The 115,343-nt window shown below is 54.4% G+C and carries 101 protein-coding genes, 2 pseudogenes and 1 other annotated feature (1 of these 104 running past the window's edge); of the genes and pseudogenes, 53 read left to right on the forward strand and 50 right to left on the reverse strand.

Annotated elements, in window-relative coordinates:
* Window positions 1-613 carry the 3' portion of a trypsin-like serine peptidase gene (locus tag QOT07_RS13345; protein WP_261426505.1) on the forward strand. 209 nt of this gene lie to the left of the window's left edge, so only the last 613 of its 822 coding nucleotides appear in the window; its start codon lies beyond the left edge, outside the window; the stop codon is at window positions 611-613.
* Window positions 614-675: 62 nt separating this feature from the next.
* On the opposite strand, the gene hrpA is transcribed toward QOT07_RS13345, so the two are convergent.
* Window positions 676-4,563, reverse strand: a complete 3,888-nt coding sequence (gene hrpA / locus QOT07_RS13350) for an ATP-dependent RNA helicase HrpA (protein WP_099062923.1) — start codon at window positions 4,561-4,563, stop codon at window positions 676-678.
* Between the two features lie 269 nt (window positions 4,564-4,832).
* On the opposite strand from hrpA, the gene azoR reads away from it, so the two are divergent.
* Window positions 4,833-5,438 carry an FMN-dependent NADH-azoreductase gene (gene azoR / locus QOT07_RS13355; RefSeq protein ID WP_099062922.1) on the forward strand — a complete coding sequence of 202 codons (606 nt, stop codon included), beginning with the start codon at window positions 4,833-4,835 and terminating at the stop codon, window positions 5,436-5,438.
* A 125-nt stretch (window positions 5,439-5,563) separates the two neighbouring features.
* Here azoR and QOT07_RS13360 read toward each other — a convergent pair whose 3' ends face one another.
* Genes QOT07_RS13360 through QOT07_RS13370 form a run of 3 tightly spaced genes read right to left on the reverse strand, consistent with a single transcriptional unit; the run spans window position 5,564 to window position 8,702 of the window.
* Window positions 5,564-5,887 carry a YdbL family probable chaperone protein gene (locus tag QOT07_RS13360; protein WP_207976592.1) on the reverse strand — a complete coding sequence of 108 codons (324 nt, stop codon included), beginning with the start codon at window positions 5,885-5,887 and terminating at the stop codon, window positions 5,564-5,566.
* Between the two features lie 8 nt (window positions 5,888-5,895).
* Window positions 5,896-6,093 (reverse strand): YnbE family lipoprotein, encoded by a 198-nt coding sequence (locus QOT07_RS13365; RefSeq protein ID WP_099062920.1) that lies wholly within the window; start codon window positions 6,091-6,093, stop codon window positions 5,896-5,898.
* A complete protein-coding gene (locus tag QOT07_RS13370; protein ID WP_283603338.1) occupies window positions 6,090-8,702 on the reverse strand; it encodes a YdbH family protein in 2,613 nt (870 codons plus the stop codon). Before QOT07_RS13370 ends, QOT07_RS13365 begins: the two co-directional genes overlap by 4 nt.
* 537 nt (window positions 8,703-9,239) lie before the next feature.
* Between QOT07_RS13370 and QOT07_RS13375 the strand changes: the two genes are divergently transcribed.
* A complete protein-coding gene (locus QOT07_RS13375) occupies window positions 9,240-10,232 on the forward strand; it encodes a 2-hydroxyacid dehydrogenase (protein WP_099062918.1) in 993 nt (330 codons plus the stop codon).
* A gap of 22 nt (window positions 10,233-10,254) precedes the next feature.
* Window positions 10,255-10,683, forward strand: coding sequence for a heat shock protein HslJ (hslJ, locus tag QOT07_RS13380; RefSeq protein WP_207976586.1), 429 nt, complete (start codon window positions 10,255-10,257; stop codon window positions 10,681-10,683).
* A gap of 41 nt (window positions 10,684-10,724) precedes the next feature.
* On the opposite strand, the gene QOT07_RS13385 is transcribed toward hslJ, so the two are convergent.
* Both QOT07_RS13385 and QOT07_RS13390 read right to left on the reverse strand, forming a co-directional pair.
* Window positions 10,725-10,985 (reverse strand): DUF333 domain-containing protein, encoded by a 261-nt coding sequence (locus QOT07_RS13385; protein WP_099062916.1) that lies wholly within the window; start codon window positions 10,983-10,985, stop codon window positions 10,725-10,727.
* A gap of 436 nt (window positions 10,986-11,421) precedes the next feature.
* Complete coding sequence (locus tag QOT07_RS13390) at window positions 11,422-11,754, reverse strand: SMR family transporter (RefSeq protein ID WP_085116991.1); 333 nt, start codon at window positions 11,752-11,754, stop codon at window positions 11,422-11,424.
* Window positions 11,755-12,005: 251 nt separating this feature from the next.
* On the opposite strand from QOT07_RS13390, the gene nifJ reads away from it, so the two are divergent.
* Window positions 12,006-15,539 carry a pyruvate:ferredoxin (flavodoxin) oxidoreductase gene (nifJ, locus tag QOT07_RS13395; protein WP_283603339.1) on the forward strand — a complete coding sequence of 1,178 codons (3,534 nt, stop codon included), beginning with the start codon at window positions 12,006-12,008 and terminating at the stop codon, window positions 15,537-15,539.
* Between the two features lie 201 nt (window positions 15,540-15,740).
* On the opposite strand, the gene QOT07_RS13400 is transcribed toward nifJ, so the two are convergent.
* Entirely contained in the window at window positions 15,741-17,540 is a 1,800-nt protein-coding gene (locus QOT07_RS13400; protein WP_219016366.1) for a glycoside hydrolase family 13 protein, read from the reverse strand.
* 507 nt (window positions 17,541-18,047) lie between these two features.
* On the opposite strand from QOT07_RS13400, the gene QOT07_RS13405 reads away from it, so the two are divergent.
* From QOT07_RS13405 to QOT07_RS13420, 4 genes and pseudogenes are all read left to right on the forward strand, one after another.
* Complete coding sequence (locus QOT07_RS13405; RefSeq protein WP_261426495.1) at window positions 18,048-18,941, forward strand: oxidoreductase; 894 nt, start codon at window positions 18,048-18,050, stop codon at window positions 18,939-18,941.
* Window positions 18,942-19,010, forward strand: a pseudogene (locus QOT07_RS13410) (antibiotic biosynthesis monooxygenase); the annotation flags it as partial.
* A 275-nt stretch (window positions 19,011-19,285) separates the two neighbouring features.
* A complete protein-coding gene (gene tcuC / locus QOT07_RS13415; protein WP_099062913.1) occupies window positions 19,286-20,581 on the forward strand; it encodes an MFS transporter in 1,296 nt (431 codons plus the stop codon).
* Window positions 20,582-20,596: 15 nt separating this feature from the next.
* A complete protein-coding gene (locus QOT07_RS13420) occupies window positions 20,597-21,403 on the forward strand; it encodes a substrate-binding domain-containing protein (protein WP_261417423.1) in 807 nt (268 codons plus the stop codon).
* Here the strand turns inward: QOT07_RS13420 and psrA are convergent.
* Window positions 21,378-22,277 (reverse strand): L-proline-binding transcription factor PsrA, encoded by a 900-nt coding sequence (gene psrA, locus QOT07_RS13425; protein WP_283603340.1) that lies wholly within the window; start codon window positions 22,275-22,277, stop codon window positions 21,378-21,380. The genes QOT07_RS13420 and psrA overlap by 26 nt on opposite strands.
* A gap of 242 nt (window positions 22,278-22,519) precedes the next feature.
* On the opposite strand from psrA, the gene QOT07_RS13430 reads away from it, so the two are divergent.
* The gene (locus tag QOT07_RS13430; RefSeq protein ID WP_261426492.1) at window positions 22,520-23,173 is read left to right on the forward strand and encodes a hypothetical protein; all 654 of its coding nucleotides are present in this window, start codon (window positions 22,520-22,522) and stop codon (window positions 23,171-23,173) included.
* Window positions 23,174-23,334: 161 nt separating this feature from the next.
* Here the strand turns inward: QOT07_RS13430 and QOT07_RS13435 are convergent, their stop codons facing one another.
* A complete protein-coding gene (locus QOT07_RS13435; protein WP_207976580.1) occupies window positions 23,335-23,940 on the reverse strand; it encodes a TetR/AcrR family transcriptional regulator in 606 nt (201 codons plus the stop codon).
* A gap of 144 nt (window positions 23,941-24,084) precedes the next feature.
* Between QOT07_RS13435 and QOT07_RS13440 the strand changes: the two genes are divergently transcribed.
* Window positions 24,085-24,492, forward strand: coding sequence for a RidA family protein (locus QOT07_RS13440; protein ID WP_283603341.1), 408 nt, complete (start codon window positions 24,085-24,087; stop codon window positions 24,490-24,492).
* 132 nt (window positions 24,493-24,624) lie between these two features.
* Here the strand turns inward: QOT07_RS13440 and tnpA are convergent, their stop codons facing one another.
* Window positions 24,625-25,062 carry an IS200/IS605 family transposase gene (gene tnpA / locus QOT07_RS13445; protein ID WP_283602402.1) on the reverse strand — a complete coding sequence of 146 codons (438 nt, stop codon included), beginning with the start codon at window positions 25,060-25,062 and terminating at the stop codon, window positions 24,625-24,627.
* A 433-nt stretch (window positions 25,063-25,495) separates the two neighbouring features.
* On the opposite strand from tnpA, the gene umuD reads away from it, so the two are divergent.
* From umuD to QOT07_RS13465, 4 genes are all read left to right on the forward strand, one after another.
* Window positions 25,496-25,852, forward strand: a complete 357-nt coding sequence (gene umuD / locus QOT07_RS13450) for a translesion error-prone DNA polymerase V autoproteolytic subunit (protein ID WP_207977217.1) — start codon at window positions 25,496-25,498, stop codon at window positions 25,850-25,852.
* Window positions 25,852-27,120 (forward strand): translesion error-prone DNA polymerase V subunit UmuC, encoded by a 1,269-nt coding sequence (gene umuC, locus QOT07_RS13455; protein WP_283603342.1) that lies wholly within the window; start codon window positions 25,852-25,854, stop codon window positions 27,118-27,120. The genes umuD and umuC overlap by 1 nt, the downstream gene beginning before the upstream one ends.
* Before the next feature lie 127 nt (window positions 27,121-27,247).
* Window positions 27,248-28,180: a tRNA 2-thiocytidine(32) synthetase TtcA gene (gene ttcA, locus QOT07_RS13460; RefSeq protein WP_099062905.1), complete on the forward strand. Its 933-nt coding sequence runs from the start codon at window positions 27,248-27,250 to the stop codon at window positions 28,178-28,180.
* A gap of 141 nt (window positions 28,181-28,321) precedes the next feature.
* The gene (locus QOT07_RS13465) at window positions 28,322-28,720 is read left to right on the forward strand and encodes a VOC family protein (RefSeq protein WP_283603343.1); all 399 of its coding nucleotides are present in this window, start codon (window positions 28,322-28,324) and stop codon (window positions 28,718-28,720) included.
* Window positions 28,721-28,937: 217 nt separating this feature from the next.
* Here the strand turns inward: QOT07_RS13465 and zntB are convergent, their stop codons facing one another.
* Window positions 28,938-29,921: a zinc transporter ZntB gene (zntB, locus tag QOT07_RS13470; RefSeq protein ID WP_207976574.1), complete on the reverse strand. Its 984-nt coding sequence runs from the start codon at window positions 29,919-29,921 to the stop codon at window positions 28,938-28,940.
* A 145-nt stretch (window positions 29,922-30,066) separates the two neighbouring features.
* Here zntB and QOT07_RS13475 point away from each other — a divergent pair, with 145 nt between their 5' ends.
* Window positions 30,067-31,143, forward strand: coding sequence for a hypothetical protein (locus QOT07_RS13475; protein WP_283604360.1), 1,077 nt, complete (start codon window positions 30,067-30,069; stop codon window positions 31,141-31,143).
* 83 nt (window positions 31,144-31,226) lie between these two features.
* On the opposite strand, the gene QOT07_RS13480 is transcribed toward QOT07_RS13475, so the two are convergent.
* The 3 genes from QOT07_RS13480 to QOT07_RS13490 all read right to left on the reverse strand — a co-directional run bounded on the left by QOT07_RS13480 (window position 31,227) and on the right by QOT07_RS13490 (window position 34,601).
* Window positions 31,227-32,861, reverse strand: a complete 1,635-nt coding sequence (locus QOT07_RS13480; RefSeq protein WP_283603344.1) for a peptide ABC transporter substrate-binding protein — start codon at window positions 32,859-32,861, stop codon at window positions 31,227-31,229.
* 157 nt (window positions 32,862-33,018) lie between these two features.
* On the reverse strand, window positions 33,019-33,369 hold the full coding sequence (locus QOT07_RS13485; RefSeq protein WP_099062900.1) for a hypothetical protein: 351 nt from the start codon (window positions 33,367-33,369) through the stop codon (window positions 33,019-33,021).
* A 281-nt stretch (window positions 33,370-33,650) separates the two neighbouring features.
* Window positions 33,651-34,601 (reverse strand): NADP-dependent oxidoreductase, encoded by a 951-nt coding sequence (locus QOT07_RS13490; RefSeq protein WP_283603345.1) that lies wholly within the window; start codon window positions 34,599-34,601, stop codon window positions 33,651-33,653.
* Window positions 34,602-34,808: 207 nt separating this feature from the next.
* Here QOT07_RS13490 and mpaA point away from each other — a divergent pair, with 207 nt between their 5' ends.
* A complete protein-coding gene (mpaA, locus tag QOT07_RS13495; protein WP_099062898.1) occupies window positions 34,809-35,516 on the forward strand; it encodes a murein tripeptide amidase MpaA in 708 nt (235 codons plus the stop codon).
* A 5-nt stretch (window positions 35,517-35,521) separates the two neighbouring features.
* Here mpaA and ycjG read toward each other — a convergent pair whose 3' ends face one another.
* Window positions 35,522-36,493 (reverse strand): L-Ala-D/L-Glu epimerase, encoded by a 972-nt coding sequence (ycjG, locus tag QOT07_RS13500; RefSeq protein WP_261417430.1) that lies wholly within the window; start codon window positions 36,491-36,493, stop codon window positions 35,522-35,524.
* 223 nt (window positions 36,494-36,716) lie between these two features.
* On the opposite strand from ycjG, the gene tpx reads away from it, so the two are divergent.
* Complete coding sequence (tpx, locus tag QOT07_RS13505; protein ID WP_207976568.1) at window positions 36,717-37,220, forward strand: thiol peroxidase; 504 nt, start codon at window positions 36,717-36,719, stop codon at window positions 37,218-37,220.
* A gap of 71 nt (window positions 37,221-37,291) precedes the next feature.
* On the opposite strand, the gene tyrR is transcribed toward tpx, so the two are convergent.
* From tyrR to QOT07_RS13520, 3 genes are all read right to left on the reverse strand, one after another.
* Window positions 37,292-38,863 carry a transcriptional regulator TyrR gene (tyrR, locus tag QOT07_RS13510; protein ID WP_099062895.1) on the reverse strand — a complete coding sequence of 524 codons (1,572 nt, stop codon included), beginning with the start codon at window positions 38,861-38,863 and terminating at the stop codon, window positions 37,292-37,294.
* A 329-nt stretch (window positions 38,864-39,192) separates the two neighbouring features.
* A complete protein-coding gene (locus QOT07_RS13515) occupies window positions 39,193-40,254 on the reverse strand; it encodes a YcjF family protein (protein WP_207976564.1) in 1,062 nt (353 codons plus the stop codon).
* Complete coding sequence (locus tag QOT07_RS13520) at window positions 40,251-41,648, reverse strand: YcjX family GTP-binding protein (protein ID WP_207976562.1); 1,398 nt, start codon at window positions 41,646-41,648, stop codon at window positions 40,251-40,253. Before QOT07_RS13520 ends, QOT07_RS13515 begins: the two co-directional genes overlap by 4 nt.
* A 309-nt stretch (window positions 41,649-41,957) precedes the next feature.
* Between QOT07_RS13520 and QOT07_RS13525 the strand changes: the two genes are divergently transcribed.
* Entirely contained in the window at window positions 41,958-43,805 is a 1,848-nt protein-coding gene (locus QOT07_RS13525; protein WP_262260390.1) for a hypothetical protein, read from the forward strand.
* A gap of 13 nt (window positions 43,806-43,818) precedes the next feature.
* Here QOT07_RS13525 and pspD read toward each other — a convergent pair whose 3' ends face one another.
* The 4 genes from pspD to pspA form a co-directional block, all read right to left on the reverse strand.
* Window positions 43,819-44,082 (reverse strand): phage shock protein PspD, encoded by a 264-nt coding sequence (gene pspD / locus QOT07_RS13530; RefSeq protein ID WP_261417433.1) that lies wholly within the window; start codon window positions 44,080-44,082, stop codon window positions 43,819-43,821.
* A gap of 95 nt (window positions 44,083-44,177) precedes the next feature.
* Window positions 44,178-44,537, reverse strand: a complete 360-nt coding sequence (gene pspC, locus QOT07_RS13535) for an envelope stress response membrane protein PspC (protein ID WP_099062891.1) — start codon at window positions 44,535-44,537, stop codon at window positions 44,178-44,180.
* Window positions 44,537-44,764, reverse strand: a complete 228-nt coding sequence (gene pspB, locus QOT07_RS13540) for an envelope stress response membrane protein PspB (RefSeq protein ID WP_012145351.1) — start codon at window positions 44,762-44,764, stop codon at window positions 44,537-44,539. The genes pspC and pspB overlap by 1 nt, the downstream gene beginning before the upstream one ends.
* Window positions 44,765-44,822: 58 nt before the next feature.
* The gene (pspA, locus tag QOT07_RS13545; RefSeq protein ID WP_085117009.1) at window positions 44,823-45,488 is read right to left on the reverse strand and encodes a phage shock protein PspA; all 666 of its coding nucleotides are present in this window, start codon (window positions 45,486-45,488) and stop codon (window positions 44,823-44,825) included.
* Between the two features lie 184 nt (window positions 45,489-45,672).
* Between pspA and pspF the strand changes: the two genes are divergently transcribed.
* Window positions 45,673-46,680 carry a phage shock protein operon transcriptional activator gene (gene pspF / locus QOT07_RS13550; RefSeq protein ID WP_261426483.1) on the forward strand — a complete coding sequence of 336 codons (1,008 nt, stop codon included), beginning with the start codon at window positions 45,673-45,675 and terminating at the stop codon, window positions 46,678-46,680.
* 193 nt (window positions 46,681-46,873) lie between these two features.
* Here the strand turns inward: pspF and zigA are convergent, their stop codons facing one another.
* From zigA to folE2, 3 genes are read right to left on the reverse strand one after another with little or no spacing between them, the layout of a single operon-like run.
* Window positions 46,874-48,061, reverse strand: coding sequence for a zinc metallochaperone GTPase ZigA (gene zigA / locus QOT07_RS13555; RefSeq protein WP_085117011.1), 1,188 nt, complete (start codon window positions 48,059-48,061; stop codon window positions 46,874-46,876).
* A 12-nt stretch (window positions 48,062-48,073) separates the two neighbouring features.
* On the reverse strand, window positions 48,074-48,634 hold the full coding sequence (locus tag QOT07_RS13560) for an LbetaH domain-containing protein (protein WP_207976552.1): 561 nt from the start codon (window positions 48,632-48,634) through the stop codon (window positions 48,074-48,076).
* Window positions 48,624-49,553: a GTP cyclohydrolase FolE2 gene (gene folE2 / locus QOT07_RS13565; protein WP_207976550.1), complete on the reverse strand. Its 930-nt coding sequence runs from the start codon at window positions 49,551-49,553 to the stop codon at window positions 48,624-48,626. The genes QOT07_RS13560 and folE2 overlap by 11 nt, the downstream gene beginning before the upstream one ends.
* A gap of 205 nt (window positions 49,554-49,758) precedes the next feature.
* Between folE2 and sapA the strand changes: the two genes are divergently transcribed.
* The 6 genes from sapA to QOT07_RS13595 all read left to right on the forward strand — a co-directional run bounded on the left by sapA (window position 49,759) and on the right by QOT07_RS13595 (window position 56,671).
* A complete protein-coding gene (sapA, locus tag QOT07_RS13570; protein ID WP_283603346.1) occupies window positions 49,759-51,411 on the forward strand; it encodes an ABC transporter substrate-binding protein SapA in 1,653 nt (550 codons plus the stop codon).
* On the forward strand, window positions 51,408-52,373 hold the full coding sequence (sapB, locus tag QOT07_RS13575) for a putrescine export ABC transporter permease SapB (RefSeq protein ID WP_099062886.1): 966 nt from the start codon (window positions 51,408-51,410) through the stop codon (window positions 52,371-52,373). The genes sapA and sapB overlap by 4 nt, the downstream gene beginning before the upstream one ends.
* Window positions 52,360-53,250 (forward strand): putrescine export ABC transporter permease SapC, encoded by an 891-nt coding sequence (gene sapC / locus QOT07_RS13580; RefSeq protein ID WP_261417439.1) that lies wholly within the window; start codon window positions 52,360-52,362, stop codon window positions 53,248-53,250. The genes sapB and sapC overlap by 14 nt, the downstream gene beginning before the upstream one ends.
* The gene (sapD, locus tag QOT07_RS13585) at window positions 53,250-54,242 is read left to right on the forward strand and encodes a putrescine export ABC transporter ATP-binding protein SapD (RefSeq protein WP_012145360.1); all 993 of its coding nucleotides are present in this window, start codon (window positions 53,250-53,252) and stop codon (window positions 54,240-54,242) included. Before sapC ends, sapD begins: the two co-directional genes overlap by 1 nt.
* 1 nt (window position 54,243) lies before the next feature.
* Window positions 54,244-55,056: a putrescine export ABC transporter ATP-binding protein SapF gene (sapF, locus tag QOT07_RS13590; protein WP_099062884.1), complete on the forward strand. Its 813-nt coding sequence runs from the start codon at window positions 54,244-54,246 to the stop codon at window positions 55,054-55,056.
* 424 nt (window positions 55,057-55,480) lie between these two features.
* Window positions 55,481-56,671, forward strand: a complete 1,191-nt coding sequence (locus QOT07_RS13595; RefSeq protein WP_207976548.1) for a CMD domain-containing protein — start codon at window positions 55,481-55,483, stop codon at window positions 56,669-56,671.
* Between the two features lies 1 nt (window position 56,672).
* Here QOT07_RS13595 and QOT07_RS13600 read toward each other — a convergent pair whose 3' ends face one another.
* From QOT07_RS13600 to dacD, 3 genes are all read right to left on the reverse strand, one after another.
* On the reverse strand, window positions 56,673-57,569 hold the full coding sequence (locus QOT07_RS13600; protein ID WP_283604361.1) for a LysR family transcriptional regulator: 897 nt from the start codon (window positions 57,567-57,569) through the stop codon (window positions 56,673-56,675).
* Between the two features lie 217 nt (window positions 57,570-57,786).
* Window positions 57,787-58,596 (reverse strand): DUF6694 family lipoprotein, encoded by an 810-nt coding sequence (locus QOT07_RS13605; RefSeq protein WP_261426478.1) that lies wholly within the window; start codon window positions 58,594-58,596, stop codon window positions 57,787-57,789.
* 251 nt (window positions 58,597-58,847) lie between these two features.
* Window positions 58,848-60,017 (reverse strand): serine-type D-Ala-D-Ala carboxypeptidase DacD, encoded by a 1,170-nt coding sequence (gene dacD, locus QOT07_RS13610; protein WP_283603347.1) that lies wholly within the window; start codon window positions 60,015-60,017, stop codon window positions 58,848-58,850.
* A 281-nt stretch (window positions 60,018-60,298) separates the two neighbouring features.
* On the opposite strand from dacD, the gene QOT07_RS13615 reads away from it, so the two are divergent.
* From QOT07_RS13615 to QOT07_RS13625, 3 genes are all read left to right on the forward strand, one after another.
* Window positions 60,299-62,605 carry an FdhF/YdeP family oxidoreductase gene (locus QOT07_RS13615; protein WP_283603348.1) on the forward strand — a complete coding sequence of 769 codons (2,307 nt, stop codon included), beginning with the start codon at window positions 60,299-60,301 and terminating at the stop codon, window positions 62,603-62,605.
* Between the two features lie 208 nt (window positions 62,606-62,813).
* Window positions 62,814-64,748, forward strand: a complete 1,935-nt coding sequence (locus QOT07_RS13620; protein WP_283603349.1) for an exoribonuclease II — start codon at window positions 62,814-62,816, stop codon at window positions 64,746-64,748.
* Window positions 64,749-64,987: 239 nt separating this feature from the next.
* Complete coding sequence (locus QOT07_RS13625) at window positions 64,988-67,045, forward strand: carbon starvation CstA family protein (protein WP_099062878.1); 2,058 nt, start codon at window positions 64,988-64,990, stop codon at window positions 67,043-67,045.
* 226 nt (window positions 67,046-67,271) lie between these two features.
* On the opposite strand, the gene fsa is transcribed toward QOT07_RS13625, so the two are convergent.
* A complete protein-coding gene (gene fsa, locus QOT07_RS13630; RefSeq protein ID WP_085117024.1) occupies window positions 67,272-67,937 on the reverse strand; it encodes a fructose-6-phosphate aldolase in 666 nt (221 codons plus the stop codon).
* A 146-nt stretch (window positions 67,938-68,083) separates the two neighbouring features.
* On the opposite strand from fsa, the gene QOT07_RS13635 reads away from it, so the two are divergent.
* From QOT07_RS13635 to QOT07_RS13645, 3 genes are read left to right on the forward strand one after another with little or no spacing between them, the layout of a single operon-like run.
* Window positions 68,084-68,983 carry a glycyl-radical enzyme activating protein gene (locus QOT07_RS13635; RefSeq protein ID WP_283603350.1) on the forward strand — a complete coding sequence of 300 codons (900 nt, stop codon included), beginning with the start codon at window positions 68,084-68,086 and terminating at the stop codon, window positions 68,981-68,983.
* A gap of 4 nt (window positions 68,984-68,987) precedes the next feature.
* Window positions 68,988-71,420 (forward strand): formate C-acetyltransferase/glycerol dehydratase family glycyl radical enzyme, encoded by a 2,433-nt coding sequence (locus QOT07_RS13640; protein ID WP_283603351.1) that lies wholly within the window; start codon window positions 68,988-68,990, stop codon window positions 71,418-71,420.
* A 48-nt stretch (window positions 71,421-71,468) separates the two neighbouring features.
* Window positions 71,469-72,215, forward strand: a complete 747-nt coding sequence (locus tag QOT07_RS13645; protein WP_099062875.1) for a DeoR/GlpR family DNA-binding transcription regulator — start codon at window positions 71,469-71,471, stop codon at window positions 72,213-72,215.
* Between the two features lie 49 nt (window positions 72,216-72,264).
* Here QOT07_RS13645 and araD read toward each other — a convergent pair whose 3' ends face one another.
* A complete protein-coding gene (gene araD / locus QOT07_RS13650; RefSeq protein WP_099062874.1) occupies window positions 72,265-72,960 on the reverse strand; it encodes an L-ribulose-5-phosphate 4-epimerase in 696 nt (231 codons plus the stop codon).
* 362 nt (window positions 72,961-73,322) lie between these two features.
* On the opposite strand from araD, the gene osmB reads away from it, so the two are divergent.
* Window positions 73,323-73,541, forward strand: coding sequence for an osmotically-inducible lipoprotein OsmB (gene osmB / locus QOT07_RS13655; RefSeq protein WP_004945176.1), 219 nt, complete (start codon window positions 73,323-73,325; stop codon window positions 73,539-73,541).
* A 203-nt stretch (window positions 73,542-73,744) separates the two neighbouring features.
* Here the strand turns inward: osmB and yciH are convergent, their stop codons facing one another.
* Together yciH and pyrF are read right to left on the reverse strand one after the other, a co-directional pair.
* Complete coding sequence (yciH, locus tag QOT07_RS13660; protein WP_099062873.1) at window positions 73,745-74,071, reverse strand: stress response translation initiation inhibitor YciH; 327 nt, start codon at window positions 74,069-74,071, stop codon at window positions 73,745-73,747.
* Window positions 74,072-74,081: 10 nt separating this feature from the next.
* Window positions 74,082-74,810 (reverse strand): orotidine-5'-phosphate decarboxylase, encoded by a 729-nt coding sequence (gene pyrF / locus QOT07_RS13665; protein ID WP_099062872.1) that lies wholly within the window; start codon window positions 74,808-74,810, stop codon window positions 74,082-74,084.
* A gap of 328 nt (window positions 74,811-75,138) precedes the next feature.
* On the opposite strand from pyrF, the gene bhsA reads away from it, so the two are divergent.
* On the forward strand, window positions 75,139-75,399 hold the full coding sequence (gene bhsA, locus QOT07_RS13670; protein ID WP_085117030.1) for a multiple stress resistance protein BhsA: 261 nt from the start codon (window positions 75,139-75,141) through the stop codon (window positions 75,397-75,399).
* Window positions 75,400-75,571: 172 nt separating this feature from the next.
* Window positions 75,572-75,868, forward strand: coding sequence for an Arc family DNA-binding protein (locus QOT07_RS13675; protein ID WP_099062871.1), 297 nt, complete (start codon window positions 75,572-75,574; stop codon window positions 75,866-75,868).
* Between the two features lie 64 nt (window positions 75,869-75,932).
* Here the strand turns inward: QOT07_RS13675 and lapB are convergent, their stop codons facing one another.
* The 3 genes from lapB to pgpB all read right to left on the reverse strand — a co-directional run bounded on the left by lapB (window position 75,933) and on the right by pgpB (window position 78,470).
* Window positions 75,933-77,102 (reverse strand): lipopolysaccharide assembly protein LapB, encoded by a 1,170-nt coding sequence (gene lapB / locus QOT07_RS13680; protein WP_207976530.1) that lies wholly within the window; start codon window positions 77,100-77,102, stop codon window positions 75,933-75,935.
* A 6-nt stretch (window positions 77,103-77,108) separates the two neighbouring features.
* The gene (locus QOT07_RS13685; protein ID WP_085117032.1) at window positions 77,109-77,411 is read right to left on the reverse strand and encodes a LapA family protein; all 303 of its coding nucleotides are present in this window, start codon (window positions 77,409-77,411) and stop codon (window positions 77,109-77,111) included.
* Window positions 77,412-77,699: 288 nt separating this feature from the next.
* Window positions 77,700-78,470: a phosphatidylglycerophosphatase B gene (gene pgpB, locus QOT07_RS13690; protein ID WP_099062869.1), complete on the reverse strand. Its 771-nt coding sequence runs from the start codon at window positions 78,468-78,470 to the stop codon at window positions 77,700-77,702.
* 278 nt (window positions 78,471-78,748) lie between these two features.
* Between pgpB and ribA the strand changes: the two genes are divergently transcribed.
* Window positions 78,749-79,342, forward strand: a complete 594-nt coding sequence (gene ribA, locus QOT07_RS13695) for a GTP cyclohydrolase II (protein ID WP_085117134.1) — start codon at window positions 78,749-78,751, stop codon at window positions 79,340-79,342.
* 46 nt (window positions 79,343-79,388) lie between these two features.
* Here the strand turns inward: ribA and acnA are convergent, their stop codons facing one another.
* Complete coding sequence (gene acnA, locus QOT07_RS13700) at window positions 79,389-82,061, reverse strand: aconitate hydratase AcnA (protein ID WP_283603352.1); 2,673 nt, start codon at window positions 82,059-82,061, stop codon at window positions 79,389-79,391.
* 242 nt (window positions 82,062-82,303) lie between these two features.
* On the opposite strand from acnA, the gene QOT07_RS13705 reads away from it, so the two are divergent.
* Complete coding sequence (locus QOT07_RS13705; protein WP_157765437.1) at window positions 82,304-84,088, forward strand: hypothetical protein; 1,785 nt, start codon at window positions 82,304-82,306, stop codon at window positions 84,086-84,088.
* Between the two features lie 101 nt (window positions 84,089-84,189).
* On the opposite strand, the gene cysB is transcribed toward QOT07_RS13705, so the two are convergent.
* Both cysB and topA read right to left on the reverse strand, forming a co-directional pair.
* Complete coding sequence (cysB, locus tag QOT07_RS13710) at window positions 84,190-85,164, reverse strand: HTH-type transcriptional regulator CysB (protein WP_085117036.1); 975 nt, start codon at window positions 85,162-85,164, stop codon at window positions 84,190-84,192.
* A gap of 360 nt (window positions 85,165-85,524) precedes the next feature.
* On the reverse strand, window positions 85,525-88,122 hold the full coding sequence (gene topA / locus QOT07_RS13715) for a type I DNA topoisomerase (protein WP_099062866.1): 2,598 nt from the start codon (window positions 88,120-88,122) through the stop codon (window positions 85,525-85,527).
* Between the two features lie 426 nt (window positions 88,123-88,548).
* On the opposite strand from topA, the gene QOT07_RS13720 reads away from it, so the two are divergent.
* Window positions 88,549-88,800, forward strand: a complete 252-nt coding sequence (locus tag QOT07_RS13720) for a YciN family protein (protein WP_099062865.1) — start codon at window positions 88,549-88,551, stop codon at window positions 88,798-88,800.
* A gap of 47 nt (window positions 88,801-88,847) precedes the next feature.
* Here the strand turns inward: QOT07_RS13720 and sohB are convergent, their stop codons facing one another.
* Window positions 88,848-89,894 (reverse strand): protease SohB, encoded by a 1,047-nt coding sequence (gene sohB, locus QOT07_RS13725; protein ID WP_261426470.1) that lies wholly within the window; start codon window positions 89,892-89,894, stop codon window positions 88,848-88,850.
* Between the two features lie 359 nt (window positions 89,895-90,253).
* Here sohB and QOT07_RS13730 point away from each other — a divergent pair, with 359 nt between their 5' ends.
* On the forward strand, window positions 90,254-91,015 hold the full coding sequence (locus QOT07_RS13730; RefSeq protein ID WP_283603353.1) for a YciK family oxidoreductase: 762 nt from the start codon (window positions 90,254-90,256) through the stop codon (window positions 91,013-91,015).
* Window positions 91,016-91,028: 13 nt separating this feature from the next.
* Window positions 91,029-91,619 carry a cob(I)yrinic acid a,c-diamide adenosyltransferase gene (cobO, locus tag QOT07_RS13735; protein WP_099062862.1) on the forward strand — a complete coding sequence of 197 codons (591 nt, stop codon included), beginning with the start codon at window positions 91,029-91,031 and terminating at the stop codon, window positions 91,617-91,619.
* A 44-nt stretch (window positions 91,620-91,663) separates the two neighbouring features.
* On the opposite strand, the gene rluB is transcribed toward cobO, so the two are convergent.
* The 5 genes from rluB to rnm all read right to left on the reverse strand — a co-directional run bounded on the left by rluB (window position 91,664) and on the right by rnm (window position 95,763).
* Window positions 91,664-92,560: a 23S rRNA pseudouridine(2605) synthase RluB gene (rluB, locus tag QOT07_RS13740; RefSeq protein WP_085117041.1), complete on the reverse strand. Its 897-nt coding sequence runs from the start codon at window positions 92,558-92,560 to the stop codon at window positions 91,664-91,666.
* A 226-nt stretch (window positions 92,561-92,786) separates the two neighbouring features.
* Window positions 92,787-93,584 carry an alpha/beta fold hydrolase gene (locus QOT07_RS13745; RefSeq protein ID WP_283603354.1) on the reverse strand — a complete coding sequence of 266 codons (798 nt, stop codon included), beginning with the start codon at window positions 93,582-93,584 and terminating at the stop codon, window positions 92,787-92,789.
* Window positions 93,585-93,732: 148 nt separating this feature from the next.
* On the reverse strand, window positions 93,733-94,092 hold the full coding sequence (locus QOT07_RS13750; RefSeq protein ID WP_099062860.1) for a Rap1a/Tai family immunity protein: 360 nt from the start codon (window positions 94,090-94,092) through the stop codon (window positions 93,733-93,735).
* 114 nt (window positions 94,093-94,206) lie between these two features.
* Window positions 94,207-94,827 (reverse strand): L-threonylcarbamoyladenylate synthase, encoded by a 621-nt coding sequence (locus QOT07_RS13755; RefSeq protein ID WP_112348464.1) that lies wholly within the window; start codon window positions 94,825-94,827, stop codon window positions 94,207-94,209.
* 48 nt (window positions 94,828-94,875) lie between these two features.
* Window positions 94,876-95,763 (reverse strand): RNase RNM, encoded by an 888-nt coding sequence (gene rnm, locus QOT07_RS13760; RefSeq protein WP_283603355.1) that lies wholly within the window; start codon window positions 95,761-95,763, stop codon window positions 94,876-94,878.
* A gap of 243 nt (window positions 95,764-96,006) precedes the next feature.
* Window positions 96,007-96,110 (forward strand) — a sequence feature (Trp leader region).
* A gap of 25 nt (window positions 96,111-96,135) precedes the next feature.
* On the opposite strand from rnm, the gene QOT07_RS13765 reads away from it, so the two are divergent.
* From QOT07_RS13765 to QOT07_RS13790, 6 genes and pseudogenes are all read left to right on the forward strand, one after another.
* Window positions 96,136-97,698 carry an anthranilate synthase component 1 gene (locus QOT07_RS13765; protein ID WP_099062857.1) on the forward strand — a complete coding sequence of 521 codons (1,563 nt, stop codon included), beginning with the start codon at window positions 96,136-96,138 and terminating at the stop codon, window positions 97,696-97,698.
* Window positions 97,698-99,292 (forward strand): annotated as a pseudogene (trpD, locus tag QOT07_RS13770) (bifunctional anthranilate synthase glutamate amidotransferase component TrpG/anthranilate phosphoribosyltransferase TrpD). Before QOT07_RS13765 ends, trpD begins: the two are co-directional and overlap by 1 nt.
* A gap of 3 nt (window positions 99,293-99,295) precedes the next feature.
* On the forward strand, window positions 99,296-100,657 hold the full coding sequence (gene trpCF / locus QOT07_RS13775) for a bifunctional indole-3-glycerol-phosphate synthase TrpC/phosphoribosylanthranilate isomerase TrpF (protein ID WP_198404420.1): 1,362 nt from the start codon (window positions 99,296-99,298) through the stop codon (window positions 100,655-100,657).
* A gap of 31 nt (window positions 100,658-100,688) precedes the next feature.
* Window positions 100,689-101,879, forward strand: a complete 1,191-nt coding sequence (gene trpB / locus QOT07_RS13780) for a tryptophan synthase subunit beta (protein WP_099062853.1) — start codon at window positions 100,689-100,691, stop codon at window positions 101,877-101,879.
* Window positions 101,879-102,685, forward strand: a complete 807-nt coding sequence (gene trpA / locus QOT07_RS13785) for a tryptophan synthase subunit alpha (RefSeq protein ID WP_129934501.1) — start codon at window positions 101,879-101,881, stop codon at window positions 102,683-102,685. The genes trpB and trpA overlap by 1 nt, the downstream gene beginning before the upstream one ends.
* A gap of 220 nt (window positions 102,686-102,905) precedes the next feature.
* Complete coding sequence (locus QOT07_RS13790; RefSeq protein WP_012145400.1) at window positions 102,906-103,220, forward strand: BON domain-containing protein; 315 nt, start codon at window positions 102,906-102,908, stop codon at window positions 103,218-103,220.
* Window positions 103,221-103,267: 47 nt separating this feature from the next.
* Here the strand turns inward: QOT07_RS13790 and ompW are convergent, their stop codons facing one another.
* Complete coding sequence (gene ompW, locus QOT07_RS13795) at window positions 103,268-103,912, reverse strand: outer membrane protein OmpW (protein WP_099062851.1); 645 nt, start codon at window positions 103,910-103,912, stop codon at window positions 103,268-103,270.
* A 434-nt stretch (window positions 103,913-104,346) separates the two neighbouring features.
* Here ompW and QOT07_RS13800 point away from each other — a divergent pair, with 434 nt between their 5' ends.
* Entirely contained in the window at window positions 104,347-105,099 is a 753-nt protein-coding gene (locus tag QOT07_RS13800; RefSeq protein WP_099062850.1) for a YciC family protein, read from the forward strand.
* Between the two features lie 46 nt (window positions 105,100-105,145).
* On the opposite strand, the gene QOT07_RS13805 is transcribed toward QOT07_RS13800, so the two are convergent.
* Entirely contained in the window at window positions 105,146-106,849 is a 1,704-nt protein-coding gene (locus QOT07_RS13805; protein WP_099062849.1) for a SulP family inorganic anion transporter, read from the reverse strand.
* 234 nt (window positions 106,850-107,083) lie between these two features.
* Between QOT07_RS13805 and QOT07_RS13810 the strand changes: the two genes are divergently transcribed.
* Both QOT07_RS13810 and yciA read left to right on the forward strand, forming a co-directional pair.
* On the forward strand, window positions 107,084-107,623 hold the full coding sequence (locus tag QOT07_RS13810) for a septation protein A (protein WP_085117069.1): 540 nt from the start codon (window positions 107,084-107,086) through the stop codon (window positions 107,621-107,623).
* Window positions 107,624-107,698: 75 nt separating this feature from the next.
* Window positions 107,699-108,127 (forward strand): acyl-CoA thioester hydrolase YciA, encoded by a 429-nt coding sequence (yciA, locus tag QOT07_RS13815; protein WP_012145405.1) that lies wholly within the window; start codon window positions 107,699-107,701, stop codon window positions 108,125-108,127.
* A 69-nt stretch (window positions 108,128-108,196) separates the two neighbouring features.
* Here yciA and tonB read toward each other — a convergent pair whose 3' ends face one another.
* Together tonB and QOT07_RS13825 are read right to left on the reverse strand one after the other, a co-directional pair.
* On the reverse strand, window positions 108,197-108,943 hold the full coding sequence (gene tonB, locus QOT07_RS13820; protein ID WP_261426466.1) for a TonB system transport protein TonB: 747 nt from the start codon (window positions 108,941-108,943) through the stop codon (window positions 108,197-108,199).
* A 238-nt stretch (window positions 108,944-109,181) separates the two neighbouring features.
* Window positions 109,182-109,835 carry an epoxyqueuosine reductase QueH gene (locus QOT07_RS13825; protein ID WP_099062846.1) on the reverse strand — a complete coding sequence of 218 codons (654 nt, stop codon included), beginning with the start codon at window positions 109,833-109,835 and terminating at the stop codon, window positions 109,182-109,184.
* A 181-nt stretch (window positions 109,836-110,016) separates the two neighbouring features.
* Between QOT07_RS13825 and QOT07_RS13830 the strand changes: the two genes are divergently transcribed.
* A complete protein-coding gene (locus QOT07_RS13830) occupies window positions 110,017-110,313 on the forward strand; it encodes a YciI family protein (protein ID WP_099062845.1) in 297 nt (98 codons plus the stop codon).
* 165 nt (window positions 110,314-110,478) lie between these two features.
* Here QOT07_RS13830 and QOT07_RS13835 read toward each other — a convergent pair whose 3' ends face one another.
* Window positions 110,479-111,024: a TetR/AcrR family transcriptional regulator gene (locus tag QOT07_RS13835; protein WP_283603356.1), complete on the reverse strand. Its 546-nt coding sequence runs from the start codon at window positions 111,022-111,024 to the stop codon at window positions 110,479-110,481.
* A 124-nt stretch (window positions 111,025-111,148) separates the two neighbouring features.
* On the opposite strand from QOT07_RS13835, the gene QOT07_RS13840 reads away from it, so the two are divergent.
* Complete coding sequence (locus tag QOT07_RS13840) at window positions 111,149-112,624, forward strand: MFS transporter (RefSeq protein WP_099062842.1); 1,476 nt, start codon at window positions 111,149-111,151, stop codon at window positions 112,622-112,624.
* 193 nt (window positions 112,625-112,817) lie between these two features.
* The gene (locus tag QOT07_RS13845) at window positions 112,818-113,309 is read left to right on the forward strand and encodes a Dps family protein (protein ID WP_085117075.1); all 492 of its coding nucleotides are present in this window, start codon (window positions 112,818-112,820) and stop codon (window positions 113,307-113,309) included.
* A 47-nt stretch (window positions 113,310-113,356) separates the two neighbouring features.
* Here QOT07_RS13845 and QOT07_RS13850 read toward each other — a convergent pair whose 3' ends face one another.
* Window positions 113,357-113,533 carry a YciY family protein gene (locus QOT07_RS13850; RefSeq protein WP_071593055.1) on the reverse strand — a complete coding sequence of 59 codons (177 nt, stop codon included), beginning with the start codon at window positions 113,531-113,533 and terminating at the stop codon, window positions 113,357-113,359.
* A 253-nt stretch (window positions 113,534-113,786) separates the two neighbouring features.
* On the opposite strand from QOT07_RS13850, the gene cls reads away from it, so the two are divergent.
* Window positions 113,787-115,247 (forward strand): cardiolipin synthase, encoded by a 1,461-nt coding sequence (cls, locus tag QOT07_RS13855; RefSeq protein ID WP_085117076.1) that lies wholly within the window; start codon window positions 113,787-113,789, stop codon window positions 115,245-115,247.
* Window positions 115,248-115,343 lie beyond the last annotated feature (96 nt).

The raw sequence follows: 115,343 nt of genomic DNA on the forward strand, positions 1-115,343 counted from the left end.
CACGCTGATCTCTCCTCATCTGGCACTCACCGCCGGCCACTGTGTGCTGGCGCCACCAGGTCAATTGGATAAGGCCATTGCGCTGCGTTTTGTTTCCGGTAATAAGACCTGGAAATACCAGACCGACAATATTGAGACGTTGGTGGATCGCAAGCTGGGGAAAAAACTCAAGCCAGATGGTGAGGGTTGGATTGTGCCGCCGGCAGCGGCGGCCTATGACTTCGCGCTAATCCGCTTAAAGGATAAAAAGCCCTTGCCGATTAAACCCCTGCAGCTGTGGCAAGGTGACAGTAAGGCACTGACTCTGGCAATGAAGCAGGCCAAACGGCTGATTACCCAGGCAGGATATCCGGGAGATCATCTGGATGACCTCTACAGTCACCAGAACTGCAAAGTGACAGGCTGGGCGCAACAGGGCGTGCTTTCGCATCAGTGCGATACCCTGCCCGGCGATAGCGGTTCACCGTTACTGCTGAAAACCGCCAACGGCTGGCGGCTTATTGCCATTCAAAGCTCCGCACCGGCGGCTAAAGATCGTTACCGCGCCGATAACCGCGCTTTGGCCGTCACCGGTATCCGCGATGCGCTGGACGCACTGGCTACGGGGAAATAAATCGTTATGTTCCGGCGTGGGATCCCGCGCCGGAATCAAGGGCAATTTGTTGCCCCAATGGCTTAGCCCGAAAGCTGCTCGATAGTCTGCAGGATGCGCTTGTCCGAGATCGGATAAGGCGTGCCCAGTTGCTGAGCGAACAGGCTGACGCGCAGCTCTTCGATCATCCAGCGCACTTCTTTCACTTCGTCATCCTGGAGGCGTTTCGGCGGCAGCTTGTTCAGCCACTGCTGCCAGGCCTGCTGCACCTGTTCCACCCGCAGCATTTGCGCGCGGTCGCGGTGCGGATCGGTCGCCAGCTTCTCCAAGCGGCGTTCAATCGCCTGCAGATAACGTAGCGTATCCGGCAGGCGCTTCCAGCCGTTATTGGTCACGAACCCACGATAAACCAGCGCACCGAGCTGGGTTTTAATATCCGACAGCGCCAGCGCCAACGAGATATCAACCCGGCCTTTCAGGCGCTTGTTGATGTTGAACACCGCCGTCAGGACCTGTTCAACCTGTTTGGCGACACCCACCACCGTTTCGTTCAGTTCGCCACGCACCAGTTCCTGCAGACGGGCGAAGTTTTCCTCCTGCCACACCGGTCCACCGTGTTCAGCAATCAGTTTGTCGATGCCGCACGAGATGCAATCATCGATCAGATCCAGCACTCTGCCGTAGGGGTTAAAATACAGTCCCAGCTTGGCTTTGTTAGGCAGTTTTTCATGCAGATATTTGACCGGCGAAGGAATATTCAGCAACAGCAGGCGACGCGTACCCTGCCACATCGCCTGCTGCTGCTCTTGCTCGCTGTCGAACAGGCGGATTGCCACGCTGTCTTTTTCGTCCACCAGCGCCGGGTAGGCCTTCATCGAATAGCCACCGCGTTTCTGTTCATAAAACTCCGGCAGTTTGCCGAAGCTCCAGATATGCAGATTGCTTTGCTCCAGCCCATCGTCTGCCACCGCCGACAGCGTTTCCTGCACCTTGTCCTTCAACTGCAGTTTCAGCGCCGTCAGATCTTTGCCTTCGCGCAGGGTTTTGTGCTTTTCATCCACCACCCGGAAAGTCATCTTAAGGTGATCGGGCACCTGATCCCATTGCCAGTCCTCACGTGACACCGTCACGCCAGTCATGCGCCGTAACTCTCGCTCCAGCGAATCCAGCAGCGGCAATTCCAGCGCGGTCACCCGCCCCAGGAAAGCCTCGGCGTAGTTGGGCGCCGGCACAAAGTTGCGACGTACCGGCTTCGGCAACGACTTGATCAGAGCAATGATCAGTTCACGGCGGATTCCCGGGATCTGCCATTCAAAGCCCTGCTGCTCTACCTGATTCAGAATAGGCAGCGGAATATGTACCGTAACGCCATCCGCGTCGGTGCCCGGTTCAAACTGATAACTCAGGCGCAGCTTGAGGTTGCCCTGGTACCAGGTGTTTGGGTAATCGAGCGCACTGACCTGATTGGCACCGTCTTTGATCAGCATTTCTTTTTCAAAGCTGAGCAGGTCTGAGTTTTGCTTACCGGCGTTTTTCCACCAGTTATCGAAATGGCGTCCGGACACCACATCGTTCGGAATGCGCTGATCGTAAAAGGCGAACAGGGTTTCGTCGTCCACCAGAATGTCACGGCGACGCGATTTGTGTTCCAGCTCTTCCACTTCGGCACGCAGCTTCAGGTTAGCGCCAAAGAACGCATGTCGCGTCTGCCAGTCGCCTTCCACCAGCGCATGGCGAATAAACAGCTCACGGCACAGCAGCGGATCGATGTTGCTGTAATTGACCGCCCGTGCAGCCACAATCGGCAACCCGAACAGCGTCACTTTTTCGCTGGCCATTACCGCCCCCTGGGATTTAGACCAGTGCGGTTCACTGTAGCTGTGTTTCACCAGGTGCTGAGCCAGCGGTTCTATCCACTCCGGCTCGATGCGTGCGGCAATGCGCCCCCACAGGCGGCTGGTTTCCACCAGTTCGGCCACCATGGTCCACTTCGGTGGCTTCTTGAACAGGCCGGAACCCGGGAAGATCGAGAAACGCGCATTGCGGGCACCGGTGAACTCCTGCTTGTCGGCATCTTTCTGGCCGATGTGCGACAGCAATCCGGTCAGCAGCGCGGTATGCACGCTGCGGTAATCGGAAGGCTCGCTGTTAACCGGCAGCCCCAGCTCTTTCACCACCTGGCGTAGTTGGGTGTAGATGTCCTGCCATTCGCGCACCCGCAGGTAGTTGAGGAAGTCATTGCGGCACAGCCGGCGGAACTGGCTGGAGGAGTGCTCTTTTTGCTGCTCTTTCAGCCAGTCCCACAGGTTCACGTAAGCCAGGAAATCCGAGTCTTTGTCGGCAAAGCGACGGTGTTTTTCGTCCGACGCCTGCTGTTTGTCCATTGGCCGCTCACGCGGATCCTGGATCGACAGCGCTGCGGTGATGATCATCACCTCACGTACGCTACCGCTCTTTTGCGCTTCCAGCACCATACGTGCCAGCCGTGGGTCGATCGGCAACTGTGCCAGTTGACGGCCCTGCGCGGTAAGCTGGTAATGACCATTCTCTGCGGTTTTAATCGCGCCCAGTTCTTCCAGCAGGCGCACACCGTCCAAAATATTGCGCTTGTCCGGCGCTTCCACAAACGGGAAAGCGGCGATATCCCCCAGCCCAAGCGAGGTCATCTGCAGGATCACCGATGCCAGGTTGGTCCGCAGGATCTCCGGGTCGGTAAACTCCGGCCGCGACAGAAAATCCTGTTCCGCATACAAGCGAATACAAATACCGTCCGACACGCGGCCACAGCGGCCTTTACGCTGATTGGCAGAGGCCTGCGACACCGGCTCGATCGGCAGCCGCTGTACCTTGGTACGGAAGCTGTAGCGACTGATACGCGCGGTACCCGGGTCAATCACATACTTGATGCCCGGAACGGTCAGTGAGGTTTCCGCCACGTTGGTTGCCAGCACGATGCGCCGACCGTGGTGCGACTGGAACACCCGGTTCTGTTCGCTGTTCGACAACCGCGCATACAGCGGCAAGACTTCGGTATGCGGCAGATTCAGGCGGTTCAAGGCGTCGGCGGTGTCGCGGATTTCGCGCTCACCGCTCATAAAGATCAGGATATCCCCCGGCCCTTCGCGGCCAAGTTCGTCCACCGCATCGAAAATCGCCTGCAGTTGATCGCGGTCGGTATCGTCGGCGTCATCTACCACCGGACGGTAACGAACCTCCACTGGATAAGTCCGGCCGGAAACTTCAATAATCGGCGCGTTGTTGAAATGGCGCGAAAACCGCTGCGGATCGATAGTTGCCGAGGTGATGATAACTTTCAGATCCGGGCGTTTCGGCAGCAGCTCACGCAGGTAACCGAGAATAAAATCGATGTTCAGGCTGCGTTCATGCGCCTCATCGATAATCAGCGTGTCGTACTGCATCAACAGCCGGTCCTGCTGAATTTCAGCCAGCAGGATACCGTCGGTCATCAGCTTGACCAGGGTGTTTTCCCCGACCTGATCGTGAAAACGCACCTTGTAACCGACACTGCCGCCCAACGGGGTTTCCAGCTCGTCGGCAATGCGGTTGGCCACGGTACGCGCCGCCAGACGTCGTGGCTGGGTATGGCCGATCAGCCCTTTCACCCCACGCCCCAACTCCAGACAGATCTTCGGCAACTGCGTGGTTTTCCCCGAACCGGTTTCACCGGCGACAATCACCACCTGGTGGTCACGGATCGCCTGCAGAATATCCTGCTTTTTCTGGCTGACCGGCAGGTTGGCCGGGTAGGTTATTTTTGGGCAGCTCGCGGCACGGGACTGTGCCTTGTGCAACGCCAGCGCGATGTCACTTTCGATTTCAACGGCGGCCGCCAACAGAGCATCGGGATTTTTGATTTTTCGTGCGCCCTGCAGCCGACGTTGCAGGCGTTGTTGATCACGGAGCATCAGCTCGCCCAGTTGGGCAGACAATGCCGCGAGCGGAGATTTCACGTTCGGTATTCCTTGTTTCATCGCTGCTGTATCAAGCTTTAGCAACGTTTTGATAATGGGTTAGCCAGTTTTTAGCTTTGGACGCGCAGAATATCACAAGCCGCTTTTTCCCCATAATCCGGCCGCTTATGGCCCGACAGGTCATTCAATAAAATCGAACAAAGGCCTCGAAATATTGCGCTATCACTGCTGGAAAAATGTGAATAGAGTGTACTGCATGCAAGGGACGCACCGTCCTGATGTCACTGTCATAACGTAAGGAATTACCGATGAGCAAAGTATTGGTTCTCAAATCAAGCATCCTGGCGGGCTACTCTCAGTCTAATCAACTGGCCGATTTCTTCGTTGAACAGTGGGCAAGCGCTCATGGCAACGACACCATCACCGTACGTGACCTGGCTGCACAGCCAATCCCGGTACTGGACGGCGAACTGGTGGGTGCATTGCGTCCTTCCGATACCCCGCTGACCCCACGTCAGACCGAAGCGCTGGCCTTGTCCGATGAACTGATCGCTGAGCTGCAGGCCAATGACACCATCGTTATCGCAGCGCCGATGTATAACTTCAACATCCCTACCCAGTTGAAAAACTATTTCGACCTGATTGCCCGTGCCGGCGTGACCTTCCGTTACACCGAAAACGGCCCGGAAGGCCTGGTGAAAGGCAAACGCGCCATCATCCTGACCAGCCGCGGCGGCATTCATAAAGACACCCCAACTGACCTGATTGAACCTTACCTGCGTCTGTTCCTGGGCTTTATCGGCATCACCGACGTTGAGTTCGTGTTCGCTGAAGGCATCGCTTACGGCCCGGATGTCGCGACCAAAGCGCAGGCCGATGCCAAGGCCGTGCTGACTCAGGTGGTTGCTGCCTGATATCCCTCGCAGGGGTGTTGTGCCCCTGCGAAGCCACAACAGAAAGACCCAAGTCCTGTCACACCTGTTCTACCCTCATAAAAATCCAATGCTGTATTTTATTGCGCGCCTGATGGCGCGCTTTTTTATTTCTTCAACCACTGGCCGTTAATACCGCGTACATATTCTCCGGCAGGTGCTCGCGTTACCAGCTTCTGCCCGGCCATGCGCGCCACATCGTCGATGGTGATATGATTGCCGTCCGCCACTTGCTGGTATTTTTCAGTGCGCCCGGCATTAATGTTTTTCACCAGCGTCAGCGTTTCGGCGTCCTGCTTCACCGGCGCGATATAACCGCTGAGCGTTTCCCCTACGCGACCCTGCTGTTTGGCTTCATCCAACGTTAGCGCCATCGCCATGCTGCTGAACAACCACCCGGCGCCCAATAAGCCTAAATAACGTTTTTTCATGTTGGCTCCTAGAAAAGGCCGCTTTGGGTTTTCAGCAGATTATCAACGTCCTTATCCACCTTGATGTGAATTTCATGTTCGATCTTCACGTTCATGTTGATGGTGATCGGATCTTTAGGCGTCGCGACCTCAATACGCGGCACGCAGCCACTCAGCATAGAGGTGCCCAGCACGGCGAGCAGCAATGGCCCGCTAATGATTTTCATGGTTGTTCCCCAGGTTTTGAGAGGGCCTGTTCCAGCCACTCCTGTAAATTGTCGCCAAAGCGCAGACTGCGCCACAGCTGAAACACGTTTTCCTGATGGCTATAGTTCAGGATAACCTCTCGTTTGGCACTTTTTTGCGGGTTGACCCCATCGATACGCGCCTTCAGCGTCAGTTCACCGAGATTGTCCAGATCGACCCTGGCCTTGGAGCGGTTAATCTCCAGATAGCGCAGCCAGTCGATTGCCGCGCCGGTCGCCAGATTATTACTGCCGATAGCATCGGCCATGTCCTTGTCCAACCGCAGCGTCAGCATGCCGGAGTTAGCGATCCACCCGTTGTGCACCAGCCATTTGGGGTGATTCAGGTACAACGGCAGCTCGCCGTCCACCCGCCCGGACATGGCAAACTGTTTGGGCTTCAGCGCGGTAAACAAGGCGCTGAGATCGACCTTATCCAGTTTCAGTACCGCAGCATCGTGCTGTGGCATGCGCAGCGCTGACAGGCTGATACGGCCGTTCAGCGCGTCCACCCCGACGTTGCTCAGCGTCAGCGGTGCCTGCTCGCTGTAAGGATAGGTACCTTGAAGATCGGCGCTAATATTCTGCATTTCGAACAGGTTGCTGAACGACTTGATACGTAACGTCACCGGTTGCTTGGCACCAAGTTGCCACAGATGATTTTTCAGTCGGTAGGACATCACAAAGTCCAGGCCGCTCATCTCGCCGTCTTTCAGCCACATACCGCCATTTTTCACCACCCAGTGCCCACCGGCCTCAAAGCCCTGAACCCGGGCGGCGGAGAACGCGGACTGGGCATAAAACTCGCCGTCACGCAGTTTGATATTCAGATCCGGCGAGATCAGCGGTTGGAACACTTTCAGCGATTGTTTCGGCCACCAGCCCTCTCCGCGTAACCGCTCGCCGTCCCAGCGCCCCCGCAGAGCTATCGGCCCTATCTGTTCCGCCTGCAACTTGCCTTGTAACTGGAAGCTGTCCGGCGTCTTGCCCTTGAGCTGCAGAGCCAGCACCGGGGCTGGCAGGTAACCGCCGTTGGTGAAGCTGACCTTGCCCGAGACCAGTTGCAGTTCACCATTCAGCGCCGGTGCCTGCGGGTCACGCTGCCAACGCAGCGGTTGGCTGAGGCTGAGCCGCGGCGCATCCACCGTCACCATGCTGTATTTCAACTGATCAAAACCGGTAGAAAGGCGATCCAGCACCAGGGTGGTATCCTGCCAACTGCCGCTGCCGGCGACATCCCAGGCGGCCTGCAGCGGCGGCAATTGACCGTTACCCCAGTAGCGCCATTGCCAGTTGCCATGGTCCGGCCAAAAGTCCTGTGCCTTACCGTCCAGATGCAGCTTAAAGCGGCCCCAGTAGCTGTCACTGGCGTTAATGATCGCCTGCAGCCGGCCGGTGATACCGGCGGCAGTGACTTTCACACCGGCTAGCGGCAACCGCGCCTCTTCCAGTTTCATTTCCGGCGTGGCGTTGCCCCACAACCGCAGCAGTGAACCTGACTGCAATACCAGCGTCGGGTTGAGAATGGTGCCGCTGAGGATGCCGGGAATGGAGGCGGTCATTGAAAAGTCAGCCAGATTTGCCTGACCGGTCAGCTGGAAGCGTAAATCGCTGTCAATCAACCCGACCTTACCCGGCCCCAACGTCAATACCGCGTTGCCTTTGCCGTTATGACCGTCGGTAATGACGTTTAAACGAGCGCTGATCTGGGTTTCATCAAAGCCTTTGCTCCAGTTATGCAGCGCAATGCTCAGGCCGCCGTTAAGCGGTTGCTGGCTGTACGGCCAACGCCACTCGCCCTGTTTAATACTGATCTGCTGCGGGTTGATTTCCCACGGCAAGCTCGCCAGCGGTTTATCGGCCCCCTTTTCCGTCAGCGTCAGCCCCCCCTGCTGCTGCTGCCAGCGCATGTCCAGCAGCAAAGGTTTTTCCAGGTAAGCGGTCTGTATTTCGCCCTGCAGTGCTCCTTGCGTCGGCATACTGTCCAAATCCAGCGGAATGGCTATCTTGCCGGTCAGATGCAGCGGCTGTGGGCTGTTTGGCGCCTTGAGCGTCAGGCTGTTCAGAGTCAGTTGCTGATGGGGATCCAACAGCGCGTCGACGCTGATGTTAGGGCCCTGATACTGCAGACGCTGGCCTTCTGCGGTGGCATGTACCTGCAGTTTGCCGGCGTAATACTGCCATGGCAGCACCGAGAGATCCTTGATGGTGATATCCAGCAGTGGCAATTGCTTTTGCAATTGGTCTAGCGCCAGAGGCGCACTGTTGGCGTCACCGGCGGGCAATTTTGATAAACAGGCGCTATCGACGTTCAGCTTGTCGCTGACGAGTTGCCAGCGGCCCTGCTGATAAGCCAATCGGGTTGGGCCGACGGCGGCAAGTAAACAATCCTGGGCTAAAAAGCGGGCGCCATCCAACTGCAAGGCTCCTTGCCGCCACTGTAGTTTGCCCTGCAAAACCAACTGACTGCCCTGCGGCAACCAGTGTGAGAGCACACGCGGCAGCCAGCGCGGCAGAGTTTGCCACAGCGCCAGCAGCAGGATCAGCATACTTACCACAATCCCTATGAATACTTTCAATCGCTTAGTCATTAAATGATTGTTTCATTCCTGAGTTAGCCGCCCTTTGCCCGGGCCAAAGACCCTTTAGGCTAAGTCTATGCCTGAATTGGCAATAATGATGGCATGAATTTGACATAGGGTGAAGCCGAGACCGAAGAAGATGCCCCGTACAGGGGCTTTTATAGCCATTGATGCGGGTGCTGTAAGTTTTAGTTACATATTCATCACATGAATATGACCTGTTTCAGACTTTTGTTATTGTCGTTAGATTTGATCATTAATAGTCTTGCAAGCATTCTAACAAAAGTCAGCAACCAGCTAACTGTACTAGAGAAGCCATTCCCCACACCCCCGTGGGGATTTTTTTTGGCTCAGACCAACGAAGTTATTTCACCCCGTATTCGCCACGAATATCCGTCATGCTCCAGCGTCGCCAACTACCCTTAATTAATACCGCCGCTATTGATAACGCTTACCCGTTTTTAGCGTTACCGTAATGGGCTAACCAATTGTAGAATTTACTAAAATCTGTTAAGTTGATCACAAAATCAAGCTGGAGAAACCACGATGAAACTGGCGATATACAGCACTAAACAATATGACCGTAAATATCTCGAACTGGTGAATCAGCAGTTTGGCTACGAGCTGGAGTTCTTCGACTTCCTGCTCAGTAAAAAAACCGCCAAAAACGCCGCCGGTTGCAAAGCGATCTGCATCTTCGTCAATGACGACGGCAGCCGTGAAGTCCTTGAAGAGCTGGCGGCATTGGGCGTTGAAATACTGGCCCTGCGCTGCGCCGGTTTCAATAATGTGGATTTGGATGCCGCTAAAGAATTGGGCATCAAGGTCGTCCGCGTGCCGGCCTACTCGCCGGAAGCGGTTGCTGAACACGCCGTGGGTATGATGATGTGCCTTAACCGCCGTATTCACCGCGCCTATCAACGCACCCGCGATGCCAATTTTTCGCTCGAAGGGCTGATCGGCTTCAACATGCATAACCGCACCGCCGGGGTGATTGGCACCGGTAAAATTGGTATCGCCACCATGCGGATCCTGAAAGGGTTCGGCATGAAGCTATTGGCTTATGATCCGTACCCAAGCGAGCAAGCACTGGAGCTGGGCGCTGAATATGTCGATCTGAAAACGCTGTACGCCCAGTCCGACGTAATCACCCTGCACTGCCCGCTGACGCCGGAAAACCATCACCTGCTGGACAGCGACGCTTTTGCGGTGATGAAAGACGGTGTGATGATCATCAACACCAGCCGCGGCGCTCTGATTGACTCCTCGGCAGCCATTGACGCCCTGAAGCAGCAGAAAATCGGCGCACTGGGGATGGACGTGTATGAGAATGAGCGCGACCTGTTCTTCGAAGACAAATCCAATGACGTGATCCAGGACGATATCTTCCGTCGCCTGTCAGCCTGCCATAACGTGTTGTTTACCGGTCATCAGGCTTTCCTGACCGAAGAGGCGCTGACCAGCATCTCGGAAACCACGTTGAAAAACATTAATCAATTGGATCGCGGTGAGAACTGCCCTAATCAGCTCAATGCCTGATGATTTTAACAAGGAAGAAAATATGAAGAAGTCCATCTCAGTGGCGTTAACGGCGCTGCTGTTAGCGGGGTGCGGAATGAGCCAGAACGGTAAAACGGTGACAGAAAGTGACCTGTTGCATCATAATTTTGCGCTGAAAAGCGTCGACGGCGTGGCGGTGAAGTCGCGTCCCGGTAACGGACCCAACCTTGAGTTCGGTGAGAAAATGCATATTTCCGGTGCCATGTGTAACCGCTTCTTCGGTAGCGGCCAATTGCAGGATGGCGTGTTGACGGTGCCGGGGTTGGCTTCTACCCGCATGGCCTGTTCTGATCCGCAACTCAACCAGTGGGACTGGGTGATTGGCGACGTACTGGCTAAAGGGGCAAAAGTCGCCCTCAGCGCTCAACAGTTAACGCTGAGCGGCAGCGGCCACGTCCTGGTCTATACCCAGCGAGACTGGGTGCAGTGATCCCTGTTCACCAGGCCTGACGGCCTGGTGTTCCTTTCTGCTTACCCGGCGGTTGAGCAGGCTCCCTGACCCAGTGTCCATTCTTCACACTGCTTGCCGTTCGGCATCTGGCACATTCTTACAGCCTCACCGTTTAAATTGTGGGCCACGGTTGTGGTGCCGCCCACGCTGGCGCAGTTCGCGCTGGTCTGTAAGGTATTGATTCTGGCACTGTTGCCCTGCTGCACTGGCTCTTCATTCTTGCTGCTGCATGCGGCCAAAAGCAGTACGGCGCTGGCCAGCAACCATTTTGATGTCGTCATTATTCCACTCCTGAACCCGGAACTACGCTGTGTAAAATCGCCATTGCCGATAACTCGCATCACTTTATGCGGACGCGTTTTGTTATCTTTGATGCAAACCTGTTTAATCTAGCCTGATATATAAATAATGAAAATATATTCCTGCAATTATTTGGCGTTTATTTGAGCACTGTGATCTTTATTAGGGTTCCCTGGGGGGTCACCCGCGTGCCTGGACAGCCACAGAGCGGTCTGAGCGAAGGGAGCTGTGCCGGTTTGACGGAGAGATTGGGGGGGCAGTAAGACGGACTGGGAATGGTCAAACAACAGTAACAAAACAGCGCCTGTTTTGTTACTGGGTTGATATAAGTAATTCATTATTTTCAGTTATTATTACTGAGACCTTCAGCCAGCGTCACTGAATGTCACGCTGGCTATCTTTAGCTTAAAATAACAATTAGTGCGCTGCCGTTTTCGACAGTAAATTAATCACCAGTACACCGGCAATAATTAACCCCATGCCAAACACCGCCGGCAGATCCAGCTTTTGCTGATAAACAAATACCGCCGCTATCGATACCAGAACAATCCCCATGCCCGACCAGATTGCATAGACAATGCCCAATGGCATGGTTTTCACCACCATCGACAGACCCCAAAAAGCAACCGCGTAACCGACCACCACCACCAGTGACGGCCACAGACGGGTAAAGCCTTCAGAGGCTTTCAGCATGGTGGTGGCGATGACTTCCGCCACAATCGCCATGGTCAAATACATAAATCCGCTCATCGTTTTTTCTTCTCTAAGTTCACCTGTTCAACAGTATGACGTGCCGGAAATAAATTGTCGTTAAACAACCGCAACAATTCTTCGTTACCGCGCGGTTTTAATTCAGGAAATATTGGCTTACAGCAATTTTTGTCGATTTTTGCTCCGCCACACAAACGCGATAAAGGGCCAATATATCCCTCTGCTAGACTTTGTTAATTACTGCGAGAGGTGACTTTTGCAGCTTTTTGAGCAATGAAAGGTAAAGTCGAATGATTACTACAGATGGTAATAATGCAGTCGCTTCCGTCGCCTATCGCGCCAGCGAAGTGATTGCCATCTACCCGATCACTCCCAGTTCGACCATGGCAGAACAGGCAGATGCCTGGTCCGGCGACGGACGTCAAAACATCTGGGGAGACGTACCGCGAGTGGTAGAAATGCAGTCGGAAGGCGGAGCGATTGCCACGGTGCACGGTGCGTTGCAGACCGGCGCGTTGTCGACCTCGTTTACCTCATCGCAGGGCCTGCTGCTGATGATCCCGACGCTGTACAAACTGGCCGGTGAACTGACGCCGTTTGTCCTGCACGTTGCCGCACGCACCATCGCCACCCATGCGCTGTCGATTTTCGGCGATCATTCCGATGTGATGGCGGTACGCCAGACCGGTTGTGCCATGCTGTGCGCCAGTAACGTGCAGGAAGCGCAGGACTTTGCATTGATTTCTCAAACGGCGAGCCTCAACAGTCGCCTGCCGTTTATTCACTTTTTTGATGGCTTCCGCACCTCGCATGAAATCAACAAAATCGTACCGCTGAGCGACGATACCCTGCGCCAGATGCTGCCGCAGGAGGCGATTGATGCGCACCGCAGCCGCGCGCTGTCGCCAGACCATCCGGTGGTGCGCGGCACCTCCGCCAACCCGGACACCTATTTCCAGTCACGTGAAGCGACCAATCCCTGGTATGACGCGGCCAGCCGGCACGTGATTGATGCGATGGACAAATTTGCCCAGATCACCGGCCGGGCCTATCAGCCTTTCGAATATTACGGTCATCCGCAGGCCGAGCGTGTGGTGATCCTGATGGGTTCCGCTATCGGTACCTGCGAAGAAGCGATCGATGCCCTGCTAACCCGCGGTGAGAAAGTCGGCGTACTGAAAGTGCGACTGTTCCGGCCATTCTCCGCACAATACCTGCTCAGCATGCTGCCGGAGAGCGCCAAGAAAATCGCCGTGCTGGACCGCACCAAAGAGCCGGGAGCGCTGGCCGAACCCTTGTATCTGGACGTGATGACCGCACTGGCCGAAGCCTTCAGCCGTGGCGAGCGCACCAGCATGCCGATGGTGATCGGTGGTCGCTATGGGCTGTCCTCGAAAGAGTTCGGGCCAGACTGTGCGCTGGCGGTGTTTAACGAACTGACGCTGGACAAACCGCGCCCGCGCTTTACCGTCGGTATTTTTGACGATGTGAGCGGCCTTTCTCTGCCGCTCAGCGAAGAAACCCTGCCGCAGCGTGCCTCGCTGGAAGCGTTGTTCTACGGCCTGGGCAGCGACGGTTCGGTTTCCGCCACCAAGAACAACATCAAAATCATCGGCAACAGTACGCCGCTGTACGCTCAGGGTTATTTTGTCTACGACTCGAAAAAGGCCGGTGGCCTGACGGTGTCGCATCTGCGCGTCAGCGAGCAGCCGATTAACTCGGCCTATCTGGTCAGCCGCGCCGATTTTGTCGGCTGCCACCAGTTGCAGTTTATCGATACCTACCAGATGGCAGAACGCCTGAAACCCGGCGGTATCTTCCTGCTCAACACGCCGTACGGTGCCGAAGAGGCATGGTCGCGGCTGCCGCAAGAAGTGCAGGCCGTGCTGCTACAACGTCAGGCGCGTTTTTATATCATCAACGCCGCAAAACTGGCGCGTGAATGTCGGCTCGGTGCGCGCATCAATACCGTGATGCAGATGGCGTTTTTCCACCTGACCCAAATTCTGCCGGGTGAAGTGGCGTTGCAACAGTTGCAGGACGCCATTGCCCGCAGTTACAGCAGCAAAGGCCAGGATATCGTCGAGCGCAACTGGCAGGCGCTGGCCGCCACGCTAGAGGCGCTGATTGAGATCCCACTGCAGCCGGTTAACGACAGCAGTCCGATGCGGCCGCCGGTGGTTTCCGATGCTGCCCCCGACTTTGTCAAAACCGTCACTGCCGCGATGCTGGCCGGACTGGGTGATGCACTGCCGGTATCGGCCTTCCCGCCGGACGGCACCTGGCCGGTGGGCACCACCCAGTGGGAGAAACGCAATATCGCCGAAGCGATCCCAATCTGGCAGCCGGACCTGTGCACCCAGTGCAACCACTGCGTTGCCGCCTGTCCGCACTCCGCCATTCGCGCCAAAGTGGTGCAGCCGGAGGCCATGGAGCACGCCCCTGCCTCGCTGCAGTCGCTGGATGTGAAGGCGCGAGATATGCGCGGCCAGAAATACGTCCTGCAGGTAGCGCCGGAAGACTGTACCGGCTGCAACCTGTGCGTTGAGGTGTGCCCGGCGAAAGACCGCCAGAACCCGGACATCAAGGCGATCAACATGGCACCACGGCTGGATCATCTGGCAGTGGAAAAGGAACACTACGACTTCTTCCTGCAACTGCCGGAGATCGATCCGGCACAGATCGAGCGGATCGACATTCGTACCTCGCAGTTGATCTCACCGTTGTTCGAATACTCCGGTGCCTGCTCCGGCTGCGGCGAAACGCCGTACATCAAGCTGCTGACCCAGCTTTATGGCGACCGGTTGCTGATTGCCAACGCCACCGGCTGCTCATCCATTTACGGCGGTAACCTGCCCACCACGCCTTACACCACCAATGCCGAAGGGCGTGGACCGGCCTGGGCCAACTCGCTGTTTGAGGACAACGCCGAATTCGGCCTGGGCTTCCGCCTGACGGTCGACCAGCACCGCAGCCGCGTATTACGCCTGCTGAATACCCTGGCACCGCAGTTGCCGGCACAGCTGGTTAATGCTCTGCAGATGGAGGAGATCGCGCCGGAACCTCGCCGCAAACAGATCGCGGAACTGCGCAGCCTGCTGGCGCAGATCGAAGGTAACGACGCTCGCCAACTGGCGACCGACGCCGATTATCTGGTGGATAAATCCATCTGGCTGATTGGGGGTGACGGCTGGGCTTACGACATCGGGTTTGGTGGGTTGGATCACGTCCTCAGCCTGACCGAGAACGTCAACGTGCTGGTACTGGATACCCAATGCTACTCCAACACCGGTGGCCAACAGTCGAAAGCCACTCCGCTGGGTGCAGTCACCAAGTTCGGTGAGCACGGCAAGCGCAAGGCGCGTAAGGATCTGGGCGTCAGCATGATGATGTACGGCCATGTGTATGTGGCGCAGATCTCGCTGGGCGCGCAGCTCAATCAGACGGTGAAAGCGATCCAGGAAGCCGAGGCCTATCCGGGCCCGTCGCTGATTATCGCCTACAGCCCCTGTGAAGAACACGGTTACGATCTGGCGCTCAGCCACGACCAGATGAAGCAGTTGACCGCTACTGGTTTCTGGCCGTTGTACCGCTTCGATCCGCGCCGCGCTGATGAAGGCAAACCGGCATTGGCGTTGGACTCCCGACCGCCAAACAGCAACCTGACCGAAACGCTGCTGAAAGAACAGCGCTTCCGTCGCCTGAACTCACAGCAGCCGGAAGTTGCCAGCGCGCTGTATCAGGCCGCAGAGAAAGAGCTGAAGGAGAAGTACGACTTCCTCAGCCTGCTGGCCGGTAAAGGGGAAAAAACCTCCGCCGAGTAACTCATCGGGGCGCGACCGGTTCGCGCCCCGCTTCCAGCCAGCTTTGCCGCTGCGCCTCTTTTACCGCCCCTCGTACATAGCTCGCCTTCCCCTGCCAATGCGCCGCATTCTCTCTTAGGACACAATGATGAAACGCGTATCGATTAATGATGCTGTGAAAAAAGGGTACTCTTATAAATGGTACCCTTCCTGTTCCGCTGGCTAATTGAGTTTATAAATCCCAGCCTGCCATGGGTTTAAATTAAGTGTCGTTTCATTTTTTTTCGCAGCATGCCTGGCATCACTTTCTATAATCGTGGTGTTAATAGACATATTCTCAGGTAATTTGTAGTTTACCCTTTGCTGTTTGAAATTCACGACGACAAGATACTTTTCCGTACCGAGGGTTCTGGTATAGGCATAGACAGTATTATTTTTGGGATCCAGATCGGTGTAAGCACCATAGGTTAGTGCAGGAGTATCATGACGAATTTTGATCAACTGGCGGTAATAGTTAAATACCGAAGCAGGACTCTTAATTTGACTGGCAGCATTGATCTCTTCGTAGTTTGGATTGACCTTGAACCAGGGTTTTCCTGTGGTAAATCCCGCATTTTTGCTGGTATCCCATTGGAATGGTGTCCGACTGTTATCTCTGCTGGTCAGGCGTACATTTTGCAAGAACTCATCGGCTTTAACCTTGCCATTCTCAACGTAGTCGTGCCAAAAACCTTTGACTTCAATATCATCAAACTCATCAATGGTTTTAAAAGGATAATTGGTCATACCCAACTCTGAACCCTGGTAAATGAAGGGCGTGGCTCGCTGAGTCAACATTAGGGTTGCAAGCGCCTTAGCTGAGTGTTCTCGCCATTGTGGGCGATCGTCGCCGAAGTGTGATACCGCGCGTGGATTGTCGTGGTTATCCAGGAAGAAGGCATTCCAGCCATACTCTCCCGCCGTGTGGTCAACTTTATCGATAGTTTGGCGAAATTGTGACAAGCTCCAGTCCTTGCGACGCCACCTTTCATCAACATACCGATCGAGCCTGACAAGGTCAAAGGTAAAGGCCATGTCCAGTTCATTACGACGGTAGTCGAAAAACTTAATTGATTGGTCCAAGGGCACACCAAAGATCTCACCGGCTGTCGCCACGTCGTAATGGGATAAGACCTCTCGATTCATTTCGTTGATATAACGATGAATATTAGGGCCCTGGGTGTATTCCTCAGCAAAATTCGTCAACTGCTGCTGGGTAAGATTCGGAAAATCCGGGATTTTCGAATAGGTGGCCACCGTATCAAAGCGCATGCCAGAAACACCTTTGTCTAACCAAAAGCGCAACATAGCGTACAGGTCTTGGCGAACTTTGGGATTATCCCAGTTTAGATCCGGCTGTTGTTTGGCAAAATAGTGAAGGTAGTATTGATTGGTTTTTTCATCTTTTTGCCATGCTGAACCGCCAAAAAAAGAAGGATAATTATTAGGTGCCTGACCTTCTTTGGCATCTTTCCAGAAGTAATAATTGCGATAAGGGTTACTCTTACTGCTTTTACTCTGAACAAACCATTCATTTTGATCGCTTGTATGATTGATGACAACATCAATCATTAAACGCATATTACGTTTTTTCATTTCAGCAATCAGACGGTCGAAATCTTCCATCGTGCCATATTCTTTCATGATTTTTCGAAAATCACGTATATCGTAACCATTATCCGTGTTCGGAGAATCATAATGCGGGTTGATCCAGATAGCATCAATACCCAAGGTTTTTAGATAGTCTAATTTTTCTATGATGCCGTTAATATCACCGATTCCATCACCATTAGTGTCTTTGAAGGATCGTGGATATACCTGATAAAAAACAGCCTCCTTCCACCATGCAGGGATAGCATCCGACTGTTGAACGACTTCCTTATGGGGCAAAGATTGTGTTGTGCCGAAAGCTTGCTGACAAGAGGCTGATAATGATGTGGTTAGAAAAATTGCTATAGCGGTATTCAATCCATGACGAGACATTACATTACTCTCCAAATATTTCACTTATGAAATCATAGTCAATCCAATATTCTCCACGGTGTTTAGAAATGTACGTTAATTTAACTATCATTTAGTGATAAAGAACTCACCTGCTCTATTCGGCATTTTTTAAATTATGTTCTCTAACAGGTCACAGGTAAAGGACAGAGGAAAAACAAAGTGATATTTACTGCAAAAATGGACATGAGCGACACACAAAGCTGAATCGTGTTAGCTTTTACTCGATACACGCATTAAACAACCATTAATTCGCTATAATAAAAAACAATTTCGATATAACCTCATTTATACATTAATTAACCGAAGTTATGGTTAGCGTGAAATTAATTTTTCAGAGACATGCATTTTGTAAACTAACCACCTCAATACAATATGGCGCGAACATCACTTGTTGGGTTGCTTTACTTATCTCTCTGCTGACGTATCTTTTGCAAAGACGCTGGCATATCGTGTTATGAACATTAGCTCATTAACAGGAACAGGATGATGCGTAACCTCCCCCCTACTATTGCTCTGATTGGTCCCGGTGCGATTGGGACGACTATCGCCGCTGCACTGCACGAAGTTGGCCGCACACCGCTGCTTTGCGGGCGCACCGCACACCCGCAATTAATTCTACGTCACGATGAGGGTGAAGTGGTGGTTCCAGGTCCTGTGTTGAGCACGCCGCCAACCCGGCTCCGTCCGTTCGATCTGGTCTTTGTTGCGGTGAAAACTACCCAGGTGGTTGAGAGCGCCGGCTGGCTTGCCGCGTTATGTGATGAAAACACCGTCGTGTGTGCGCTGCAAAACGGCGTCGAACAGAAAACACTGTTGGAACCCTATGTTAACGGAGCAACGGTACTGCCTTCGGTCGTATGGTTCCCGGCACAGCGGGAGTCAGACTATTCTGTCTACCTGCGGGCCAAACCGCGTTTGACACTGCCGGATGTACCGCAGGCAAAACGGGTCGCTGATGCACTCAGCGGTACCCGCTGCACTGTTGAGCTGTCATCCGATTTCCTTTCGGTCGCCTGGCGCAAACTATTGCAGAACGCGGTCGCGGGTCTGATGGTTCTTGCAAACCGCCGTGCGGGGATGTTCTCACGCGGGGATATCACGAAGCTGGCACTGGCTTATCTGCATGAATGCCTGACTGTCGCACGCGCCGAAGGTGCGGTACTTAACGATAACGTTCCGCAAGAGATCGTTGACGGTTTTCATCGTGCACCTGCGGACTTAGGTACCTCCATTCTTGCCGACCGCCAGGCTAACCGCCCGTTGGAATGGGAAATACGCAACGGCGTCGTGCAGCGCTATGGCCACTCACAAGGTATTCCTACCCCGATTAGCGATATCCTGGTACCACTACTGGCGGCGGGCAGCGAGGGGCCAGGTTGATTCGCCGGTGAAAACTATCATGTCGCAGTGACCTATCCAGATGACGAGGTTTTTGAGTTGCTTTCCGACCTTCTGGACTGTCTCCATTTCGGTATTTTGTGCCCCTTCGCCTTATATGAACCTTGTCACAAAACGCGCATGAAGTTTTTAGCCTGTAACGAACAAGGTTGCACAGGGCAATCTTGTTAATGGCCCGTTACAGCTTATCGCAGCCAATTGTTAACCGGGATTCATGCGCCAAACGCATCGGCCCATGAGTTTATTGCGCTTATTTACTTCATTTCCCTGCTCCAGTCTGCAGCAACAGACGCGGTAAAAGCGTCAATGACAAACTGGAGATAAAGATGCATTCCTCTAACGCACCCATGACGATTAGGGCAAGAACCAGCGCGATACTGCGTGTGACCTCTGGCAACTTTCTGGAGCAATTTGATTTTTTCCTGTTTGGATTTTATGCCACCTACATCGCCCATACATTCTTTCCGGCCAGCAGTGAATTTGCCTCGCTGATGATGACCTTTGCGGTCTTTGGCGCGGGCTTTTTGATGCGTCCTATCGGTGCAATCGTGCTGGGTGCGTACATTGATAAAGTCGGCAGACGTAAAGGGCTGATTGTTACCCTGTCGATCATGGCCGCGGGTACTTTCCTGATTGTCCTCATTCCCTCTTATCAAGCCATCGGGCTCTGGGCACCGTTGTTGGTGCTGGGTGGTCGTTTATTACAAGGCTTCTCAGCGGGTGCTGAGCTGGGCGGCGTTTCCGTGTACCTGGCTGAGATTGCCACGCCGGGCCGTAAAGGCTTTTACACCAGTTGGCAATCTGGCAGCCAGCAAGTGGCCATTATGGTGGCGGCTGCCATGGGCTTCGCACTGAATGCCGTCATGGAAGAAAGCGCCATTCGCGAATGGGGCTGGCGTCTGCCTTTCCTGTTCGGCTGCCTGATTGTTCCTTTCATCTTTTTCCTGCGCCGCAAACTGGAAGAGACCGAAGAGTTCACCGCCCGCCGCAACCACCTGGCGATGCGCGACGTGTTTAAAACCCTTTTAGCAAACTGGCAGGTGGTTATCGCCGGCATGTTGATGGTCGCCATGACCACCACCGCGTTTTATCTGATCACCGTATATGCACCGACCTTCGGTAAAAAAGTGCTGATGCTCAGCGCATCAGACAGCCTGCTGGTGACCTTGCTGGTTGCGATATCCAATTTCCTCTGGCTACCGGTAGGCGGCGCCCTGTCGGACCGTTTTGGCCGTAAGCCGGTCCTGGTTACCATGGCGTTGCTGGCCCTGGTCACTGCGTATCCGGCGCTTAGCCTGCTTGCTGAAGCCCCCAGCTTTTCCATGATGCTGGCGGTGCTGTTGTGGCTGTCCTTCCTCTACGGCCTTTACAACGGTGCCATGATCCCGGCGTTAACGGAGATCATGCCGATAGAGGTCCGGGTTGCCGGTTTCTCGTTGGCCTACAGTCTGGCAACCGCTGTTTTTGGCGGATTTACGCCGGTTATTTCTACCGCACTGATTGAGTACACCGGCGATAAGGCCTCACCCGGTTACTGGATGAGCTTTGCTGCAATATGTGCATTACTGGCGACGCTTTATCTGTACCGTCGCAGCCCGTTATCACTACAAACCGCACGTTAAATCAGGGATTACGTCATGCAAAAAATTTATCGTTCACTCCTCGCTGCGCTGGTGATTTCGTCTGTCAGCACGGGAGTCTCGGCCAAAGAAGTGACCGTCATGATTTCAGGCGGGTTCAAAGCCGCGCTGGAAAAACTGGCGCCACAATTTGAAGCAAAGAGCGGCGACACTATCATTTTGGTATCCGGTCCCTCTATGGGTAAGACCCCTCAGGCGATCCCGGCACGCCTGGCGCGCGGAGAAAACGCGGATGTGGTGATTATGGTAGGTGATGCGCTGAAAAGTCTGGAAAAGGATAATTGGCTGCAGCCGGGTTCGCGAGTGGAGTTAGCCGACTCCTCGATTGGTATGGTGGTCAAACAAGGTGACCCCAAACCCAATATCAAAAAGGAGGCGGACCTGCGCAATACCCTGCTGCAGGCCAAATCTATCGCTTATTCGGACAGTGCCAGCGGCCGCTATGTCAGCAGCCAACTGTTCAAAAAACTGGGTATTGAGGACCAGATGAAAGAGAAGGCGCATATGATTGAGCGCATTCCGGTGGCATCCGAGGTGGCGAAAGGGAAATATGCTGTAGGTTTCCAGCAGGTGAGCGAACTGCTTCCGGTGCCGGGCGTAACCTTTATTGGCGAACTGCCTGAAAATGTACAGTACATTACTCGTTTTGCCGGCGCGGTCACTGCTAAAGCAGAACATCGCCAGGAAGGCAAAGCGCTACTGGACTTTCTGTCTTCCGCCGAGGCGAAAAACACCATTCGCGCCACTGGAATGAGATCCGTTAAGGCTGAATTGCCGGTTAAACAGCGTGATACTGTTCAGTGATTAACTTTTCCAACTCGGCGGCAACGTAGGACTGCATGCGCCCACTGCGCCTGATCAGGCCAACCGTGCGCTTCACCACCGGGTCAGTCAGCGGCAAGTGGGTCAGTACTGAATGCTCTGACGTCGGCATCGACATAGCGGGCACGGCGGCAATGCCGACTCCCGCTTCAACCATGCCCAACATGGTCGTCACATGGCGGGTTTCGCAGATACTGGGGCGCTCAGGAATGATGTGTTCCAGCATCTTATCCAGCAGATTACGGTTACCTGAGGTCTTATCCAGCCCCACATAATCCTGCTGATAAAACTCGCGCCAGGTCAGGTTTTTTTTACTGGCGATGGGATGATCGCGCCTGCAGGCAGCCACGTAGACATCCTCCACCAACGGCAGAAATTCGATATTGGATTGCAGGTTTCTCGCAAAACAGATGCCAAAGTCAGCCTGACCACTGGCAACCGCTTCAATAACATTACCCGCGCTGCTGTCGATAAGCTTAATGCGTACCCGTGGATAGCGGGCCTGGAAACGGCGAATCACATCGGGCATGAAATAGTAGGCCGCCGAGGGCACCGTAGCGACGGTGACCAGCCCTACGCGGTCCTGGCTGACCTTATTGATATCCGCTAATACCAACTCAACATTCGCCAGGAGCTGATCTGAACGCTCAGCGAAAGTCTGCCCATAGAGTGTCAACGTGACGCGCCGGGTCGTTCTGTCGAACAACTTGATACCCAGCGCGGATTCCAGCTTCTCTATCCTGCGGCTCAATGCTGACTGCGAAAGGCAAATAGACTCCGCGGCAAGCCGAAAATTACCGTATTCAACCAGGGCTCTGAAGGCATAAAGATCGTTGAGATCGAAATTCACGGGCATAGCGGCAGACAATCCTTTCAAGGGTAGCGAGGGCTTAAAGAAAAGATGATAGCCGCATATTGGACAACGGCAACCCTTAAAGACTGACCGACATTCGCCACCGGCGCGCTACTTGGGGGATCTGTAACCAGGCAGAGTGGAATTTCTATTTCAGTACGACTAAAACCTGAACTGTGTTGTCGCAGAGGAGCAATACGGGCAGTATGGATGCTGCCTGAAACAATAATAAATAAGGGATTTTAATGTTCCGAAGATCGACTCTGGTGACTTTACTTCCGCTGATGACGTCGGTATTCCTGCTGACAGGATGCCCCCCTGCTCCGGACCTGACACAGTGGCAGCGTCCTGATACGGATATCGACGGCGTGCGCGTCGCGATGGGTAAATGCGGCGTGCAACTTCCCGGTTCCGATATTCCCAAAACGGATAATGAATCCGTTCTGTATTACCAATGCATGGAGAATATGGGGTTTACCCGTAAAGACGGATTCAAAATTTGCAGCGTTCGTGTTTACCATGATACGCCAGCCTGCCTAAAACAAGAGCAGGGGCACCCCTTGAGCCAGAGCCAGCTAGAAGCGCTGCCTTTTGTCGCAGACAGAGGTTTTCATCCGATTAAGCCGGATTCAGGCGTGAGCAAGTTTTCCTTGATTACCTGGCGTAAAGTGGGGGCCTCGCTGCATTTTTCTCATGAAGTTGAAAACGATAAACAAGCACTGGCGGTGATGTATCAATGCGGTTATCCGCAACCTTTGGGCTCGGTGCCTTACGTGCCGACGCTGCTCAAAGCCGCTAATGTTCAGCGATGCATGCTGGATAAAGGTTTCGAGCCGAAAAACAAACTCAATCTGGTATGTCGCAATTACCCGCAAGTCACGGGCTGCCCAAAAACATAAAGCTTCCCCGAACTTACCCCGAAGAAGCTGTATAGATGACCTGCTCACGCTTGATTAACATACTTAACTGTTCGTCACTTCCGCTTCTGGCTGACGGTCAAATCAAATGCAATTACACGTATGAACTATAAGGTCTTGGCTCACTGCACCATATAAACGTCTCATCGCAGTTTATTGGAACTATTCCGTAAGCCGCTTGCCAGTTGAGTAAACACTTCAATAATTTTTGGCAGCGCCCGTTGCGGATCGTCGCTCGCAGCAATCCAAAGTGCGGAATTCAGCGCGGCACTGTTTAACAGATGTGCAGCGGCATCCGCGTCAACCGATTTAAGTACGCCGCGTTCGATCAACTTTATGACAGTCTGGCGGGTGGATTCGAGGCAACTATTCTGGCTGGGCCATTGTGCCGGATCCCCAAGGAAAGCCGGACCATCAAGCAGAACGATGCGCCTTACTTCTGTGTTCAGCGCCATCTTAATGTAGGCAATCCCTTCAGCCAGCAGCCTTTCCCAGTCGTCATCGGCATTCGCGGCGGCGGCTTTGGCTCGTTGTGCCATTTCACCATCTACTTGAGCAACAACAGCGGCAAGCAGCCCCTTTTTATCACCAAAGTTGTGGTATAGCGCCCCGCGTGTCAGGCCAACGCTGGCGGTTAATTCATCCATTGATACGGCAGCAAAACCCCTTTCGGCAAAGGATTTCCGCGCTGCCGTAATCAATTTGGCGCGGTTCTCTTCCATTGTTTCGGCGCGGCGTTTGGCGGCCATACGATCTCCTTTTTGACATACGTAACGAATGTCATTTGACATACGCGGCGTATGTGTGATTAATTCAACATACGCCGCGTATATTAAATCAATTTTGCATACCGCGCATCCCGCATCACACATTGACTTAAGAAAGGAAATTCCATGATCCAGCGTGAACCTGTTTTTCCTGCTAATCGCCATGCTCTCTACGAAGAGCACGGTTATTCCGCCGCGATCCGTTCTGGCGATATGTTGTTCGTTTCCGGTCAGGTTGGCAGCCGCGCCAATGGTACGCCGGAGCCGGATTTTGCCGCGCAGGTGCAACTTGCGTTTGCTAACCTGGCAGCGACTCTTGCAGCAGCGGGTTGTACGTTTGACGACCTGATTGATGTCACCACCTTTCATACTGACCCGGAAAATCAGTTTCCGACGATCATGCAGGTGAAACAGTCCATTTTCCCGCAGCCCCCTTACCCGAACTGGACAGCCGTTGGCGTTACCTGGCTTGCGGGATTCGATTTTGAAATTAAGGTCATTGCCCGAATTCCAACATCAACCTCCGCAGGTTGACAGACCGTAATGTTAGTGACGTCTTCATCAACGGGATGAGGACGTCACCGTAAAAATCCGCCTTCGTAGAAGGCGGCATTGCTTGGGCGCCCCATAGGGGCGTACTAAGCTCGAACCCTAAGGGTCCTCACTTCACATTCCATGTAAACTCAGCTGGTTTTCTTCTTGCTCGTGTTTCTCTTGGTACTTTACGTACTTGCGGATCATCTCTGCGTTTACACCTACGGTGTCCACACAGTAGCCCTTCGCCCAAAAGTGATTTCCCCACAACTTGTGCTTCCTCAAGTAGGGGAATTTATTAAACAAACGGATAGCTGTTCGGCCTTTAAGGTGGCCCATCACTTCTGATACTGACAGTTTCGGCGGGATCTTTATCAGTAAATGAACATGATCTAACTGAACATTTAACTCCACTATTTCTACATGGAGTTGTTCACTTAATATTCTTATTTGCCTGTAAACCTCTTTCCCTACATTGTTTTTCAGTATTCGAAATCGGCACTTGGGCGTCCAAACTATATGGTATTGACAATGCCAGAGCACATGCGATGCTTTTTCGAACCTACTCATGGTTAAATCCTTATCAGTTATGGGGATAACGGATTCGGATTTTCCCATGAGTAGCATTACTGGCAGAGCCAAAAAGTCGATAACCACGTCCATAGGACGTGGTATTCAGTTAGAAATGAAAAGCTTTGTTTCAGAACCGACATAACGTCTGCTCTGGCACCGTGGATGCAAAGCTGTAGCATTCAGCCGGAAGCCTGGGCACCGTTTGCAGAAGATTAGACCATGCAAGCCGCTGTGAACTAAATTCCCCAAAATTCAAAACATTCGGAGCGCCGTCTAAAAACCGTCTTGATTCATTCCCCACACCTATAATACTGTATATAAACACAGTCAATTAATAGGGCAGTAAATCATGTATAAGGCTTCGAGCAGCACTACTGTGGTCAATCAAAAGCCGCTGTATTTTCTCCAGGATTGACAATATATGGCTAGAATGAGTGCATTTGGGAATCCTGCGCAAGACTATATACACGCGAGGATCGACCTCAACGAGTACTGCATTAGTCATCCGTCGGCGACCTACTTTTTGATCGCCTCTGGGGAAAGCATGATCGAAGCCGGGATCACCGACGGATCCCTGTTGGTTGTCGACCGAAGCATTGGCGCCTGTCACGGCGATATCGTGATCGCCAGCATCGCAGGCGAGTTCACGGTTAAACGTCTCTGCCTGCATCCTGTCAAACAGCTTGAACCAATGAATCCGAACTTCCGGCCAATACCGCTGCGGGATGGCGGCGATGATCTGAGCATCGTCGGCGTGGTGGTTTCAACCATCACCAGGTTGAAATAATGTACGCCCTGGCCGATGTAAACAGCTTCTATGCGAGTTGCGAAACGCTGTGGCGTCCGGATCTGCATGGTCGACCGGTGGTTGTTCTGTCGAACAACGACGGTTGCGTGGTAGCACAGAGCAAAGAGGCAAAGGCTCTGGGCCTGAAAACCGGCGCGCCCTATTTCAAAATAAAGCGCGATTTTGAGCGTGCCGGCGGTATCGCATTCAGCAGCAACTACGAGCTGTATGCCGATATGTCGATGCGAGTGATGGCCGTGTTCGAAGAGATGGCACCACGAGTCGAAATTTACTCCATCGACGAAAGCTTTCTTGACCTTGACGGGGTACAAAACTGCGTCGATTTGGCAGCGTTCGGGCACCAGGTACGGACCAAAGTGCTGCGTGATACCGGGCTTACCATAGGCGTGGGTATTGCCCAGACCAAAACCCTGGCAAAACTGGCGAACTTCGCGGCAAAAAAATGGGAGCAAACCCGCGGCGTGGTTGATCTTTCCAGCCTGGAACGGCAGCGAAAATTGATGTCCTTGGTGCCGGCAGAAAAAGTCTGGGGTATCGGGCGGCGTCTCACCAAAGAACTGCGGAATATGGGGATCGAAACCGCACTGCAGCTGGCAGATGCAAGCACCACAATGATCCGCAAGCATTTCAGCGTGGTGGTTGAACGCACGGTGCGTGAACTGCGTGGTGAACCCTGCTTGTCACTTGAAGAATTTGCCCCAACCAAACAGCAGATCATTTGCAGCAGGTCATTCGGCGATCGCGTCACTGAGTACAATGATATGCATCAGGCTATCTGCATGCACGCTTCACGCGCAGCAGAAAAACTGCGCGAAGAGCACCAATATTGCCGGAATATCAATGCATGGGTTAAAACCAGCCCCTTCTCAACCAACGAAAAATATTACGGCAACACCGCGAGCATCAAGCTCAGCACGCCGACGCAAGATACCCGCGACATCATCGCCGCCGCGATTCGATGCCTTGACAAGATTTGGCAGCCCGGCCATCGCTATCTAAAAGCCGGCGTTATGCTGCAGGACTTCTATTCGCAAGGCGTCGCTCAGTTGAACCTGTTCGACGAGTATCAGCCGCGCCCCAACAGTGAACGCTTGATGGCAGCCTTGGATCAGATCAATCAGTCCGGGCGCGCTGGAGTCTGGTTTGCCGGACAAGGCAATCAGCAGACCTGGTCGATGAAACGTGAATTTCTCTCCCCCGCATACACCACGCGGGTCAGCGATTTACCGCATGCTCGCGTGTACTGAGGTCGGCAAGGCGTCTTTGCGGTCATGAAATAAAGGAATAATGACCCAATCAGCCTATAGAATGCTAAACTCGCTGCCTAAAACTTCATGCCCATAGTGCCCCCAATTGAGAACGAGCACGATTTAAATGTCAGAACAACAAACAGTTAGTCAAAAAGAGCAGTACAACCTGAACAAATTGCAAAAGCGCCTGCGTCGTAACGTGGGCCAGGCGATTGCCGATTTCAACATGATTGAAGAAGGCGACCGTATCATGGTGTGCCTGTCCGGCGGCAAAGACAGCTACACCATGCTGGAGATCCTGCGCAACCTGCAGCAGAGCGCACCGGTCAATTTCTCACTGATTGCGGTCAACCTCGATCAGAAACAGCCTGGTTTCCCCGAGCATATCCTGCCAGCCTATCTGGAAAGCCTGGGTGTGGAATACAAGATTGTTGAGGAAAATACCTACAGCATCGTCAAGGACAAGATCCCGGAAGGCAAAACCACCTGCTCACTGTGTTCACGCCTGCGCCGCGGCATTCTTTACCGCACCGCTACCGAGCTGGGAGCCACCAAGATTGCCCTGGGCCACCACCGTGACGACATTCTGCAGACGCTGTTCCTCAATATGTTCTACGGCGGCAAACTGAAAGGCATGCCACCTAAACTGATGAGCGACGATGGCAAACACGTGGTGATTCGCCCGCTGGCTTATTGCCGTGAAAAAGACATCGAGCGTTTCTCGGTCGCTAAAGGCTTCCCGATTATCCCGTGCAACCTGTGCGGTTCGCAGCCCAACCTGCAGCGCCAGGTGATTGGTGACATGCTGCGTGACTGGGATAAACGTTATCCGGGCCGCCTGGAAACCATGTTCAGCGCAATGCAAAACGTGGTGCCTTCGCACCTGAGTGACTACAACCTGTTTGATTTTAAAGGGATCCACCACGGTAGCGAAGTGGTTGACGGTGGCGATCTGGCCTTTGACCGTGAAGATCTCCCAATGCAGCCGATCGGCTGGCAACCGGAAGACGCGGATGAAGCCGTCCCGGTCCGTTTAGACGTTCTCGAAATCAAATAAGCCGTTTTGCCGCCCGTTCTCCGCGGGCGGCTCTTTCCCTTCATCAGTTGTCGATCCCGCTCGCAATTTCAGCAGAATTCATCGGACAGTGCCGGTTTTATCCTATACTGTGTTTTTATACAGTCACCCTGGAGATTACCGATGAACATCACTCCCTGCTTGTCTCACGTTTCTCTCGGCAGCAATAATTTTGACGCCGCAGCCGATTTTTACGATCGCACTCTCGCCGCACTAGACTGTCGACGGGTGTTGGAACACCCTGGTGCCATTGGCTATGGGCGCGATTATCCGGAATTCTGGCTGCAAGTGCCGATCGACGGTAAACCGGCCACGAACGGCAATGGTCTGCACGTGGGGTTTTTCGCCACCAGTAAACAACAGGTTGATGATTTCTACCGCCATGCGCTGGAGGCCGGCGCGACAGATGAAGGGGCTCCCGGCTCAAGGCCGCACTATGGTGAAGCCTATTATGGCTGCTTTGTTCGTGACCTGGACGGACATAAGATAGAGGCCAGTTTCTGGGATGAAAGTGCAGCCTGACGGGGTAAATTGCAGACAAAAAAATGCCGGTGATTAAACCGGCATCGTATGAATCAATGTGCTATGCAGTAATTCTAAATATAAGAAAGTAAGACAATTATGGAGCGCAACGCCCATCGCTTGACGTTGCATTCACCTGCGAGATAGATCATGCCCCATTTCCCCCCGGCAAAAGTTGATATCGCTCAATGTTAACCGGGTTATCGGCGCTTTTTGGCTACAACCAGCGGCGCCGCTTCAGCCACCAGCCCAGACCGAACACCAATCCGGTCAGCGTCAGGCAAAACGCAGCAAAACCGAAAGGATTGCCACCGCCGGGAATGCCGCCCAGGTTAACGCCGAATAACCCGGTCAAAAAGGTGGTAGGCAAAAACACCATCGCCAATAGCGACATGGTATAGGTACGACGGTTCATGGCATCAGCCATCACGGTAGTGATTTCGTCAGAAAGGATCGCGGTGCGCGCAATGCTGCCATCCAGATCGTCCAACCCGCGCCCCAACCGATCGGCAATATCCTGCATACGGCGACGGTCGTCATCATTCATCCAGGGCAAGCGATCGCTGGCCAGCCGAGAGAATACGTCACGCTGCGGTGCCATATAGCGACGCAGTACGATCAGTTGTTTACGGATCAGTGCCAACTGCCCACGCTCAGGAACCTGTTGTTCCAGCAGCGAATCTTCCAGATCGATGATTTTGTCGTGCAGATCCTCGATAAACTCACTGGCGTGGTCGGTCAGTGCATCCGATATTTCCACCAGCCAGTTACCGCTGTTGGTCGGCCCGCTGCCAGTTTGCAGATCGTTCACTACCTGGTCGATGGAATACACCTTGCGATGACGGGTGGAGACAATCAGTTTATCGGTCATGTAGACGCGGATAGTCACCAACTGATCCGGCCGCGAATTGGCATTAAAGTTAATGCTGCGCAGCGTGATCATGGTTCCCTCACCCACTTTACTGACACGCGGCCGCGAGCTCTCCCCGGATAGCGCCTCTCTTACCGCATCCGGTAGCAGCGGCGTGGTGGTCAGCCATTCGGCGCTGGCGGGGTGTGCATAGTCGAGATGCAGCCAGCAAGGCTCGTCACAGGTGACTTTATCATCGTAATCAATCGATGTTACGCCCCCCTTGCCATCGAGCTGGTAAGCATACACTGCGTCAGGAACCTGTAACTCGCGCCCCTCAATGACTTCCATTCCTCATCCCCTCTGCTTTTCAGTTATTCCAGAGTCTAGCGTTAATGGTAGGCGGATCAAAGATGAAGCCGTGCGAATGCTGCACCTGGAACGGCCTTATACGCTAACATGGATAAATAACGCACAATGCACGGCCGGACACCCGATGAAATCCACCTCGACATTCTTGTTAGCCTCCGTTTTGGCATTTGCTCCGGCGTCGTTTCATCCGCTGTTTGCCGCAAATAACTCACTCAACACTATCGCTGATGCATATCAGGTCAAATTGGGTAAGTCGGCAGGCAGCTTGCCTTACTTCATAGCGAAATCCCATGGTCCCACACCACACAACGCGTTAATCGTGCTGCACGGACATCCCAGAGACGCGGGGAAAACCCTGGCTGCGGCGCTGAAAGCTGCTCAACTTGCCGCCAGAACCGACGGCACGCTGTTGGTCGCCCCGCTGTTTCCGGTTAGCGATGCGCAGGCCACACGTTGCCATTCGCCTGGCGTTCCTTCAGCGCAGCCAGGTGACGCTCTCTGGAGTTGCAGTTCCTGGATAGAAGGTGGTTTGGACCACCAGGGTAATACCACCTCATTTGCCGCTGTTGATCGGCTGATTGTCGAATTGAAAGTAAAATGGCCAAAGCTACAGTCGGTCACCGTCGCCGGTTTCTCCGCCGGGGCGCAATTTGTGCAGCACTATGTCAGCTTTGCCCATCCACCTGCTGGCATGAAGGTGCGTTACGTCATAGCCGACCCCGGCAGTTGGCTCTATCTTGATAACCACCGGCCGCAGCCGATAAAAAATGCCCACCCCGCCGACTGGCGCGACTGTAGCCAGCAAAGAAACTGCAGCTTTGACTGGGTTGAGGTTAATAGTGATGTCTGCCCGAACGTCAATCGTTGGAAATACGGCCTTGAGGCCATTCCGGCCTTTCTCGATCAAAATCGTGCATCGGTGCAGCAGCGTTACGCTGCAGCAGATATCACCTATATTGAAGGCGAGAAAGATACTGGCAACGCACCCGGCACCTTCTACAAAATACTCGATAAGTCCTGCGCGGCGCAGTCTCAGGGCCCCTATCGGCTGCAACGTGGCCTGGCCTATGCCGCTTACAACCGACGCTTTATTGCTCCGCACGCCAAACGTGATTTGCTGATCGTTCCCGGCTGCGCACACGACGTAAGCTGTGTATTTCCTTCAACGACGGCGCGTGCTGCCTTGTTTGCCACTCCATAAATTACGCCATTCCTCTGCCACAAAAATAACAAACCCCGCAATTAGCGGGGCTTGATGAAAACTCATGGGGATACCGCAACCTGTCAGTGTTTCAAAATATACATCGTCTGACTGTAAGCCACGTCTTCCGGATTGGTGATCGGGTAGCCTTTCACCCAGGGTTTGATCAATCGGCCATTGGTATACTGATAAATCGGTGCGATTGGTGCCTGATCAGCGATGATCTGCTCCAGCTTATTGTAATCCGTGGTCAGCGCTGCCGGATTGGTTTCATGACTGGCCAGCGCCAGCAGCTTATCGTAATCCGCACTTTTGAATTTAGCGATGTTACCACTGTGGGTTGAGCTCAACAGCGACAGGAAGGTCGAGGCCTCATTGTAATCGCCGACCCAGGAGGCGCGTACCACGTCGAAATTACCGGTGTTACGGCTATCGATGTAGGTTTTCCATTCCTGGTTTTGCAGTTTGACGTCGATACCGAGCGTTTTCTTCCACATTGAAGCCACGGCAATGGCGATTTTCTGGTGACTTTCCGAAGTGTTATACAGCAGCGTCAACTTCAGCGGATTGTTCGGGCCATAGCCGGCCGCCTGCATCAACGCCTTAGCCTGCGCGTCCAGTTCCGCCTGCGGCTGTTGCTGCAACAGGCTCACCTCCGGCTTAAACCCGGCGGTGACGTCTGGTGTGAAGTGGTAAGCCGGTTTTTCACCGGTGCCCAACACTTTCTCGGCGATAATTTTGCGATCAATAGCGTAAGACAATGCCTTACGTACCCGAACATCGTTAGTCGGCGCGCGTTGGGTGTTGAAGGCATAATAATAGGTCCCGAGTTGATCTGGGGTATAGACCTGGTCCGGAATGTCTTTCAACAGCTTTTGGTACATATTCTTCGGGAAGGACTCGGTGATATCGATATCGCCGGCCAGATAACGTTTGGTGGCGTTGGATTCCTGGTTGATCGGCACAAAGGTCACCTTGGTCAGCACCGTATGCGCATGATCCCAATAGTGCTCATTTGGCGTCAGCACCAGCTTTTCGTTGACCACCCGTTCCTGCAGTTTAAACGCGCCATTACCGACCAGATTGCCGACCTTGGTCCAGTCATTGCCAAATTTCTCCACCACTGCCTTGTTGACCGGGAACAGGCTGAAGTTGGCGGTCAGGCTGACAAAATACGGTACCGGTTTGTTCAACTGCACTTTAAAGGTGTAATCATCCAGCGCCGTGACGCCCAGCTTATCGGCGGGCAGTTTGCCGGTAACGATCTCATCCGCGTTTTGAATGCCAGCCAACTGGGCAAACCAGGCGAAAGGAGACAGATTTTTCGGCTCGACCAGCCGTTGCCAGCTATAAACAAAGTCTTTCGCCGTGACAGGGTCACCGTTAGACCAGCGCGCATCTTTACGCAGGGTGAAAATATAGGTTTGGTTATCGGTGGTTTGCCAGCGCGTGGCCACGCCAGGGATCACCTTGCCGTTGGCATCCTGATTCACCAGCCCTTCAAACAGATCGCGTGCCAATTGCGCTTCCGGCAAGCCTACCGCTTTGATCGGATCGAGTGAGGCCGGTTCATCTTTAATGTGGCGAACAATTTCCTGTTTTTCCGCCAGAGTGGTACCTGGGGGAACCTGCGCCGCCATAGCGCTGCTCAACCCTACGCCGATCGCCACGGCACACAGCGCCAAACGAAAACCCTGTTGAATTTTTTTTCTCGTCATTCTGATTCATCCCCGTTAACCATCTGAATTTTTTATCTTATAGCACAAGATTAGTCTCACCTAGAGTTCCAGGCGGACAAGATGTAAAAACTGGGGGCCAGGCAATAAAAAATGCCCGCACGATGTCGATACGGGCATTTTCTCTTAACGAACGTGATTAGTCGTAAAGGTGAATACTATTGATGCGGTAGCTGAATTCCTCACCCTCTTCTTCATCAAAAATGGTGAAGAAACCTTTCTCGGCCAACGGCTTGGCATGGATATCGGTTTTCTGCATCTGACGTGACTCGGCATCGTCAAAACCATAGTCGAGATAGAAGCTGTTTTTCTGGTAGTCGACGTGCAGGGTAAACGGATAGTTGGACTCATCGCCACGCCCGTCGTCGTTCTTCACCACGCCAAACCATTCACCCTGACGGATCTGGTTTTCCTCGTCCACACCGCACAGCAGCGTGATGGTATCCTGATCATTTTCGCTATAGCTGGCAACTATTCTGGCTACTGGCATGTTAAATCCCCTGTTGGGTAATTGGGTTAGCTTTGCCGATAGTATATACCCGTCGCCTTTCAAGTTGCAGCGTTGTTATCTGCTTTACAAGACCCGTCCGTGGGTCTTGCCCCTTCGGGACCGCTGCAAGCAGCGTTCAAATCTGTTCCCGACAGATTTGTCGCTCACCCCAGTTACTTACTCAAGTAAGCGCCTGGGGGTGGGCGAGCTGGTCGCCTAGCTGCAACTTGAAACTCATAGGGTATAATAACAGTGAAATAGCTGGCGTGGTTTTATTGGCTTCACCAATCAATATTCAGCACGGTTTTGCCGCGTGAGCCGCCAGCCTTACTTTGCGCCAGCATTTCCGGTGCCTGTTTAATCGATACCAGGCGTTCCACCGGCACCTGCAATTCTCCGCGCGCTACGCTCTGCAACAGTTGCTCCAGCTCATCCGCGCTGATCTGGGCCTCAAGGTTGCCGCCGCGCAGGCCCTGTTGCTGCATCTGCTCCGGAACTGCCGACCAAATGGTGCTCAGCGCCACACCGCCCTTGCGCAGGATGACCAGCAACGCGCTGAAGGCCTCGGCATTACTGACCAGATCGATCATGCCGTCAATGCCCTGCGGATACTGTTGCTGCACCTGCTGCAGCACGGGTGCCCGGTGATGATCAATCACCTTCTCAGCCCCCAGTTCACGCAATGCGGCTTCGGCATCAGCCCCGCCGGTAGCGATCACCTTCAGCCCCTGACGTTTGGCCAGTTGAATAACGAAACGCCCAACCCCCCCGGTAGCCCCCACCACCAGCAACGTCGCGCCCGTGGTCAGTTGCAGCTTTTCAACCAGTTTTAGCGCGGTACCGGCGGCAATCGGCATGGCCGCCGCCTTGGTCAAACTCACCTCATCGGGCACCTTTGCCAGCACCGCACGTTGGTCAATCGCCGCATACTCGGCGTAACTGCCGGCACCAACAATGCCGAACATAAACTTACCGGCCACCCGCTCATTGACGCTGAATCCGGTGACATCATCAGCAACGGCCTCAATCACGCCAGCACCGTCAGTGCCGATCACCAAAGGAAAAACATGCGGCAATTTTCCTTCCAACATGCCGTCGGCTATCCGCCAGTCAACCGGATTTAGCCCGGCAGCGGCCATTTTGACCAGTATCTGTCCGGGTTGTAGCGAAGGTTTGGCGATCTCTACCTGTTCTGGCGTAGCACCAAGCTGTTTGACTGCAATGGCTTTCATGATGAGCTCCAATTATTTGTTCACGATAGAGCCAGTGTAGCGAAGCGGGTATCGTCTGCCAGCCATCAATAATCGGACTCACTGTTCAAGAATTTAGGACAATTAATTTTGTTATCAGGTGAGAAATTGCTCTGGGAAAGTTAAGCGAAAGCGTAATACACTGAATAAAATGATAATCACTCTCGACCTTTCAATCAGGGAACCATCATGATCCAGCATCGACCGCGCAGTGACCGTGGCCAATTGGCCGTTGCAGGAGAGAATTACGGCAGTTCACTATTGGGCGCACCGCTACTTTATTTTCCGGCGGCCGTCAGTGGCCCGGAAACCGGACTGATTATTGCCGGCACCCACGGTGATGAGAGCGCCGCTATCGTTACCCTGTCCTGCGCATTGCGCAGCATCGCACCAAACCAGTTGCGCCACCATGTAGTACTGGCGGTCAATCCCGACGGCTGCCAGCTCGGGCTGCGCGCCAATGCCAACGGGGTCGATCTGAACCGTAACTTCCCGGCGGCCAACTGGCGCTCCGGCGATACGGTTTACCGTTGGAACAGCGCGGCGGAGGCTCGGGATGTTAAACTCTCGACCGGCGGTCGCCCCGGCTCCGAACCGGAAACCCAGGCGCTATGCCATTTGATCCACCGGTTGAAACCGCACTGGGTGGTGTCGTTCCACGAGCCATTGGCCTGTATTGAAGACCCAGCCAGTTCCCAGCTCGGCGTTTGGCTTTCGCATAAATTTGCCTTGCCGCTGGTCACCAGCGTCGGTTACGAAACGCCGGGATCATTCGGCAGTTGGTGCGCTGATTTGTCACTGCCCTGCATTACTGCGGAATTCCCCCCTATCTCGGCCGATGCCGCCAGCGAAAACTACCTGGACGCCATGGTAGAGTTACTGACTTACCCGGGTTAAACCGGTTACGGGGCGAGATTAATCGCCCCACATTCAAACGCCAGACCCGGTTCAACGTCATTCGCCAACCAGGTCGGGCCGTCCAAATCGACGAATCGCGCGCCCGGTGCCAAGGGTAGCGCGGCATTAATCGCCCGCGAGGTGCAAAGCATGCAGCCAAGCATGATGGCGAAGCCCTGTTCCCGCGCCGCCTCTGCCAGCGCCAGTCCTTCGGTCAGGCCGCCGGTTTTATCCAGCTTGATATTGACCATCTGATAGCGGCCGGCCAGCTTGGGCAAATCATCGCGGGTATGGCAGCTTTCATCTGCGCAAATGGGTAATGGGTGGATAAAGTTTTCCAGTGCACTGTCATCCGTCGCCGGCAGCGGTTGTTCCAGCATCGCCACGCCCAGATCGGCCAACAGTTGGCAGCGAGCCGCCAGCCCTTCCGCCTGCCAGGACTCATTGGCATCGACAATTAACGTGGTATCCGGCACCGCCGCGCGGATCGCCACCAGCCGTTCACTGATCAGATGATTGTCCAGTTTGATTTTCAGCAACCGTGCCCCTTGCTGTTCAAGTTCACGCGCGGCGAAAGCCATGGCTTCCGGCGAACCGATGCTGACCGTTTGCGCCATCAAAATACGTTCCGGTTCTGTAACACCGCTGCGCTGCCAACGGCTCTGGCCACTCAGTTGACACTCCAAATCCCACAACGCGGAATCCACGGCGTTACGAGCAGCGCCTGCTGGCATTAGCTGCTGCAGTTGCTCACGCGTCACACCCTGTTCAACAACCGGTGCCACTTCAGCCAGCAATTCCATCACCGAAGTCTCACTTTCACCGTAACGCGGATAAGGCGTGCATTCACCGACACCCCGTACGCCCTGTTGCTCAATTTCGACCACCACCACTTTGGCTTCGGTACGGCTGCCGCGGGCAATAACAAAAGCGGTATGTAATGGCCAGGCTTCTGGATAAAAACGCATGCTTCTCATAACGGCTCCTGAGCGGAAATTACGCATAATATCGGACGAATACGCGGGTGATTTTTTGGACACACTCTAATATATACAACTATTTAGCAAACTATATATATCCAACCCACAATTGTTGACATAAACTGATGCCAGGGTGTGAACCTAATGTTAAAGGCGGCCGAAAGGCCATTTTATTAGGCTCATGCCCTTTGTATAAACACTTGTAAAAGGAATCAAGCTAATGACTCAGACAGTACATTTTAAAGGCAACCCGGTTAGCGTTGCAGGCCACCTGCCCCAGGCTGGCGAACAAGCCAAAGCCTTCTCGCTGGTTGCCAAAGACCTGTCAGACGTAGCGCTGAGCAGCTTCGCCGGTCAACGCAAAGTTCTGAACATTTTCCCAAGTATTGATACCGGCGTTTGCGCGACCTCAGTACGTACATTCAACCAACTGGCCAGCGGCCTGGATAACACCGTAGTGCTGTGCATCTCGGCTGACCTGCCGTTCGCACAGTCACGCTTCTGCGGTGCAGAAGGCCTGGACAACGTGGTAACCCTGTCCACCCTGCGTGGTGCTGAATTCAAACAGGCTTACGGCGTTGAGATCACCGATGGCCCACTGGCGGGTCTGACTGCGCGTGCGGTTGTGGTGCTGGATGGCCAGGACAACGTGCTGTACAGCGAACTGGTGGATGAAATCACCCACGAACCGAACTACGATGCGGCGCTGGCTGCGCTGAAGTAATACCAAGAGGCCGACGAATGCCGGCCTCTAAATGTTAACTGTAGAAACGGGCGCTTATGGCGCCCGTTTTTTTATTCTTCGTTTTCGCCAGTAGGCTTACGGCTGCTGAGGCCATATTCGCGCAACTTATTGGCAATCGCGGTATGTGAAACCCCCAGGCGTTTCGCCAGTTTTCGCGTACTTGGGTAAGTACGGTACAGCCGTGTCAGCACCGAGCGTTCGAATCGCTTGCTGATATCGTCAAGCGAGCCGTCCATTACCTCATCGCCGAGTGACATTTCAACCTCGAACTCCGGCAGTACGATGTCCTGCGGGCGCAGTTCGAAGCCTTCCGTTTGCGTCAACGCGCGGTAAATCGCGTTCTTCAACTGTCGCACGTTGCCCGGCCAGCCGTATTTGCTGAGGAAACTACCCAGATCGTTCGCCAACTTCGGCCGCGCGACACCCTGCTCATCGGCAAAACGCGCCACAAACAGCTCGGTCAACGGCATGATGTCCTGCGGACGCTCACGCAGCGGCGGAATAGTGATGGTCAGCACGTTAAGGCGATAGTAAAGATCCTCACGGAACTCACCACGTTGTACCAGTTCGGTCAGATTTTTCTGCGTCGCGCAAATAACCCGGACGTCCACGTGCACTTCGTGTTCTTCACCCACACGACGGAAGGTACCATCGTTAATAAAGCGCAGCAGTTTGGTCTGCATGCGCGGCGACATCTCGCCGATCTCATCCAGCAGCACCGAGCCACCGTGAGCCTGCTCGAAGAAGCCCTTCTTGCCTTCCAGCGCATTCGGATAGGCGCCAGGCGCATGGCCAAACAGCTCACTTTCCGCTACGTCATCCGGCAATGCGGCACAGTTCAGCGCCAGGAACGGCTGCTTGCCACGCGGGCTGCGCAAATGGCAGGCCCGGGCCAGAATATCTTTGCCGGTACCGGTGTCGCCGACAATCAACAGCGGCGCATCCAGCATTGCCAACTTGCGTGCCTGCTCCAGCACATGGCGCATTTTCGGGCTGGCGGCAACGATATGATCAAACTCGGTATCGTCGTTCACCGACAGATTCTGTAACTGGCGTCCCATACGGGCCGTGGATTTCAGCATCACTACCGCACCTACGGTGGCATTCTGCTGGTTTTCATCTTCCAGGTAGATTGGCGTGATATCCATCAGGAAGTCCTGACTGCGGATCACCACCCGTTCAGATTGCGGCGTCGTCTGCTCGCTCTCGAGCCAGCGGTTGAAGTTGTAGCCGCCAATTAATGCGGTGGCGGTCTGGTTACGGATTTTGTCTTCGCTGAACCCGAACAGCGCCTGCGCCGCCGGGTTGGCCAGTTCGACTTTGCCCTTCATATCGATCGAGAACACCGGCTCCGGCATCGACTCCAACAGCGCGCGCAGTGCGCGGTGTTCGCGTTCAGATGGCATGAAATTCACGGTGCGTACATCGGTCACGCCGGCAATGCGACGGATCTCGACCATCAGCGCGCGGAAGGTGTCAAAATCCAACTGGGAAAAATTGAGGTAAATGCGGCCGATAGGATCGATTTCGATGCCACGTAAATCTATGCTGCGCAATACCAAAAGATCGAGTAACTCTCGAGTCAGACCGAGCCGGTCTTCGCAAAAAACTTCCAAACGCATCAGTATTGGCCTTATCTCTGCAGGTGCGGGGATGACTGATAACGATGATACTCTCTCACCCCGAGCGGTAGAAGCAATCTGTCAGCAAAAGTTGACAGAACTCTGATTTATCGCTGTTGTTGATGATTTTAAACGCAAGTGAATGACACCATCGGCGTCATTTTAGCTTATCTGTAGAGAGTTATCACAACCACCAATAAATTTGCAGATAAATATAATGCATTTACAGGGCGATCGTCTTTCGTCAAGTGAGGGTTACGTATTGGTGTTAGCGGGGAATGATTGCTGCAAGAATGAACAGCGGCGCCTGGGTGAGCGCCGCTGACAGATTATTTGGTTTTGTTATCGCTCTTTTTCAGGGTGTCTTTCAGTTGGCCAATCAGTTGGCTGCGGAAATCACCCAGCTTCGGTTTTTCCCCCTCCAGCCAGGGCAGCGGACGACATAGCTCCATCGCCTTGATACCCAGTCTGGCGGTCAGCAAACCGGCACCAATACCCTGCGCCGCTCGGGCAGACAGACGGGCGGCCAGGTCTTGTGACATCCAGTCCATCCCCACTTCGCGTACCAGTTCGGACGCACCGGCAAAGGCAATATTCAGCAGCACCAGGCGGAACAACCGCAAACGGCTGAAGTAACCCAGTTCGATGCCATACAGCGCCGCGATGCGGTTAATCAGCCGAATATTACGCCAGGCGATAAACGCCATATCCACCACTGCCAGCGGGCTGACGGCGATCATTAACGTGGATTCTGCGGCTGAACGGCTGATTTCACGCCGCGCCTGATTATCCAATACCGGCTGCACCAGCTTGGCGTACAGCGCCACGACCTCACGGTCGTTTTGAGTTTCATGCAGCGAAGCCTGCCAGCGTTGCAATGCCGGGTGTCCCTGATCGAGCCCGGCCTGGCGCGCCAGCTTCTCGCAAAACTCACGCCCTTTGCCCAATCCGTGGCTGTGTAACAGCTCGCGTGCCACATCTCGCTCTTCTGCCCGTTGACGCAAGCGATACAGCCGACGCCATTCGGTCACCACCGAACCCACCCCGGCAAAGACAATCAAGCCGCCCGCGACACCGCCGCCCATGGCGATCCAATCCTGTTGCACCCAGGCGGTATGTACCCATTGCACGCCCTGTGCCACCACACTGACGCCGAACAACGTCAGCCCGGCGGTGACCATTTTGCGCCACAGGCTGCGTTTGGGTTTCAGCGCCGCGTTGATAATGCCTTCGGCGCGCCCTTCTTCCTCTTCCTGCTCCAGTTCCGGTGCCGCCGGGAAAAAACTTTCCGCCTGCTGTTCATCGAAGGCCACATTGGCGCGTAACACCGGCTCCTGCGGTGGCTGCAGCGGCTGTTCGAAATCGATACGCGGTTTTATCGGCTCGCTCATCGCAATTTATCTCCCAGTAAAAACTCCATCACCGCATCCAGACGGATATGCGGCAATGGGCTATCCACACTCATCGCGCGGGGGCGAAACTGATCAAAATGGAAGCCCTGGTTTTGCCAGAACGTCGGCCCCGGTAAGCGCGCCGGCACTTCGCCGGGGAACACGGTCAGCGGCGCTCCGTCGTTCAGACGGTTGCCTTTCAACGCCGGGATGCGCTGCCCCTGATGGTCGACAATGCCACTTTCGGTAGCCTGCACCGAGGCCAGCCCGACGCAGTCCATGCTGATGCCCTCAAACGCCGCGTTCTGCCACGCTTCCTGCACCAGCTGTTGTAGCAACGACACCAGATTGGCGTGCTGATCGGCAGTGATATGATCCGCCTTGGTGGCGGCGAACATCAGTTTATCGATGGTCGGCGAAAATAACCGACGGAACAGCGTTCGCTTACCGTAGTGGAAACTCTGCATCAGTTGGGTCAGCGCCAGCCGCATGTCGTTGAACGCTTGCGGGCCACTGTTAAGCGGCTGCAGGCAATCCACCAGCACAATCTGACGATCGAAGCGGACGAAATGCTCTTTATAAAAGTTTTTGACGATGGTCTGGCAGTAATAGTTGAACCGCGCACGCAGCATGCCGATATTGCTGTGTTTATCCGCCTGCGCCAGCCTGGATTCACCGAGACTGTCGACATTGGGCCAGGGGAAGAACTGTAATGCCGGTGCACCGGCCAGATCGCCCGGCAGCACGAAGCGGCCCGGCTGAATAAAATGCAGCCCTTCACTTTTGCAACGCAGCAGGTAATCGGTATAGGCCTGGGCGATGGCCGCCAGCTTGTTTTCATCGGCCGGGGCCAGCGGATCGCAGCTTTTACACAACTCCAGCCAGGGCTTGGCCCACTCAGCGCGATCGCCCTGCAGCAGACCGGCCATTTGCCGCGACCAGGCCAAATAGTCCTGTTCCAGCATCGGCAAGTCCAACAACCATTCACCGGGGTAATCGACAATCTCCAGATACAGCGTTGAAGTGTCTTTGAAGTGACGCAGCAGTGAATCGTTGGAACGGTAGCGCAACGCCAGGCGAATTTCGCTGACGCCACGCGTCGGGGTTGGCCAGCTCGGCGGAGTACCATAAAGCTGTGCCAGCCCTTCATCATAGGTAAAACGCTGAATGCCGAGATCGCGTTGCGGAATGCGCTTCACGCCCAGCAGACGTTCTTCACGCACCGGCGAGAACAGCGGCATACGCGCACCGCTGTGAACGTGCAGCAATTGGTTGACGAAAGCGGTGATAAAAGCGGTTTTACCGCTGCGGCTCAGGCCGGTCACCGCCAGGCGCAGGTGACGATCCATCCCGCGGTTGACCAGCGACGTTAACTCATTTTGCAGTCGTTTCATTTTGCGTAAAGTTACTTCCTTTTGTCATAAAAAACAGCCAGTTAAAAAACCATCATTCTTAGCGCCCATATTCATTATTATAGTCACAAGCTTGGCTATTTTATGTATAGATAGTTTTTTTTGACACCTGCACCACCCCCTTAACTTTCATTGTGTGGTATATGGCAGAGCGTTCTAATATCGCATCCAATAAAAGATCAAGATAGCATTATCTTTCTGGGATTAATCCCGTCAATACACCTTTAATCCATACAGGATTTGGTGTCAAAAATACTATTCCATAAAAATTTATATTACCCGGAGAGCCCTATGAACGCAATTAATTTAGAGCAAAGTATTGTCACTGTAAACTCCATGAATGACTTAAGGATAATTTCTCCTGAGTATGATGGTCAGCGTATATTTCTAACTGAATACTATGCCGGAAAAGGTAAAGGCGGAGGTCTGTTTACAGGTCATCTCAACATCCCTAATGCAATAGACGATGGTGGATACTCCACTATTAAAGTCGGCCAAGCATCAGCAGTGTGGCGCAGGAACGACCTTACACAACTTTCTTTATATGATGGCGGCTGTGACCCAACGCTGAAAGATAATAGCACGTTTATTCAAAACATTTCATTAATACAAGGCGATCGTTCAGTAAAAATCCCAAGTGGTTACTGGAATATTGCAAAGCCGATTATCTTCCCGGCTAACCGCGGGATCGCACTCTACGGTGAAAGTAGTTTTAACGGGAGAGCAGCGTTAACCTACTCAGGGCCAGATCTGACTGATATTCATGACGTTAGCGGGGTAATAACCGTAACAGCCAACCCAGGAGAGATGACCTATAGCGGCGTTAATTTCAAAAACTTTCAAATTATCGGTAATTATAAAATAATTAGTGGATTAAGTATCAAGCATGCAGGTTACGTGCAAGTACAGAATGTAAGCATTCTCTACTGCAAAGGGGCTGGCCTCTATCTTGATAAGGTGCAGGACAGTTATTTTAAATTCCTGGAGGTTCAGGGATGCGGCAGAACGTCAGGTGATTATAACAGTTATACTGACATTACAGATTATGGGAAAATGCTATTAGCCCCTATTCACTTAACCTCAACCATCAAAGATGATGAATGCAATATGTTGCGTTTCGAAGACTGTCAATGGGAGGCAAACTTAATCAGCCCGACAATCTACGTTCACGGTGGCATTGGTCTTTGGTTCAGAAATTTACATATGGAACACCGTACCGGACCATTAAAAAAGCTGATGGGCAGCAACCCTAACGCCAGTTGCCTGTTATATATGAACAACTCAGGTGAGGTTTATCTAAATGAAATTCAGGCATCAGAAGTAAAGCACCTGACATATAGTACAGGGTATGGCGTTTTATATGCTACCAACATTAACCGAGGCGGCGATGTTACGCATGCGGCATCAGGCAAGCAGTTCAATATTTTCATGAATGGATGTTGGCTGCAGGACATGAATTTTTCACCTAGTGTGAAAGCCATGATCAGCAATTGCCGGTTAGCAAATCTGAAGTGGAATTACCCATCCTATGCAGGAACTATTTCTGACACCCAATTTTCCGGCGAGGTTGCCATTACTGAAGACGGTGCCAATACCCGAATCGATCTGGTCGACTGTCAATACGGCAGCGTAAGAAGCAACACTAGTAATCTACGCTTCCTTGGCGGCCGCTGCCTCGGAGATTTTCGTTATGTATCGCGCTCTGGCGCAGGTTCGGTCATCGATGTCGATGTTGAAGGAGCCACAACCATCAGCACAAGTTACGGTAGCTCATATCAACCGGGTAGATCCAACTATACCGTGGCGCGCGTTGCCGATGGTCCCAAGGAGCTCGGCGGTACCATGCGCCCCATTGGCTCCGAATGGTTCAATACGGCAGTTTCCGGGGATCAAGAAGGTGCAATTTACAGCTGGGTGAAAACGGCTACGGGCTGGCGGCCCAATAGCCGCATCAGTCGCTTTGGTACCAATTTATCTTCAATGACGCTTTCCCAGCTTCCTGCTGCGGTCTCCTGTAAAGGTACCGTCATTTTTTGCACCAATACCGCCGGCTCGCCAGCGGCTCAGGCCATTATTAGCGATGGCTCTGACTGGGTCTATCTGGCAACCCCAGGAACGAAAGCGACGACCGCCAATTAAAGTTCATACCGCCCTACTTGGGCGGTATTTTTTCATCTGTAGCATAACGCCCAAATAGCTTGTTCAGGCCTTTGCGGAACAGTGGTTCCAGCACCAGCGCCAGGACAAAGCGAATCGGTTTGCGACCCACGGTACGCAGCAGCCAACCGGCCGCCCCTGCCGGGCCGTAATTCAGTAACGCTATGATGATGACTTTAGACAATGTCTTCAACATTGTACCGGCTCCTTGTTTAAATCCACCGGATTTAACGGCATTTACGGCATAGGTTTTTTTCATTATCAATGCCCTCCGGCACAATTTTGTTCAACAGGATGATGTCAGCTGCAATGCCTGACCTGCGCCACGCGCAGGCCATTGCACTCAAGGCGGGGTTATAACTTGCGGAAACGACTCTGTACGCCGAAGGTATCCGACGTGACATAACGCTCAACCTGCCGCAGTTGCTGTTCGCCACTGCCCAGCTCGTACTCTAATTGGTCGAGCAACTGGCGCGGTGTTTTTTGCTGTTCGCCGTCAAAACGGCTGGCCGGTGCTTCATCCAACACGAACACCAGGGCGAAATAGGCGATCAGGGTGAAGAAGAACAGTCCGAAGAACATCGACAGCACCACAATCACTCGGATCAGGCGCACCGGCACGTCAAAATAATGGGCCAGACCGGCGCAGACGCCCTTCAGCATGCCTTCTTCAGGGACGCGATAAAGCTTTTTACTGCCCAGAGTGTTGTTCATCAAGACTGTCTCCAGTTCGGGTGTTCTGCATCGAGGATCTCTTCCAGCGCCTGAATGCGTTCACGCATGCGCTTGGCATCTTCCGCCAACTGCGCCAGACGCTGCATTTCCTGATGGCTCAGTTGAATGCCGTTTTGTTGCCGATTGCTGTAATGCAGCCAAAGCCAAATCGGTGCGACAAACAACACAAAGATTGTCAACGGAATGGCAAGTAATAGAGCACTCATTTCTTTTCCTTCTTAATGCGTCTTGGTGAGCGGCCACATCACCGTGGCCGCTGTCGCCTTACTCAGAGCGGTTCATTTTCGCTTTCAGCGCCGCCAGCTGCTCACTGATGGCATCGTCGGCTTTCAGCTCGGCAAATTCTTGATCCAGAGACTTCTTTTTACCGATGATGACGCTTTCCGCCTCGGCTTCCATATGGTCGATGCGGCGTTCGAACTGCTCGAAACGTGCCATCGCCTCATCCAGTTTGCCGCTGTCGAGCTGACGGCGTACGTCGCGGGAAGATGATGCCGCCTGATGACGCAATGTCAGCGCCTGCTGGCGAGCGCGGGTTTCGGTCAGCTTGTTTTCCAGCTCGCCGATTTCGCTTTTCATGCGCGCCAGCGTTTCTTCTACGGTAGACACTTCATGGGTCAACGTAGAGATCAGGTCGGCCACTTTTTGTTTTTCGATCAGGGCCGCACGGGCCAGATCTTCTTTCTCTTTGCGCAGCGCCAGTTCGGCTTTGTCCTGCCAATCGCTAAGCTGGTTTTCACCCTGCTCAATGCGGCGCAGCAACTGTTTTTTCTCCGCCAGCGCACGCGCTGAGGTAGAACGCACTTCAACCAACGTGTCTTCCATCTCCTGGATCATCAAACGGACCAGCTTTTGCGGATCTTCCGCCTTATCCAGCAACGTATTGATGTTGGCGTTCACGATGTCGGCAAAACGAGAAAAAATACCCATAATTCACTTCCTCTTGGTTCTGATGGCGTCTGAAGCGCCGCGTTAGGTCATACAGATTTCTCTAAGACTTAATCAAAACTCGTGCCAACTTTTATTTCATTGAATAACAACAATTATTTGTTTTTGACTCTCTGCGGACTTACTGTAGAGTGATTATTTTCACCAAACATTGGCGAATTTCATCATGAGCGAACAGTTAGAAAACCTGCTGGGCGAAGCAAATGCCTTTGTCGAAGTATTGGAGCAAGTCTCGCAACTGGCAAAGTTGAACAAACCGGTGTTGGTGATCGGCGAGCGCGGTACCGGTAAAGAATTAATTGCCCACCGTTTGCATTACCTTTCCAACCGTTGGCAGGGGCCGTTTATCTCGCTTAACTGCGCGGCGCTGAATGAAAACCTGCTGGACTCCGAACTGTTCGGCCACGAGGCAGGTGCCTTTACCGGCGCGCAGAAGCGTCATCTTGGTCGCTTTGAACGTGCCGACGGCGGCACTTTGTTTCTCGATGAGCTGGCCACCGCCCCAATGCTGGTACAGGAAAAACTGCTGCGGGTAATTGAATACGGTCACCTGGAACGCGTTGGCGGTAGCCAGCCGCTGCAGGTTGATGTCCGGCTGGTGTGCGCTACTAATGACGACCTGCCTGCACTGGCGGCGGCGGGTAAATTCCGCGCCGACTTGCTCGACCGTCTGGCATTCGACGTGGTGCAGTTGCCGCCGCTGCGCCAGCGGCAGCAAGACATCATGTTACTGGCCGAACACTTTGCGATTCAGATGTGCCGCGAGCTGTCGCTGTCGCTGTTCCCCGGCTTTACCGAACGCGCCAGAGACACCCTGCTCGGTTATCACTGGCCGGGCAACGTGCGTGAACTGAAAAACGTGGTAGAACGTTCGGTATATCGGCACGGTACCAGTGACAGCGCGTTGGATGAAATCATCATCAATCCGTTCGCCCAACGGGAAACCCTGCCATTGCCCACCCAACGCGAGACGGGTGATGAACGCCCCACACTGCCGCTGGATTTGAAAACCTGGCAGTTGGCGCAGGAAAAATCGCTGATTGAAGCGGCGCTGCAACAGGGAAGATTTAATCAGCGTAAGGCGGCGGAGCTGCTGGGGCTGACCTATCACCAGTTGCGCGGCATGCTGAAAAAGCACGCGCTGTTGCAAAATGGCGAGGCAGAGGAAGAATAACAGGCAAAAAAAAAGCCAGCACCCGAGCTGGCTTAAAAAACACTGGAAGCAATGTGAGCAATGTCGTGCCTTTCACAGCAGAGCCACAAGCTGTGGCCTTCCGTGAACTGCCAGATGATGATAATAGTTCTCAGTATCACCTGTAAAGCACTTTGTTGAGAATTTTTCTCATTACCACACTGTCATTGTGCAATTACCACTCAGGGAAGGGATCGGCCATCTCATGCCAATAGTCCACACCGGCCGCCATTTCCTCGTCGTTCAGCAGGCAGGCATCCAGCAAACGCGTTATTTCGGCCTGCTGCAGATTTTGACCGATAAACACCAGTTCCTGACGCATATCACCAAAAGGCTCGACCCATTTTTCCCTAATCTGCGCCTGAGTCTCTTCATCCTGCGGCCAGTTATCTTGCGCAATGGCACGCCAGAAAGTCCCCGCCAGCCCATAGTGGGCGATGCCACCGGCCTGGCTCCACTGCCCAGCCTGACGCGGACGCGTCGCCAGCCAGTAGAAGCCTTTGGACCGCAGCAGCTTGCCACCGCCCCAGTCGCCATTGATCACCCGATAGAATTTATCCGGTGCAAAGGGTCGCCGCGCCTGATAGACAAAACTGCTGATGCCGTAGTTTTCTGTTTCCGGCAGGTGTTCGCCACGCAACTCTTTCAGCCAACCCGGTGCCTGCTGTGCTTTGTCAAAGCTGAAGCTGCCGGTGTTCAACACCGCCTCCAGCGGCAGTTTACCGGGGGAGATGGCGATAATATTGGCATCCGGATTCAGGCTGGCGAGCAGCGCCATCACTTCGCCCTGCTGTTCCGCAGTCAGCAAGTCGGTTTTACTCACCAGCATCACGTCGCAGAACTCAATCTGCTCGATCAACAGATCGGCCACGCTGCGTAAATCATCCTCGCCCAGGCTTTGCCCCGCTTCCTGCAGCGACTGTGCCTGCTGGTACTGCTGGATAAAGTTAACCCCGTCCACCACCGTGACCAGGGTATCCAGGCGGGCGAAGTGCGACAGGCTTTCCCCCTGCTCGTCCTCAAAAGTGAAGGTCTCCGCTACCGGTAAGGGTTCGGAGATGCCGCTGGACTCGATCAGCAGATAATCAAACCGGCCGGCCTGCGCCAGTTCGCGTACCGAGATCAGCAGATCTTCACGCAGCGTGCAGCAAATGCAGCCATTACTCATCTCCACCAGCTTCTCCTGTTGGCGATCGAGCTGGACTTCGTTCTCGACCAGCGCGGCGTCAATGTTGACTTCACTCATGTCGTTAACGATCACCGCCACGCGCATGCCCTGGCGATTATTCAGAATATGGTTCAGCACCGTGGTTTTACCGGCGCCAAGAAAGCCGGAAAGCACGGTTACGGGTAATGGATTCATGGCAGTCCTCACTCAAAACTCATTGCGTAATGCCTGGTAGCCGCGCACCAGTTCGATGTTGGTGGCGGCCACCTCTTCAGAAAATTGCAGCGCGCCGCGATCGACCTGCGCGTAAAGCGACAGATCGCTGTCAGCGCCGACGCGTTCGGTTGACGGGATATACAGGTTTTCCGGCAGCGTCACACCGTCCACCACCGCGTTGTAGCGCACCACACAGCCGGAACCGATATGACAATTGAACAGCACGCTGTTGAAGCCGATAAACACCCGATCTTCAATGCGACACGGGCCATGGACGATGGCGCGATGGGCGATAGAGCTGAAGCGCCCGATGGTGACCGCCGCACCGCTTTTCGAGTGGATCACCACGCCGTCCTGAATATTGGAGTGGGAACCGATAATGATCGGCTCCAAGTCCCCGGCTGAATTCAGTTCATCCGCGCGGATCACCGCGTACGGCCCAACGTAGACAAAGTCTTCGACAATCACCCGGCCACAGATAATGGCGGTGGGATCGATATAGGCTTTCGGCGAGACCTGAGGCAGGTGGCCACTGGGGTTTTTACGCAGCATTTCCCGGCTCCTGCCAGCTCAATTCCGCCACGGCATTGTGGGCGTGCAGGCTTTCCTGATGCTCCACCCGCAACGAAAACGCGCGCTGATTGCACTGACTGCGTAACATCCGATACAGGCGGCGTGCGGCATCCTCACAAAACATCAGGTTCTGGCCGTTAGCCAGGGCAAATGCCTGCTCGTCCTGACGTTTCACCAACGTCTGTAGCGGTGTGCCCAACGCATGCTCGATGCGATCGATTAAATTGACCACCGGCAAGGCGACTTCGTCCTCATTCAGCGTGACCGTCACCCAGGCCCAACTGCGTTGGCTGTGCGGCGTGGCAGGCATACCCTGTTCGCCCAGCCAGTCAATCACCTGCTGTTGATCGACTTTCTCGGGTGACTGTTCGAAATCAAACTGAAATTGCTGCTGCGCCAGTTGACGGCTAAGCGCCGCCGAACTCGGACAGGTGGAGGAATAAGGCACACCAACCGTCAGGGACAGGGTCAGTTCGCTGGTCAGCATGGCGTCAATTTTCAGTGGATAAGCTTTCCAGCCACGCTGTGGCGACAACAACGCCGGGCGCGACAACAGCAGTTCGCCGCTGATACTGAGGTTGGCGCGGTCGCTGTTCTCCGGCTGCGACGCCAGAAAGGCCTGCAGTTGATCGCTAATACGCTGCGGCGTCAGTTCGCCCTGGGTTAATTCATCCAACGCCAGGTAGAGGCGCGACATATGTATCCCGCGCGCACCCTGGCGACTGGCTCGCAGATTGATCCCGGCATTGACCTTTGCCATCAGCGGCTTGCCTGCCAATTCCAGCGGCAGAGCGATCCCTTGCATCCCTACCCAATCGAGCCCAACCTCGCTCATTGCGCCCTGCCAGGCCTGCGCATCCGGCAGCGGTTGGCGTGGTGGAAGTGCAACCATGTTCATACATCCCCTTGCGATTATCAGTACATTGCCAGAGAACGTTAACATGATTTTGTTATGTTATAACATATTAATTGTAACTTTTTTGCCGATACGGGGGAATTGTTCAATCAAGTAGCAGAAAACTCAGCCATTTTGCTCAATGGATTGGGCTGTTCGCCAGAGTGCGATACACTAATGCTATTGCTTATTAACCCATGAAGCCTCTATGCGTGGTTTACCCCTTTGGATTTTGTCGTTGAGTTGCCTGGCGGGCACCGCCCTGGCCTCAACACCTCCTGCGCCCACAGCGGCTCCCCCGTTGCCGGACATCCGCCAGAGCGGCTTTGTCTACTGTGTCAGCGGCATACTGAACACCTTTAACCCGCAGATGGCCAGCAGCGGCCTGACGGTCGATACCCTGGCTGCACAGCTGTACGACCGCCTGCTGGATGTCGACCCCTATACCTACCGTCTGATCCCTGAGCTGGCGCAAAGTTGGGAAGTGCTGGATAACGGTGCGACCTACCGCTTCCATTTACGCAAGGACGTGCCTTTTCAGAGCACCGCCTGGTTCACACCAACCCGTAAACTGAACGCCGACGACGTGGTATTCAGCTTCCAGCGCGTGTTTAACCAAAAGCACCCTTATCATGACGTCAACGGCGGCGAGTATCCGTACTTCGACAGCCTGCAGTTTGGCGACTCGGTGCAAAGCGTGAAAAAGCTCGACGACTACACGGTTGAGATCCGCCTGCAAGCGCCGGACGCCTCTTTCTTATGGCATATCGCGACCCATTATGCGCCGGTACTGTCGGCAGAATACGCTGACGACCTGACCCGTGAAGGCCGCCAGGAGATGATCGACCGCGAACCGGTTGGCACCGGCCCCTTCCTGCTGAATGAATACCGCTCGGGGCAATATATTCGTCTGGCGCGCAACGACGTCTACTGGAAAGGCAAACCACGCATGCCGCAGGTGGTCATCGACCTGAGTGCCGGTGGCACCGGCCGGTTATCCAAGCTGCTGACCGGCGAGTGTGATGTGCTGGCCTACCCGGCCGCCAGCCAGCTGTCGATTCTGCGTGATGACCCGCGCCTGCGCCTGACGTTGCGCCCGGGGATGAATATCGCCTATCTGGCCTTCAACACCCGTAAACCGCCGCTCAACGATTTGAAAGTCCGTCAGGCGATTTCGCTGGCGATCAACAACCAGCGTCTGATGCAGTCGATTTACTACGGCACCGCAGAAACGGCCGCCTCCATTTTGCCGCGCGCCTCCTGGGCGTACGACAATGATGCGCACGTCACCGAGTTTGATCCGGCCAAATCACGCGAAATGCTGAAACAGGCCGGCATTGAGTCACTGAACCTTCGTCTGTGGGTACCTACCGCGTCGCAATCCTACAACCCCAGTCCGTTGAAAACCGCCGAGCTGATCCAGGCCGACTTGGCCCAGGTAGGGATTAAAGTCACCATCGTGCCGGTCGAAGGCCGCTTCCAGGAAGCACGGCTGATGGAGATGAATCACGACCTGACCCTGACCGGCTGGGCCACCGACAGTAACGACCCTGACAGTTTCTTCCGTCCATTACTGAGCTGCGCGGCAATCCGCTCGCAAACCAACTATGCTCACTGGTGTGACCCGGGGTTCGACGAAGTGTTGCAAAATGCCCTGCTGTCACAGCAGTTGGCGCAGCGAATCGAAAACTATCAGAAGGCGCAGAAAATTCTCGAACAACAACTGCCGGTGTTGCCGCTGGCGTCTTCATTGCGCCTGCAGGCCTATCGTTACGACATCAAAGGACTGGTACTGAGCCCGTTCGGCAATGCGTCATTTGCCGGCGTGTTCCGTGAATCTGCGGAGGGGCCGAAAAAGTGATTATCTTTACCTTACGTCGTTTCTTGCTGCTGCTGATCACCCTGTTCTTCCTGACGCTGGTCAGCTTTAGCCTGAGCTATTTCACACCGCACGCGCCGCTGAACGGTGCCGCCCTGCTGGACGCCTACCAGTTTTACTTTGTCAGTCTGTTGCACTGGGATTTTGGCGTCTCCAGCATTAACGGTCAGGCTATCAGTCAACAGTTGGCTGAAGTGTTCCCGGCAACCATGGAACTGTGCATTCTCGCTTTCACCCTGGCGCTGTTTATCGGCATTCCGCTGGGCATTATTGCCGGCGTGATGCGCGGTAAATGGCAAGATACGGCCATCAGCACCTTTGCGCTGCTCGGTTTTTCAATGCCGGTATTCTGGCTGGCGCTGCTGCTGATGCTGTTTTTCTCACTGCACCTCGGTTGGCTGCCGGTTTCCGGCCGTTTCGATTTGTTATATCAGGTTAAGCCGATCACCGGTTTCGCCCTGATTGACGCCTGGTTATCTGATTCACCCTATCGCAGCGAAATGATCGGCAGTGCATTGCGCCACATGATTTTACCGATCGCCGCACTGGCGGTAGCACCGACCACCGAGGTGGTGCGTCTGATGCGCATCAGCACCGACGACGTGCTCAATCAGAATTACATTAAGGCCGCCGCGACCCGCGGGTTATCCCGTTTCACCATTATCCGCCGCCACGTATTGCATAATGCGTTGCCGCCGATCGTGCCCAAGCTGGGGCTACAGTTCTCTACCATGCTGACGCTGGCGATGATCACCGAAGTGGTGTTCAGTTGGCCGGGCCTGGGGCGCTGGATGATTAACGCCATCCGCCAGCAGGATTATGCGGCGATCTCCGCCGGTGTGATGGTGGTCGGCACGCTGGTAATCACCATTAACGTGCTGGCCGATATTTTGGGCGCTGCCACCAACCCACTGAAACATAAGGAATGGTATGCCCTTAGATAACGTATACCGCGAAAAGAAAATGCCGAGTCCGCTGCTCTACACCTGGCGGATTTTTTACGGTGATGCGCTGGCGATGATTGGCTTCTACGGCGTGATAGCGCTGCTGCTGCTTTCCCTGTTCGGCAGCCTGCTGGCGCCTTATGCGCTAGACCAACAGTTCCTGGGCTATCAACTGTTGCCGCCTTCCTGGTCGCGTTACGGCAACGTTTCCTTCTTCCTCGGCACTGACGACCTGGGCCGCGATATTCTCAGCCGTCTGCTGGCGGGTACCGCCTCTACTTACGGTGCCGCACTGCTGGTCACGGTGGCGGCCGCCCTTGTCGGGGTGATCCTCGGGGTATTCGCCGGCGTGACCCGCGGTTTTCGTTCTGCGGTGCTCAATCATATTCTCGACACCCTGCTTTCTATCCCTTCGTTGCTGCTGGCGATTGTGGTGGTGGCGTTCCTCGGGCCCAAGCTCGAACACGCCATGCTGGCCGTCTGGCTGGCGTTATTGCCACGCATGGTGCGCACCATCTACAGCGCAGTGCACGACGAGCTGGAAAAAGAGTATGTCGTCGCGGTGCGTCTGGACGGTGCCTCTACGCTGCAAATTTTGTGGTACGCCGTGATGCCAAATATTGTGGCGGTGCTGGTGACTGAATTTACCCGCGCGCTGTCGATGGCGATCCTGGATATTGCCGCCCTCGGCTTCCTTGACCTCGGCGCACAGTTACCCTCTCCGGAATGGGGAGCCATGCTCGGCGATTCGCTGGAGCTGGTGTATGTCGCCCCCTGGACGGTCATGCTGCCCGGTGCCGCGATCCTGATCAGCGTGCTGCTGGTTAACCTGTTGGGCGACGGTATGCGCCGCGCAATCAATACGGGGGTGGAATAATGCCATTACTTGATATCCGCAACCTGACGATTGAATTTATGACCGCCGAAGGGCCGGTCAAGGCGGTTGACCGCGTCAGCATGACGCTGAGCGAAGGGGAAGTACGCGGCCTTGTAGGGGAATCCGGCTCTGGCAAGAGTTTGATCGCCAAGGCGATCTGCGGCGTCACCAAAGACAACTGGCGCGTTACCGCGGACCGCTTCCGCTTTGACGATATCGATCTGCTGCAGTTAACCCCGCGTGAACGACGCAAACTGGTCGGGCATAACGTCTCGATGATCTTCCAGGAGCCACAGTCCTGTCTGGATCCCTCCGAAAGCATCGGCCGTCAGCTGGCGCAGGCGATCCCGGGTTGGACCTATAAAGGTCGTTGGTGGCAGCGTTTTAACTGGCGCAAACGCCGCGCCATTGAGCTGCTGCACCGGGTGGGCATCAAGGATCATAAAGATATTATGGGCAGCTTCCCTTATGAGCTGACCGACGGTGAGTGCCAGAAAGTGATGATCGCCATCGCCCTGGCCAATCAGCCGCGCCTGTTGATTGCCGATGAGCCGACCAACGCCATGGAGCCGACCACCCAGGCCCAGATTTTCCGCCTGCTGGCACGCCTGAACCAAAACAACAACACCACTATTTTGCTGATCAGCCACGATTTGCAAATGATGAGCAAATGGGCGGATCGGGTCAACGTGCTGTACTGCGGCCAGACGGTGGAAAGTGCACAGTGTGAAGACCTGCTGGCCGCACCGCACCATCCTTACACCCAGGCACTGATCCGCTCAATGCCGGACTTCGGCCGCGCACTGCCGCATAAAAGCCGGCTCAATACTCTGCCGGGGGCTATTCCCTCACTGGAACATTTGCCGATCGGTTGCCGCCTGGGGCCACGCTGCCCCTATGCACAGAAAAAATGTATTGAAACACCACGCCTGCGCCCGGTGAAAAACCACCTGTTCGCCTGCCACTTCCCGTTGAACATGGAGGAGCAATAACATGGAAACGCTGTTGGAAGTGCGCAATCTGAGCAAAACCTACCGCTACCGCACCGGGCTGTTTCGCCGTCAACACGTAGAAGCGGTGAAATCGGTCAGCTTTACGCTGCGTGAGCGGCAAACGCTGGCCATCATCGGCGAGAACGGTTCCGGTAAGTCGACGCTGGCCAAGATGCTGTCCGGCATGGTGGAACCCTCATCCGGCGAACTGTTGATTGATGATCATCGGCTCAACTATGGTGATTATCGCTATCGTAGCCAGCGCATTCGCATGATATTTCAGGATCCGAGCACTTCGCTCAATCCGCGTCAACGTATCGGCCAACTGCTGGATGCCCCATTGCGGCTGAATACCGAAATGGCCGCCCCGGAGCGCGAGCAGCACATCAACCAGACACTGCGCCAGGTAGGGATGCTGCCGGACCACGCCAATTATTACCCGCACATGTTGGCTTCCGGTCAGAAACAGCGAGTGGCGCTGGCCCGAGCGCTAATCCTGCAGCCCAAGGTGATCGTTGCCGATGAAGCACTGGCCTCGCTGGATATGTCGATGCGCTCGCAGATCATCAACCTGATGCTGGAGCTGCAGGAGAAACACGGCATCTCCTATATCTACGTGACCCAGCATCTGGGGATGATGAAACACATCAGCGATCAGGTGATGGTGATGCACGAGGGGGAAATCGTTGAACGCGGTAGCACTGCCGAAGTATTGGCTTCCCCGCTGCATGAACTGACCAAACGTCTGATCGCCAGCCACTTCGGCGAAGCCCTGACCGCCGACGCCTGGCGGCGCGATGGCGGCAGGTTCTGACCCCTATGATCGTGAAAACCCGCTTCCGAGCGGGTTTTTTATTGCTGAAACGGCATGGCGCTTAGCCAAAATCCTCAAATACAAATTACAATTTTGTTATATCTCATTATATTTTATTCCATTCAGTTATTGATTAGCACTTAACATTATTTTATCTCGCCAATCGAATCGGTGAGGATATCCCCTACGTTGAGCTTATTAAACGACAGGATATCGCACTGATGACCAGCCCCCGCAATCGCCGACTCACGCAGTTCTTGCTCGCTTTAGCCGCAGGTTTCTCTGTTTATGGCCACGCACTGTGTTGCGATGGTCAGCGCTGATCCTGTCATTTCGTGCCCCTCTACGGGCATGTTGCCTTTTTATCTTGCCGCCGCTGCCTTACGCATCGGTGGCTGTTGCTCTTGATTAAGGATCCTCCCCTATGGAACTACTACGTCGACAACATAATGCCCAGTGGTATCACGAAACCCAAAGCAGCGTCCGGGGTGACCAACCGCTGGAGCCACAGGCCGCCGGCATCCGCGATCGCTTCCTGCTGGGGTTGGGAGCCTTTGCCGACGAAGCGTTGAACAGCGCATTGACTGCCCGCGGCGGGGTGTTTAACGCCTCGCTTGCCAGTTATCACGTGCTGTTCCCGGACCAGATCGAATTAACCCGCCTTGTGACATTGTCACCTTATGACCGTCTCAGCACCGCACTGACTGTCGCTCAGGTGACCGGGGTTCAGTCTCTTTGTAGTCACTACGCGGCCCGCCTAGCCCCGCTGTACAGCCCCGATGCCTCGCGTGAAAGCAATATCCGCCTGGCCCAAATCACCCAATATGCCCGCCAACTCGCCAGTCAGCCGACCTTGATTTGCCCTAAAGCCTTACAGCAGCTCAGCGATGTCGGGTTAAGCCCGGCAGATATCGTGGCGTTTTCACAAATTATCGGGTTTGTCAGCTATCAGGCACGGGTGGTCGCCGGTGTCGCGGCCTTGGCCGGGCGGCCCACCGGTGTGGTGCCCGGTTTTCCGAACATAGAGGATGCAAAAGGTGTGGAATTCACGCAGGAAGAACTGGCCTGGCAATCACGACTGCCGTCGGTGGTGCTGGAAGAGGCCCGCGCTGAACAGCTCGACGTGCTCGATCAGAGCCATCCCGATGCCCGCAGTGAGTCTTATTATCTGTTGCTGGCTCATGATGCTCCGGCACTGCGTGAGCGCAATGGCGTATTTAACAGCATCAACGCCGAGGGTTATGGCCTATCGGCTCGATTGAAAGCGCTGGCGACGCTGGCGGTTTCCCGCATTAACGGCAGCCGCTACTGCGCATCCACCGTCGCACAGGATATTGAAGATGACTTATTGGTCAGTGCCCTGTTCGACAATGTTCATCACGGGCTGGAGAGTACCGATAATTCGGTTTCTCAGGCGGTGATCCGGGTGGTTGCAGACCTGACCCGCACGCCGGAAAAATTCACGCCACGCAGCGTGCAGCCATTGTTTAACAGTGGGCTGAATCAGGCGCAGGCGCTGGATGTGATCCTCACCGGGGCGCTCTATGCCTGGGAGAACCGTTTACGCCAAACCCTGGGGGACACACAGCGCCTCAGCGAAAGCCAGGCGGAATAAGTTACCGCAATAGCCAACCGCGCGCGGCATCAAAGAAGTGCTGCGCCAATGGTGATGCACGCCCCGGCTCGGCGGCCACCACGGCGGCATGGCGCGACATTGCCGCGATAGCGATCGGTCGGCGTTGCAGCTCTGGCATCATGGTCGGCAACAGGTTACCGTGCGGAAACACCCCGCATCCCAGTCCAACAAAAATGCCCTGCAGCAATTGGAATATCGAGGTAGTTTCCATGCGCACATGCACCGTCAAACCGGCTTCACGGAAGTTTTGATCAAGGTAGCGGCGGAAGTAACGCGTCGATTCCGCCAAACACAGCGGCAATGCGGCTACTTCCTCCAGCGTCAGTGGCGCATCCCCTGCCAATTCGGGGAAATGCTCGGGGTGGTACACCAGCTCAACACCGGCATCCGCCAGTGGTTGCGACTGGAAATGCAGTTCCTGCAGCGTGGAAAACTCAAAAAATCCGATGCCAATATCCACGGTATGTGCCGTCAGCGCCTCGAGTAACTGATCGGCGCTCAGTACCGACACCCGGTAATCCAACTGAGGAAAACGCTCACTGACCGCCTTTAACATTTGCGCCAGTGAAATGCTGCACTGAGGAACGGCGCCGATGCGCAGCGTGCCGTTAAGACCGTGCTTAAGCGACTCCACCTCCAGCTTCAACCCCTGATAAACCGAGACAATCTCACGCGCCCACGACAGCACCCGCTCGCCTTCGGCGGTAAAGCCTTCGAAATTGTTACCGCGGTTGATCAACGAAACGCCCAACTCTTTTTCCAGGTTTTTCAGCCGCATGGATAACGTCGGCTGGCTGACGAAGCTGGCCTCGGCCGCCCGACCAAAGTGGCGCTCACGTTCGAGATTACACAGGTAGATCAGTTGCTTAATATCGATTTTCTTTATTTCCAGCTATTACAGCAAAGGTTGCAGGAGGCCATCATGCATAACTAATATACTGACTAAAACACTCCTGCGCGTTACAGGGCACTGTAACAATATTTTTTATGATAATCCTTATCTTGGCAAGTCTTGGATCGGCCCGTCGTTCCTATAAGCAGGACATAAAAAACCCGGCTCAGTTGCCGGGTTGGGAACGTTTACCAAGATAGCTTCAATTCACGGAGTACTTTTTCTTCAGTCCGTCAAGGCGTACAGCATCACGCTTTGTAAATTCCGCATTACCAAAAATAGGCTTGCCATTAGCATCGTCGACTCCCACTACCGTGACGGTAAATACAGCGTCCGCCGGTAGCTTTAGTTTTCCCCAGTCAGAAAACCGATTAGGGGCCAAAGCCCAATCCGCTTTTTCACCAGGCTCAAGACCACCGGCAATTTCATAATTGAATGAATCGCTAAACCAGGGAACAGATCTGTCGGGACTGGCAATTACCCCCTTAAAGTGAGCACGAGATACCGCTTTAGGCGTGGCATTTTCTACACTTAATGCAATGATTGGCTGATCGCTTCCATATTTTTCTTTTTGGAAGTAAAACCGGGAGCTCGTCACTTTAAAAGCTTTCAGTTGCTCAACACTTTCTGCAGAGGTTTTTTTTCTGTTTTCTAACTCAGTAATCTCTTGCAGAGCCTGTTCTTTTTCTCTTTCTTGTCGTTCCAGCTTGATTGTTTCGGCATAAGAGATAACTTCATCACCCGTTTTACCCGCCAGAGCAGTCTTCATTTTGTTTTGTACAAAATCTGCGTCTTTAGTCACTCCTGCCTGCATGAGGTCCCGCATGCTTACCTGACTGAACGCGACTACTTTAAGCGCGTCATCAAATTGAGGCTGCTTCTCCTGGGGGAGTGTTTCCCTAATCTTCTGAATGGATTCTTTCATGGACTCGTCAGTTGACGCATCTATTTTAGGTTTGTCACATGCTGACAGTAGAAAGGCCAGCATTGTTACACCAATCAATTTTTTCACTTCCCTATCCCCATAGATAAATTTTTAACTATTGTTTAAGGCAGCCAAATAACGACGACGCCTTAACCAGATCGCAATCACCTTGATTACAATCGGAAATATCCTAACATTTTAGTGGGATTGTTCAATGTGAAAAATATTTGAGGACTATTTGATTAGTAACTCTCATATTTAGATAAGGTCGTCACCGCCATCGTCAAGGACATACCATCGCTGCAGGATTTCGGGCGCAGCGCCCTGCGCCCGGAGGGTCAGATTTTCAGTTTCACATAGTCCATCAGGCGCGAGAACATTCCGCCCTGATTGACCGACTGCAACGCCACCAGCGGCAAGGTTTTCAGTACTTTGCCGTTGTCGCTGATACGAATTTCACCGATCGGCTGCCCCTGTGCCAACGGCGCATCAAGACGCGGCGTATTGATCACATATTGCGCTTTCAGTTTACCCGCCTCGCTTTTCGGCAGGCTGAAGTATTGATCCTGCGCACTGCCTACCGCGACTTCATGGCGGTCGCCGTACCACACTTTTTCCTGGCCCAGACTTTGCCCGGCATTGAACAGATGCACGGTGGCGAAATCACGCAGGCCCCAGGTCAGCAGTTTACGCGCCTGTTCTTCGCGCCCTTTCGAGCTTTTACCGCCCATCACCACCGCAATCAGTCGGCGGTCACCTTCGGTGGCAGAGGCAATAATGTTAAAACCGGCCGATTCGGTATGCCCGGTTTTCAGGCCGTCCACCCGCAGGTTTTTGTCCCACAACAGCCCATTGCGGTTCTGCTGGGTGATGCCGTTCCAGGTCAGCGATTTCTCGCTGTACATATGGTATTCCGCCGGCTCACTCATGATGATGGCACGTGAAATCACCGCCAGATCGCCCGCCGTGGTGAATTGCCCCGGCGCATCCAGACCGTGGACGGTTTCAAAATGGGTATTTTGCAGACCCAGCTGGGCGCTCTTTTCATTCATCAGCTTGACGAAGGCGGCCTGACTCCCTGCCACGTAATCCGCCATGGCCACACAGGCGTCGTTACCGGAATCGATGATAATGCCACGACTGAGATCGCGAACCGTGACCCTGTCACCTGGCTTCAAGAACATCAGCGATGAACCCTTGAATACTGGGTTGCCCTGCGCCCAGGCATCTTTACCCACTGTCACTACGTCATCCAGGCCAATCTTGTGCTGATCAAGCGCATGGTCGATCACCAACCCGGTCATCAGTTTGGTCAGGCTGGCCGGATTGCGACGCTGATCTGCATTGGCCTGCGCCAGCACCTGGCCGGTGGTGTAATCCATTAATACGTAAGAGGCGGCGTCTATCGCCGGCGGGGTATTAAGGGGAAAACTCTGGGGTGCATCTGCCGCCTGTACCGCCAACGGCAGCAAAACCCCGGTGATAACCACCAATACTGAACGCTTCAATCGCTGTTCCTCAGGCCCTGTGGGCAAAATAAAATACCAATATAATCCGTGGCATAGACTGCATTAATTGTGAGGAAAGCGGAATCATTACTCTTTTTCAGCAGATGTCATTATGCAACGATTTGTATGCTGCGGCCGACGGCGCGATAAACCGGCTCTATGCCGCCATAGCCCGATTCGATTAGACGCTGTCGCCGCCCCCTCCTAAACTTGTGACATAAATACTGAAAACGTTTAAAAAAGCGTTCACTTTTTAGCTACAACCACCTGCGAAGACCAATATGAAATTCAAACCGTCAATAAAGCCCTATACCGGCGCGGCGGGCGGCTGGGGTTCTCTCGAAGCCACCACCCGCTATGTGCTCGACAGCAAACAGACGCTGAAAAACCTGCGTAACCTGATGCGCGTGAATAAAGCCCGCGGCTTCGACTGCCCAGGCTGTGCCTGGGGCGATGATAATCACAGCACTTTCAGTTTCTGTGAAAATGGCGCCAAGGCGGTCAGTTGGGAAGCCACGCGTAATGCGGTGGAACCGGAATTTTTTGCCGCCCACAGCGTCAGCACCCTGCAGCAGCAAAGTGATTACTTCCTGGAATATCAGGGCCGCCTCACCCACCCGATGCGCTATAACGCCGAGACTGACCATTATCAGCCGATCGATTGGCCAGACGCGCTGGCGTTGATCGCCCAGCATATCCACCAGATGGACAACCCCAGCCAAATCGAGCTGTATACCTCGGGACGCGCCAGCAACGAAGCGTCCTATCTGTATCAACTGTTTGGCCGTATGCTCGGCACCAGTAATTTCCCCGACTGTTCCAACATGTGTCATGAGGCCAGCGGTGTCGGCCTGAAACAAAGCATCGGCGTGGGTAAAGGCACCATCCGTATGGATGACTTTGAAAAGGCCGACGCCATCTTCGTGTTTGGTCAGAACCCCGGCACCAACCACCCACGCATGTTGCACAGTTTGAAAAATGCGGCCAGTCGTGGCGCACGTATCGTCAGCTTTAATACCCTGCGCGAGCGCGGCCTTGAGCGCTTTGCCGATCCTCAAAGTCCGATTCAAATGCTGACCCCCAAGTCGTCACCGATCAGTTCGGCCTATTTCCAACCCAACCTCGGCGGGGATATGGCAGCGGTACGCGGCATGGTGAAAGCGCTGCTGGAAGGCCATCGTCAGCGTCTGGCGGGTGGCGAACCTGGTCTGTTTGACCTGGCATTCATTGAACAGCACAGCGTCGGCGTGGAGAGCTATCTGGCGCAGGTAGATGCCACAACCTGGGAGCAAATCACCCAGCAGTCCGGTCTCAGTGAAGCGCAGTTGCGCCAGGCAGCGGCCATTTATCAAGGGGCTGAGCGCGTAATCTGTACCTGGGCGATGGGCATCACCCAGCATAAACACTCAGTACCGACGGTGCGTGAGATCACCAACCTGCAACTGCTGTTCGGCCAGTTGGGTAAACCGGGCGCCGGCCTGTGTCCGGTACGCGGCCACAGTAATGTGCAAGGCAACCGCACCATGGGTATTGATGAGAAGTCACCCAAGGCGCTGCTCGACAGCCTGGAACAGCATTTTAACTTCTCGCCGCGACGTGAGCCGGGCCATAACACGGTAGAGGCGATTGAAGCGATGCTGCGTGGCGAAGTGAAGGTATTGCTGGCGCTGGGTGGCAATCTGGCCGCTGCCGCACCGGACACCGAACGCACCGCCCGCGCCCTGCGCTGCTGTGACCTGACGGTACATATCAGTACCAAACTTAACCGCAGCCATCTGGTTACCGGCAAGGACGCCCTGATCCTGCCGACCCTCGGCCGAACCGAACAGGATCTGCAGGCCAGCGGCCCGCAGTACATCACGGTGGAAGACTCGTTCAGCATGGTGCATGCATCTGAAGGCGTCGGAAAACCCCTGGCGGATACCCAGCGCTCGGAAACCGCCATTGTCTGCGGTATTGCCGATGCGGTACTGGGCAACCAACAGCTCGACTGGCTGGAATTGGCAGATGACTATTCGTTGATCCGTAATCACATCGCCGCCACCATTCCCGGCTTCGAGGATTTCAACCGTCGCTGCGATCAACCGGGTGGTTTCTATCTGGGTAACGCCGCCGCTGAACTGCGCTTCGCGACCCCCAGCGGCAAAGCGGAATTTGGCGCGGCCCCATTACCGGACAGCCTGTTCCCGCAGTTGGACGGTCGCCAGGCCCCCTTCACGCTGCAGACCTTGCGCTCGCACGATCAGTACAACACCACCATCTACGGGCTGGATGACCGCTATCGCGGCGTCTATGGCCAGCGAGAAGTGCTGTTTATTCACCCGGAAGATCTGGCGGCACTGGATATGCAGGACGGCGAACTGGTGGAGATCGAAACCCTGTGGAATGACGGCATCACTCGCAAGGTGAGCGGCTTCAAACTGGTGAGCTACGATATCCCGCGCGGCAATCTGGCGGCTTACTATCCCGAGACCAACCCGCTGGTGCCGCTGGCCAGTTTTGGTGACGGCACCGGCACGCCGACCTCCAAGTCGATACCGGTAGAAATCCGCCGTTGTGTCGCGCAACCGACACGGCGTATCGCCTGACCCGCCGCGCCCGGTTTACCCCGGGCGCGCTAATATAGCGATCGCTGTCTGTGCCGGTTTTCTCTCCGATGACTTTTGACTGCTGGATATTCCCTAAAATCACGCGCTAACGCGGTAAAACCGTGACGTTAGGCTTGCTCGCAGCAGGTGATTCGCGTAAAACTGTCAGCCGCAAATCTTGCCACTCACAACCCATTCACTGGACGATATGTTTCAAGATAACCCGCTGCTGGCGCAGCTTAAACAGCAACTTCACTCTCAGACCCCGCGCGTTGAAGGCGTAGTAAAAGGGACTGAGAAAGGCTTTGGCTTTCTTGAAGTAGACGGTCAAAAAAGTTATTTCATTCCGCCACCGTACATGAAGAAAGTCATGCACGGCGATCGGGTGAGCGCGACCCTGCACACCGAGAAAGAACGCGAAATCGCCGAGCCGGAAACCCTGATCGAGCCATTCCTGTCGCGCTTTGTCGGCCGTGTGCAAAAGCGTGATGACCGCTTGTCCATCGTGCCCGATCATCCTTTGCTGAAAGACGCGATCCCATGTCGTCCAGCGCGTGATCTGAAGCATAACTTCCAGGCCGGTGACTGGGCAGTTGCCCAGATGTGTCGCCACCCGCTGAAGGGCGATCGTGGTTTTAACGCCGATCTGACCCATTTCATTACCGAAGGTGAAGATCACCTGGCACCGTGGTGGGTAACTCTGGCCCGTCACAATCTGGAAAAAGAAGCCCCGGAAATGATCGCTACCCGCGAGCCGGACGCTTCGCTGCCGCGTGAAGATCTGACTGCGCTGAACTTTGTCACCATCGACAGTGCCAGCACCGAAGACATGGACGATGCGCTGTTGGTGCAGGACAATGGTGACGGCTCACTGCAATTGACCATCGCCATTGCCGATCCGACCGCTTACGTCGAGCAAGGTAGCCCATTGGATGAAATCGCCCGCAAGCGCGCCTTCACCAACTACCTGCCGGGCTTCAACATCCCGATGTTGCCCCGTGACCTGTCAGAAAACCTGTGTTCACTGCGCCCGAACCAACGCCGTCCGGTGCTGGCCTGCCGCGTGACCGTCGGTGCCGACGGCGCATTGGCTAACGACATTCACTTTTTCGCCGCCGAGATCGAGTCAAAAGCCAAACTGGTTTATGACGAAGTGTCCGATTGGCTGGAAGGCATTGCCGGCTGGCAACCGCCGAGTGACGACATTGCGCAGCAAATCACCCTGCTCAAGCGCGTGTGCGATGTGCGTAACGCCTGGCGCCACCAGCATGCTCTGGTGTTCAAGGATCGCCCTGACTACCGCTTTGTGCTGGGCGAAAAAGGCGAAGTGCTGGAGATCGTCACCGAGCAGCGCCGCAGCGCCAACCGCATCGTTGAAGAGTGCATGATTGCTTCTAACGTTTGTGCCGCTATCGTGCTGCGCGACCGTCTTGGCTTCGGCATTTACAACGTGCATACCGGTTTCGATCCGCTGCTGGTCGAGCAGGCGGTTACCGTGTTGCAGGCTAACGGCGTAGAAGCCGAAGCCGAGAAACTGCTGACGCTGGACGGGTTCTGTGAACTGCGTCATCACCTGGATTCACAGCCGACCCAGTTCCTCGACAGCCGCATCCGTCGTTCCCAGACCTATGCCGAGATCAGCACCACACCGGGTCCGCATTTCGGCCTGGGGCTGGAAGCCTATGCCACCTGGACTTCACCGATCCGTAAATACGGCGATATGGTTAACCACCGCCTGCTGAAAGCCATTATTACCGGGCAGTCCGCTGAGAAGCCGCAGGATGAAGTGACCGTCCAGTTGGCCGAACGCCGTCGTCTGAACCGCATGGCGGAGCGCGACGTGGGTGACTGGCTGTACGCTCGCTACCTGAAAGATAAAGCCGGCACCGATGAGCGCTTCAATGCGGAAATCATCGACGTCACCCGCGGCGGCCTGCGTGTGCGCCTGCTGGACAACGGTGCTGTAGCCTTTATCCCGGCGCCGTTTATTCACGCGGTGCGTGATGAAATGGTCTGCAGCCAGGATACCGGCACGGTGCAGATCAAAGGCGAAGTCGTCTATCGTCAGGGCGACAGCCTGCAGGTCACCATCGCCGAAGTGCGTATGGAAACCCGCAGCGTGATCGCCAGACCGGCGGCCTAACCCCGCGAGAGTCATCTCACGTCAGACAAACACCGGAAGGGTCAACCTCCGGTGTTTTTTTTCGCCTGCTGATGACCGCAACAATCTCATCACATTGTTTTTACGCCATTACTTAACCAGCGTCACATTTCTCATCCGACCTGCTGTTCTTCACGCGCAAAACTCCTACTTTTAATGGGTATCCATTATCCATAACAACATCGCTTTCTTTATTTCTGCACACCAAGGAGTCGTTGAAGATGAAGAACGTCAAGTCCGGGATCATCTGGCTGGTAGTGGCGTTGGTGGGCGCATTTGCCTTCGCCATGCTGGCCCTTAGCCGTGGCGAACATGTCAACGCGGTTTGGTTGGTGGTGGCGGCGATTGCCTGTTACAGCATCGCTTACCGCTTCTATAGCCTGTTCATCGCCAAAAAAGTATTTGAGCTCGACGATCGCCGCATGACGCCGGCGGAGCGCCGCAATGACGGGCTGGATTATGTCCCTACCAACAAGTGGGTGCTGTTTGGTCACCACTTTGCCGCTATCGCCGGAGCCGGGCCGCTGGTTGGCCCGATCCTGGCGGCGCAAATGGGCTTTCTGCCCGGCACCATCTGGATCCTGGTCGGGGTGATGCTGGCCGGTGCGGTGCAGGACTTCCTGATCCTGTTCATTTCCACCCGCCGCGACGGTCGCTCGTTGGGTGAAATGGCCAAGCAGGAACTGGGGGCCTTTGCCGGGGTGATCACCATGCTGGGCGCACTGGGGGTGATGATTATCATTCTTTCCGCGCTGGCACTGGTGGTGGTAAAAGCCCTGGCCGACAGCCCATGGGGATTGTTCACCATCGCCGCCACCATTCCTATCGCGCTGTTTATGGGCGTGTATATGCGTTTCATCCGTCCAGGTAAAATCGCTGAAATCTCGGTGGTGGGCTTTGCCCTGATGCTACTGGCGATCATTTATGGCGGCAATGTGGCGCAAGATCCCTACTGGGGCCCCTTCTTCACGCTGCACGGCACCACGCTGACCTGGGTGCTGGTGGTCTATGGCTTCGTTGCCTCGGTGCTGCCGGTATGGCTGCTACTGGCGCCGCGTGACTATCTGTCCACCTTTATGAAGATTGGCGTCATTATCGGGCTGGCGGTCGGTATCGTCTTCGCCATGCCAGAGATGAAAATGCCGGCGGTATCGCGCTTTATCGACGGCAGTGGCCCGGTATTCGCCGGTTCGCTGTTCCCGTTCCTGTTTATCACCATCGCCTGCGGCTCGATTTCGGGCTTCCATGCACTGGTATCCAGTGGCACTACGCCGAAGCTGGTGGAACGTGAAAGCCATATCCGCTTTATCGGCTACGGTGCCATGCTGATGGAATCCTTCGTGGCGATCATGGCCCTGATCTGCGCCTCGGTCATCGATCCGGGCGTTTACTTCGCCATGAACTCACCGGCGGCGCTGATCGGCACCACGGTGGAGAATGCCTCGCAGGTGATCAACGGTTGGGGCTTTATGATCACCCCGGAAACCCTGACGATGATTGCCAAAGACGTCGGGGAGCATTCGATTCTGTCACGTGCCGGTGGCGCACCGACCTTTGCGGTGGGTATGGCGCACATCATTACCGAGGTGTTCAACAGCCGTGCGATGATGGCGTTCTGGTACCACTTCGCCATTCTGTTTGAAGCCCTGTTTATTCTGACCGCCGTCGATGCCGGGACCCGCGCCTGTCGCTTTATGGTGCAGGATTTGGTCGGCGTGGCGATCCCAAGGCTGGCCAATAACCGTTCGTGGTTCGGTAATCTGGCGGGCACCACGGTAGCCGTCGCCGGTTGGGGCTTCTTTGTGTATCAGGGAGTGGTCGATCCGCTCGGCGGTATCAACACCCTGTGGCCGCTGTTTGGTATCGGCAACCAGATGCTGGCGTCGATGGCGCTGATCCTCGGTACCGTGGTGCTGTTCAAAATGAAAAAACAGCGCTATGCCTGGGTGACCATCCTGCCGACCGTCTGGCTGTTTATCACCTCAATGACCGCCGGCTGGCAGAAAATCTTCCATGAGAAACCGAGTATCGGCTTCCTGGCGCAGGCGAAGAAATTCTCTAACGGTATTGAGCAAGGTACGTTGATCGCCCCTGCCAAAACATTGAAGGATATGGAAACCATCGTTTTCAGCAACCAGATTAACGCCGCGCTCTGTGCTTTCTTTATGCTGGTGGCGGTCACCATGCTGGTCTCCGCCTTCTTTGTGATCCGTCGTGCGCTGAACGCCAGCCAGCCAACGGTGAAAGAGTCGCCGATCGTCCTGCGTGAGAATGGCTAACTCCGACTGGTGATAACCAGGGCGCTTCCGCGCCCTCAGACAACTTAAAAGTCCGTTATTAGGGAGAGCGTGCCGAAGGGGTCGTAGCAGCTTTAGCTGCCGACCAACTTGCTGGGAGCAAGTTGGAACGACTTCCAGTCGGCCCGCAGGGTGGGACACAAGGATGTGTCCCATAATTGCCCCTCGGTGCGCTAGGCCCGAGTATCTCAGGCTAAAAGACGACTTTTCAGTTCAGCAAGTTAGTCCCAAACGCCCCCTGCCAATCCTGCTCGAACTTTTCTACCGCCGCCTGAACCGCCGGGGCTGCAAGGAACTGCTCAGCCACGTCGACCGGCAAGGTGATGGCCTGACAGCCCGCCAGCAAGCATGCCAACGCCTGACGCGGCGTTTTAAAACTGGCGGCCAACACCCGGGCCCCCGGCGCATGCAGCGTCAGCAACTGCTGCAATTCATGCACCATTTCGATGCCATCACCGCCCTGCGCGTCCAAACGGTTAACGTAAGGCGCTACGTACTCCGCCCCGGCCAGCGCCGCCAACAACCCCTGACCCGCGCCATAGACCGCCGTCCCCAAAGTAGGGATCGACATCGCCTTCAGTTTTTTAATCGCGGCCAGCCCTTCTGCGGTCGCTGGCACCTTCACCACCAGCCCCGGCACCCGCTGATGAAGCAACGCCGCTTCGGCCACCATGCGCTCGGCATCGTTGGCCATCACCTGAGCAAACAGCTTGCCGGTGCCCCCCAGCGCATCACGCAGCGCCGGTAACACCTCCCAAATGGGCTTTCCTTCTTTGGCAACAATGCTTGGATTGGTGGTCACACCGTGCAACGGCAGGATGCGCGCCAGGCGTTTTACTGCGTTCACATCAGCGGTATCGAGATAAAGCTCCATTACGGACTCCTGAATCTTCTGTGGGCGAATTCAAACTCTCATCATAGTAGGACATGCAATGCGTTTATATTTGATCGAAATCAAATCAACTTTCATTCGAAACAACTTTAATGACATCAGTAAAGCAACTGAATGACAGGTGACTCGTGATCTTCAATCTGCAGCGCTATTCCACCCATGATGGCCCCGGCATTCGCAGCGTGGTGTTCCTGAAGGGCTGCTCACTCGGCTGCCTCTGGTGCCAGAACCCGGAAAGCCGCGCGCGACAGGCCGATCTGCTGTTCGACCCTCGCCTGTGTCTGAGCGGCTGCACGCTGTGTGGAGACGACCACTCGCCGGCAATCCGGCGGATAGACGATAACCTGGTGATCCAACGCGATTTGCTCAGCCACGAAGATTATGCCGCATTGGCCGCCCGTTGCCCAACCGGCGCACTCAGCCTGTGCGGTAACGCGGTTAATATCGACGATATCATGGCCGAAGTGTTGCGCGATCGACCCTTTTATTTACGTAGCGGTGGGGGCCTGACGCTGTCCGGCGGTGAACCCTTTATGCAACCGAGCGTGGCGGCAGAGCTGCTGCGTCGCGGTCGTGAAGCCGGTATTCATACCGCGGTAGAGTCCTGCCTGCATACCCCGTGGTCGCACATCACCCCTTCACTGCCCTGGCTTAACCTGATGCTGGCGGATCTGAAACACGTCGATGAACGACGCTTCAAACAGTGGACCGGCGGATCCGCCAAACGGGTGATGGATAACTTCCGCCGACTGGCTGCCCATGGCACCCCAACTACCGTACGCGTCCCGCTGATCCCAGGGTTTAACGCCGATCGCCATTCTGTCCGCGCGATTGTCGATTTCGCTGCCGATGAAGCCGGTGCCAAAGAGATCCATTTCCTGCCGTATCACACGCTGGGCATCAATAAATATCACCTGCTCGGCGAACCTTATCACGCTGCCCGTACCCCACTGGATGCGCCCGAATTGCTGGCCTATGCCGAGCAGTACGCCGAAGCCAAAGGGCTGACCGCCATTTTGCGAGGATAACATCATGACCACGCTGGACCTGACCACCCTGACCGCACGTACCCTGGCCCACAAGAACGCACTGATCCATATCGTCAAACCGCCGGTTTGCACCGAACGCGCACAGCATTATACCGAGGCCTATCAGCAGCATCTGGACAAACCCTTGCCGGTGCGCCGGGCACTGGCGTTGGCCAACCATCTGGCCAAACGCACGCTGCGCATTGACAACGATGAGCTGATTATCGGCAACCAGGCCAGCGAATTACGCGCCGCGCCGATCTTCCCGGAATATACCGTCGGTTGGATCGAAGATGAGATAGACCAGTTGGCCGACCGTCCGGGTGCCGGTTTCTCCGTCAGCGAGGAGAACAAAGCAGTTCTGCACCGGATATGCCCATGGTGGCGGGATCAAACGGTACAGGACCGCTGCTACGGCATGTTCACCGATGAACAAAAAGCCCTGCTGGCCACCGGCATCATCAAGGCCGAAGGTAATATGACCTCGGGGGATGCGCACCTGGCGGTGAATTTCCCACTGCTGCTGGAAAAAGGCCTCGACGGGCTGCGTGACAAAGTGGATGAGCGCCGCAGCCGCATTCGGCTCACCGATTGGCAAGAGCTGCAGCAGGAGCAATTCCTGAAGGCCATCGACCTGACGCTGGAAGCACTAAGCGAGCATATCCTGCGCTTTGCCCGGTTGGCCCGCAGCATGGCCCTGGCGGAAAGCCGTCGCTGGCGCAGTGAGGAGTTGCTGTCCATCGCGGAAAACTGCGAGCTGATCGCCCACCGTCCGCCACAGACCTTTTGGCAGGCTCTGCAACTGTGTTACTTCATTCAGTTGACGCTACAAATTGAATCCAACGGGCATTCAGTGTCCTTTGGTCGCCTCGACCAATATCTCTATCCCTGGTACCGCCGTGATGTCGAGCTGGAGCAGACTTTGCCGCGCGAACGCGCGATTGAAATGCTGCACAGCTGCTGGCTGAAACTGCTGGAGATCAACAAGATCCGTTCCGGCTCACACTCCAAAGCCTCGGCAGGCAGCCCGCTTTACCAAAACGTGACTATCGGTGGGCAGCAACTGCTCGACGGCAAGCCGTGCGATGCGGTTAACCTCCTGTCCTATACCATTTTGGAATCTTGTGGTCGCCTGCGCTCTACCCAACCCAACCTCAGCGTGCGCTACCACGCCGGGATGAGCAGCGATTTTCTCGACGCCTGTGTGCAGGTGATCCGCTGCGGGTTTGGCATGCCGGCCTTCAACAACGACGAAATCGTCATTCCCGAGTTTATCAAGCTGGGGGTGGAACCGCAGGATGCTTATGACTATGCGGCAATCGGCTGCATCGAGACCGCTGTGGGGGGCAAGTGGGGCTACCGCTGCACCGGTATGAGCTTTATCAACTTTGCCCGCGTGCTGCTCGCCGCGTTGGAACAGGGGCGCGATGCCACTTCCGGCCAGATCTTCCTGCCGCAGGAACTGGCGCTGTCACAGGGCAACTTCAGCCATTTCGACCAGGTGTTGGCGGCCTGGGACAGCCAGATCCGCTATTACACCCGTAAGTCGATTGAAATTGAGTGCGTGGTCGATAGCGTGCTGGAAGAAAATGCGCACGACATTCTGTGCTCAGCACTGGTGGACGACTGTATCGAGCGCGGTAAAAGCATTAAGCAAGGTGGGGCAAAATACGACTGGGTTTCAGGCCTGCAGGTCGGTATCGCCAACCTGGGCAACAGCCTGGCGGCAGTCCGCAAATTGGTGTTCGAACAGGGGGTGATCGGTCAGCAGCAGTTAGCGGCTGCGCTGGCCAATGACTTTGACGGGCTGAGCGGCGAGCAGTTACGCCAGCGGCTGCTCAACGCCGCGCCAAAATACGGCAACGACGTGGATGAAGTTGACCAACTGCTGGTGCGGGCTTATCAGACCTACATTGATGAACTCAGGCAGTACCACAACACCCGTTTTGGTCGTGGCCCGATCGGCGGCACCTACTACGCCGGTACCTCGTCCATTTCAGCTAACGTCCCCTTTGGGGCCGCCACCCTGGCAACGCCGGACGGCCGCAAAGCACATACGCCACTGGCGGAAGGTGCCAGTCCGGCTTCCGGGACCGATCACCTGGGGCCTACCGCCGTGTTCAACTCGCTGTCCAAGTTGCCTACCGCGTCGATCCTCGGTGGCGTACTGCTGAACCAGAAGCTGAACCCGACCACGCTGGAGAACCCGGCCGATCGCGAAAAGCTGATGTTGATGCTGCGTACCTTCTTTGAGGCCTATCAGGGCTGGCATGTGCAGTACAACATCGTGTCGCGGGAAACCCTGCTGAAAGCGAAGCAACATCCTGACCAGTATCGTGATTTAGTGGTTCGTGTTGCTGGATATTCCGCTTTCTTTACCGCATTATCCCCTGACGCGCAGGATGATATTATTGCGCGAACAGAACATACTATTTAAACAATAAATATTAGCGGCCGCACCTTGGTGGCCGCACATCAGGTTGATATGAATTCTAGACAACAGACAATATTGCAATTGGTTAACGACCGCCGGCGCATCAGCGTCAGCGATTTGGCTGCCGCCACCGGCGTTTCAGAGGTGACAATCCGCCAGGATTTGAACCTGCTGGAGAAACGCAGCTATCTGAAGCGGGTACACGGCTCCGCGCTGGCGCTGGAAAGTGACGACGTCGATGCGCGCATGATGTCCAACTTCACCCTCAAGCAAAAGCTGGCGCAGTATGCCGCGTCGCTGGTTAACGACGATGAAACCATCTTTATCGAAAGCGGCAGTGCCAACGCGTTGCTGGCTCGCTACATTGCCGAGCGCAAGCGCATCACGTTGATCACCGTCAGCCACTACATCGCCAACCTGCTGAAAGAGACCGACTGCGAGGTGATCGTGCTGGGGGGCATGTATCAGAAAAAGAGTGAAACCGTAGTCGGCCCCTTAACGCGCCAGTGCATTCAGCAGGTTCATTTCAGCAAGGCGTTTATCGGCATTGACGGCTACCATGCGGACACCGGCTTTACCGGCCGCGATATGATGCGCGCCGACGTGGTTAATGCCGTGCTGGCGAAGGGCGTGGAAAATATTGTCCTGACCGACTCGTCCAAATTTGGCCAAATCCAGCCCAATCCGCTGACTCAGCAGGGAAAAGTGCATCGGGTAATCACCGATTCTCGGCTGTCACTGGAATATCAACACCAGTTGAAACGCCAGGGAATACAGTTGGATATAGTGAACGACTAGGCGTCAGGCAAGAATATGAACGGCCGTCGATTGGCGGCCGTTCTGAAGATCACTGGCCGTAATAGGCATTTTTACCGTGCTTACGCAGGTAATGTTTATCCAGCAGCGTTTGCTGCATATTCGCCAACCCCGGCGTCAGTTGGTTTGAAAAAATCCCCATATAGGCAATCTCTTCCAACACCACCGCATTATGCACCGCGTTTTCCGCATCCTTCCCCCAGGTAAAAGGACCGTGCGAATGCACCAATACCGCAGGGACCGCGGCAGGATCCAACTGGCGTTCAGCAAAGGTTTCGACAATCACCCTGCCGGTTTCCCATTCATAGCGGCCGTTAATTTCCTCATTCCGCATCTGTCGGGTACAGGGGATATCACCATAAAAATAATCGGCGTGGGTGGTGCCCCAGGCAGGAATATCCAACCCCGCCTGCGCCCAGATAGTGGCATGGCGTGAATGAGTGTGCACAATGCCCCCGGCGGCGCCAAACTCAAGGTAAAGTACGCGGTGGGTATCGCTGTCCGATGACGGTTTTTTACCTCCCTCCACGACCTTGCCGCTTTCCAGCTCCACCACCACCATGTCATCACGGGTCATCACCTCGTATTCCACCCCAGAAGGCTTGATCACCATCAGCCCTTCGCGGCGATCGACGGCGCTGACGTTACCCCAGGTAAAAGTCACCAGATGATGCCGTGGCAGGGCCAGGTTGGCCTCTAATACCTGCTGTTTGAGTTCGTTAAGCATGTGTCTGTCCCGGTTAAACCTGTTGGGAATATTGTCGGCAGACCGGCTCTGGGAGGGTATGGCGTAAATCGCTAAAGACCGCGTAGCCTTCTGCTGGAAACCGAGAACTGTGTGAGGTGAGACAATTGCCTGTAAAAGGCGGAGAAATGGACTTTAAGACTATTTACCTGTTTATCGTCAGACAGAGGCTTATAGTGGATATTGGCAGAGAGAGCGCTTCTGGCTTTTCAATTGTTCTGCCTTTAACAAAAAATGCCATTTTTTATATCGATACGCTTTGGGAGCTAATAGCAGGCCGAATTTAGGGTTCATGCCTATACTTATAGGGCACTCCCATAAGCCAATGCTAAGGAGAAGTCATTATGATGATTATCAATAAACGTTTCGCCACCGCTGCTTTGGCGCTTACACTGGCGTTTTCACTCAGCGCTTGTTCCAACATGTCCAAACGTGACCGTAACACCGCTATTGGTGCCGGCGCAGGGGCTGTAGGCGGCGCGGTGTTGACCGATGGTAGCGCACTGGGTACGCTCGGCGGGGCCGCCGTTGGGGGCATCATTGGTCATCAGGTAGGCAAATAACCTGATCGGCCACTATCTGGATACCTCTGCCGACAGGCTGGCAAAAGCGTTTACGCTTTGACGTATTAACCATAATAAAGATTATTTCAGGTCTGTTTTACCTTCAGTCAATGGCTCATTGCCATTCACGGGTTTACGCCCGGCAGCATCACCCTATGCCATGCCGCAGCATTGCACCGCGGCATGGCAATTCACCCAGGCGATCAACCGCCCGCCAGCTTGACCTTCATTCCTTTGGCTTCCAGCAGCTGTTTTAGTAAATCGCGCTTATCGCCCTGGATCTCAATCACGCCATCCTTGAGCGAACCACCGCAGCCACACTTCTTCTTCAACTCGGCCGCCAGTTTTTCCAGTGCCGCATCATCCAGATCAACGCCCGAGATCAGGCAAACGCCCTTCCCCTTACGCCCACTGGTCTGACGCTGAATGCGCACGATGCCGTCACCCTTGTCGCGCTGTGGCTTAACCTCTTCCTGTTTGATGCGACCGCTGTCGGTGGAATAGACCAGGCGGCTGTTATCGTCCTTCATGGTCATCTCCTCAGGCCAGTGAGGCGCGAATGGCGCTCAGCGTGGCGGCAGGGTCAGCGGATTGGGTGATCGGACGCCCAATCACCATGTAGTCAACGCCCACCGCCTGAGCCTGCACCGGCGTCATGATGCGACGCTGATCGCCTGCGTCGCTGCCTTCAGGGCGGATACCCGGCGTCACCAACTGGAACTGTTGGCCACAGGCCGCTTTCAGGCGCTCGGCCTCATGCGCAGAACAGACTACGCCGTCCAGCCCGCAATCGCGAGTCAGGCGCGCCAGCCGTTCCGCCTGTTCGGCCGGAGAGAGGTCGATACCGATAGCCTGCAGATCTTCCGCTTCCATGCTGGTCAGCACGGTCACGGCGATCAACAACGGCGCCTGCGCGCCATAGGCCAGCAATGCCTCTTTGGCGGCGGTCATCATACGCGCACCGCCGCTGGCGTGAACGTTAACCATCCATACGCCCAGTTCAGCCGCTGCCGCTACCGCACGGGCAGTAGTGTTAGGAATATCGTGGAATTTCAAATCCAGGAATACGTCGAAACCGCGGTCGTGCAAATCACGCACCAGTTGCGGTCCAAACAGGGTGAACATTTCCTTGCCCACTTTTAACCGACAGTCCTGCGGATCGATACGATCGGCAAATGCCAGCGCGGCACCTTTGTCCGCGTAATCCAGCGCAACGATGATTGGCGATGATTTTAAGTCATTGTTATTAATGTTATTTTCAGACTTCATTTCTTCTACCTTCTGTAAAATGGACATAACCAGGTAACAACCCGCCAAACTGACCGCCGCATTCTACATGCCAGCCGACAGAAATCCCAGCCGCAGCGCGCGCTGCGGTTAAGTAATGTTAGCCCCTGGTTCGTCATCAAGCGTCAATATAGCCCGAATGCCATTAACCCAGACTGCGTAAAGCGCCGTAAAGATGCGTAAATTATCAATCAAATAATTTGAATAACAAGCTCAGCATTATCAGATTTTAAATCTGCGTGGATGCTTTATTATTCAACACATCGGAAGCAAACGGCTTCCAACCTAAACAAACAGACTGGAGTTTCCTATGAAAAGCATCAAATATTTTGCAGCCGCTGCCGCTATCGCCATGACCTCTTTCGCCACCTTCGCCGCTGAGCCGGTTGATCTGCAGCAGGCCACCAGCCTGACCGCCTCCGGTGTCGTCTCCGCAGGCCATGCTACTACCCTAAGCAGCCTGGAAAGCAAACTGGCCGCCAAAGCTGAAGCCCAGGGCGCCAGCAGCTACCGCATTATCTCAGCCGGTGGTAATAACATGCTGAGCGGCACCGCAGTCATCTACAAATAAGTGCTTTCGGTATGGGGCCCGGCACGCCGGGCTCTACCTCAATCCCCCCTGCCATATCGTTCATTATTCCCCCGTCACAATGTTACATAAATATTAAATTTTTATTACACACTAGACACTCACCCACGACTGGCTTAGCTTGAAGGCAATCCTCCCGCAGAAAGGCTTCAAAATGAGCGAGATATCTACACTAACGATTAAAATCCCTCTGGAACTCAAAGAAAAAATTCGTGCCATTGCCGCCGATAACCAACTTTCTCTGAGCGCTGAGGTTTGCCAACGTCTTGAACATAGCTTCGACTTCCCGGCTAAGGCGGAAAAAGCCGCTAAGAAATCGGCGGAGTTACACCATGGTGACATCGACAACCAGGGTATTGAAGAAGAGATTGAGCAACCGCTGAACCAGAAAGAATTGAAGAAGCTGCGTCAGTTGCTGAAAGGTGGCGTCAAAGCCGGCAAGAAAAAATAAAGCGCTATTCTCATAAAAAAACGGGGCTAATTTAGCCCCGTTTTTTATTGCGTATTACTGTGCGTTATTGTCCATCCAGCCCGCGGATCGGTTTAACCGATGACCAGGCTCGGCACGACGGGCAATGCCAATAAAGAGAGTGCGCGGTAAAACCGCATTTATGGCAGCGATAGCGCGGCTTGGTACGTATTTGTTCGCCAACCATATCACGCAGCAACAGCAAACTCTCTTTCGCACGGCCGTCTTCCGCATCTGCCAGGTGATAATCCATCAGGCGATAAAATACCCGCATCGTCGGGTGGCGCTGTAATTGGCGGTTGATATACACCTGCACCACATCGCGCCCTTCTTGCTGCTCAATTATTTCCGCCAGCATCAGTTCGGCGGTGGCGCCGGTATTTTCTTCCACACAACGTTTGAGGAAGTCCGACCAATCCTGCTGCTGCTCCAGATGTGGGTAACACTCATGCAGCATCGGCAAGGTTTCGCTAACCAGCTCTTTATCCTGATTCAACACCCGCTTGAGCGACTCTACCGCCTTGGCGTATTCCCCCTGAGCCATATAAATGCGCCCTACCATGATCGACACCCGGGCACACTGCTTATCGGCCGAGGCCGCTCGTTTCAGCAGGCCCATTGCCTTATCGAGATCGTCACTGCCCATCGCCTGCAATGCCAGTTCGCAGTAGAAATGGGCGATCTCGATACGCTGTTTATCTTTGCCCAATTTGACCAGTTTTTCCGCCACATCAATGGCTTTTTGCCAATCGCTGGTGGCCTGATGGATCACCAACAGTTGCTGTAACGCGGAAATGCGGAAATCTTCTTCACCGATTAACTGGCCGAACATATCTTCCGCGCGATCGTACATGCCGGCGGCCATATAATCGCGCCCCAGCTGTTGCACCGCCAGCAGGCGTTGTTCGAAGGTCAGAGAAGCGCTTTCCATCAGCGCCTGGTGAATGCGGATTGCACGGTCTACTTCGCCGCGCGAACGGAACAGGTTGCCCAGCGTCAGGTGGGCCTCAACGGTGTTGCTGTCCTCTTTCAACATATCCAGGAACAGATCAACCGCTTTATCCTGCTGGTTGGAGAGCAGGAAGTTAACCCCGGCCACATACTCGCGTGACAGACGGTTGGCTTCCTGTTGTTTATCCTGTTGAGCACTTCTGCGCCCCATGTACCAGCCGTACGCGGCAGCCACGGGCAACAACAGAAACAGCAGCTCTAACATAGAAGATTATTCCTTGCTGACAACGGATGGAGCTGCCGATTCAGCAGGTTGTTCAAGCTGCAGTTCCAGCCTTTTTATTTTTCGCTCAGCCCGACCCAGCGAAATGCGGGTACGCAGATAAAACAGGCCACAAATGACCCAGCCGAGAACAAAACCGGCGCCAAACAATGCCGCCAATAGGGTCGATACGCGATAGTCGCCCTGCGCAACCAGGTAATTAAAACTCACGACCTGGTCGTTATGCGCGCCCAACGTGACTGAAATCACGAAAATCACCAGAACCAACAAAAAAATCAGCAAATATTTCACATTCTTTCCCGCGATGCCGAGTTAATCGGATGAACTATGCCTATACGTGGCGTCCCTAACCTTTAAGTTAGCATTTCCCATCGTGGCAGGGAAACCCTGCGGCACGATAAAACCACATATCTGCTGGCATATTCGACAGTAAACGACGCTCCCGAACAAATTAATGAGAAAGCTTCTCAAAATAATAGATTAATAAGGATATGGGGGCATGAATAAGAATTACAACGAAGGGAAATGTAAGGGGTTAATGCGGCGCCGTATCGGCGCCGCGATAAGTGACATCGTCACCTAATGTTTATGGGTAGAACTTCTTTCTGCAATTTCCTGCTGTTCTTGCGGCGGCGGAGTCAAAGGGCCAAACCAGCGTTGTGCCAACCAACAGGCTATTGTCACCAGCAACCAACTGATCAACGTCGCCACCACCAGATCGCGCGGCCAATGCATGCCCAGCAGCAAACGACTGCCCATGACGCCCGTTGCCCACAGCATCAATACCGCCACGGTCTTATAGTGCCGACGTGGCCACAACAGCCCAACGCCCAACAGCGCCCAACTGGCGGCAAACATGGTATGGCCGGAAGGGAATGCGAAACCAGTCTCAAACTGCCAGTGCTCACGCAACCATACCGGTACCAGAGGTTGATCCTGCAGTTGTTCTTTAACCAACGCACCCCGTTCTTTACGCTTGAGTGAGTAAAAGTACTTTTCGTCAATCTGATGGGCAGACTCCAGCCACAACACAAACGGCCGCGGCTCCTGTACCCGATCCTTGATAAAAGACTTCACCCCCTGACCAATCAGAATCGATGCGCTGAGCAGCACCAACAGACCTATCGCCGGCCGGATGCGAAAGCGCAGGCACCACAGGAACCAGGCACCGAGAATGATGCTGGTGATAATCCCCCAGGGCGAAGTGACCGTTTCGGTCAGCCAATACAGACCTTTCAATAGTCGGCCATCGCCACCCGGCTGCCATTGCCAACCGGAAAGCCACGCTGCCAGCGGCATCAACAACAGCACTATCGCGCCTGCTGCCGTGCGTTTTGCTATCTCAAACATTCCTATCGTCCTTTGCATAAACCCATTGGCAGTGTAACAATCTTGTAATATTGATAACACCCTAAAAATTAAACAGATATATAACCTAATTCAATAATACTTGGCTGAAAACACCGGATGCCGATTTGCTGAGCACCTCAGGGCAAGAAGTTATGGCAAAATAGTCGATAATTAATGAAATGCCGATCGTCGTTGCGCATTTTAATACTGGTCAGTTCACTGTGCCGGACGTAGGATGCGCAACCATGATTGAATCGGATGTATTTGTGGAGAGCAACATGCAGCTTAAACGGGTGGCAGAGGCCAAATTGCCAACACCTTGGGGCGATTTCCTGATGGTAGGATTCGAAGAACTGGCTACCGGGCACGATCATCTGGCGCTGGTGTTCGGTGATATTTCTGGCGCGACGCCGGTACTCTCACGAGTTCATTCTGAGTGTCTGACCGGTGATGCATTATTCAGCCTGCGCTGTGACTGCGGTTTTCAGTTGGAAGCGGCACTGGAGCATATCGCAGAAGAAGGTCGCGGTATTCTGCTCTACCACCGCCAGGAAGGTCGTAATATCGGTTTGTTGAATAAGATCCGCGCTTATGCGCTGCAGGACAAGGGTGCTGACACGGTAGAAGCCAACCACCAGTTGGGCTTCGCCGCTGATGAACGAGATTTCACCCTGTGTGCAGACATGTTCAAACTGCTGGGCGTGGATGCGGTGCGTTTGTTGACCAACAACCCGAAAAAGGTTGAGATCCTGACGGAAGCCGGTATCAACATTAGCGAGCGAGTGCCGTTGATCGTTGGGCGTAACCCGAAGAACGAACGTTATCTGGCGACCAAGGCCGCGAAAATGGGCCATTTGCTGGACCAAGAGTAATTTCCCCCAGGGGAAAATCAGGGCGCCATGACAGGCGCCCTTTTTATTACAGCATTTTCCTGATCACATAGTGCAGGATACCGTCATTTTCATAGTAGGTCAGCTCATTGCCGGTATCAATACGGCAACGGGTATTGACCACTTCTTTACGCCCATCTGCATAAGTGATCAGCACCGGCACATTCTGCCCCGGTTTCAGCGTTTGTAATCCGCTGACGCTAATCTGCTCATCACCACTCAGCCCCAGCGTTTTGCGTGTCACGCCCGCCGGGAACTCCAGCGGCAGAATGCCCATGCCAATCAGGTTAGAACGGTGAATACGCTCAAAGGACTCGGCAATCACCACTCGTACCCCCAGCAGACGCGGCCCCTTCGCCGCCCAGTCACGGCTGGAGCCGGAACCGTATTCTTTACCGGCAATCACCGCCAGCGGTACCTGTTCCTGCTGATACTGCATCGCGGCATCGTAGATCGACAGCTGATTCTGTGACGGAATATGGCGGGTATAACCCCCTTCAACCCCCGGCACCATTTCGTTGCGGATGCGGATATTGGCAAAGGTGCCGCGCATCATCACTTCATGGTTACCACGGCGTGAGCCATAGGAGTTAAAGTCCAGTGCCGCAACGCCATGATCGCTCAGATAGCGCCCCGCCGGGCTTTCACGTTTGATATTCCCCGCTGGCGAGATATGGTCGGTAGTCACCGAGTCGGCCAGGATCGCCAGAATGCGGGCGTCCTTGATGTCTTGCACCGGATCCGGCTGCACTTTCATGGTGCTGAAGAACGGCGGATGGCGGATATAGGTGGAATCTTCCTGCCACGGATAGGTGGCCGAACCGGCAACCTGAATCGACTGCCAGTTGGCGTCACCGTCAAACACCGCACCGTATTCCTTGTGGAACATCTCGGTGCGAACTTCTTCCACCGCCTGGGCAATGTCCTGGCTGCTTGGCCAGATATCCTTCAGATAAACCGGCTTGCCGTCACGACCTTCGCCCAGTGGGTCTTTGGACAGGTCAACCTTCATGCTGCCGGCCAGCGCATAGGCCACCACCAGCGGCGGCGAGGCCAGCCAGTTGGTTTTCACCAGCGGATGGATACGGCCTTCAAAGTTACGGTTACCGGACAACACCGCCCCCACGGTCAAGTCGCCCTCTTTAATCGCCTGCTCGATAGGATCGGGCAATGGCCCGGAGTTACCAATACAGGTGGTACAGCCATAACCCACCAGATTAAAGCCGAGCTCTTCCAGGTAGGCGGTCAGCTTGGCGCTGTCGAAATAGTCGGTCACCACTTTGGAACCCGGCGCCAACGAGGTTTTCACCCAGGGTTTGGTTTTCAGCCCTTTATTCACCGCATTTTTCGCCAGTAGACCGGCTGCCATCATCACGCTGGGGTTGGAGGTATTGGTACAGGAGGTAATGGCCGCGATAACCACAGCGCCGTTATGCAGCTCGTGTTGCTGCCCATTCAAAGTGAAAGGTTTGAATTCAGATTTACGTTGCTGGTTGCCGATTTCCAGTTCGGTTGCGGCATTGAACGCTTTAGGGACGTCGGGCAGTGCCACGCGGTCCTGCGGGCGTTTCGGCCCGGCTAGACTGGCAACCACCGTCGACATATCCAACGCCAGGGTACTGGTAAACACCGGCTCATCACCAGGGTTACGCCACATGCCCTGCACTTTGGCGTAGGCTTCCACCAATGCGATTTGTTCATCGCTGCGGCCACTCAGCTTCATATAGCCCAGCGTCACGTCGTCCACCGGGAAGAAGCCACAGGTCGCACCAAATTCTGGCGACATGTTGGCAATGGTCGCTCGGTCGGCCAGCGGCAAATCGGCCAGGCCGTCACCGTAGAACTCGACAAACTTGCCCACCACCCCGTGCTTACGCAGCATCTGGGTGACGGTCAACACCAGGTCGGTGGCGGTAATGCCTTCGCTGAGTTTCCCGGTGAGTTTAAAGCCCACCACGTCCGGGATCAGCATCGATACCGGCTGGCCCAGCATTGCCGCCTCGGCTTCGATACCGCCCACACCCCAGCCAAGAATACCCAGGCCGTTGATCATGGTGGTGTGGGAGTCGGTACCCACCAAGGTATCCGGGTAGGCAATACGCTGACCGCTTTCTTCGGTGTGCCATACCGTTTGACCAAGATATTCCAGGTTAACCTGGTGACAGATACCGGTGCCCGGCGGCACTACGCGGAAACGGTTGAAGGCTTTCTGCCCCCAGCGCAGGAAGGTATAGCGCTCGTGGTTACGCTCCATTTCGATGCGCACGTTTTCTTCAAACGCTTCGTCATCGCCGAACTCATCAACGGTGACCGAGTGGTCAATCACCAAGTCGACCGGCGACAGCGGGTTGACCTGGTCGACATTGCCACCTAATCGCTGTACCGCTTCACGCATCGCGGCTAAATCCACCACCGCGGGCACGCCGGTAAAATCCTGCATCAGTACGCGGGCCGGGCGGTAGGCAATCTCACGGTCGGCATGGCCGGTCTGCAACCAGCCAACGATAGCTTTCAGATCCTCAACCTGCACGGTGTCGCCATCCACATGGCGCAGCAGGTTTTCCAACAGCACTTTCATTGATTTTGGCAGCCGGTCGATATCACCCAACTGTCTCGCTGCCAGTGGCAAACTGTAATAGCGATACTCGCTATTGAGCGCAACCAGCTTATCCATACTTGTTTCACGAAGATCGGACGACATAGCTCCTCCATTTCTTATTATGTCTAAAACAGGGTAATCACTGAGGTCTTATTTAAAGATAACACAAAGATGATGTAACGTTTTGATAACAACACGTTTTGATCATAACGATAGGCAGAAGCAATCAACTTAAAGATCTGGTGTTAGCTCAACAAGTTAACTGTGAGTGTTTAGTGAGTCCTGACAGGACGTGTACAAAATGTCACGCCGTTCCTCCGGAGATACTCTTTCCAGGCAAAGTCATGCAACCGGTGCAACCATGGGGATACCCTGTCTTGCATATCGATATCTCACTACCTGGGAAGAAAAATATGGCCGATACCAAGATCAACACCCTTGCCAACGTGGAGGCATTAAGGGTTACAGAACCAGAATCAGAGGGGCAGGTAATTCTGTTACGCGGCACTGGCGATCGCGTACTTTTTTATGTTTACAAAGCAGGTGACAACACGCCTGATGACGGCACATTAGTAGTCGTCACCACTGCTGGCAAACGCTGGCGCCTGGTTAGAGACGGCAATACGCTGCAACTTGCCTGGTTTAAGACCACCAATAATAACTGGGACAATGCAATGGATGCATTACTCAGCCATGCTTCGACTATGAATGGGAACGTAGCCAAAATCGTGTTTCCGCGTGGAACATTAAACTTTAAAAAACCGATAGTGCTGGATTACAGCAAAGACTGGTTTTTGGAAGGACAAGGCGGACATGGCGCTTCGGGTACCGTACTCGATTTTAATATTCCGCGCAGCGCCGGCTACGGCAACTATGGCGCAATTCATTGTTGGGGCGAAAACTTCGGATTCCAGCAACTCACTCTACGCAGCCTGATGGTGCAAGGGATTGGCACCAGTATTGTTGACCCCACCCAAGACGAAAAAGGCCGGGCATATTGCCACGGCGTTTATTGCCGCACCACGGCCACCCTGTGGGAGGATGTCGCTATACAAAATTTCCGAGGTTCAGCGTTGTATCTCGACAATGCCTTCGATAACAACTTCAATCGTGTTTCCGTCTTTGCCTCTGGTCGAATGAAAGACGGTTACAGCTACACCAACCTTGAAGATATCGCTAATCCGGATGCGACCGCTTACCCACCGCTACTGATCATGAGCACCCGCCCTGGCGACCAAAGCAATTTTAATCGCTTTTTTGACGGTTCTTTCGAACTGAACAATGTTACGCCATTCGTTGAGGTTCGTGGCGGCATTCAAATGCACTTTACGCGGATCCATGCTGAACGCCCTGGCGGCAGTCTGGCCGAAGGTCATTGGCCCCTGGGGACTTTTATCAAGGTCGGGGGGGAAGTGTGGCTAACCGAATGCGGTATTAGCAATTTCACACGAGCGGTTTCGTATGGCCCATACGCTCAAATGGTAATCAACGGTTGTAACCGCCTTTCAGGTGATATTTATCCTTACGATACGACGACTGTTGGTAATGGTCGCATCAAACTCGATAACACCATCTGCAATGGCCTATACATATCAGGTAATATTCAGGGGGATTATCAGATTAGCAACAGTGTACTGAACTACCTAAGAACGGTGGTGATGTCAGGATCAACCCTGGTTACCAACAGCAGAATTAATGGTGATGTCACGGTCGCAGCAGCAGCAGGCGCACCTTTGGGGTCTGCCGGCGGCCTCAAGATTAGCAATAGCCAGATTACCGGTAGCCTTATCGCTGGAGCGACGGCGCAGCGAGTCAGCGTTGCCGGGTGTCATATATTTGGCGATCTCACGCTGCCGGGTGCCAACTGCAGCGCAGTGCATAACGTGGTGATAGGGCAAGAATCCATTGCGGCCACGGGAAATAATATCAGCATCGGCAAAACCTCTCCGGCCATTATTTATGTTGATAACAGCTATGCCGAAATCAGCGGCATCATTCAAAAAGGCACGCTAATTCTGAAACGCGAGTCGCTAGCAAACCAGTCACCTGGATGGATGTGTACGTTTAGTGGGGCTAACGGCTCAGGATTGAAAGTGGCGCAATTAGCCGCGCTGGGGGCGGAAGTTTGATATGCAGGCCGCCCTGGCTATTCACAGGGCGGCCTATATGACGAGGGATCATGCGGGTTATATTGGTCCGCCATCCTGCTATCAGCCATTAATCTAACGGCTTACTTCTCTGGTAGCAAAATGTCCTTGAACATCGCTTCGATCTCTTCGTTGGAACGCAACGCAACGGCACTGTCGACCACGTCACGCGTCAGATGTGGCGCGAAACGCTGGATGAAATCGTACATGTAGCTGCGCAGGAAGGTGCTGCGACGGAAACCGATTTTGGTGGTGCTGTAGGTGAAGATATCGCGTGCATCCACCGTCACCAGGTCTGGATCCTGTACCGGATCCACGGCCATGCTGGCAATCACACCTACCCCAAGCCCCAGACGTACGTAAGTTTTAATCACGTCAGCATCGGTCGCAGTGAAGACGATGCGTGGCGTCAGGCCGGCGCGGTTAAACGCGGTATCCAGTTCGGAACGGCCGGTGAAGCCAAAGGTATAGGTAACGATCGGGTAAGCCGCCAACTCTTCAATGGTGATGTGGCTTTTACCGGCCAAGGGGTGATCGGGCTTCACTACCACCGCACGATTCCAGTGATAGCAAGGCAGCATGATTAAATCGTCGTAGAGATGCAGTGCTTCGGTGGCAATGGCAAAGTCTGCGGTACCTTTGGATACGGCCTCAGCGATTTGCGTCGGCGACCCTTGATGCATGTGCAGCGAGACACGCGGATAACGTTCAATAAAACCTTTAATCACGTTAGGCAAAGCATAACGCGCCTGGGTATGGGTGGTGGCCACATACAGTGAACCTTTATCCGGGTAGGTATGCTCGCCGGCGACGGCTTTGATGGCATCCACTTTAGACAGAACTTCACGCGCAATACGGATAATTTCCAAACCTGCCGGCGTCACCTGAGTCAGGTGTTTACCGCTACGGGCGAAAATCTGGATGCCCAGTTCATCTTCCAGCATCCGCACCTGCTTGCTGATACCGGGCTGTGAGGTGTAAAGCCCTTCTGCCGTCGAGGAGACATTCAGGTTGTGGTTAACCACTTCCACGATGTAACGAAGCTGCTGCAATTTCATATCTTATACCATCCTAGGTTAAACACTGCGTTGAGCCGCAGCCAGGTATATCGGTGTCGCCCCGGTATGCTGAAAAGTAACAAGCCATAAACACCGTGTTTCACCCAGACGCTGAAGAAACCGCCGCTGTTAATAAGCTTTAATCATAAAAAAACTTTTTATATAACCACTATAACACGCTACAGCTTCAAGTATAGATCCACGTCACACTGTGGTAACGATTATTTTGCATTGCTATCAAGGTGAAACTCTGGCTCCAGGAGGGAAAAAGCAGCAAAGGATAGATCCGTTCGCCCCCTTTCGCCAATAAAAAAACCAGCCACATGGGCTGGTTTTTTATGTTGCATTCAGGCTGCAAATTTACTTTTTGCCTTCAACCCATTTGCCATCTACGTAGAAAGCGGACCAGCCGGTGGCTTTGCCGTCCTTCTCTGAAGAGACATACTGCTGTTTGGTTTTACGGCTGAAACGCACCATGGTTTTGTTGCCTTCCGCATCGGCCACCGGCGCATCCGCCAGATAGCGCAGTTTTTCAGGCAGACGATCCTTGAAGCGGGCCAGTTCTTCCACCAACGGCGCACGGGTCTCGCGCGATTTAGGGAAAGTATTAGCCGCCAGGAACACACCGGCAGCGCCGTCACGTAGAACAAAGTAAGCGTCCGACTTTTCGCATGGCAGTTCCGGCAATGGAACCGGATCTTCCTTCGGTGGTGCAACATCACCATTACGCAGGATCTTGCGGGTATTTTTACAGGTCTCGTTGGTGCAACCCATGTACTTGCCGAAGCGCCCCATTTTCAGGTGCATTTCAGAACCACACTTATCGCACTCAACCACAGGACCGTCATACCCTTTCAGGCGGAACTCGCCCTCTTCGATCTCATAGCCGTCACACGCAGGGTTATTACCACACACGTGCAGCTTACGTTGATTATCGATCAGGTAGCTGTCCATCGCCGTGCCGCACTTCTGGCAACGACGGCGGGCACGCAACGCGTTGGTTTCCGCGTCATCCCCTTCGAGAATGTTCAGCACTTCCGTTTCCGGCACCAGGTTAATGGTGGTTTTACAACGTTCCTTCGGCGGCAACGCATAGCCGGAGCAACCCAGGAACACGCCGGTACTGGCAGTACGGATACCCATCTTGCGTCCGCAGGTTGGGCAATCGATGCTGGTCATCACCATCTGATTCGGGCGCATGCCGCCTTCTTCTGGCTCTTTCTCCGCCGTTTCCAGCTGTTCGCTGAACTCGGCAAAGAACTCATCCAGCACCGCTTTCCACTCTGCCTGGTTGTTCGCTACCTGGTCCAGGCCGTTTTCCATGCGTGCGGTGAAGTCATAGTTCATCAGCTCGCGGAAATTTTCTTCCAGACGGTCGGTAACGATCTCACCCATTTTCTCGGCGTAGAAACGGCGGCTTTCGACCCGCACATAGCCACGATCCTGAATGGTCGAGATGATCGAAGCGTAGGTCGATGGACGGCCAATACCGCGTTTTTCCAACTCTTTTACCAATGACGCTTCGCTGTAACGCGCAGGCGGCTTGGTGAAGTGTTGGCTTGGGATCAGCTTCTGCAGTTCCAGATCGCTGCCTACTTCAACGTATGGCAAGGTGCGGTCTTCATCACCCTTGCGCAGAGCAGGCATCACTTTGGTCCAGCCATCGAAACGCAGCGTACGGCCTTTGGCGCGCAACTGGTAATCAGCGGCTTTCACCGACAGCGTAGTGGAGTCGTACTGCGCCGGAGTCATCTGACAGGCGACAAACTGGCGCCAAATCAGCTGATACAGTTTTTGCGCATCCGCTTCCATATCTTTCAACTGCTCGGCCAGCACGTTCACATCCGACGGACGGATAGCTTCGTGTGCTTCCTGCGAGTTTTCTTTGCTGCTGTACTGATTCGGGGCTTTCGGCAGGTACTTGTCGCCGAAGTTGTCACCGATGTAGCCACGCACCATCTCGAGCGCATCCTGGCTCAGGTTGGTGGAGTCGGTACGCATATAGGTGATGTGACCCGCTTCATACAGCCGCTGGGCCATCATCATGGTTTTCTTCACGCCAAAGCTCAGACGGGTACTGGCCGCCTGCTGCAAGGTGGAAGTGATGTAAGGCGCACCCGGCTTGCTGCTGGTCGGCTTGTCTTCGCGATCCAGCACCGTATAACGGGCTTTCTCCAGCAGTTTGAGCGCGGCGTGGGTCTGCTCACGGTTAACCGGTTTGAACGGTTTGTCGTGGGCATGTGTCACTTCCATCTGCAGCGCGGTATCACCCTTCGCCAACAGATCGGCATGCAACTCCCAGTACTCTTCCGGCACGAAGGCTTTGATGTCGCGCTCACGCTCCACCACCAGTCGAACCGCAACGGATTGCACTCGCCCGGCGGACAGGCCACGGGCAATTTTTTTCCACAGCAGCGGCGAAACCATGTAACCCACCACGCGGTCCATAAAGCGACGCGCCTGCTGAGCGTTAACACGATCGATATTCAGTTCACCGGGCTGTTTGAACGCATTTTGGATCGCGTTCTTGGTAATTTCGTTAAACACCACGCGGCTAAAGCGTTTGTCGTCACCCCCGATAACTTCCCGCAGGTGCCAGGCAATGGCTTCCCCTTCGCGGTCAAGGTCGGTTGCGAGATAAATGTGGTCGGCGTTTTCCGCTAACGACTTTAACTCGGCGACAACTTTTTCTTTACCCGGCAGGATTTCGTATTGCGCTTTCCAGCCATGGTAAGGATCGACACCCATGCGATTTACCAGCGCCGTCGTCGGATCTTTTTTAACTTTCTTCTTGGCTTTGTCTTCGGTTGAGTCAGCGCTCTTTTTGCTGGCTGAGCCACTGGTCGGCAAATCACGGATATGACCGACGCTGGACTTCACCACGTAGTCATTACCTAAATATTTATTAATAGTTTTGGCTTTTGCCGGGGACTCAACTATTACGAGAGCTTTACCCATATTTACCTTTACCTAATTTTATTTCTTCTAAAAAGAAGTCTTTTATCTCGCCGTGCCGCAGCGATTCATATCTCTTTTTTATATTGCGGCAGTCTGGCAAGAGATCAACATGTTTTTTTCTATCGGCTGTTTAACTGCTCAACCTGAACGCAAGTTGTTGATCCTGCCTACTATTCACTCATGCCCCAGAAGTACGGCAGTGTGAAACTCATTCATGGCGTAAACAAAACCTTCCACCCGACGCCGCAAAATCCCACACTGTACCTGATAAAAAGCGTCACGCAACCTAATTAGCACGGAAAGGCAGATTTCGCCAATCGGCAGATAGTGCTAGCCATCCAGACGGCAAATAAACCTTAGTCTGTTTGCGGATAAATGCGAACTGGCGTTAGAATATGTGCAGAATTTTTCATTGGAGTGTAATAAATGCGCACTGATACCTCACCTATTGCTCGCGAAGCCCTGCTGGAAGAAGCAAATAAACTTATTCGCCAGCATGATGAATATCTGCATGGTATGGTTGCCACTGATGTTGAACAAAAAGGCAGCGTTTTAGTTTTCCGCGGTGAATTCTTTTTGGATCCGGATGGATTGCCAACGATAAAAACTACCGCAGTATTTAATATGTTTAAACACTTGGCTCACGTGTTTTCTGATAAATACCATTTGGTCGATTAAGCATTAAAAAAGGGGGCCATGACCCCCTTGATGTTTAAACATTCGGTTTAAAGCAGTGGCTTTTCACCCCGCTGCCACCAGCGTAACAGCAGACGATCGACGCTTTCCGCCGCACTGCCGGTAAAACGGTCCATCATGCGTTTACGGCGTGCATAGCGCACCCCGACCACCTCGTGGTTTTCCATTTCAGCAATCAACAAATCATCACTGGTGCCAATGGCATCAATCAGCCCTTTGTCTTTCGCCTGAGTGCCGAACCAATGCTCACCGGTCGCCACGCTATCGATATCCAGCGATGGACGCTGTTGATGAACAAACTGTTTAAACAGCTCGTGGGTGTCGTTCAAATCTTCACGGAATTTCTCACGCCCCTGCTCGGTATTTTCGCCAAACAATGTCAGCGTGCGTTTGAACTCACCGGCGGTGTGCAGCTCTACATCAATATCATTCTTTTTCAACAAACGGTGGAAGTTAGGGATTTGCGCCACGACGCCGATGGAACCGATGATCGCAAAAGGCGCTGCAACGATACGATCCGCCACGCAGGCCATCATATAACCGCCGCTGGCCGCCACTTTATCGACCGCAACCGTCAGGCGAATGCCGCCGGTACGCAAACGTGCCAGTTGCGATGACGCCAGGCCGTAGCCGTGCACCACCCCACCAGGGCTTTCCAAGCGCAGTAACACTTCATCCTGCGGCGTCGCTACTGCCAATACCGCCGAAATTTCCTCACGCAGTGAAGTCACTTCATGGGCATCCATGCTGCCTTTGAAATCCAACACGTACAGGCAAGGCTTGGTGGCTTCAACCGCACCGGCTTTGGCACGCTGTTTCTTCAGTTTATCGTCGGCTTTGGTCTGCTTTTTAAACTGCTTGTTCCAGGCCTTTTGTTCCGCATCGCCCATGCGTGCCAGGCGCATATCACGCTGCATGTCGCGATATTGTTCGCCGAGGTCAGTCAGTTGCAGTTCCCCTTTTTGGCGGTTCTTACGTTGCCCCAGGCTTACCGCCAGCAACGCCAGCGCGGCGATAGCAATCACTACCGTCGCGACTTTGGCCAAAAACAGGCCATAAACAGATATAAACTCCACAGATTCCGCCTTTATTAACAGGTTGTTAGTATGATCTCATTCATTCTAGCCAACCGACACGGTGGCTGTCGCGGCTAAATAAAAATTCCTTGTGATACCACTTTACTATGTGGGCACCATTGGGCTTAACCAAGCCGCTACTGTTCCATTTTTGTTACAAAAGAATGCCGATTCTGCTGCCTAATCATTGAAAATACGATCCATTTAAGGCATATAACACGGATTATTCATCAACATGATGACCCAAATTCGCTGCGGGGCCCTGCACGCGGTCGAGCCTTAGCTCCTGTCATGGCCTCTCAATCCACCCTCTCCCCGACGTAAGCGGGAGACCAGCCACCAAGGCGCGAGGAATTATTGTGCATTACCAACCTAAACAAGATCTGCTGGAAAAACGTATTATTTTGGTCACCGGCGCCGGTGACGGCATCGGTCGCGAAGCGGCACTCACCTACGCCAAATTTGGCGCACAGCTGGTGCTGTTGGGGCGTACCGAAAGCAAGTTGCAGGCGGTACAAGCCGAGATCGCCAAGATCAGCAGTGCGCCAACCTACATCATCACGCTGGATCTGCTGCATACCACCCAGGAGCAGTGCCAACAGGTGGCCCAAGAATTAGCAACTCATGTCCCACGCCTCGACGGCGTGCTGCATAACGCCGGTCTGCTGGGTGATATCGCTCCCATGGCCGGGCTGTCGATGGCAATGTGGAATGAGGTGATGCAGGTGAACGTCAACGCGACCTTTATGCTCACTCAGGCGCTGCTGCCATTGCTGCTGAAATCCAACGCCGGATCGCTGGTCTTTACCAGTTCCAGCGTCGGCCGTACCGGACGTGCCAACTGGGGTGCCTATGCGGTGTCCAAGTTCGCCACCGAGGGCATGATGCAGGTGTTGGCCGATGAATACAAAAGTCGCCATCTTCGGGTAAATTGCATCAATCCTGGTGGAACACGCACCCAAATGCGCGCATCAGCCTTCCCGCACGAAGACAAAAGCAAGCTAAAAACCCCGGCTGATATTATGCCGCTTTACCTCTATCTGATGGGCGATGACAGCCGCCGTAAAACCGGCATGAGCTTCGATGCCCAGCCAAACCGTAAACCCGGCGCCGCCGAATAAAAAGGGCTTTATCATGGCTGAAGATCGTCACCAACAACGCCAGCAGCGCCTGAAAGAACAGGTCGATGCCCGCATCGCTGCGGCTCAGGATGCACGGGGTTTACTGCTGGTTTTCACCGGTAACGGCAAGGGCAAAACTACCGCAGCATTTGGCACTCTGACTCGCGCTGTCGGCCACGGGATGAAAGCCGCCGTCATTCAGTTCATCAAGGGAGAATGGCCGAACGGCGAAAAGAATCTGCTGCAGCAGCACGGCGTTGAGTTTCAGGTGATGGCCACCGGTTTTACCTGGGAAACCCAGGATAAAGCCAGCGATACCGCCGCTTGTCAGGCCGTATGGCAACACGGCAAGCGTATGCTGGCCGACAGCAGCCTGGATCTGGTGCTACTGGACGAACTGACCTACATGGTCAGCTACGGGTACCTTGAGCTGGATGAGCTGCTGGAGGCGCTACGACAACGCCCTGCACACCAGACGGTGATTATCACCGGGCGAGGATGCCATAGAGATCTGTTGGAGCTGGCGGATACGGTCACGGAGATGCGACCGGTGAAACACGCGTTTGACGCGGGTATCAAGGCACAACAGGGAATTGACTGGTAACGCAAAGAAAACGCCGCAGCCCGGAGAGGGTTGCGGCGTAATGATTAGCTACGCTTGGCGGGCTTGCCAGGCTTGCTGCCTGCCGCACTGCGACGTCCGCTGCCGGCCACCTGGGTATGGCGCTTGACGGCACGACGGATCTGATTGGCTTTCACGCGGCGACGTTCACGCTCAATCGGCATCTTGCTAACGGTTTCCGGTTTTAACTCAACCAGTTCGCGCAGATAGTTAATTGCCGGCAAGTCCAGCTCGGTCCAACCGCCACGCGGCAAGCCTTTCGGCAGATCGATATCGCCGTAACGCACACGGATCAGGCGACTCACCTGCACGCCAACCGCTTCCCAAAGACGACGAACTTCGCGGTTACGCCCTTCGGTCAAAGTGACGTTGTACCACTGGTTAATGCCTTCGCCACCCTGGAAACTGATGGTGCGGAAAGCGGCCGGGCCGTCTTCCAGCTGAACGCCCTTGCTCAGTTGCTTGATTTTTTCGTCATCAATCTGACCAAATACACGCACCGCATATTCACGCTCAACTTCACGGCTTGGGTGCATCAGGCGGTTCGCCAGTTCACCATCAGTGGTGAACAGCAGCAAGCCTGAGGTATTGACGTCCAGACGCCCTACCGCCACCCAGCGTGAGCCACGCAGTTTAGGCAGGCGATCAAATACCGTCGGACGGCCTTCAGGATCGCTACGGGTGCAGAGTTCGCCTTCCGGCTTGTAATACGCCAGTACGCGGCAAACCGCTTCTTCGGATTCTTTAACCGAGACCACGTGGCCATCCAAACGGATTTTCATTGAAGCGGTTACTTCAACGCGATCACCCAGTTTGGCGACTTTACCGTCGACGCTGACGCGACCGGCTTCAATAATAGTTTCGATTTCACGACGCGAGCCATGGCCGGCGCGCGCTAAAACTTTCTGTAACTTCTCGCTCATTGAGCAACCTCTAGTGTCGCCTTCACAGGCGTCGGGGGGATGACCACCGCGGCGTCGAGCGCCACGGCAGTAACAATACGTTTACATAGATCGAACCGCGCATTATACAGGCTTTCAATAGGGTTGAAACCCACTTTATTGTCGGGTCGATTATCGAAAGCTATTGATGGCTTCAGCACACGGGGGAAAACGGGCGCAGGCCCGTTAAATAAACAACTGCTGTTATTTAATGACCGAGGAAATTGACAACCTCCCGATATACCACCTCCGGCTGTTCGAGAATACCGAGATGAGTACGGGCATCGTCCAGCCGCGCAACCGAGAAGAACGGATGGTCAACGGCAAACCCCTGTTGGTGCCGCAGGTAATCGTCATCACGATCCAGCGAGTAAATATGCCGACAAACCGGAGGGGAGCTTAATTGACTCAGCCGGTGAAGTGGCGAACGGTACTGCAGATAGGCTTGTTCAATCGCTACGCCAGCCGCCTGCCAAACGCGAAAATCTTCCTGCGCCATTTCGACAGTCAGATGATGTTTAACCCGTGGTTGCTCAATTCCCCCCTGCCAGAAACTAAACAATTCATCACGTGCCGCCAGCCATTTTTCTGGCCGCTGCATTTGTTGCACCGAATCGAAAAATGCCGGTTCAGGCTGAGTCATGATCCAATCGAGAAAGACCATGGCTTGCGTCTGCTGTGGCAAGCTCTCGGCCAACGCCACCGCAATCCAACTGGCGTGTGCCACCGACAACGTCGCAAACCGCTCCACCCGCAGTTCAAGTAACAGTTGGCGCAAATCCGCCAGCAAATCCTCAGCACCCAGAGCAAGATCGACACCGCCGGCGGACAGCCCGTGGCCACGCCAGTCGAGACTGATCACCCGGTATTTTTGCTCCGCCAGTGCGGTAAAAGGGGCAAAAACGGTTTTCGGCTCACACCAGCCAGGCAGCAAGAGCAACGTCAGTGGACCTGAGCCGGAATCGTGATAATCGAGGGAAAGAGTGCCATGGCGAAACGCTGTCATTTTGTCTCCTAAACGTCATTGCCCTAAATCACTTAGGGGCTTATGCGCTAGTGGTAAAATGACAGCGTTTATCGATCTCATCTATGGGAAATGATGCTAACAAACAGGCTTCGCACCTAATGAAAAAATACGCACGAAACGGACTGTTTTAATGCCGTTCACAAGGGTAAGCGGCGGTTAACGCCAGCATAATCACCGAAGGCGCTGAATAGTGCAGCTGTTCCGGGTGTTCATTTAAATATTGCATGACCGCATCCGAGGCCATGCCCACGCTCATACCGGCATCCGGGCAAATATTGCGGTTGCCCTGCATCGAAAAGGTATCAAATACCCCGGCCACATAGCCCATAAACATCCCGCCATCGAGCGCTTCGGCAACGGTGGCTGCACCATTTTTATTTTTCACATAGCCGCTGGTCTCAGACAGCAAGGCGCTGCCGGAATAAAAACCTGCACTGGCCGCAGAGGAAAACAATATGGCCGCTAAAAGAGAAACCCGCTTAATCATCGCTATGCATCCTGCCTATTATCTATTTTTGATATTGTAGAATAGCGGCTTTAACCCTAAATGACGCCGTTTCGGCCACTTTTCAGAATAATGAGCAAAAACTACCGCGATGAATCAACGGAAAGGCGTTGGGTCACCCGCCCCTTCGCGCAGCACTTCCGGTGCGGACTCGGTCAGGTCAACCACCGTGGTCGGTTGCTGTCCCAGGAAGCCACCGTGGATCACCAGATCCACCTGTTTACCCAGGTGTTCGCTGATTTCTTCCGGGTCGGATTCGGCAAAATCATTGCCTGGCAGCATCAACGTAGTCGACATCATCGGTTCGTTTAATACTTCCAGTAACGCCAGCGCAATCGGGTTCGACGGCACGCGCAATCCTATGGTTTTACGTTTGTCATTCATCAGGCGGCGCGGAACTTCCTTGGTCGCTTTCAGAATGAAGGTGTAGTTACCGGGAGTGTTGTTTTTGATCAGTCGGAACGCGGTATTGTCGACATAAGCGTAAGTCGATAACTCAGACAGATCGCGACACATCAGCGTAAAGTTATGATTGCCGTCCAATTGACGAATGCGACAGATACGTTCCATCGCCGACTTTTCTTCCAGCTTGCAGCCCAGCGCGTAACCGGAATCGGTGGGATAAACGATCACACCGCCCTTACGCAGCACATCCACCGCCTGATTGATCAGTCGCGGTTGGGGATTGTCTGGATGAATATAAAAAAGCTGACTCATGACTTGCTCCTAAAAATGATGCACGCGGGCGGCATCGCCCACGTTAAATCAATCGACTTTGGCCAGTTGTGGCTGCGACCAGTCACGCCACACGGGTTCAACACCGCCGGGTAACCACAGTTTACGGCCCAGTTCGATCCACGAGCAGGGCTGATGGAAATCAGAGCCCTGCGACGCCAATAATTGATATTCCTGCGCATACTTCGCCAATTGCGAACGCTCATGCGGCGCCTGCTGACACTGCGCAACTTCCATGGCATCACCGCCATGTTCCGCAAAGTGCGCCAGCAACCGCTTCAGCCATTTGGCCGTCAGGTCGTAACGGCCCGGGTGTGCTATCACCGCATGGCCGCCAGATTGATGAATCACATCAATGGCTTGTTCTATTGTACACCACTGTGGCGGAACGTAGCCGGTTTTGCCTTTGGCCAGGTATTTCTTGAACACCTGAGCCATATTATCGGCCATGCCGATCTGCACCAGATAACGGGCAAAGTGGCCACGGGTCACCGCCCCGCCGTCTGCCAATTTTTGTGCGCCTTCAAAAGCACCTTCAATGCGCGCCTTGGCCAGTCGCACGCCTATTTCATGGGCGCGCAGGTGACGGCGCTCGGTCTGTTCGGCCAACAGCTGCACCATCGCCGGGTGCGTGGTCTCTATCCCCAGCCCCACGATATGGATCTCGTGGTTTTCCCACAGCGTAGAGATCTCTACCCCGTTAACCAACTGCAACGGCAGCGATAATTCAGCAATGGTTGCCGCCGCTGCGGCCAGGCCCGCGGTGGTGTCGTGGTCGGTAATCGCCAGTACGCCCACCCGCATTTCAACCGCCCGCTGCACCAGCTGCGCTGGCGTCAAATAGCCGTCAGAGGCGGTGGTATGGCTGTGGAGGTCGTAGAGAGTAAATGCGGAAGGTTGGGGGCTGCTGTCTGTCAAAAGGAATATCCGGCAATGGCTTGGTCTTCTATCATACCCGCGATCGCCCGGCGGACGGAAATCTATTCTGGTCCGAGGCCCCTTCCCGCTGATGAAAATAATTCACGCTTGCCGCTAAAACATTGTGCGAAAAGAGGGTTGACTTTACTCCCGCGAACCAGTTAACTAGTACACAAGTTCAGGGCAGTTCCCTGGTTGGATGATAAACAAGAGAGCATAGAAATGAATAAGCAAACTTCTCTTCTTCGTTGGTGGCGTCACTCCCTTTCTCGGGCGGAGTAATCACGCATACTTGTCATCTGACACTGCAGATTCCCTAAGCCCGCTGGTAACGCGGGCTTTTTTATGGATAAATTTTAACTGGAACCACCAATGATGAACATCAAACCACAACTCAAATTACTGAAGGCGGAGGCCAGTTACCGGGGCGATCCGACCACCATTTTCCACCAGTTGTGCGGCGCTCGTCCGGCCACCCTGCTGCTGGAGTCGGCTGAAATCAACAGCAAGCAAAACCTGCAAAGCCTGTTGGTGATCGACAGTGCCCTGCGCATCACCGCTCTGGGCCGCACCGTGACGCTGCAGGCGCTGACCGCCAACGGCGCGGCGATGCTGCCGTTGCTGGACGAAGCCCTGCCGGCCGAAGTCCAGATCCAGGTACGTCCTGATGGGCGTGAACTGACCTTCCCGGTGATTGATGCCATTCAGGATGAAGATGCCCGCCTGCGTTCGCTGTCGGTGTTTGATGCACTGCGCACCCTGCTGACGCTGGTTGACTCCCCGGCTGACGAACGTGAAGCGGTGATGCTTGGCGGCCTGTTTGCCTACGATCTGGTCGCCGGTTTTGAAGACCTGCCGGAACTGCGACAGGATCAGCGCTGCCCGGACTTCTGTTTCTATCTGGCGGAAACCCTGCTGGTGCTGGATCACCAGCGCGGCGTTGCCCGTCTGCAGGCCAGCGTTTTCACTGCCGACACGGCGGAAGAGCAACGTCTGCAACAGCGTCTGGAACAGCTGCAGGTTCAATTGAAACAGACGCCGCAGCCTATCCCGCACCAGAAACTGGAAGACATGCAGCTGAGCTGCAACCAGACCGATGAAGAATACGGTGCGGTCGTCAGCGAATTGCAACAGGCCATCCGTCAGGGCGAAATCTTCCAGGTCGTACCATCGCGCCGTTTCTCACTGCCGTGCCCGGCCCCGCTGGCCGCTTATCAAACGCTGAAAGACAACAACCCAAGCCCGTATATGTTCTATATGCAGGATGATGAATTCACCCTGTTCGGGGCTTCGCCGGAAAGCGCGCTGAAATACGATGCCGGCAACCGCCAAATCGAGATCTACCCGATTGCCGGTACCCGTCCTCGCGGGCGTCGCGCCGATGGTTCGCTGGATCTGGATCTCGACAGCCGTATCGAGCTGGAAATGCGCACCGATCACAAAGAACTGGCCGAACACCTGATGCTGGTCGATCTGGCGCGTAACGATCTGGCGCGCATCTGTCAGGCCGGTAGCCGCTATGTGGCCGACCTGACCAAAGTGGACCGCTACTCATTCGTGATGCACCTGGTTTCCCGGGTGATTGGCACCCTGCGCGCCGACCTCGACGTGCTGCACGCCTACCAGGCCTGCATGAACATGGGCACCCTGAGCGGTGCGCCAAAAGTACGCGCCATGCAGTTAATTGCCGCCTCTGAAGGCACGCGTCGCGGCAGCTACGGCGGTGCAGTCGGTTATTTCACTGCCACTGGCGATTTGGATACCTGTATTGTCATCCGCTCCGCGTATGTTGAAGACGGCATTGCAACCGTGCAAGCCGGCGCCGGTGTGGTGCTGGATTCTGTTCCTCAGGCGGAAGCCGATGAGACCCGTAATAAGGCACGAGCCGTGCTGCGTGCCATTGCCAGCGCGCACCAGGCCAAGGAGGTGTTCTGATGGCCGATATCTTACTGCTCGATAACGTTGATTCCTTTACCTATAACCTGGTCGACCAGCTGCGTGCCAGCGGTCATCAGGTGGTGATTTACCGTAACCAGATTTCTGCCGAAGTGATTATCGAACGCCTGCAGCAGTTGGAACAGCCGGTTCTGATGCTGTCACCGGGTCCGGGTACCCCGTCCGAAGCCGGTTGCATGCCGGAACTGTTACAACGCCTGCGCGGCCAGTTGCCGATTATCGGCATCTGTCTGGGTCATCAGGCGATTGTCGAAGCCTACGGCGGCCACGTTGGTCAGGCCGGTGAGATCTTGCACGGCAAGGCCTCGGCCATCAGCCACGACGGCGAAGGGATGTTTGCCGGGATGGTGAACCCACTGCCGGTGGCACGCTATCACTCACTGGTCGGCAGCAATATCCCGGCCGAACTCACCGTCAACGCCCAGTTTGGCGAGATGGTGATGGCAGTACGTCATGACCAGCATCGCGTATGCGGTTTCCAGTTCCATCCGGAATCGATCCTGACCACCCACGGCGCACGTTTGCTTGAGCAGACACTGGCCTGGGCGCTGGCGAAATAACGAGGGATACGACGATGCAAACTATTCTTGAAAAACTGTACCGCTCAGAGTCGATGAACCAACAGGAAAGTCAGCAGTTATTCAGCGCCATCGTGCGCGGTGAGCTGGAACCAAGCCAATTGGCAGCGGCACTGATCAGCATGAAAATTCGCGGCGAACGCCCGGAGGAGATCGCCGGAGCGGCCAAAGCGCTGCTGGCCGATGCCCTGCCGTTCCCACGCCCGGATTACCCGTTTGCCGACATCGTCGGCACCGGTGGCGACGGCACCAACAGCATTAATATTTCCACCGCCAGTGCCTTTGTGGCAGCGGCATGCGGCGTCAAAGTGGCCAAACACGGCAACCGCAGCGTTTCCAGCCGGTCCGGCTCCTCTGATCTGCTGGCGGCGTTTGGCATTCGCCTGGATTTGCCGGCAGAAGAAGCGCGTAAGGCACTGGACGAACTGGGCGTGTGCTTCCTGTTCGCCCCGCAATATCACACCGGTTTCCGCCATGCGATGCCGGTACGCCAGCAACTGAAAACCCGTACGGTGTTCAACGTGCTCGGTCCGTTGATCAACCCGGCACGTCCACCGCTGGCGCTGATCGGCGTTTACAGCCCGGAACTGGTGCTGCCAATTGCCGAAACCCTGCGCGTGCTGGGTTATCAACGGGCAGCGGTGGTGCACGGCGGCGGAATGGATGAAGTGGCTATCCATGCGACTACTCATGTGGCCGAATTGAACAACGGTGAAATTGAAAGCTATCAGTTGACGCCACAGTCCTTCGGGCTGCAAAGCTACCCGCTGGAAGCCCTGCTGGGCGGCTCACCGGAAGAAAATCGTGACATTCTGGCAAGGTTGTTACAAGGTAAAGGTGACCCGGCACACGCCGCTGCGGTAGCCGCTAACGTGGCGCTGCTGCTGAAGTTATTCGGGCATGAAGACCTGCGCCAAAACGCGCAGCAGGCACTGGACATGATTCACAGCGGGCAAGCTTACGAGCGCGTCACCGCACTGGCAGCAAGAGGATAAATGATGCAGGAAACCGTGCTCAACAAGATTGTTCGTGACAAAGCGCAATGGGTCGCAGCACGACAGCAACAACAGCCACTGGCCAGTTTTCAGAATGAAATCGTCCCGAGTGAACGCGGTTTTTACCACGCGTTAGAGGGAGCCAGAACGGCGTTTATTCTTGAATGTAAAAAGGCATCCCCTTCCAAAGGGTTGATCCGCGAAAACTTTGATCCGGTGGAAATCGCTGAGGTCTACAAGGATTTCGCCTCGGCGATCTCGGTGCTGACCGATGAAAAATACTTCCAGGGCAGCTTCGATTTTCTGCCGCTGGTCAGCAAGACGGTGACACAGCCGGTACTGTGCAAAGATTTTATTATCGATCCGTACCAGATCTACCTGGCTCGTTTCTATCAGGCCGATGCCATCCTGCTGATGCTGTCGGTGCTTAATGACGATCAATACCGTCAGTTAGCCGCAGTGGCGCACAGCCTGAACATGGGCGTGCTGACCGAAGTGATCAGTGAAGAGGAATTGCAACGGGCCATTGCTCTGGAAGCGCGCGTGGTGGGCATCAATAACCGCGATCTGCGCGATCTGAGCATCGATCTGGATCGCACTCGTCAGTTGGCGCCACGCGTGCCGCACGGTGTGACGGTGATCAGCGAGTCCGGCATCAACAACTACGGCCAGATCCGCGAACTGAGCCACTTTGCCAACGGTTTTCTGATTGGCAGTGCATTGATGTCGGAACCCGACCTGCGCGCCGCCGTGCGCCGGGTGATGCTCGGCGACAATAAAGTTTGCGGGCTGACCCGTCCGCAGGATGCCGCCGCAGCTTATCAGGCGGGTGCCGTCTACGGTGGGCTGATTTTTGTCGGGCGCTCCCCGCGCTATGTCGATATCACCCGTGCCCGTGAAGTCATTTCCGGCGCTCCGCTGAAATACGTCGGCGTGTTCTGTGACGCACAGGTAGAAACGGTAGTACAGACTGTCGCACGTCTGGGCCTGAAAGCAGTGCAACTGCACGGTGCGGAAGACCAAACCTATATCACCGCCCTGCGCGCCGAACTGCCGATCGACTGTCAGATTTGGAAGGCGCTGAGCGTGAAAGACCATTTGCCAAAGCGCGATTTGCAGCACGTTGACCGCTACCTGCTGGATAACGGCGCGGGCGGCACCGGGCAACGTTTCGACTGGTCGGTACTCCAGGGTGAAAACCTGGAAAACGTGATGCTGGCCGGTGGCCTGGGTGCAGACAACTGTGTTGACGCGGCCAAGCTCGGCTGCGCCGGTCTGGACTTTAACTCCGGCGTTGAGAGCCAGCCCGGCATTAAGGATCCTGCCCGTCTGGCGGCGGTGTTCCAGACCCTGCGCGCTTACTGAAGATCATTAACGGATAATAACGGGAACTATAATGACGCTGCTTAACCCCTACTTCGGCGAATTTGGTGGCCAATATGTGCCACAGATTCTGATGCCGGCCTTAAAACAACTGGAAGAAGCCTTTGTCAGCGCACAGCGCGACCCGGAGTTCCAGGCTGAATTTATCGACCTGCTGAAAAACTACGCCGGTCGCCCAACGGCGCTGACGCTGTGCAGAAACCTCACTGCCGGTACCAAAACCAAGCTGTACCTGAAACGTGAAGACTTGCTGCACGGCGGCGCACACAAAACCAACCAGGTGTTGGGTCAGGCACTGTTGGCCAAACGCATGGGCAAAACCGAAATCATCGCCGAAACCGGTGCCGGTCAGCATGGCGTTGCCTCGGCCCTGGCCTGTGCCTTGCTCGGCCTGAAGTGTCGCATCTATATGGGTGCCAAAGATATTGAACGCCAGTCACCGAACGTCTTCCGCATGCGTCTGATGGGGGCGGAAGTGATCCCGGTGCACAGCGGTTCTTCTACCCTGAAAGACGCCTGTAACGAAGCGCTTCGCGACTGGTCCGGCAGCTACGAAACCGCCCACTATATGTTGGGTACCGCAGCAGGCCCACATCCGTATCCAACCATCGTACGTGAATTCCAGCGCATGATCGGTGAGGAAACCAAAGCGCAGATGTTGGAACGCGAAGGCCGCCTGCCGGATGCGGTACTGGCCTGTGTCGGTGGTGGCTCCAACGCCATCGGCATGTTCGCTGACTTTATCGATGATGCCAGCGTGGGTCTGATCGGCGTTGAACCCGCCGGTCTGGGTATTGAAACCGGTCAGCACGGCGCCCCCTTGAAGCACGGCCACGTGGGCATCTATTTCGGCATGAAAGCGCCGATGATGCAGACTTCCGAAGGCCAGATTGAAGAGTCCTATTCCATTTCGGCGGGGCTCGACTTCCCTTCCGTTGGGCCGCAGCACGCCTATCTGAACAGCATTGGTCGCGCAGAATATGTGTCGATTACCGATGACGAGGCGTTGGACGCCTTCAAAGCGCTATCGCGTAGCGAAGGGATTATCCCGGCGCTGGAGTCTTCCCATGCCCTGGCACACGCGCTGAAAATGATCCGTGAAACACCGCAAAAGGAACAGATCCTGGTGGTTAACCTGTCTGGCCGCGGCGACAAAGACATATTTACCGTTCACGACATTCTGAAAGCACGGGGAGAAATCTGATGGAACGTTACCAGCAACTGTTCGACCGCCTGGCAAGCAACAAGGAAGGCGCCTTCGTCCCGTTCGTGACCCTCGGCGATCCAAACCCGACATTGTCATTGCAAATCATCGATACTTTGGTTGAAGCCGGTGCCGACGCGCTGGAATTGGGTATCCCGTTCTCCGATCCACTGGCTGACGGCCCAACCATCCAAAGTGCGGCGCTGCGTGCATTCGCCTCTGGCGTCACGCCAACCCAGTGTTTTGAAATGCTGGCCGCCATCCGTCAGAAGCACCCTGGCATCCCCATTGGCTTGCTGATGTACGCCAACCTGGTGTTCCATAAAGGCATCGATGCGTTTTACCAACGTTGCGCCGAAGTGGGCGTTGATTCGGTGCTGATTGCCGACGTGCCGTATGAAGAGTCTGCGCCCTTCCGGGCCGCCGCTATCCGCCATGGCATCGCGCCGATCTTTATCTGCCCGCCAAATGCCGACGATGATTTGCTGCGTGAAATCTCCTCACACGGCAGGGGATACACCTACCTGTTGTCACGCGCTGGCGTAACCGGGACCGAAAGTCGTGCGCAATTGCCACTGCATCACCTGGTGAACAAACTGCGTGAATACCATGCAGCCCCACCGCTGCAAGGGTTTGGCATTTCCGAGCCGGCTCAGGTGCGTGATGCATTGCAGGCCGGGGCTGCCGGTGCGATATCCGGCTCGGCGATCGTCAAGATTATCGAGCAAAACCAAGCGCAACCGGCCGAAATGCTGACCCGACTGGCGACCTTTGTCAGTGAAATGAAGGCCGCAACCCGGGCGTAATTCCCCAATAACGGGTGCAGAGGATCTGTGCCCGTTGTTAACATATTGTTTCCCTTCAAGGTTGTGCTAATTTTTTACAGCTTGGATTTGAACAAACCCCATTCTTGTCTCACAATGAATCTTGCGCGTCGGGCATTTCTTTATTTGGGGGGAATGCGCTACGTTTTTAGATGAAAACCCAAATGTAGTTTCAACAATAACATTGCATGGAGAGTAATTTATGAAGCTATTTAAAACCCTTTCGGTCTTATGCATGGCAGCCGTTGTGGCATTCGCAGTGAGTGCCTGCGCGCCAACAGCGAAATCTGAAGGGACTGGCGGTTATATTGACGATACGGTAGTGACGACCAAGGTGAAGTCAGCGCTGCTGGCGGATAAAACCATCAAATCTACCGAAATCAGCGTCGAGACCTTTAAAGGTCGTGTGCAGCTGAGCGGTTTCGTCAGCTCAAGCGCCGATGCCAACCGTGCGGTGCAGGTGACTCGTGGCGTAGCGGGTGTGAAATCCGTTGAGAACGTAATGAATATCAAGTAGTAAAAATAAAACGGAGGCGCTGTATGCGCCTCCCTGTTTCACCCCTGTCAGAAGCGATACCCTGCCCCGAACATAAACACCCACGGATCCAAACGCGTATCGATGCTGTGATGGTTACCGTCCGCGTCGTCAAAGCGAGTTTTGGTTTCGATGTTCATCCACCACACTGACATGTTCAGCATCCAGTGCTCATCCAGGTTGTAATCCAGGCCCGCCTGCGCGGCCACGCCCCAGGAGTCTTTCAAACTCAGGTTGCTCAGCCCGGCGCTTTTGCCGTTATCGTTGAATTTTTCATCGAAGAAAGTGGTGTAGTTAACGCCAAGCCCCAGGTACGGACGCAGTTTGTCCTGCTTATCGCCGAAGTAGTATTGCGCCATCAGGCTCGGTGGCAGGTCGCGCACCGTGGCGATATCACCGTTCACCGCCTTGCCATTCAGCCCCACTTTATGGCGAAACGGCGTTGCGGCCAGCAGTTCGACGCCAATATTGTCCGTGACCATATAGCCGAAGGTCAGACCAAGCTGGGTATTATTGTCGGCACTGAATGAGCCTTGCCCCAGCACGTCATCCGATCCGGCATTTGGCCGCACCGTTGCTGCGCCAGCGCGGAAAAGAAAATCCCCTGCCTGATGTGCACTTGCCAACATAGGGGCCATCATCGCCGCCAATACCACCAGAGTTGTCTTTTTCATTATCCATTCCATTTGTGTGGTTATCATCCAGGGGGAATATACCTACTTACGGGTATTTATGATCCCATCGAGATCACATCTTATGTGTAAAAATTTTAAATCCTACTAAAAACAAGGTTACCTAAGGGGCTAATAAATCAAGAATTGATCTGAATCAAAAAACACTTTTGTTGCAAATTATCTACATGTTTAGTTATGAGGTCGTAGCATAAACGGGACAAATATTTTCATTCTTCAACCGGCACGAGGGTGACAAATCTAGCTGGAATTAGGTTAAACGCTGCGGCTTGAAGGATAACGAGTAGATAGCAATAACGGCGATCGCCGAAGAAATCGTCGCAGTGCACTTCACGGGGTGCCACAGCGGCCTGGAACAGGGTACAATCGCCCACTGATTTTGATTTATCTCTGTTTCTCGATGCCAAGGAGTCTGCATGCCTATCACGGCCAACACGTTGTACCGTGACAGTTTTAATTTTTTCCGTAACCAACTGACCAGTATCCTGATGCTGGCGCTGTTGACCGCGTTCATTTCTGTACTGCTCAATCAGGCTTTCAGCCCTGATGTCGAACAGTTGAAGATCCTGAGCGCAACGGAAGGTGACTTTGCTGCATCCGCCGGTATGGGGATCCAGGAAATCATTCAACAAATGACGCCTGAGCAACAGATGGTGTTATTGAAGGTTTCAGCCGCCGCCACCTTTTCCGCATTAGTGGGCAACGTGTTGCTGGTTGGCGGGATGCTGACATTGATTCGCCTGGTTTCCCAGGGGCAGCGCATCAGCGCACTGCGCGCTATCGGTGCTTCCGCGCCAGAGTTGCCACGTTTGCTGTTGCTGCTGTTCATCTGCACGCTGTTGATTCAACTGGGCCTGACGCTGTTTGTGGTACCTGGCGTGATCATGGCGATCGCTTTCTCGCTGGCACCGGTGATCACCGCTACCGACAAGAAAGGCGTGTTTGCCTCGATTAAGCTGAGCTGCAAGTTGGCTTTCGCCAATGCGCGTGTGATTGTTCCGGCGATGATGCTGTGGCTGGCAGCCAAGCTGCTGGTGCTGTTTATGGTGAGCCACCTTTCGGTGCTGACCCCGAACGTCGCCAGCGTGGTATTGACTGCATTGAGCAACCTGGTTTCCGCCCTGTTGCTGGTTTACCTGTTCCGTCTGTATATGCTGCTGCGCAGCTAATTTTGCCACAGGAACTTAAAGGGCACGCCTCGGCGTGCCCTTTTGATTACTGAGTCACCGGCGGTTCAGCCTGTTCCTTACTTTGAATCAGCTTCAGCGCCAGGTACAGATCCGGCACCAGGATCAATTCCCGGTCGCGCCCCATTCGATTGATACGGAACCAGCGCGTCAGCTCGGTTCGACGCCCTGCCAGTACCAGCTTCACGTTACGCTGTAACAAATCCCGTTTCAATTCGTCGATGGCCGCCAATACGCTGATATCGGCATGGGTAAAGCTGGCAACCGCATCAACCACTACCCAACGCGGCTGGAACGGTGTGCTGTCGACCAGGTTGAGGATCCGCCGCTTGAAGTAAGCCACGTTGAAATAGGTCAGCGGCGAGTTGAAGCGATACATCATTACGCCGGGCACCGCTTTAATGCCGTTATTGTTGCCCATTGAGTGGATCATGCCTTCGTCATTAACACCCAGCAGTTGTTCTGTCGGGCGGAACACCGTGCGCAGGAACTGCATCAGGCCCAGTAAGACCGCCAGGCCAATGCCGCTGATCACCCCCACCAGCAGCACGCAGAGGAAGGTAAACATCGCCAGTCGGAAAGCCTGAGCATTACGACGCCGCATGATCCAGATACCGCGAATATCCAGCAACGACCAGGCGGCGTACATCAGCACCACGCCCAAACCCGCGACCGGAATAAACTGCAACGGCGCCATCAGGAACAACAACACGAAAGCAATCACCGCAGCCGCAATGATCGACACCAGTTGGCTCTTGCCGCCGTTGGCATCATTGACCGCGGTACGTGAATCCGCCCCGCTGATGGCAAACCCCTGTGACAGCGCCGAGACGATATTCACCAGCCCGAGCGCGCGGAATTCAGCGTCAGCGTTCACCTCATAACCGTTCTTCGCCGCAAAACTACGGGCAGTCAGCATCATGCTGACAAAACTCACCACCGCCAGGTTGAGCGCCGGGATCACCATGTCACGCAGTAAACCCGGTTGAAAATCCGGCCACTGCACGATGGGCAATACATCGCTAAAGCCGCCCACCGTCACCACACCATGCTGCTGCAGTCCACCAGCCCAGGTCATAAAGGTCACCAGGACGATGGCAAATAACGGCGCCGGCCAGTTGGGCCGCCATTTTTTAAACCCGATCAGCGTAACCAGCGTCAGTAACGACACCGACATGGTCAGCCAATCGCTGTGCATCAGGTTGCCCGGCAGCGCGTAGATACGTTCGATCAACTGCGCCGGATGCACGCCAAAACCGAATACCTTGCCAATTTGATCGACGATAATGGTGATCGCCACGCCGTTCAGCAGCCCACTAAGAATCGGCCTGGAGAGCAGGTCCGCCAGCGCACCCAGCTTGAAGCGGCTGGCCAACAGGCACCAGGCGCCCATCATGGCGGTCATCATAATGGTCAACTGCCAGTGGCGTTCCATATTGCCTGCCGCCAATGGGGTCACAACGGCGGCAATCACCGCGCAGGTCGCCGCATCCGGCCCCACAATCAGTTGGCGTGATGAGCCGAAAAACGCGTAGGCTACCATCGGTAAAATACAGGAATATAACCCTACTATCGGGCTGACTCCCGCCAGTTCGGCGTAGGCAATCGCCACCGGTAAGGCCACGGCGGCCACGGATAATCCGGCGCGGATGTCCGGTTTCAGCCAACTGCGTTGATACCCTAATAAATGCGTCAAACCGGGCGTCAGCGCCTGGAGAGATTTCCACTGCATAAACTGTTTTCCGTTATAAATTATCCGGCTATTATTGTGTGTATCATGCGATGCCAATGCCGTACTGGCAATCTGCCCGCCGCGAACTCGCGACCTCAATCGTAAGTTTATGCAAATTCCTGCTTTCATGGCGGAAATCCGGCGGTCAAACGCCGATAATCAGCGCTTGCCAGCGGTACACAGAGCCCGCCAAATCCGGTATAGTCGGCCGATGAACAGATGATGGATTGATTTATGAAGCAGTTTCTTGATTTCCTCCCGTTAATTGTCTTTTTTGCATTTTATAAGCTCTACGATATCTACGTCGCCTCTGGTGCGCTGATTGTTGCTACCGCCCTGGCGCTGGTGTTCACCTGGTTTAAATACCGCAAAATCGAGAAGATGACGCTGATCACCTTCCTGATGGTCCTGGTGTTTGGCACCCTGACACTGGTGTTCCATAACGATTTGTTTATCAAATGGAAAGTGACGATCATCTACTGCCTGTTTGCGCTGGCACTGCTGATCAGCCAACTGGTGCTCAAAAAGCCGCTGGTACAACGCATGCTGGGCAAAGAGCTGACGCTGCCGGATAAAGTCTGGAACACCCTCAACCTGGCCTGGGCCGTCTTCTTCCTGGTCTGTGGCCTGGCGAATATCTACGTCGCTTTCTGGCTGCCTCAGAGCGTTTGGGTTAACTTCAAAGTGTTCGGCCTGACCGCGCTGACGCTGGTATATACCCTGCTCAGCGGCGTTTATATCTATCGGCACATGCCGGAAGAACAGAAAAAATAGTTACAAAATTGTTAATGCCCGTGGCGTTTGCTACGGGCAGTATAGTGAAATCCCTTCCTTGATAAGCAGACAGCTATGACTCAACAACGACCTTTACCCAGTGGCGAAATGGTGCTGCGAACGCTGGCGATGCCGGCAGATACCAATGCCAACGGCGATATTTTTGGCGGCTGGCTGATGTCGCAGATGGACATCGGTGGCGCTATTCAGGCGAAAGAAATTGCCGAAGGCCGTGTCGTGACCGTGCGAGTGGATGGCATGACCTTCCTGAAACCGGTCGCGGTAGGTGACGTGGTATGTTGCTACGCACACTGCATCCGCACCGGACGCAGCTCGATCACCATCAATATCGAAGTGTGGGTCAAGAAAGTGTCTTCAGCCCCTATCGGCCAGCGCTACCGTGCGACCGAAGCGGTGTTTACCTATGTTGCCGTAGACGACGAAGGTAATTCACGCGCCCTGCCCGACGGTAAGATGAACTTCCGTGTGGGCTTCGAAGAATAAGCCGGAATGCAGGCAGTAAAAAGGGTCGCCACAGGGCGACCCTTTTCTTTGTCAAAATCACTCCCAGTGTCAGTTCATTTCCGTGGTGCCGTTAATTTTAAAGCGGATACTCATGGTGATATTCTTCGCTTCCTTGGCTTCATAACGCCACTTACGCATCGCCTGTTTCACTTCACGCTCAAACATATTGCGTGGCTCCGCAGACAGGATACGCACGTTACTCAAACGGCCATCACTATCGACATCAAACTGCACCCGCACATTGCCTTCAATCTGCAAGGCTCTGGCGCGCGGCGGATAAATCGGGTCAGCACGGCTGATCGCTCTCGGCGTCACATCACGTGAATTGCCCGCAACCGGCGCGGATGGCGCCTGCTTCACCGGAGCCCTATCGACAGGCTTGGCCGGCTGGTTATTTTCAAACGGCGACGGCTCACGCGGCTCGGTTTTCTGCGGCTCACGCTTAACCGTTTTCTCGACCTTCGGCTTCGGTTTTGGCTTCGGCTTGGGTTTTACCGGCTCAGGCTTCAGTATCGCCTTCGGCGGAGGCTCTGGGAGCGGTTCCGGCTCCGGCTCGGGTTCAGGCTCCACCTGTGGCTCTGGCTCAGGCTCGGCCGGTGCAGGCGGTGGCGGCTCTGCCATCGCGGCGGTATTGACCATCATGACGCTGATCGGCGCATCCTCAGGTTTCGGCAACTCCATCACCTCCTTGACAGAAGCATAGAGCAGACTCGCCACCAGGGCGCTATGTAAGCCAACGGACAGGACAATTGGCACGGACAAACGGCGATTAAGGAACATCTTTTTTAGCGGCATAATGATTCTGTTTCCTCTGGTTCGCCAAGTTTAAATGCAAATAGCAATCATATTCAATAACGAATGGCAAACTATCGCTCTAATCGTCATTATTCATTGCTAAAACCTGTAAACTCATGAGGATATTAACCTTTCATTTGCCTTTTAACTGAGGCTTTTACACGCTTCATTAACCTGATTCACCCGGGTCAAAAACGAAAAAAACCGCCGTAGCGGGTTATCTTTGCCCCATGCAGCGTTATTCTTCATCGCCGTAATACAGTACGCCCAGTTTGATCAGCGGTCGGCCCTGCGCTTTACGATGCAGGTTGCTGTCACGTAGCGAATAAACGCAGCCGCAGTACTCTTGCTGATAAAAACGCTCACGTTTGCTGATGTCGATCATCCGCGATGAACCGCCCTTTTTACGCCAGTTGTAATCCCAATACTCCAGATCGGGGTACTTTTCCGCCGCGCGCACCCCACAGTCGGTGATTTGCTGCATATTCTTCCAGCGAGAGATACCCAGCGAGCTGGAGATAGTGTCGTAGCCGTTTTCATGCGCGTAGAGTGCGGTGCGTTCAAAACGCATGTCGAAACACATGGTGCAACGGATACCGCGCTCAGGTTCATGCTCCATGCCTTTGGCACGAGCGAACCAGTTATCGGTATCATAATCGGCGTCGATGATCGGTACCCCGTGCTGCTCGGCAAAGCGGATATTCTCGTCCTTGCGCAGCAGGTATTCCTTTTGCGGATGGATATTCGGGTTATAGAAGAAAATGGCGTATTCGATGCCGGAGGCTTGAATGGCTTCCATCACCTCCCCGGAACAGGGCGCACAGCAAGAATGCAGCAGCAGTTTGCTTTTGCCCTCAGGCAAGTCGAGTTTATCTCTAACCAGTTCCGTCATTTCCTCACCTCTCAATCCTTGTCTCATTAAACCGCGCGGCCGCACTATACGAATAAAAGCTAGTCGCTTCAAGGCATAAGCGCCAGCCACAGTTAAATTCCAGCGGGCGGGCATTCCCTTGTATCTCCTTTTGCGCTACTTTAAATTTACCCTTCTATAGCAATGATTTTAAAGGTGAAACATGCTTTATCTGATCTACGCGCAAGACGTGCCCAACTCTTTGGAAAACCGCCTGTCAGTACGCCCCGCACACCTGGCTCGCCTGCAGGCACTGCGTGACGCAGGTCGCCTGATAGTTGCCGGCCCCAATCCAGCCATCGACAGCAACGATCCGGGCAGTGCCGGTTTCAGCGGTTCTACGGTGATTGCGGAATTCGCCTCACTGGCCGACGCCCAAGCCTGGGCCGAACAGGATCCTTACGTCGCCGCCGGTGTTTATGCCGAGGTGACGGTCAAACCCTTCAAGCAAGTGTTGTAGTTCAATCACGACCCGCGGATTAGGCCTTGTTACCTTCCCGCTAAATCACAGACAAAAAAAGCCAGCACGGAGTGGCTGGCTAAAGGGTTCTTCGAGGGAATATCTTGTCCGATAAACTTACTCTCTTCACCTGTCGGTCCGCCATCTATCGCTGTGATAGGTGAGCTATTTTTTCGCCAAAATCAACGCCTGCATATCTGTAAACATGGCGTCCCACTCTGGCTGGTCAATCTCCATCAGGCCAAAGAAACGCAGCATAAATGCCCCTTCTGTGGCCAGAAAAGCCAATCGAGCACGTTTGCCTTCTTCGCTGGTTAAGTCCAGGTCGGCGATCCGGCTGCGGTACCACTCGCGCGTACTGTCCAAATGCTCTGGCGTTTGGATCAGGGTCGCCATCAGCCCCGCCGCCTTGGCGCTGGATGCCTGATCCGAACTTCGGGTCGCCTGCATATGTGCTTGTACGGTAGTGGTGGCCGAGGGATTGTCCCCGGCAATGGCATCAAACACCCGGTCATAGGCCTTACCCCAACGATCGAACATCGCATCAATTAACGCGTCTTTGCTGCCAAAGCAGTATTGCACCCCGCCCTTGGAAATCCCCATCGCCTTAGCAACGGAATCAATGGTCAGCCCGGCGGCACCCTGCGTGGCGACAATCTCTTCAGCCGTATCCAGAACCTTGTCACGATCGATGCTGCGTTGACGTCCCATTGAGAAACCCTCTTTTAAATACATACGTATGGATATATATTAACGCCAGTATACCACCCGACAGGTTCGGGTAGTGACTTTATGGCAACGCATCCGCGTCGCTCGTTTTTTTTGGAATAATATTATGCACGTAAACAACCGCTGGTTGATCCTGGCAATGATTTCCAGCGCGCTATTTTTGATCATCATCGACATGACGGTGCTGTACACCGCATTGCCACGCCTGACGTTAGCGCTGGATGCCAGTGCGTCACAAAAATTATGGATCGTGAATGCCTACCCGTTAGTGGTTGCCGGTTTGCTGCCCGGTGCAGGCATGTTGAGCGATCGCATTGGTCATAAACGGCTGTTTATTGCCGGACTGCCCGTGTTTGCCGTCGCCTCCCTGTGTGCGGCCTTTTCTCCTTCAGCCGAATGGTTGATCGCCGCTCGCGTATTCCTCGCTGTCGGTGCAGCAATGATGATGCCGGCCACGCTGTCCATTGTCCGCCACGTTTTTACCGACGAACGCGAACGCGCCCTGGCGATTGGTATTTGGGCTGCCGTCGCCTCTGGTGGTGCCGCTATTGGCCCGGTGGTTGGCGGGGTCCTGCTGGAATATTTCTGGTGGGGGTCGGTGTTCTTGATCAACGTGCCAGTCGTTATGGTGGTGTTACCGCTGGCATGGCGGTTGATACCGCACTGCGGCGGAGAAAATAAACGCCCTTACGATATCATCGGTTCGGTGCAGATCATGGCCGGTCTGGTGGGCTGCATCTATGCGCTGAAGGAACTGAGCAAGGCGACGCCCTCCTTCACTGCGTTGACGGTGTCTGCTGCCATCGGTATTTTCTCGCTCTGGCTGTTTGTCCGCCGCCAGCGTCAGGCGCGTTATCCAATGATCGACTTCTCGCTGTTCCAGAATCGGCTGTTTGCCGGTGGCGTCGGCGTGGCTCTGATATCGATGATAGCCCTGGTCGGTGTGGAGCTGGTGCTGACTCAACGTCTGCAGTTGGTGCTTGAACTTAGTCCGTTACAAGCGGCACTGTTCATTCTGCCGATCCCCGTGGCATCGGCATTAGCCGGTCCGCTGGCCGGATTAATGCTGCCACGCTACGGCGAGCGCAGCATGATATTTGGTGGGTTGCTCCTGACCGGCTTGGGTATTGGCGGCCTGGCGCTGCTTTATCAGAGTAGCCTGGTGCTGCAGTTGGTTTGCCTGTTTATCGCCGGTTTTGGTCTTGGGGGAGTAATTACCGCCGCGTCGACCGCCATCATGCTCAATGCTCCGGAAGAAAAATCCGGTATGGCGGCGTCGATCGAAGATGTGTCCTATGAACTGGGTGGCGTTCTGGGCATCACCTTGCTGGGTGGGTTGATGACCGCTATCTATAGCCACAGTCTGGCGCTGCCTGGCAGTCTGCCGGTGAGTGAAGTCGCTTACGACAGTATCGATGAGGCCTTGCGGTTGGCCTCAACTCTGGCCGCCGATCAGGCACAACAGCTGAAGCAACTGGCCCGCCTGGCTTTCGACCGCGCATTTATCGTGGTGCTGATCACGGCGGCATTACTGATGGTGCTGGGTGCCGGTGTGGCAAAAATGGCCTTGCGCAAGGAATGATAAGAAGCCGCTTTTGTTGTTAACGCATTCTGCTTAAACTGAATTGGCAATTTGCTTGTCGGATTTATCGTTATTGGTTTCAACGATTGCATTGATGCTTTTGATCGTCTTTAACCCTGCGATAAATCCGGTTACTGTGTTTGTTATGGATATTGTGTAAATCATCGAATCAAATAATCAGGAGAAGATTATTATGGCAACGACGAAGAAAGCAGCTAAAAACCATATCGGCCTGGACAGTAAACAATCGGCAAAACTATCGGAGGCGTTGAATGCGCTGCTGGCGAATTATCAGGTGCTGTATATGAACGTGCGCGGTTACCACTGGAACATTTCCGGCCCGCATTTCTTTGAGCTGCACGTCAAATTTGAAGAAACCTATAACGATCTGCTGACCAAGGTTGATGAGTTGGCGGAACGTATTCTGACCCTGGGTTCGCAGCCGCGTCATGCCTTCAGCGATTATCTGAAAACTTCCGACATCAAGGAAGACACCAACGTCACCGACGATAAAGGCACGCTGGGTGGATTGCTGCACGGTTATTCGGTGCTGCTGCAACAGCAGCGCGACCTGTTGACACTGGCCGCCGATGCGGGTGATGAAGGGACGGCCTCACTGATGAGCGACTACATCAAAGAGCAGGAAAAGCAGGTTTGGATGCTTAACGCCTATCTGGGGAAATAAACCCAGCCGCAGTTAACAAAACAGTCCCCTCAGGGACTGTTTTTGCTTTACCACTCGTAGGCCACCACAAACAGCAATGAACGTCGGTGTTGGTCATCCAGGCGACGTCGCACCCGAATAATATGCCGATTGCTACAAGACTGGCGTTCCAACCAGCGATGCCTGCGGCGCTGACTCTGTCTTAGCATCCGCCAGCGGCCCACCTCGTTTCTACTGCGTCTCATCGTTTTGTCACTCATCCGTCAAAAACCTACGGCGGGCATTATAGCCCTTTCGCTGAGCGATCCAAGCCTCAGTTCGCCGTATTTTAATCCGACTGGGCGACGCGACAACCGGCGAAAAATGTATTTTTTGTTTACAGCAAGTGCCTTAAGCCAATCATATTTTTGCAACATAAGCGCCGAGAAAAGGTTTCCCCTTTAGCGTTCTGTGCGTACACTCATCGTTGGTGGTTTGCGAACGGGATTTTTCGCCTTTATGACAACATTTTATACCGTAATCAGTTGGCTCATGGTCTTTGGTTACTGGCTGCTTATCGCCGGTGTGACACTGCGTATTCTGATGAAACGCCGCGCTGTACCTTCCGCTATGGCCTGGTTGCTGGTTATCTATATTCTGCCGCTGTTCGGTATTGTGGCTTATTTATCCTTTGGTGAATTGCATCTGGGCAAACGCCGCGCCGAACGCGCCAAGGCGATGTGGCCTTCTACCGCACGCTGGCTGAGCGAATTAAAAGAGAGCCAGCGCATCTTCGCCACCGATTACAGCGAGGTCGCCAGACCCCTGTTCCAACTGTGCAATCGTCGCCAGGGTATTGATGGCGTCAAGGGCAACCAACTTCAGTTACTCACCACCACCGACGCAACGCTAAAAGCGCTAATCCGTGATATTGAGCTGGCGCGCCATAATATTGAGATGGTGTTTTACATCTGGCAACCCGGCGGATTGGTGGATCAGGTGGCCGAATCCCTGATGGCCGCTGCGCGCCGCGGTGTACATTGTCGCCTGATGCTGGACTCTGCCGGCAGCCTGCAGTTCTTCCGCAGCCCCTATCCCGGCATGATGCGTAATGCCGGCATCGAGGTGGTGGAATCACTCAAGGTCAACCTGTTCCGCGTATTCCTGCGTCGGATGGATTTGCGTCAACACCGTAAAGTGGTACTGATTGACAACTATATTGCCTACACCGGCAGTATGAATATGGTCGATCCACGCTATTTCAAACAGGACGCCGGTGTCGGTCAGTGGATCGATCTGATGGCACGTATGGAGGGCCCGGTCGCCAGTACCATGGGTATCGTTTATGCCTGTGACTGGGAGATTGAAACCGGTAAACGGATCCTGCCACCGCCGCCGGACGTCAATATCATGCCGTTCGAACAGGAAAGCGGTCACACTATCCAGGTTATCGCCTCCGGTCCCGGCTTCCCGGAAGAAATGATCCACCAGGCGCTGCTGACCGCGGTTTACTCAGCACGTGAACAGTTGATCATGACCACCCCCTACTTCGTGCCAAGTGACGATTTGCTGCATGCGATCTGCACCGCCGCACTGCGCGGGGTTGAAGTCAGCATTATTGTGCCACGCGACAACGACTCCACGATGGTACGCTGGGCCAGTCGCTCTTTCTTCTCCGAACTGCTGGAAGCAGGCGTCAATATCTACCAGTTTGAAGACGGCCTGCTGCATACCAAGAGCGTACTGGTTGATGGTCAACTCAGTCTGGTTGGCACGGTGAATCTGGATATGCGTAGCCTGTGGCTGAATTTCGAAATCACACTGGTGATCGACGATGACGGTTTCGGCAGCGATCTGGCCTGCGTGCAGGATGACTATATAGCCCGCTCGCAGTTGCTGAATGCCAAAGAGTGGCAGAAGCGGCCGTTCTGGCACCGTATTGTTGAGCGCCTGTTCTACTTTTTCAGCCCGCTGTTATAAATGCCGTAGCGGGCATGCTTTATACCCTTTCCGTAGGGGGCGAACAAATTCGCCCCGATTAACACGGGCGCAGCATGCAGCGCCCCTACCAATCTG

The sequence above is a fragment of the Serratia proteamaculans genome (assembly GCF_949794035.1).
GTDB classification, from domain to species: domain Bacteria; phylum Pseudomonadota; class Gammaproteobacteria; order Enterobacterales; family Enterobacteriaceae; genus Serratia; species Serratia proteamaculans.

Excerpts from the sequence above, each read along its gene's own strand:
- azoR (WP_099062922.1), top strand. The coding sequence starts at position 4,833 with ATGAGCAAAGTATTGGTTCTCAAATCAAGCATCCTGGCGGGCTACTCT.
- QOT07_RS13360 (WP_207976592.1), bottom strand. The coding sequence starts at position 5,887 with ATGAAAAAACGTTATTTAGGCTTATTGGGCGCCGGGTGGTTGTTCAGC.
- QOT07_RS13365 (WP_099062920.1), bottom strand. The coding sequence starts at position 6,093 with ATGAAAATCATTAGCGGGCCATTGCTGCTCGCCGTGCTGGGCACCTCT.
- QOT07_RS13370 (WP_283603338.1), bottom strand. The coding sequence starts at position 8,702 with ATGACTAAGCGATTGAAAGTATTCATAGGGATTGTGGTAAGTATGCTG.
- QOT07_RS13375 (WP_099062918.1), top strand. The coding sequence starts at position 9,240 with ATGAAACTGGCGATATACAGCACTAAACAATATGACCGTAAATATCTC.
- hslJ (WP_207976586.1), top strand. The coding sequence starts at position 10,255 with ATGAAGAAGTCCATCTCAGTGGCGTTAACGGCGCTGCTGTTAGCGGGG.
- QOT07_RS13385 (WP_099062916.1), bottom strand. The coding sequence starts at position 10,985 with ATGACGACATCAAAATGGTTGCTGGCCAGCGCCGTACTGCTTTTGGCC.
- QOT07_RS13390 (WP_085116991.1), bottom strand. The coding sequence starts at position 11,754 with ATGAGCGGATTTATGTATTTGACCATGGCGATTGTGGCGGAAGTCATC.
- nifJ (WP_283603339.1), top strand. The coding sequence starts at position 12,006 with ATGATTACTACAGATGGTAATAATGCAGTCGCTTCCGTCGCCTATCGC.
- QOT07_RS13400 (WP_219016366.1), bottom strand. The coding sequence starts at position 17,540 with ATGTCTCGTCATGGATTGAATACCGCTATAGCAATTTTTCTAACCACA.
- QOT07_RS13405 (WP_261426495.1), top strand. The coding sequence starts at position 18,048 with ATGCGTAACCTCCCCCCTACTATTGCTCTGATTGGTCCCGGTGCGATT.
- tcuC (WP_099062913.1), top strand. The coding sequence starts at position 19,286 with ATGCATTCCTCTAACGCACCCATGACGATTAGGGCAAGAACCAGCGCG.
- QOT07_RS13420 (WP_261417423.1), top strand. The coding sequence starts at position 20,597 with ATGCAAAAAATTTATCGTTCACTCCTCGCTGCGCTGGTGATTTCGTCT.
- psrA (WP_283603340.1), bottom strand. The coding sequence starts at position 22,277 with ATGCCCGTGAATTTCGATCTCAACGATCTTTATGCCTTCAGAGCCCTG.
- QOT07_RS13430 (WP_261426492.1), top strand. The coding sequence starts at position 22,520 with ATGTTCCGAAGATCGACTCTGGTGACTTTACTTCCGCTGATGACGTCG.
- QOT07_RS13435 (WP_207976580.1), bottom strand. The coding sequence starts at position 23,940 with ATGGCCGCCAAACGCCGCGCCGAAACAATGGAAGAGAACCGCGCCAAA.
- QOT07_RS13440 (WP_283603341.1), top strand. The coding sequence starts at position 24,085 with ATGATCCAGCGTGAACCTGTTTTTCCTGCTAATCGCCATGCTCTCTAC.
- tnpA (WP_283602402.1), bottom strand. The coding sequence starts at position 25,062 with ATGAGTAGGTTCGAAAAAGCATCGCATGTGCTCTGGCATTGTCAATAC.
- umuD (WP_207977217.1), top strand. The coding sequence starts at position 25,496 with ATGAGTGCATTTGGGAATCCTGCGCAAGACTATATACACGCGAGGATC.
- umuC (WP_283603342.1), top strand. The coding sequence starts at position 25,852 with ATGTACGCCCTGGCCGATGTAAACAGCTTCTATGCGAGTTGCGAAACG.
- ttcA (WP_099062905.1), top strand. The coding sequence starts at position 27,248 with ATGTCAGAACAACAAACAGTTAGTCAAAAAGAGCAGTACAACCTGAAC.
- QOT07_RS13465 (WP_283603343.1), top strand. The coding sequence starts at position 28,322 with ATGAACATCACTCCCTGCTTGTCTCACGTTTCTCTCGGCAGCAATAAT.
- zntB (WP_207976574.1), bottom strand. The coding sequence starts at position 29,921 with ATGGAAGTCATTGAGGGGCGCGAGTTACAGGTTCCTGACGCAGTGTAT.
- QOT07_RS13475 (WP_283604360.1), top strand. The coding sequence starts at position 30,067 with ATGAAATCCACCTCGACATTCTTGTTAGCCTCCGTTTTGGCATTTGCT.
- QOT07_RS13480 (WP_283603344.1), bottom strand. The coding sequence starts at position 32,861 with ATGACGAGAAAAAAAATTCAACAGGGTTTTCGTTTGGCGCTGTGTGCC.
- QOT07_RS13485 (WP_099062900.1), bottom strand. The coding sequence starts at position 33,369 with ATGCCAGTAGCCAGAATAGTTGCCAGCTATAGCGAAAATGATCAGGAT.
- QOT07_RS13490 (WP_283603345.1), bottom strand. The coding sequence starts at position 34,601 with ATGAAAGCCATTGCAGTCAAACAGCTTGGTGCTACGCCAGAACAGGTA.
- mpaA (WP_099062898.1), top strand. The coding sequence starts at position 34,809 with ATGATCCAGCATCGACCGCGCAGTGACCGTGGCCAATTGGCCGTTGCA.
- ycjG (WP_261417430.1), bottom strand. The coding sequence starts at position 36,493 with ATGAGAAGCATGCGTTTTTATCCAGAAGCCTGGCCATTACATACCGCT.
- tpx (WP_207976568.1), top strand. The coding sequence starts at position 36,717 with ATGACTCAGACAGTACATTTTAAAGGCAACCCGGTTAGCGTTGCAGGC.
- tyrR (WP_099062895.1), bottom strand. The coding sequence starts at position 38,863 with ATGCGTTTGGAAGTTTTTTGCGAAGACCGGCTCGGTCTGACTCGAGAG.
- QOT07_RS13515 (WP_207976564.1), bottom strand. The coding sequence starts at position 40,254 with ATGAGCGAGCCGATAAAACCGCGTATCGATTTCGAACAGCCGCTGCAG.
- QOT07_RS13520 (WP_207976562.1), bottom strand. The coding sequence starts at position 41,648 with ATGAAACGACTGCAAAATGAGTTAACGTCGCTGGTCAACCGCGGGATG.
- QOT07_RS13525 (WP_262260390.1), top strand. The coding sequence starts at position 41,958 with ATGAACGCAATTAATTTAGAGCAAAGTATTGTCACTGTAAACTCCATG.
- pspD (WP_261417433.1), bottom strand. The coding sequence starts at position 44,082 with ATGAAAAAAACCTATGCCGTAAATGCCGTTAAATCCGGTGGATTTAAA.
- pspC (WP_099062891.1), bottom strand. The coding sequence starts at position 44,537 with ATGAACAACACTCTGGGCAGTAAAAAGCTTTATCGCGTCCCTGAAGAA.
- pspB (WP_012145351.1), bottom strand. The coding sequence starts at position 44,764 with ATGAGTGCTCTATTACTTGCCATTCCGTTGACAATCTTTGTGTTGTTT.
- pspA (WP_085117009.1), bottom strand. The coding sequence starts at position 45,488 with ATGGGTATTTTTTCTCGTTTTGCCGACATCGTGAACGCCAACATCAAT.
- pspF (WP_261426483.1), top strand. The coding sequence starts at position 45,673 with ATGAGCGAACAGTTAGAAAACCTGCTGGGCGAAGCAAATGCCTTTGTC.
- zigA (WP_085117011.1), bottom strand. The coding sequence starts at position 48,061 with ATGAATCCATTACCCGTAACCGTGCTTTCCGGCTTTCTTGGCGCCGGT.
- QOT07_RS13560 (WP_207976552.1), bottom strand. The coding sequence starts at position 48,634 with ATGCTGCGTAAAAACCCCAGTGGCCACCTGCCTCAGGTCTCGCCGAAA.
- folE2 (WP_207976550.1), bottom strand. The coding sequence starts at position 49,553 with ATGAACATGGTTGCACTTCCACCACGCCAACCGCTGCCGGATGCGCAG.
- sapA (WP_283603346.1), top strand. The coding sequence starts at position 49,759 with ATGCGTGGTTTACCCCTTTGGATTTTGTCGTTGAGTTGCCTGGCGGGC.
- sapC (WP_261417439.1), top strand. The coding sequence starts at position 52,360 with ATGCCCTTAGATAACGTATACCGCGAAAAGAAAATGCCGAGTCCGCTG.
- sapD (WP_012145360.1), top strand. The coding sequence starts at position 53,250 with ATGCCATTACTTGATATCCGCAACCTGACGATTGAATTTATGACCGCC.
- sapF (WP_099062884.1), top strand. The coding sequence starts at position 54,244 with ATGGAAACGCTGTTGGAAGTGCGCAATCTGAGCAAAACCTACCGCTAC.
- QOT07_RS13595 (WP_207976548.1), top strand. The coding sequence starts at position 55,481 with ATGGAACTACTACGTCGACAACATAATGCCCAGTGGTATCACGAAACC.
- QOT07_RS13615 (WP_283603348.1), top strand. The coding sequence starts at position 60,299 with ATGAAATTCAAACCGTCAATAAAGCCCTATACCGGCGCGGCGGGCGGC.
- QOT07_RS13620 (WP_283603349.1), top strand. The coding sequence starts at position 62,814 with ATGTTTCAAGATAACCCGCTGCTGGCGCAGCTTAAACAGCAACTTCAC.
- QOT07_RS13625 (WP_099062878.1), top strand. The coding sequence starts at position 64,988 with ATGAAGAACGTCAAGTCCGGGATCATCTGGCTGGTAGTGGCGTTGGTG.
- fsa (WP_085117024.1), bottom strand. The coding sequence starts at position 67,937 with ATGGAGCTTTATCTCGATACCGCTGATGTGAACGCAGTAAAACGCCTG.
- QOT07_RS13640 (WP_283603351.1), top strand. The coding sequence starts at position 68,988 with ATGACCACGCTGGACCTGACCACCCTGACCGCACGTACCCTGGCCCAC.
- QOT07_RS13645 (WP_099062875.1), top strand. The coding sequence starts at position 71,469 with ATGAATTCTAGACAACAGACAATATTGCAATTGGTTAACGACCGCCGG.
- araD (WP_099062874.1), bottom strand. The coding sequence starts at position 72,960 with ATGCTTAACGAACTCAAACAGCAGGTATTAGAGGCCAACCTGGCCCTG.
- osmB (WP_004945176.1), top strand. The coding sequence starts at position 73,323 with ATGATGATTATCAATAAACGTTTCGCCACCGCTGCTTTGGCGCTTACA.
- yciH (WP_099062873.1), bottom strand. The coding sequence starts at position 74,071 with ATGAAGGACGATAACAGCCGCCTGGTCTATTCCACCGACAGCGGTCGC.
- pyrF (WP_099062872.1), bottom strand. The coding sequence starts at position 74,810 with ATGAAGTCTGAAAATAACATTAATAACAATGACTTAAAATCATCGCCA.
- bhsA (WP_085117030.1), top strand. The coding sequence starts at position 75,139 with ATGAAAAGCATCAAATATTTTGCAGCCGCTGCCGCTATCGCCATGACC.
- QOT07_RS13675 (WP_099062871.1), top strand. The coding sequence starts at position 75,572 with ATGAGCGAGATATCTACACTAACGATTAAAATCCCTCTGGAACTCAAA.
- lapB (WP_207976530.1), bottom strand. The coding sequence starts at position 77,102 with ATGTTAGAGCTGCTGTTTCTGTTGTTGCCCGTGGCTGCCGCGTACGGC.
- pgpB (WP_099062869.1), bottom strand. The coding sequence starts at position 78,470 with ATGTTTGAGATAGCAAAACGCACGGCAGCAGGCGCGATAGTGCTGTTG.
- ribA (WP_085117134.1), top strand. The coding sequence starts at position 78,749 with ATGCAGCTTAAACGGGTGGCAGAGGCCAAATTGCCAACACCTTGGGGC.
- acnA (WP_283603352.1), bottom strand. The coding sequence starts at position 82,061 with ATGTCGTCCGATCTTCGTGAAACAAGTATGGATAAGCTGGTTGCGCTC.
- QOT07_RS13705 (WP_157765437.1), top strand. The coding sequence starts at position 82,304 with ATGCAACCGGTGCAACCATGGGGATACCCTGTCTTGCATATCGATATC.
- cysB (WP_085117036.1), bottom strand. The coding sequence starts at position 85,164 with ATGAAATTGCAGCAGCTTCGTTACATCGTGGAAGTGGTTAACCACAAC.
- topA (WP_099062866.1), bottom strand. The coding sequence starts at position 88,122 with ATGGGTAAAGCTCTCGTAATAGTTGAGTCCCCGGCAAAAGCCAAAACT.
- QOT07_RS13720 (WP_099062865.1), top strand. The coding sequence starts at position 88,549 with ATGCGCACTGATACCTCACCTATTGCTCGCGAAGCCCTGCTGGAAGAA.
- cobO (WP_099062862.1), top strand. The coding sequence starts at position 91,029 with ATGGCTGAAGATCGTCACCAACAACGCCAGCAGCGCCTGAAAGAACAG.
- rluB (WP_085117041.1), bottom strand. The coding sequence starts at position 92,560 with ATGAGCGAGAAGTTACAGAAAGTTTTAGCGCGCGCCGGCCATGGCTCG.
- QOT07_RS13745 (WP_283603354.1), bottom strand. The coding sequence starts at position 93,584 with ATGACAGCGTTTCGCCATGGCACTCTTTCCCTCGATTATCACGATTCC.
- QOT07_RS13750 (WP_099062860.1), bottom strand. The coding sequence starts at position 94,092 with ATGATTAAGCGGGTTTCTCTTTTAGCGGCCATATTGTTTTCCTCTGCG.
- QOT07_RS13755 (WP_112348464.1), bottom strand. The coding sequence starts at position 94,827 with ATGAGTCAGCTTTTTTATATTCATCCAGACAATCCCCAACCGCGACTG.
- QOT07_RS13765 (WP_099062857.1), top strand. The coding sequence starts at position 96,136 with ATGATGAACATCAAACCACAACTCAAATTACTGAAGGCGGAGGCCAGT.
- trpCF (WP_198404420.1), top strand. The coding sequence starts at position 99,296 with ATGCAGGAAACCGTGCTCAACAAGATTGTTCGTGACAAAGCGCAATGG.
- trpB (WP_099062853.1), top strand. The coding sequence starts at position 100,689 with ATGACGCTGCTTAACCCCTACTTCGGCGAATTTGGTGGCCAATATGTG.
- trpA (WP_129934501.1), top strand. The coding sequence starts at position 101,879 with ATGGAACGTTACCAGCAACTGTTCGACCGCCTGGCAAGCAACAAGGAA.
- QOT07_RS13790 (WP_012145400.1), top strand. The coding sequence starts at position 102,906 with ATGAAGCTATTTAAAACCCTTTCGGTCTTATGCATGGCAGCCGTTGTG.
- ompW (WP_099062851.1), bottom strand. The coding sequence starts at position 103,912 with ATGAAAAAGACAACTCTGGTGGTATTGGCGGCGATGATGGCCCCTATG.
- QOT07_RS13800 (WP_099062850.1), top strand. The coding sequence starts at position 104,347 with ATGCCTATCACGGCCAACACGTTGTACCGTGACAGTTTTAATTTTTTC.
- QOT07_RS13805 (WP_099062849.1), bottom strand. The coding sequence starts at position 106,849 with ATGCAGTGGAAATCTCTCCAGGCGCTGACGCCCGGTTTGACGCATTTA.
- QOT07_RS13810 (WP_085117069.1), top strand. The coding sequence starts at position 107,084 with ATGAAGCAGTTTCTTGATTTCCTCCCGTTAATTGTCTTTTTTGCATTT.
- yciA (WP_012145405.1), top strand. The coding sequence starts at position 107,699 with ATGACTCAACAACGACCTTTACCCAGTGGCGAAATGGTGCTGCGAACG.
- tonB (WP_261426466.1), bottom strand. The coding sequence starts at position 108,943 with ATGCCGCTAAAAAAGATGTTCCTTAATCGCCGTTTGTCCGTGCCAATT.
- QOT07_RS13825 (WP_099062846.1), bottom strand. The coding sequence starts at position 109,835 with ATGACGGAACTGGTTAGAGATAAACTCGACTTGCCTGAGGGCAAAAGC.
- QOT07_RS13830 (WP_099062845.1), top strand. The coding sequence starts at position 110,017 with ATGCTTTATCTGATCTACGCGCAAGACGTGCCCAACTCTTTGGAAAAC.
- QOT07_RS13835 (WP_283603356.1), bottom strand. The coding sequence starts at position 111,024 with ATGGGACGTCAACGCAGCATCGATCGTGACAAGGTTCTGGATACGGCT.
- QOT07_RS13840 (WP_099062842.1), top strand. The coding sequence starts at position 111,149 with ATGCACGTAAACAACCGCTGGTTGATCCTGGCAATGATTTCCAGCGCG.
- QOT07_RS13845 (WP_085117075.1), top strand. The coding sequence starts at position 112,818 with ATGGCAACGACGAAGAAAGCAGCTAAAAACCATATCGGCCTGGACAGT.
- QOT07_RS13850 (WP_071593055.1), bottom strand. The coding sequence starts at position 113,533 with ATGAGACGCAGTAGAAACGAGGTGGGCCGCTGGCGGATGCTAAGACAG.
- cls (WP_085117076.1), top strand. The coding sequence starts at position 113,787 with ATGACAACATTTTATACCGTAATCAGTTGGCTCATGGTCTTTGGTTAC.